Below are 113,785 nucleotides of genomic sequence, written 5' to 3' on the forward strand. Positions count from 1 at the left end.
CGACGTCGGTCTTGACGGCGGCGGCCCCGTCCTTGGCGTACTGGTCGAGGTACTTGGTGAGGGCCGGTTCGCCCAGCGGTGCCACGTCGACCTGCTTCGACTGCAGGGCGGTGAGGAACTGGGTGCTGGGCAGGGCGACGAGTTCCACGTCGCTGTTCTTGAGCCCGGCCGCCTTCAGGGCGCGCAGGACGACGACGCCCTGGGCCTGCCCCTGGGAGAAGCCGATCTTCTTGCCGCGGAAGTCCTCCACCGAGGCGATGGCGGTGCCCGGGGCGGTGGCGAAGGTGTAGATGGGGCGGGGGCGCACCTGGACCGCGACGATCTTCGTTTTCACGCCGATGGCCTTGGCCTGGATCGGTGGAATTCCCGCGTTGGAGGCGAGGTCGATGGACTCAGCCCGGAATCCCTGGATGATATCCGGGCCCGCGCTCAGGTTCGGCCATTCGGAAACGGTGAAGGCGAGATCCTTCTTAAGCCCGGAGGGTTCGAGCTGGAGCCGGGTCTGGCGTACGGCGATGGTCAGTTTCGTCCCCGGCGGCGGGGCGGCCGAGGGGAGTTTTCCGGCGGGCTCGGCACTCGCGGTCGTCTTCACCTGCGGGGAGCAGGCGGCAAGGCCGAGAACCGTTCCGGTGGCGAGGGCGAGAAACGATCTGCGGCCCACGGTTCGCGCGGTGACGGAAAGGCCGTCGGTCTGGTGAGGAGGCATGAAAGGTATTCCTGTGTTCAGAGGGATCAGAGGGAGTGGTAGGTGCCGTTGTGGAAGAGCAGCGGGCCGCGGCCCTCGTCGAGCCAGGAGTCGGTGACCCGGGCGATGACGATGCGGTGGTCCCCGGCGGGCACGATCTGTTCGGTCTCCAGCCGCAGCCAGCCGGCCACCCCGTCGAGCACCGGTTCGCCCTCGGGCAGCCGCCGCCAGGAGGTCGGGGCGGCGAACCGGTCGATGCCGCTGGTGGCGAAGGTCCGGGCCAGGGCTTCCTGGTCGGCGCCGAGGAAGTTGACGACGGTGGAGGCGGCCCGCTCGACGTGCGGCCAGGAGGAGGTGGACGTCCCGATGCCGAAGGAGACCAGCGGCGGGTCGAGGGAGAGCGAGGTGAGCGAGGTGGCGGTGAATCCGACGGGCCCGCGGCCGGAGTCGGCGGTGACGACGACCACGCCCGCCGGATAGCGGCGGAACACCTGCTTGAAACGGTCCGGGGCGTACCCGGCGGCATACGGGGAAACGGTGACGGTCAACATCTCTCCTGGAGGGGAAAGGCGGAAAAGGGCGCGCGGCGGTAGAGCGATGGCACGGCTGGGGAAAGCGAGCGGGAGAAGTCACGCGACCGGTGACGGCAGGCCGCGGAGAATTCCCGTACGCCGACAGGGTGTTATCGGGGTCCCGGACAGGGGCGACAACGGAAGGGCCGGGAGAATTCCCTCACCGGCGCAGCCGTGCGACAGCGGCATGCCGTGCGGGGCATGCTCTGCTGAATACGCGGGCGGCTGTTCATGGATCCATCTTCCCGTTCGGCCGGCGGGCCGGTCAACAATGCAACTTTCTGAATTAAGTCGGATTCCGCGCCGGCCGCACGGGAGGCCTGACGGGGAGGTACGAGAGGTCTTACGGGGAAGTGCGGAGTGGCCGACGGGGAAGTTCCGGGGGGGCCGACGGGAGGTACGCGGACGGCCGACGGAAGGTACGGGGACGGCCGACGGGAGGTCAGGACACCGCGGGCAGCGCGGGCCAGGGGCCCAGCGGGTCGGTGTAGAGCGCGCCGAGCGCGACCGCGCCGCCCGCCGTGGCCAGCACCGATCCGGTGAAGCTGCTGGGCACCACGGCCCGTTCGGGGTCCTCGCAGACCCAGGACCGCTCGGCCACCTCCGCCCGCAGGTCGGCCAGACACTCCGGGATCCGCCCGGTGCCCGGCTCGACCACCACGAGGACCTCGGGGTCGAACATGTCCAGCAGCAGCGCGGCCCCCCGGCCCACCAGCCTGGCCCGGCGCCGGAACAGCGCGAGGGCCCGGGCCTCACCGGCCAGCGCCTGGTCCAGCAGTTCGGTGAACGAGCCGACGACCAGGCCCTGTTCGGCGGCCCGGCGGACCATGGCCCGCTCGGACACCTCGGACTGGAGGCACCCGGCCCGGCCGCAGGAGCACGGTTCGGCGGAGCCCGATCCGCCGGAGCCCAGGGGCAGATGGGCCACACTGCCCGCCCCGGAGCGGGGGCCCAGATGCATGGCCCCGGAGCTCGCGAACGCGGCGTCCACCACCGCGCCGACGAAGAGCAGCACCGTGCTGGCCCGGGTCGACGCCTCGCCGAACAGCTGCTCGGCGCGGGCCAGCGCCCGGGAGTGGCTGTCCACATGGACGGGCAGCCCGGTGGCGGATTCGAGGATGTCGCGCACCGGGACGTCCCGCCAGCCCAGGTGCGGGTGGTCGACGACCACTCCGGCGGCGGGGTCCACCCGGTGTCCGGTGGCGAAGCCGAGGGCGAGGACGGTCCGGCCCGCCCCGTGCGCGTCGATCAGCCGGGGCAGCCGCTCGGCGAGGTCGCGGAGCAGGGCGGGCCCGGTGGAGAGCCCGCGCGGGGAGCGGCCGGGGACGGTGGCGTACGGGCCGTTGGCGCCGATCGCGTGCGGCTGCCGGTCCTCGGCGACGATCCGGCCGCGCAGGTCCATGAGCGAGACGGTGGAGTGCGCGACGGCCACGTGGGCCCCGGCGACCAGATAGCGGCCGGTGTCGATCTCGACGGGGATGTGGGGGCGGCCGAGTCCCTTGGGCCCGACGGTCTCCGCGCTCTCCCGGACCAGTCCACGGGCGAGCAGGCTGCCGACGTGGCCGGTGACCGCGGCCGGGGAGAGCCCGGTGAGGCGGGCCACGGTGGAGCGGGCGACCGGCCCGTGGTCGAGGATCGCGCTCAGCACGGAGCCGGTGCCGGAGACCCGGCGGGCGGGCCCTGCGGGGATGTCGGAGCGGCGCAGCGGGGCGGGACGGCGGGCGGGCGCGGTCAGACGCTTCACGGTGTCTTCCAGGTCCTCGGTGACAGCGGGCCGTGCGGGGAGGCTCCTGGACGGAGCCTCGGACCTCGACCTGCCGGTGCGGCCGGGGGTCGGGGTTTCTCCCGTGGAACGGTTGCCCGGCGTGCGCACGCCGGTCGGGCTCCGGCTGCGGTCGCTCAGGGGCTCGGTGCGTTCAGACCCGGTGACACGCCGCGGAGCACACGCGCTTCAGGTCGACATGACCCCGCGTCGTCAGGTGTGCGGATCGCTGCATGGCGCGCAACGTAGCCGGAACGGCCTAACCCGGTCAAACCGTTGACCGGATGGTGGACGGCCGTCTCACGGCGGCGTGTTGCCCGCTTATTGCCGCATGTGACAGGCGTGTGGCGGGCTCCGGCGGCGGCCCGCGCGGGGTGCGGTGGCCCGTTCTCCACCCGGACGATGCCGGGAATTAACCGGTGATGCCTTGTCATGCCCTGTTCTACGCGCATAGTTTTCTGTGTCTCACTACCAAGTTGGGGGCACCTCCTCGTGCAGATATCCAGATCCGGTTCCGTCCTGCTGACCGGCGCCGTCGCCGTCGCGCTCGCGGTGACCGCCCTGCCCGCCGCCCAGGCGGCCCCGTCCGCCACCGCCGTGATCTCCGAGGTGTACGGCGGTGGGGGCAACTCCGGCGCCACGCTGACCCGGGACTTCGTCGAGCTGGCCAACGCCGGCTCCGTACCCTTCGAGGTCGGCGGCCTCACCGTGCAGTACCTGCCGGGCGCTCCGTCGGCCGGTTCGCAGTGGCAGGTCTCCGCGCTCACCGGGACGATCGCCCCCGGCGGCCGCTACCTCGTCGCCCAGGCCGCCGGGACCGGCGGCACCGTCGCCCTGCCCACCCCGGACGCCACCGGCACCATCGCGATGGCCGCCGGGAGCGGCACCGTGGCGCTGGTCTCCGGCACCACCCCGCTCACCTGCAAGACGGCGGCGGACTGTGCGGCCGAGCCCCGGATCGTGGACCTGGTCGGCTACGGCTCCGCCGTCGTACGGGAGGGCAGCGGCCCGGCCCCCACCGCCTCGGCCACCGCCTCCGTCTCCCGGGCCGCCTCGCTCGCCGACACCGACGACAACGCGGCCGACTTCTCCGCCGGTCCCCCGACCCCCGTCAACGCGGCGGGCGAGACCTCGGGCGGCGGCCAGGAGCCGGAGGAGCCCGGTCCGACCGAGCCCGGCCCCGTACGCATCCACGACATCCAGGGCACCACCCGGGTCTCCCCGCTCGACGGCACGGCGGTCACCGGGGTGCCGGGCGTCGTCACCGGCGTACGGGCCACGGGCTCGCGCGGCTTCTGGATCCAGGAGACCTCGCCCGACAAGGACCCGCGCACCAGCGAGGGCCTCTTCGTCTACACCGGCTCCGCCGCACCGGCCGTGCGGGTCGGGGACTCCGTCCTGGTGAGCGGGAAGGTGGCCGAGTACTACCCGGGCACCGCCACCCAGTCGGTCACCCAGATCACCGCGCCCCGCACCACCGTCCTCTCCTCCGGCAACGCGCTGCCCGCGCCGGTCGTCCTCGACGCCCGTTCGGTGCCCGGCCGTTATGTGCCCTCGGCGGGCGGCGGTTCGATCGACGCGCTGACCCTGGACCCCAAGCGGTACGCCCTGGACCTGTACGAGTCGCTGGAGGGCGTCCGGGTCCGGATCGCCGACACCCGGGTGACCGGGGCGACGACGGCGTACGACGAGATCTGGGTGACCGTCAAGCCGAAGGAGAACCCGACCCGGCGTGGCGGCACGCGCTACGCCTCGTACACGGACCAGAACACCGGCCGGCTCAAGGTGATGTCGCTGGACCCGGCGAAGCCGATCCCCACGGCGAACGTGGGTGACGTGCTGAAGGGCCGCACGACCGGCGTCCTGGACTACGCCTCGTACGGCGGCTACAACCTCCAGGCCACCGAGCTGGGCACGCACGTCGACAAGAAACTGCGGCGCGAGGTGACCCGCAAGCAGAAGAAGGACGAGCTCGCGGTCGCCACGTACAACGTGGAGAACCTGGACGCGCTCGACCCGCAGGCCAAGTTCGACAGGCTGGCCGAGGGCATCGCGAAGAACCTCTCCTCCCCCGACATCGTCTCGCTGGAGGAGATCCAGGACGACAACGGGCCGGTCAACGACGGCACGGTGGGCTCCGAGGCGACGCTGAAGCGGTTCACGGACGCGATCGTCGCCCAGGGCGGCCCGCGTTACGCCTGGCGCTACATCGCCCCCGAGAACAACAAGGACGGCGGCGAGCCGGGCGGCAACATCCGCAACGTCCTCCTCCACAACCCCCAGCGGGTCTCCTTCACCGACCGGCCGGGCGGCGACGCCACCACCCCGGTCCAGGCGGTCAGGACGCGCAAGGGCGTCGAGCTCTCCGCCTCACCCGGCCGGATCAACCCGGCGAGCCCGGCCTGGGAGTCCAGCCGCAAGCCGCTGGTGGGCGAGTACTCCTTCCGGGGCAAGCCGGTCTTCGTCATCGGCAACCACTTCGGCTCCAAGGGCGGTGACCAGCCGCTGCACGGCCGCTTCCAGGAGCCGAACCGCTCCTCGGAGACGAAGCGGATCCAGCAGGCCGCCGAGGTGAACACCTTCGTCACCTCGCTGCTGAAGGCGGACAAGTCGGCGCGGGTGGTGGCGCTCGGGGACTTCAACGACTTCGAGTTCTCCCCGACGTTCACGGCGCTGACCAAGGGCAAGGTGCTCAAGCCGCTGATCACGACGCTGCCCGCGTCGGAGCGGTACAGCTATGTCTTCGACGGCAACTCGCAGACCCTCGACCACATCCTGACGAGCCCGGGGATCCGGCGCTTCGACTACGACGTGGTGCACATCAACGCGGAGTTCGCCGACCAGGCGAGCGACCACGACCCGCAGGTGGTGCGGGTGAAGACCGGCTGATCCCGGAGCCCTGCGGGCCGGACTCCCTCAGCTCCGGCCCGCAGGGGCGCCCGCCTGGCGCGGCAGACTGACGGGGGCACTCGCGGGCGCCCCCTCGGTGAAGAACCGAGCCACCAACTCCGCCACTTCGACGGCCCGTTCCAGGACCACCCAGTGGTCGGACTCGTCGATCGTCAGGAAGCGGCTGCCCTCGATCGTCGCCGCGAACTCCCGCTGCCGCTCCGGCGCGGTCACCGTGTCGTGCTCCCCGGCGAAGACCAGCGCGGGAACACCGCTCAGCCCGCCGGAGAAGTCCGGCCGGTCGGCCAGCGCCCGGTGGAGCGAGTCCGCCGCGTGCGGCGAGTGGGCGAGCGCGTGCAGGAACGAGCGGCGCACATAACGGCGGGCCAACTCCCTGCGGTGTACGGGACGTTCGGGGTCCAGGCACATCAGCGCGTCGGCGGCCAGCGCCGCGAACCCCTCCCGGTCCCCGCCCGCCAGCAGCTCCCGGCCCCGCTCCCACCGCTCCACCTGCGCCGCGCCGATATGGACCGGTACGCCACCGAGCGCGAGCCGCGCCACCCGCTCGGGGTGCCGCTGCGCGAAGCCGAAGGCGATGGCGGTGCCGTACGAGAAGCCGAAGAGGTTCATCCGGGAGGCGCCCAGGTCGTCGGCGATCCGGAGGACGGCCCGGCGCAGCAGGTCGGCGCTGGGGCCGGGCGGCAGCGGGTCGGCGGAGCCCATACCGGGCAGGTCGGCGGTGACCACGTCGGTGGCCGGGCCCAGGTGGTCGTCCATCTGGGGCCAGCCGTACATGCCCTGGAGGGCGCCGCCGAGGACGAGCGCCGGTTCGGTGGCGGGGGTGCCGCCGGAGGCGTGCGGCAGGACGCGGTAGCTGTACCGCACTCCGTCGACCGACAGCGTCCGGATGATCTCCTCGGGCATGTTCATCGACTCCCTTACCCTCAGGCCCTGGTGAGGACGAGCGCCGCGTTGTGGCCGCCGAAGCCGAGCGAGGTCTTGACCGCGCAGTCGAAGGAGGCGGCGCGGGCCTCCTTGGCGACGATCTCCATCGGGATCTGCGGGTCGGGGGCGTCCAGGTTGACCGTGGGCGGGACCAGTTGGTGCTGGAGGGCGAGCACGGTCAGCGCGGCCTCGATGCCGCCCGCCGCGCCGAGGGTGTGTCCGGTCATCGCCTTGGTGGAGGTGACGAGGGGGCTCTCGCCGAGGACGCGGCGGAGCATGGCCGCCTCGATGAGGTCGTTGGAGAGCGTCGAGGTGCCGTGCGCGTTGACGTGTCCGACGTCGGCCGGGGAGAGCCCGGCATCCGCGAGGGCGGTGCGCAGGGCGCGTTCGATACCGAGCCCGTCGGGGTCGGGGGCGACGGCGGAGTGGGCGTCGCTGGAGGCTCCGTAACCGCTGACGTGGGCGCGGACGGTGGCGCCCCGGGCCCGGGCGTGGTCCGGGTGCTCCAGGACGAGGAGGCCCGCGCCCTCGCCGACGACGAAGCCGTCGCGGTGGGTGTCGAAGGGTCGGCAGGCGGCCTCGGGGTCCTCGCGGCGGGTGGAGACGGCCTTGAGGCTGCACGCGCTGGCGATCAGGAGCCGGGTGCAGGTGGATTCGGCGCCGCCCGCGATGACGATGTCGCAGGCTCCGGAGCGGAGCATCTGGTGGGCGGTGCCGATGGCGACGGTGCCGGAGGAGCAGGCGGTCGAGACGGCCTGGCTGGGGCCCCGCACACCGAGGTCCAGACTGACGCTGCTGGCCGCGCCGTTGACGACGCTGAGGGGGGCGAGCTTCGGGGAGACCCGGCGGGCGCCGCGCCCGGCGAGGACGGCGTGCTGCTCGTCGTAGAAGGGAAGCCCGCCGTGGGCCGAGCCGATGACGATGCCGACCCGGCCGCTGTCCCAGACCGCCGGGTCGAGCCCGGCGTCCGCGACGGCCTCACGGGCGGCGATGACGGCGAGCTGGGCGAAACGGTCCATCAGCCGCTGGGTGGCCACCCCGAGCACCTCGCGCGGGTCGCAGTCGGTGACGGAGTAGAAGAAGTCGCAGGGCAGACCGTCGAGTTCGGGCCGGGGGCCGACGGAGGGGGCGAGCCCTTCGGTGACACCGTGCCAGGCGGCCCGTACGCCCGTACCGGCCGCGGTGACCAGGCCGACCCCGGTGACGGCGGCGGCGAACGGGGCGAGCGGGGTACGGCGGTAGGCCCCGGTCGCGGGGGCTGCCGGGGCGCTCATGCGGTGGCCTTGACGTGGACGACCTCGATCAGCCGCCCGAGGGTGTCGCGCGAGGTGAGCGCGACATCCTCCAGGTCGACGTCCAGCCGGTCCTCGATGAGCAGCCGCAGCTCCTCCAGGGCGAGGGAGTCCAGCCGCAGCCGGTGCAGCGGAACGTCGGGGCGCAGCGCCTCGGGGTCGGTTCCGAACTTCGCTACCAGCAGGGCGCTGATCTCTTCCGAGGTGCTCATTGGCGCTCCTGGGCTCAGTGACGCGGTGACGCCGGCCGCGCGTTGGGGGTGAGGTGGGATGGGGCCATCGGGGGACGCCGGCTGCTCCGGAAGGACCCTTTATACGCCTTCACGGAGGGGTTCCCGGCCTGCGTTCCCCCGTGCGGTGGGAGGGCTGTCCAGGTGTACGAATCCCCCGGTGCGGCCGTACGGGGTGCAGGATGGACCGGACGGGACCGTACGAGGAGAATGGAGAGGCCCATGGCGGCGGAAGCGGACGGCGCGGCGGAGGTCGAGGTCAGCCCCACCGACTGGGTGGCCCGGCAGGCGGAGCTGTACGAGTCGTCGGGCGGCACGAAGGGCACGACCCAGCTCGGGGTCCCCTGTCTGCTGCTGGACTACGTGGGGCGGCGCAGCGGGACCGTACGGCGCACGGTGCTGATGTACGGCCGGGACGGCGAGGACTACCTGATCGTGGCCTCCAACGGCGGCTCGGACCGGCCGCCGCTCTGGTACCTGAATCTGCAGGCCGACCCGGAGGTCGAGCTCCGGGTGGAGACCGAGCGCTTCCCGGCCGTCGCGGCGACGCTCCCGGCCGAGGAGAAGGCCCGGGTCTGGCCGGGCCTGGTGGAGCTGTTCCCGCGCTATGCGCAGTACCAGGCGGGCACGGAACGCGATATCCCGGTGGTCCGGCTGACCCGGCGCTGAGCGACGACCGGGAAAGCGTCTTTACCGATGCGTTGTGGCTGATGTGTCGTGACCAATGTGCCCTGTGACCGATGTGTTCTGGCTGATGCGTCGTGACCGATGTGCGCTGTGACCGATGTGTTGTGGCCAATGTGTTGTGACTGGTGTGCTGTAGCCGATGTGCTGTACGAGAGGAGCCGTTCATGAGCACGGCGAGAGACCTGTTCATCATCTCCATGGACCAGCGGTCGGAGCCCGCCGTGGGGCAGGGCGACCTGTCGCTCGCGCTCGCGGGAGCCGAGCTGATCGATCTCATCGGCGCGGGCGCCGTCACCGTGGACGACGACCGCATCGTGCCGGGCGGGCCGGCGGCCTCCGAGGACCGGATCCTCGGCGAGGCCGCGGCGCTGCTCACCCGGCAGCCGCCCCATGAGCGGATCGAGGACTGGCTGTGGCGCCGGGGCCGGGACCTCGCGGCCGCCTACCAGGACGCGTTGGAGCAGGACGGTGAGCTGATCCGGAAGCGGAGCGGCCGCCTGTCCCTCGGCTCGAAGCACGTGGAGCCGGTCGATACGCCCGCCCGGCGCGGGGCCGCCTCCCGCTGGGAGGAGAAGGAACCCGTTCTGACCGCCCTCGCCTCGGTCGTGGGCATGGGCGACGGCGAACCTTCCGATTCCGACGAGGACCCCGGCCTCGACGACGACGCCGTGACCACCGTGGTGGCCGCCGTCCACGATGCCGTGATGGAACTGGAGGCCGTACGGCAGAGGCGGACCGTCGAGAACTCGGCCTTCGCCAACCTCTGGCGCGGCGTGTGAGAGGAAGGCGCCTCCGGCATATGACGGACGGTCCGTCACCACCCCTTATGGCGCGGTGATCCGGTCCGTAAACTCCGTGATCATGACCATCGAAACGGTTCAGGCCGACCCGTCCGCCCCCGGCGGCCCCGCTCTCTTCGACACCATGTCCACCATGCGCGCCATGCGCCGCCTCAAGCCGGACGCCGTGCCGGACGAGACGATCGACCAGCTCATACAGGCCGCCGTCTGGGGACCCAGCGGCGGCAACATGCAGTGTTACGAGTACGTCGTGGTGACCGACCGTGAGGTGATGGCGCGGCTCGCCCCGCTGTGGAAGCGGTGCGTGGACTCCTACCTGGCGACCACCGGGAAGTACGCGCCGAAGGGCATGGACGAGGCGGCGTACGGCCGGATGGTGGCCGCGATCGAGTACCAGCGCGACCACTTCGCCGACACCCCGGCGCTGATCGTGCCGTGCTACCGCTTCCCGGAGCCGCGCCTGGACGAGGAGGGCCTGATCGCCTCCGCGCAGGCGCTCGGCCCGGCCGCGACCGAGCGGATGATGACCTCGCAGGCGCGGTTCCAGGCGCTGGCGGAGGGCTCCTGCGTCTACCCGGGCGTCCAGAACCTGCTGCTCGCCGCACGGGGGCTCGGGCTGGCGGCGAACATCACCATCTGGCACCTGTTCCTGGAGCAGGAATGGAAGCAGGAGCTCGGCATCCCGGAGGACATGGCGACGTTCGCCGCCATTCCGGTGGGGTGGCCCCAGGGCAACTTCGGGCCGGTGCGGCGCCGCCCGGTGGCGGACGTCATCCACCGGAACCGCTGGTAGCGAGAGGCGGGGCCCATCGCCCCGACCACTGACGGCGAGGGCGGGGCCGATCGGCCCATCGCCCACCCTGTCGGGTGATACGCCCCGTCACCCGACAGGCCCTAATTGCCCGTCAACTCCCTTACTGCACACACCAATTGACCGACACGCCGCCATCCGGCGTTCATTGTCATGCCCTTCTCACCTCGTTAGCCTGAATGCGCTCGCAGCCCTCGGTCTTCACCCGGGCCGAGGGCTCTCCCCTCCCGTCCCCCTCCCGCGGATTCCCCGCAGGTCCCCACAGGTCCCCACAGAGCAGGAGCACCCATGCCCCCAAGCCCCGTCGCCCGCACCCGGGCCCGCGCCTCCATCCTGGCCGCGCTCACGGTCACGGCCCTCGTCGCCACCGGCCACCCGGCCGCCGCCGCCCCGGCCCCGGCCGCCGCCGATCCGCTGAACCGCGCCTTTGACCGGGCCGCGCAGGAGTACGGCGTACCGCGCGATCTGCTGGCCGCCGTCGGCTACGGCGAGAGCCGGTTCGACGGCCACGCGGGGCTGCCCAGCCAGGCGAACGGCTACGGCGTGATGCACCTGGCCAGCAACCCCGAGAACCGCTCCCTGGAGAAGGCCGCCGCGCTGACCGGCGAGCCGGCCGACCGGCTGCGCCGGAACACCGCGGCGAACATCCTCGGCGGCGCCGCCGTCCTGCGCGACCACGCCGACCGCCTCGGCCTGGACCGCGCGGAGCGGCGCGATGTGAACGCCTGGTACCCGGCGGTCGCCCGGTACAGCGAGACCGAGGGACCGGCCGCCGCGCTCTACGCGGACACGGTGTTCACGTTCCTCGCCGAGGGGCTGAACGCGACGGCGCCCGGCGGCGAGCAGGTACGGGTGCCCTCCCGCCCGGTCGCCCCGGACAAGGACGAGGTCCCCGCGGCCGGGGTCTCCGCGCAGAGCCCCGACTACCCCTCGGCGCGCTGGGTCCCCGCCTCCTCCCAGAACTACGCCACCGGCCGGACCGCGACCATCAACAAGGTGGTCGTCCATGTCACACAGGGCTCGTACGCCGGTGCCATCAGCTGGTTCCAGAACCCCGCGTCCCAGGTCAGCGCCCACTACGTGATCCGGTCCTCGGACGGTGAGATCACCCAGACGGTCCGCGACTCCAACACCGCCTGGCACGCCCGCAGCGCCAACGCCTCGTCCATCGGCCTGGAGCACGAGGGGTACGTCAACAACCCGGCCTGGTTCACCGACGCGATGTACCGCTCCTCCGCCGCGCTGACCGCCCACCTCAGCGCGCGCTACAACATCCCGAAGAACCGGACGCACATCGTCGGGCACAGCGAGGTCCCGGGCAACGACCACACCGACCCCGGGGTGCACTGGGACTGGAACTACTACATGCAGCTGGTCGGGGGCGGCTCCGGCACCCCGGGCGACAGCCTGACCTTCCCCTCGTACGCCCTCCAGCAGTCGGGTTCCTCGGGCCCGCAGGTGAAGGCGGTGCAGCTCCTGCTCAACGCCCAGGGGTACGCGGCGGGCACCGCCGACGGCATCTTCGGCCCGGCCACCAAGAGCGCCACCCAGGCGTTCCAGCGGGCCCGGGGCCTCACCGCCGACGGCGCGGTCGGCCCGAAGACCTGGACGGCCCTGCTCTCGGCCGGCACGACCCCCGCCCTCGCACGCGGCAGCTCCGGCGACGCGGTGAAGCGCCTCCAGCGCTCCCTGACGGCGGCGCTCGGCACCACGGTGGGCGCCGACGGCAGCTTCGGCCCGACGACGGAGACGGCGGTCCGCAACTACCAGTCCAGCCGCGGCCTGAGCGTCGACGGCAAGGTGGGCCCGGCCACGTGGGGGGCGCTCCAGGCGGGGCGCTGAGCGAGGAGGACCTGACCGTGTGCCGGTGCGACCGGGGGCAGGCCCCCACGCACCGGCACCGGCACCGGCACCGTCACCGGCCCCCGGGTCACTCCGGGGCGCTGCCGACCGGGTACCCGATCTCCTTGATGTCCTCGGCCAGCTCCGCCATCACCCGCTCCGGGTTCAGCGCGGCGACGACCTCGTCCGTCAGCGGGCGCAGTGCGTGGACATGGCGTACGGCTTCGAGGTCGACCGGGACCTCGAAGTACTCCTCCGCCCACTCCTGGTAGGACTCCGGGGTGCCCGTGACGAGCAGTTGGAAGAGCCAGTCCGCACCGTCGGAGTCCTCGCCGTCCTCCGGGAACTCGATGTTCCCCGCCCGCCAGCGGTCGTCGGCGGTCTCGCGCCAGAGGCAGGCGGTCACCACCGGCACGCCGGACTCGTCGGTGAACGCGGGCTCGTCCACGTAGGCGCGGAAGACCGCCGGGACCTCGTCCAGCACACCGGGCCAGGGGGCGTCGTCCACGTACGGGCTCATGGGCGACTCGTGGTCGAAGCCGCGGGCGTACGCCCCGGCGGCGGAGAAGACCACGGAGTACTCGCCGCCCGACCCGTCCCGCATCGAGGCCATCGTCTCCGTGGGCGACCAGTGCGCGTCGAAGCTGTGCCAGCGCTCGTCCCATTCGGGGCAGAGGATCGCATCCAGCATCGCCAGGGAGCGGCAGAGGTCGTTGAGGGGGGATATGCCCGGCAGCCGGCGGGCAACGTCGTGAACGCTCATATGCTCATCCAACCGCACCCGTCGGCCCCGGTATTCACGTGCACCCCCGGGCAGCGTCCGGGCAGACTGACGCGATGAACGCCGACCACCCACCCGGTCCGGCCCGCAGACGGGCGCTGGAGCATGTCGCCTCACTGTCCTCGGGCGCCCCGCTGGACGCCGGGCTGCGCGTGACGCTGAACTTCCATCCCGACCGTACGGTGGCGGGGCGGCCGGTCCTCGAACGGCTGGGCGAGGACGGTGTGTACGTCTCCCAGTTCGTCACCGGCACCAGCAACGGCGGGCTCACCGCGCACCCCGGCGGTGACCGGTGGCGGTGGGAGAGCCGGATGTTCGGCGGCGCTTACGACCGGGCCGAACCGGGCGAGCGGCCCGTCTACGGGGCGCTGGACGTCCGGCGCGCCCCCTTCGGCGCGGCGCCCCGGTTCGGGTCCGCGCACTTCCGGCTGACGGCCGACGTGCTCGCCTCGGCCACGTTCTGCTATCCGGACAGCGCCACGGAGCCGGTGCGCTTCGGGGTGGCGGCCCGGATGTCGGGGCTCGTCGAGCTGGCGGCGGCGGACCGCCGTGACGCCCTGGACGACTACATCGAGGCGCAGCTCCACGCCCCCGTCCGGCTGGAGAGGGACGTGGAGGCGCTGGTGCTCGATCCGGCTTACCGGGGGACGGCGGTGGAGACCGCGGCCCGTCGGCTGCCGTGTCCGGTGGAGTGGCACGGAGGGTTCCGGCTCGGCGTGGCGGAGCTGCGCCGCCGTCCCGGCTACCGGGGTGCCGCGTACGTCGGGCTCGGAGCGGCCCTCGCCGTCGACGGTTACCTGGACGCCCGGATCATCGGTGACGCGGCGCGCGCCGGACGCCATGCGGAGCAGGACCTGAAGAAGGTGTGGCATCTGCTGGCCCGGTTCGGGCGGGCGTCGGCCGCTCTTCCGGGTGACGTTCCCGCCGTCGTTCCGGGTGGCTTTCCCGCCGGGGGCTGACGAGGGCGGGCCCCACCCGCCGCCGGAAGGGCCCCGGCCCGGAGCAGGCGTCTCAGGCCACCGACGCGAGCGGCTGGCCGCTGCTGTCGTGGTGGATGGGGGTGTGCGCCCCGGTGAGCGGTACGCCGCTGCCGCCGCGCCGGACCGCGACGATCTCGGCGGCGATGGACAGGGCCGTCTCCTCCGGCGTACGGGCTCCGAGGTCGAGGCCGATCGGCGAGTGCAGCAGGGCCAGTTCGCGGTCGGTGAGACCGGCCTCGCGCAGCCGGTCGTCGCGCTCCAGGTGGGTGCGGCGCGAGCCCATCGCGCCGACGTAGGCGACCGGGAGACGCAGGGCGGCCTCCAGCAGCGGGATGTCGAACTTGGCGTCGTGGGTGAGGACGCAGAGCACCGTACGGGCGTCGGTTTCGGTGCCCTCCAGATAGCGGTGGGGCCAGTCGACGACGATCTCGTCGGCCTCGGGGAAGCGGGCGGCGGTGGCGAAGACCGGCCGGGCGTCGCAGACGGTGACCCGGTAGCCGAGGAACTTCCCGGCCCGGACGAGCGCGGCGGCGAAGTCGATGGCGCCGAAGACGATCATGCGGGGCGGCGGGACGCTGGACTCGACCAGGAGCTGGATCGGCCGGCCGCAGCGGGAGCCCTGCTCACCGATGGCGAGCGGACCGGTCCGGCCCGCGTCCAGCAGCGCGCGGGTCTCGGCGGCGGCGGTCCGGTCCAGCGCCGGGTGGCCGCCGAGCCCGCCCTCGTAACTCCCGTCGGGCCGGACCAGCAGCGGGAGTCCGAGCAGTTCCTCGGGGCCCTCCGTGACGCGGGCCAGGGCGGCCGCCGCCCCCTCCGCGGCGGCCGCGAGCGCTGCGGCGAACACCGGGCGGGCGGGGTCGTCCGCCCGTACCGGGGTGACCAGGATGTCGATGACGCCTCCGCAGGTCAGGCCGACCGCGAAGGCGTCCTCGTCGCTGTAGCCGAAGCGCTCGCGGACGGACTTCCCGTCCTCCAGGGCCTGTTGGCACAGCTCGTACACCGCGCCCTCCACACATCCGCCGGAGACCGAGCCGATGGCCGTTCCTTCGCGGTCGACGGCGAGGGCGGCACCCGGCTGCCGGGGCGCGCTGCCGCCGACCGCCACCACGGTGGCGACGGCGAACTCGCGTCCCTGCGAGACCCACCGGTCGAGCTCTTCGGCGATGTCCAGCATGGCGTGTCTCCTCAAAGGGAAAGTGGGGATGGGCGGCAAGGGGAGGCGGGAATGGGCGGCGCGCCTCAGTGGACGCCGAGCCAGCTCTCGATCGGGTTGAGGGCGAAGAAGACGATGAAGATCACCGTCAGCCCCCACATGAAGGCCCCGACCTCGCGGGCCCGGCCCTGGGCGAGCTTGATGGCGGAGTACGCGATGACACCCGCGGCGACACCGGTGGTGATGGTGTACGTGAAGGGCATCAGGACCACGGTCAGGAAGACCGGGATGGCGACGGAACGGTCGCTCCAGTCCACGTGCCGGGCGTTCTGCATCATCATCGCGCCGATGACGACGAGGGCGGCGGAGGCCACCTCGGTCGGCACGATCGCGGTGAGCGGGGTGAAGAAGAGGCAGGCCGCGAAGAAGAGGCCGGTGACGACGGAGGCGAGCCCGGTCCGGGCCCCCTCGCCGACGCCGGTGGCCGACTCCACGAAGACCGTCTGGCCGGAGCCCGAGGCGACACCGCCGATGACACCGCCGGCGCCGTCGACGAACAGCGCCTTGGACAGGCCCGGCATGCGGCCCTTCTCGTCGGCGAGCTTGGCCTCGGTGCCGACGCCGATGATGGTGGCCATCGCGTCGAAGAAACCGGCCAGCACCAGGGTGAAGACGATCATGCTGACGGTGATCACACCGACATCGCCCCAGCCGCCGAACTCGACGTTGCCGAAGAGCGAGAAGTCGGGGGCGGAGACCGCGCTGCCCTCCAGGGCGGGCGGGCCGCTGCTCCACGCCTTGGAGTCGATGTCGACGATGGCGTTGATGACCATGGCCACCAGCGTGCCCACGATGATGCCGATCAGGATCGCGCCGGGGATGTTGCGCGCCTGGAGCATGAAGATCAGGAGCAGGGTCACACAGAAGATCAGTACGGGCCAGCCGGCGAGTTCACCGGCCGGGCCGAGGGAGACGGGGGTCGCCGTGCCCTGGTGGACGAATCCGGCCTTGTAGAGGCCGATGAGGGCGATGAAGAGCCCGATGCCCATGGTGATGCCGTGTTTGAGCGCGAGCGGGATCGCGTTCATGATCATCTCGCGGAGGCCGGTGACCACCAGGAGACAGATCACCACACCGTAGATCACACACATGCCCATGGCCTGCGGCCAGGTCATGTTGGGCGCGACCTGCGAGGCGAGCACACCGGAGACGCTGAGTCCGGCGGCGAGCGCCAGGGGCACCTTGCCGACGAAGCCCATGAGGAGGGTCGTGGCGGCCGCCGCGAAGGCGGTCGCGGTGATCAGGCCGGACTGGCTGAGGAGGTTCTCGTCGACGTCCTTGCCGCCGAGGATCAGCGGGTTGAGCAGAAGGATGTACGCCATGGCCATGAAGGTCGTGACGCCGCCGCGCACCTCGCGCGCGACCGTGGAGCCTCGTTCGGATATGTGGAAGTAACGGTCGAGCCATGATCTGCCGGCGGGGACGCGCGAGCCGGGGCCCGCGGCCTCCGCGCTGGTCTTCGGTTCCACTGACTGCTGGGTCATGATGCCTGACTCCCAAGGTTCACAGGGGCACCCGCTTGGAGATTCCTGAATGCGGGATTTGGGATGACTGCGACGGCTGCACGACCCGGGGACGGCCGGGACGAACTGTTGAGGCAGATACGGATGTGCCGGTGGCACGTGTCGATCCGTGAGGCGCTGCCGTACGCCGGCGTGCGCGGGCGTACGGCGAAGAACCGCGAGCGGTGCGGTACTTGGTGTCTCCGGGCGGTGCGGGATGCGGAAAAGTGTGACGTTCTCGGCTCAGCGCACCGCCCGGAGAGTCGGGGGGGGGGGGGGACCGCTCGGAGGCTGCCGGGTGACGACCGGTGGGGATCACCCGGCAGGTCTTCGGGTCACCCGGCAGGCCTTCAGGTACTGGTGCCGGTGAGGTGTTCGGGCCGTACCGGTGTCCTGTTGAGCTCAAGACCGGTCGCGTTCCGGATCGCCGCGAGGACGGCCGGGGTGGACGACAGGGTGGGGGCCTCGCCGATGCCGCGCAGCCCGTACGGGGCGTGCTCGTCGGCGAGTTCGAGCACGTCGACCGGGATGGTCGGCGTGTCGAGGATGGTGGGGAGGAGGTAGTCCGTGAAGGAGGGGTTGCGCACCTTCGCGGTCTTCGGGTCGACGATGATCTCCTCCATCACCGCGACGCCCATGCCCTGGAGGGTGCCGCCCTGGATCTGGCCGAGGACGGAGAGCGGGTTGAGCGCCTTGCCGACGTCCTGGGCGCAGGCCAGTTCGATGACCTTGACCAGGCCGAGCTCGGTGTCGACCTCGACGACCGCGCGGTGCGCGGCGAAGGAGTACTGGACGTGGCCGTTGCCCTGTCCCGTACGCAGGTCGAACGCCTCGGTGGGCCGGTGGCGCCACTCCAGCTCGATGTCGATCGCCTCGTCCTCCAGCACATCGGCCACGTCGGCGAGCACTTCGCCGCCGTCGGTGACGACCTTGCCGCCCTCCAGGAGGAGTTCGGCGGTGGCCCAGGCCGGGTGGTAGGTGCCGAACTTGGCGCGGCCGAGCTCCAGGACCTTCTCCCGTACGGCTTCGCAGGAGTTCTTGACCGCGCCGCCGGTGACGTACGTCTGACGGGAGGCGGAGGTCGATCCGGCGGAGCCGACCCGGGTGTCGGCGGGGTGGATGGTGACCTGGTTGACCCCGAGTTCGGTACGGGCGATCTGGGCGTGCACGGTGACGCCGCCCTGTCCGACCTCGGCCATCGCGGTGTGCACGGTGGCGACCGGCTCGCCGTTGATGACCTCCATCCGCACGCGGGCGGTGGAGTAGTCGTCGAAGCCCTCGGAGAAGCCGACGTTCTTCAGGCCGACCGCGTAGCCCACACCTCGTACGACGCCTTCGCCGTGGGTGGTGTTGGAGAGCCCGCCGGGCAGCGCCCGGACGTCGACGGAGGTGCCTTCGCTGCCCGCCGTCAGCCACTCCTGCTCGGGCGGCAGCGGCCGGGACTTGACCCGGCGCAGCAGCTCGGCGACCGGGGCAGGCGAGTCGCAGGGCTGGCCGGTGGGCAGCAGGGTGCCCTGTTCCATGGCGTTGAGCTGCCGGAACTCCACCGGGTCCATGCCGAGCTTCGCGGCCAGCTTGTCCATCTGCGCCTCGTAGGCGAAGCAGGCCTGGACCGCGCCGAAGCCGCGCATGGCGCCGCAGGGCGGGTTGTTGGTGTAGAGGGCGACCGCCTCGATGTCGACGTCCTCGATCTTGTACGGACCGACCGAGAGCGAGGAGGCGTTGCCGACGACCGCCGGGGAGGCGGAGGCGTAGGCGCCGCCGTCCAGGACGATGCGGCACTTCATGTGCGTGAGCTTGCCGTCCTTGGTGGCGCCGTGCTCGTAGGTGAGCTTCGCCGGGTGCCGGTGGACGTGCCCGAAGAAGGACTCGAACCGGTTGTAGACGATCTTGACGGGCTTGCCGGTGCGGAGGGCCAGCAGGCAGGCGTGGATCTGCATCGAGATGTCCTCGCGGCCGCCGAAGGCCCCGCCGACGCCGGAGAGCGTCATACGGACCTTGTCCTCGGGCAGGCCGAGGACGGGGGCGATCTGGCCGAGGTCCGAGTGCAGCCACTGGGTGGCCACGTACAGTTCGACCCCGCCGTCCTCGGAGGGCACGGCGAGACCGGACTCGGGGCCGAGGAACGCCTGGTCCTGCATCCCGAAGACGTACTCGCCCTTGACGATGACATCGGCGCGCTTGGCGGCCTCGTCGGCGTCGCCCCGGATGATCGGCTGGCGGTGCACGATGTTGGGGTGCGGGACATGGCCGATGTGGTGGTCGTCGCGGCCCTCGTGCACGAGTACGGCGTCGGGGGCGGTCGCCGATGCCTCATCGGTGATGAGGGGCAGCTCCCGGTACTCGATCCTGATCTTGGCTGCGGCGCGGCGGGCGGTCTCCGGGTGGTCGGCGGCCACGATGGCGACCGGCTCGCCGTGGTGGCGGACCTTGCCGTGGGCGAGGACCGGGGTGTCCTGGATCTCCAGGCCGTAGTTCTTCATGGCGGCCGGGAGGTCGTCGTAGGTCAGCACGGCGTAGACGCCGGAGGTGGCCAGGGCCTCGGAGGTGTCGATGGAGACGATCTCGGCGTGCGCGACGGTGGAGCGCAGCGTCTGGCCCCACAGCATGTCCTCGTGCCACATGTCGGAGGAGTACGCGAACTCCCCGGTGACCTTGAGGGTGCCGTCGGGGCGGAGCGTGGACTCGCCGATGCCGCCCTTGGTGGGCGAACCCTGGGTGATCTTGGTGGGGGTTCCGGCCGGTACGGTCTGGGCCCTGGGTGCGGTGGTTCCGGGGCGGGCCGTGGCTTCGGGGTGCGTCGTCATGACTGGACCGCCTCTTCCTGGCGGGCGGCCGCGAGGCGGACCGCGTCGAGGATCTTCTCGTACCCCGTGCAGCGGCACAGGTTGCCGGAGAGCGCCTCGCGGATGTCCTGGTCGGACGGGGAGGGGCTGTTCTCCAGCAGCTCGTCGGCCGCGACCAGCAGGCCGGGGGTGCAGAAGCCGCACTGGACGGCCCCGGCGTCGATGAAGGCCTGCTGGATCGGGGAGAGCTCGACGGCCTCGCCGGTCTGGCCGTCGGTGGGCTTGGACTGCCAGCGCTTGGCCGCGTCCAGGGTGGTGCCGCAGGAGCCGGTGGCACAGCCGCTGCCGGGGTGGGCGTCGGTGCGGTGCTTGGCGTAGTCGGCCAGGCCCTCGACGGTGACGACCTCGCGGTCCTGGACCTGCCCGGCGGCGACCAGGCAGGCACAGACCGGGACGCCGTCCAGGCGGACCGTGCAGGACCCGCACTCGCCCTGTTCGCAGGCGTTCTTGGAACCGGGCAGCCCCATACGCTCACGCAGCACGTAAAGAAGGGACTCGCCCTCCCACACGTCGTCGGCTTCCTGCGGACGGCCGTTGACCGTGAAATTGACTCGCATGGTTACGCAGCTCCTTCCAGCGTGCGGCCCGCGCCGCGGTACTGCTCCCAGGTCCAGCCGAGCGTGCGGCGGGCCATGATGCCGACCGCGTGCCTGCGGTACTTCGCCGTGCCCCGTACGTCGTCGATCGGGTTGCAGGCGCCCGAGGCGAGCGCGGCGAACTGCTTGGCGATCGCGGGGGTGATGATCCTGCCGCTCTCCCAGAACCCGCCCTCCTCCAGCGCGGCGTTCAGGAACTCCTCGGCCTCCTTGGCCCGGATGGGCGTGGGGGCGGCGGAGCCGATGCCGGTGCGGACCGTACGGGTCTCGGGGTGCAGGGCGAGGCCGAAGGCGCAGACGGCGATGACCATCGCGTTGCGGGTGCCGACCTTGGAGTACTGCTGGGGCCCGTCGGCCTTCCTGATGTGCACGGCGCGGATCAGCTCGTCCGGGGCCAGGGCGTTGCGCTTGACGCCTGTGTAGAAAGCGTCGATGGGAATCAGCCGTGTTCCGCGTACGGATTCGGCCTCCACCTCGGCCCCCGCGGCGAGCAGCGCCGGGTGGGCGTCACCGGCGGGCGACGCGGTGCCGAGGTTGCCCCCGACCCCGCCGCGGTTGCGGATCTGGGGCGAGGCGACGGTGTGCGAGGCGAGCGCCAGACCGGGCAGCTCGGTGCGCAGGTGCTCCATGATGGCGCTGTACGGCACGGAGGCGCCGAGCCGTACGCTCTCCTGGCCCACCTCCCACTCGGACAGCTCACCGATGCGGTTCAGGTCCAAAAGGTATTCGGGCCGCCGGTGGTCGAAGTTGATCTCGACCATCACATCCGTGCCGCCCGCGATGGGCACAGCCGTGGGGTGCTCGGCCTTGGCGGCGAGCGCCTCCTCCCAGCTGGCGGGGCGAAGGAAGTCCATGAGTGGCTCTCTTCTTCTCAATCGGTCGTTCACCGGGGCTGGGGACGGCCTGCCCTCGACTGGCTCGTGTGGCTCGTTCATGTGGTGTTCACGTGGTGTGTGGCCCAGTACACAAGCCAGGGAGCGGTGGGTGCAGTCACCGAAACACTGAAGGAGTTGGCTGGTCTCCGTCCTCGTCTTGTAGATTCGAACGAATGGCGGGGAACAGTAACCTCGCCGCAATTAACAGGTACCCGTTCACCCCCGTGGTCCCCCACCCCACGTACCCCTTCACCCACTTTCCCCCTCCCCTACGGACAAAGATCGGCGGCGACGAGATGCGGCTCCGCGCACTGCTGGAGACCGACGCGCTGGGCCTGCGGCTGCTCGGCGGCGACGACGAGCTGGACCGCACGGTCCGGGGTGTCATGACGACCGACCTGCGCGACCCCAGCCGCTACCTCTCCGGCGGCGAGCTGGTGCTGACGGGGCTGGCCTGGCGCCGGGACGCGAGCGACTCCGAGCCGTTCGTCCGGATCCTGGCGGGCGCCGGGGTGGCCGGGCTCGCGGCGGGCGAGGCGGAGCTCGGGGACATCCCCGCCGATCTGGTCGAGGCGTGCTCCCAGCACCGCCTCCCGCTCTTCGCGGTGCACGAGACCGTGGCGTTCGCGACGATCACCGAGCACGTGGTGCGTCAGGTCTCCGGCGAGCGGGCGGGCGATCTGGCCGCCGTGGTGGACCGGCACCGCCGGCTGATGACCTCGGGCCCGGCGGGCGGCGGCCCCGAGGTGGTCCTGGACCTCCTCACCTCCGACCTGGACCTGCGGGCCTGGGTCCTCTCCCCGACCGGCCGCCAGATCGCGGGGGCGGGCGCCCCGCTGCCCGGGCCGCTGGGCGCCACGCTGGCCGGGCACCACCTGGCAGCCACCCGCACCGGGCGCCGGGGTCCGCACCGGGCGGCGGTCGCCGGTACGACGTACTCGCTCTTCCCGATCCGGAACACCGGCCGGGGCGCGGTCCCGGCCGCCCGGGACGTCCGGGAGTCGGTGCTCTCCGACTGGCTGCTCGCCGTGGAGGCGGACGCCTCGGACTGGCCCGCCGCCCGGCTCGACCTGCTCCAGGGCGTCACGCAGCTGATCGCGGTGGAGCGGGACCGCCGTGACGCGGCCCGTACGGTACGCCGACGGCTCGCCCAGGAGGTCCTGGAGCTGGTCCAGGCGGGCGCCGCCCCGGCCGAGATCGCCGCCCGGCTCCGGGTCGCCGCCCCCGTCCTGCTGCCGGGCCTGGGCGTGGCCCCGCAGTGGCAGGTCGTGGTGGCCCGGGTCGACTGGACCGCCACGAACCTGTCCGGCCCGGCGGGCGTCCCGGGCGACATCGCGGGCGGGCCGGTGGCGCAGGCGCTGCTGGAGGAGATCCTTGTCGACCCGGCGGTCAGCGGCCCCGACTCCGCCGACCGGATCGCCGTCGCCCACACGGGCGAGGAGGCCATCGCCCTCGTACCGCTGCCGGCCGTGCCCGCCCCCCTCCATGAGACGGTAGGCGGCCCCACTGACACCGCGGGCACCACTGGCGCTCCCGCCGCCCCCGCCGCGCCGGAGGCCGGGGAAGCCGCGGGGGCCGGGGCGGCACCCGCGGCGCAGGACCCCGCGCTGCACGCCGACGCGCTGCTCGCCGCCGTACGCGAACCGCTCTCGGCGGGGCTGGCCGACGACGGGCGGCTGACACTGGGTGTCAGCGCGGCCGTGCATTCGGCCGAGGGGCTGCGCGGCGCGCTGGAGGAGGCCCGGCACGCCCGCCGGGTGGCGGCGGCCCGGCCGGGCCGGGTCTGCGCGGCGGGCCACCACGAGCTGGCCTCGCACGTGCTGCTCCTGCCGTTCGTCCCCGACGACGTCCGCCGCGCCTTCACCGCCCGGCTGCTGGACCCGCTGCGCGACTACGACCGGCGCCACCGGGCGGAGCTGATCGAGACCCTGGAAGCCTTCCTGGACTGCGACGGCTCCTGGACGCGCTGCGCGGCCCGGCTGCACCTCCACGTCAACACACTGCGCTACCGCGTCGGCCGGATCGAGCAGTTGACGGGCCGTGACCTTTCGCGTCTTGAGGACAAGCTCGACTTCTTCCTCGCCCTGCGCATGAGCTGACCCGTGCGCCCCGCCGAGCGCCGGTGAGCTCCCACCGTTTGTGAATTCCTTCACCTGACATCGGTCGGACCCCTTGGCCCGGCGTGCCAATCCGTGCTGAGATTCGGCGGTACTCAACAGCACAATGGCGCGCTCGGGGAGGGCAATGTGGCGGATACCGCCATGTCTGGTTCCGGAACGACAGCAGATGACGATCCGCCGCTCCAGACAGCGGTATGGCGGCTGCGGTCCCGCGCCTGCTGGACGGACGCGGCCGCCCTGCTGGAGCCGCACGCGGCGAGCGACCCGGCGGCGGCGCTCCAGCGCACCGCCCTGCTGACCGAGCGGTGTCTCTACACCGGCGAGGGCTGGACCGACGCCGAGGACGCGCTGCGGAGCGCGGAGGCGCTGGCCCGCACCGACGACGAGCGCGGCGGGGCCGCCTGCGAGCGCGGCCATCTCGCCTATGCCTCGACCCTGCTGGGCGTACGGGACCGGGCCGACGAGGCGAGCGTCGCGCTGAGCCGGGCGGCGGCGCTGCTGGCCCCCGCCGCACCGGGGCGGCCGCTGCTGGACTTCCGGCGCGGGCTGATCGCGCAGAACATCGCGGACTCCCCGCAGTCCGCCCGCGCCGCCTACCGCCGGGCGCACGCCGGGGCGGCCGCGCAGGGCGACGAGCTGCTGCTCTCCTTCACCTGGCGCCACCTCGCCGCCCTCGCACTGCGCGAGGGGGAGCTGGCCGAGGCCCGGCACGGCTTCTCGGAGTCGCTGCGCATCCGGGAGGAGCTGGGCTACCTGGTCGGTACGGCCCCGGCGCTGATCTCCCTCGCGGAGGCGGAGCCCGAGCCGGAGGCGGCCCGGCTGCGTGCGGAGGCGGGGCGGCTGTTCCGGCTGCTGGGCGGGGTGCCGACGTGGCTGGCGCCGCACATCGGGGTCCCGGGGCCCCGGGACGCGGCGGCGAGCTGAGGGCCGCCGCGCAGGGCGTGCGCCTCGTCCGCCGGGGCGCACGCCGGAGCGGTCAGCCGTGAACGTACGCAGTGCAGGACGTACGCAGTGCAGGACGTACGCGCGCGCCCGCGCACCCCCGTCAGCCGTCCGCGCCCGTGAAGTGCTCCCGTACGAGGGCCTGGACGACGGCCAGGTCCTGGGCGATCAGGGCGTCCAGGAGTGCGGTGTGTTCGGCGGCGTCCGCCAGCAGGTCGGCCCGGCGGGTGGCGGGGCCGGCGACCAGCGGCCACTGCGAGCGGCGGTGCAGCTCGTCCGCGACGGCCACGAGCTGGTCGTTGCCGCCCAGCGCGAGGACCGCGCGGTGGAAGGCCCGGTCGCACTCGGCGTAGCTCGCCCGGTCCCCGACCGCCGCCGCCGCGACCGTGGCGTCGGCCAGCGGCCGCAGCGCCCCCCACCGCTCCGCCGGAACGGTGCGGGCCAGCCGCAGCATCACCGGCACCTCGATCAGGGCACGTACCTCGGCCAGCTCCGCCAGCTCGCGGGGCCCGCGCTCGCTGACCCGGAAGCCGCGGTTCGGCACGACCTCCACGGCCCCCTCGACGGCCAGCTGCTGCATCGCCTCGCGCACCGGGGTGGCGGAGACCCCGAAGCGGGCGCCGAGCGCCGGGGCGGAGTAGACCTGGCCGGGAATCAGCTCACCGTCGACGAGGGCGGCGCGCAGGGCCTCCAGGATCTGGCCCCGCACGGAGTGACGGACCACACGCGGGACGGGCGGCTCGCTGTGGGTGTGCTCACCCCGTGCCGCCCCCATGCCACGCGGCCGGTCGCCGCTGTCACGCGGACGGTCGCCGCGCACTTGTCCGGGCACCCGGCCGGTCACCGGGGTGCCCGAGTGCGCGCCGGGCGCGTACGACGGCCATACGCCCTCACGCGCGCTCTGCTCCACCACCCGGTCCTCCTCGGCCATCCGTGCGGGCCGGCTCGCGCGTGCCCGGCCCCCCGTGCACGATAGAGGGAGGAGGCTGCAGTTCAAACATCGATCGCGTCGGGTAAGGTAAGCCTTACCTGCAAACGATCCCGATTCGGTGGTCCCTGCATGACCCTCACTCCGCTGCTCACGAGCGCCGCGACGTCCCCCGTGACGGCCGCGTACGCCCGCCTGACCGAGGTCTTCCCCGGGCTGCGCGCCGAGGTGCTCGGCGCGGGCGCGAGCGCCCCGTCCGGCGCGGGCTGGGTCGGGGCCGCCGAGCTGGCCGCGGGCGGCCCGGCCGTGGACACCTTCCTGGCCTGGGACAACGCCCAGGTGCTGCGGGACTACGGACAGCAGGCCCGCCCCGACGTGGTGGCCAGCTTCGGCCTCCACCGGTACGCCTGGCCCGCCTGTCTGCTGGTCACCGTGCCCTGGTTCCTGCACCGCCGGGTGCCGCGCGTCCCGGTCGAGGACGTCGCCTTCCAGCGGGCCCTGGGCCATATGACCGTACGGGTCCGGGAGTTCGCCTGCCTGCCGGACGACCCGGCCGCTCACCTGCCCGGCGCGCGGGTGGTCCCGGACGAGACGGCGCTGCGGGCCGAGGTGCTGGCCTCCCTCACCGAGCACCTGGAGCCGGTGCTGGCGGGGTTCGGACCGCGCATGCGGCGCGGAAAGCGGGCGCTGTGGGGGATGGCGACCGACGAGATCGTCGAGGGCCTCTGGTACATCGCCCATCTGCTCGGCGAGGAGCGCCGCGCGATGGCCGAGCTGGAGCTGCTGCTGCCGGGGACGACGAAGCCGTACGTCGGCAGCGCGGGCTTCCGTGAGCTGACCGGGCCCGAGGGGCAGTCGCTGCCGACCCGGGACCGGGCGAGCTGCTGCCTCTTCTACACCCTGCGCCCCGAGGACACCTGTGTGACCTGCCCGCGCACCTGCGACGCGGACCGGGTGCGGAAGCTCGCCACCGCTTCCTGATCCGCACCGCATCCACACCGCCCGTCCGGATGACGTGGAATCGAACGCAACTCGGTTGAACCGCGCGGCCGTTCGAGAAGATTCCACCCATCGATAGCCTCTCCCACCCCCATGGCGTGCTCTTGTCCCGAAACCCGCGGAGCGGGACGGGAATTCCGTCACGATGGCGCACGAAACGCCCTACGTGACGCAAGGGACCGCGCATGAGACTGACCGACATATCGCTTGACTGGCTGCTTCCGGGCGCCGTGCTGCTCGTGGGAGTCATGGCGGCGGTGACGGTGGTCGCACGCGGCAAGCGTGCTGCCGGCAAGGCCGCGGCCGACGACAACTGGGAACGCAGCGAGGAACGGCGTCGGCGCAAGGAAGCGCTGTACGCCACCGCCTCCTACGTCCTGCTGTTCTGCTGCGCGGCCGTCGCCGCCGCGCTCTCCTTCCACGGGCTCGTCGGCTTCGGCCGGCAGAACCTGAACCTCAGCGGGGGCTGGGAGTACCTGGTCCCCTTCGGACTGGACGGCGCCGCCATGTTCTGTTCCGTGCTGGCCGTACGGGAGGCGAGCCACGGAGACGCGGCACTCGGCTCCCGGCTGCTGGTGTGGACGTTCGCCGGGGCCGCCGCCTGGTTCAACTGGGTGCACGCCCCGCGCGGCATCGACCACGCGGGCGCTCCGCACTTCTTCGCGGGGATGTCCCTCTCGGCCGCGGTGCTCTTCGACCGCGCGCTGAAGCAGACCCGCCGGGCCGCGCTGCGCGAACAGGGCCTGGTGCCCCGTCCGTTGCCGCAGATCCGGATCGTCCGCTGGCTGCGGGCACCCCGGGAGACCTTCGGCGCCTGGTCGCTGATGCTCCTGGAGGGCGTCCGCACGCTGGACGAGGCGGTGGACGAGGTGCGGGAGGACCGCAGGGAGCGGGAGCAGGACCGGCTCCGCCGACGCGACCAGGAGAAGCTGGACCGGGCCCGCATCAAGGCCCTGAACCGGCAGAACCGGGCCTGGGGACGCGGGCGGGGCGGCCACCAGGTGGACGTCCAGGCCCTCGCCCCGGCGTCGGGCTCCACGGCGCCGCCCGCCGTGGAGCCCGCCATAGCAGAGCCGGGTCAGCTGCCTCTGCGCCCCCGGCCATCCCTGCAAGCCGTCGGCCCGACCCAGTCGGCGGACGGTTCGAGCTCGAAGAGCCTCGGCCCTTCGAAACCGGGAAGTGACGCACGGACGGTCGACCTCACCGCCGAGGACGACACCCAGACACTCCCCCGGCTCGACTCGCTGGAACAGAAACTCAAGGATCTGGAGCAGCAGTTCGGCTGAGCGCGCGGGCCGGTGACCCGCACGCGTCGCGGCGGAGGCCTCGGTCAGGGGCCTTCGCCGCGCAGCTCGAACCAGACCACCTTGCCCAGGGCCCGCGCCTCGACCCCCCAGGCGTCGGCCAGACTCCGCACCAGGATCAGCCCCCGGCCGTGCGTACCGTCGTCGGCGTTCGGTACGTACGGCGCGGGCAGGTCCGCCTCGAAGTCCTGGACCTCCACCCGTAACGCCGCGGGCGTCGCCGTCGCCGTGACCACGGCCCCGTGCCGGGTGTGGATGAGCGCGTTGGTCACCAGCTCGCTCAACAGCAGCTCCGCCGCCTCGATCTGTTCGGTGCCGGAGCGATGTCGCAGGAACTCCCGCAGTTCGCGCCGGACTTCACCCACCTCCGACCGCTCCGTATGGCCGACCCTGCGCCGCATCCGGGCCGGCTGCTGCTGCGCCTCGCCCGGTCTCCGCCCCCGGGGGCCTCGCCCCTCGACGGCCTGGACCCTGTTCTGACGCTTCACCATGTCCCCCGCCCGCACAGCGATCCGACCTCCCCTGTTCCGGCCGTCCGTCGAACGGCCTCACGGGATGCATGCCCCTGTACGCACACGGTCACGCTTGTCGGTCCGGCGAGAAGAGTTCGGGCAGAGGCAGCGGGGGGCGCACGGGGAGACGCCGTCCCGTACTCGCCTTCAGCGGCGCTCAGGCCAGCGCCCGGGGGCGCACCGCCTCAAGGCCGGGGCACGTCAAGGAGGTTGGAGTCAAGGGCGGGGCACGTTACGGAGGTTGGAGCGGGCCATCTGCAACATCCGGCCCACCCCGCCGTCCAGCACGACCTTGCTCGCCGAGAGCGCGAAGCCGGTGACCATGTCCGCCTTGATCTTCGGCGGGATGGAGAGCGCGTTGGGGTCGGTCACCACATCGACCAGCGCCGGGCCCTTGTGCCTGAACGCGTCCTTCAGCGCGCCCTGCAACTGCTTGGGCTTCTCGACCCGCACCCCGTACGCCCCGCAGGCGCGGGCCACGGCGGCGAAGTCCGGGTTCTTGTTGGTGGTGCCGTAGGCGGGCAGTCCGCCGACCATCATCTCCAACTCCACCATGCCCAGCGAGGAGTTGTTGAACAGCACCACCTTCACCGGCAGGTCGTACTGGACCAGGGTCAGGAAGTCGCCCATCAGCATGGCGAACCCGCCGTCGCCCGACATCGCCACGACCTGCCGCCCCCGGTCCACGAACTGGGCGCCGATCGCCTGCGGCAGCGCGTTGGCCATCGAGCCGTGACTGAACGAACCGATCACCCGCCGCCTGCCGTTGGGCGTCAGATAGCGGGCGGCCCACACGTTGTTCATCCCGGTGTCGACGGTGAACACCGCGTCCTCGTCGGCCATGTCGTCCAGGACGGAGGCCACGTACTCGGGGTGGATCGGAGTGTGCTTCTCGACCTTGCGGGTGTACGCCTTGACGACACCCTCCAGCGCGTCGGCGTGCTTCTTCAGCATCCGGTCGAGGAACTTGCGGTCGCTCTTCGGCTTCACCCGGGGCGTCAGACAGCGCAGCGTCTCGCGTACGTCACCCCAGACCGCGAGGTCCAGCTTGGAGCGGCGGCCCAGGCGCTCGGGGCGCACATCGACCTGGACGATCTTCACATCGTCCGGGAGGAACGCGTTGTACGGGAAGTCCGTGCCGAGCAGGATCAGCAGGTCGCACTCGTGGGTGGCCTCGTAGGCGGCGCCGTAGCCGAGCAGGCCGCTCATACCGACGTCGTACGGGTTGTCGTACTGGATCCACTCCTTGCCGCGCAGCGCGTGCCCGACCGGGGACTTCACCTTCTCGGCGAACTCCATCACCTCGGCGTGCGCCCCCGCCGTGCCGCTGCCGCAGAACAGCGTCACCCGCTTGGCCTCGTCCACCATCCGGCAGAGCTTGTCGATCTCGTCGTCCCCGGGGCGTACGGTCGGCCGCGAGGTGACGAGGGCGTGCTCGACGGTCTTCTCGGGTGCGGTCTTGGAGGCGATGTCGCCCGGCATGGTCACGACGCTGACGCCACCGCGCCCGATGGCGTGCTGGATGGCCGTCTGGAGGAGGCGCGGCATCTGCTCCGGGTTGGAGATCATCTCGTTGTAGTGGCTGCACTCCTGGAAGAGCAGCTCCGGATGGGTCTCCTGGAAGTAGCCGAGCCCGATCTCGCCGGAGGGGATGTGCGAGGCGAGGGCGAGGACCGGGGCCATCGAGCGGTGCGCGTCGTACAGGCCGTTGATCAGGTGCAGGTTGCCCGGCCCGCAGGAGCCCGCGCAGGCCGCCAGGGACCCGGTGATCTGGGCCTCGGCCCCGGCGGCGAACGCGGCGGTCTCCTCGTGCCGGACGTGGATCCAGTCGATGGACGGGTTACGCCGGATGGCGTCCACGACGGGGTTCAGGCTGTCGCCGACGACACCGTACAGACGCTTGACGCCCGCCCTGGTGAGGATGTCGACGAACTGCTCCGCCACGTTCTGCTTGGCCATGGGTGCGCGCCCTTCCCTTGCCCGTGCTCCGTGCACTGTCGGTTGTCCGGACTCCGGAGGCCGAAACGTCGGCCGGACGTACGGCCTCCGGAATCCATCAACCCATGGCGTGCGCGGTTACGCCTCCCAGACGGCCGCGCAGGTGCGGTCGTCGGCGTACCCCTTGATCCGGAGCTGGGTGTCGGCGAGGAAGGCGGGCAGTCCGGGCGGACCGGGCGGTCCCCAGCGCTCGGCGAGCTCGGCGGGGAGCTCCGGTTCGCCGCGCATGGGCTCGGCGAGCCCGTTGCTGCACAGGAGCAGTGTGTCGCCCGGCCGGGCCACGGAGGCCCGGAAGCGGAACAGCTCGGCGGGCGGCGGGGGCGGGCCTTCGCCGTACGGGGACGGGGGCGTGGTGATCTGGAGGTCCATGGTCAGCCGGTCGCCGTCCGGGCTCTCCTCGCCCGCGCCGCCACCGCCTCCGGAGGAGGACTGCTGCTCCGGAATCACCGGCTCCAGGTCCTGCCAGAGCCCGTCGCGGAGCCGGAAGAGACCGCCGCTGCCGACGCCGAAGAAGACCCGGGTGCGGCAGTCGGGGTCGGCGGAGAGCAGCAGGCACCGCAGGCTCGTGGTGTACTCCCCCGGTTCCACGCCCAGTTCGGCGGCTCGGGCGCGCAGTTTGCCGTACGTACGGTCGGTGAGCCGGTGGAGTCCCGCCTTCAGGTCGCCCCGGCGGCCCGCCCTTATGTCCTCGGAGAGCCGGGCGTGGCTGCGGGCGACGGCGCCCCCGATCCAGCGGCAGGCGTCGGCCGCGGCGAGGTGCGCCCCCTCGCTGCCCCGTGCGCCCCCCGCCACGGCGACGAGGACGAGGGCGCTCTCCGCCGCGCCGAACCGGGCGGTGAGCAGCGCGTCGCGCCGCGGTTCGCCCCGGAACCGGGCGGAGTCGCCCCGGACGGAGGCGGCGCGCAGGGTGTACGTCCCGTACCGGGCGCCGTCCAGCACGGTGTCCGGGACCAGGGCGTCCAGATTCTCCGAGGTGGCGGCGGGCAGGGCGGCGGGCTCGGCGTCATAGGTGGGCGGCCGGTCCCCGAGGTGACCGACGAGGGGCCGGGACCCACCGGCACCGTCGGCCGGGGCGTCGCTCGCGGCCCAGTCCGGGGGGAGCGCGTGCAGGGCGCTGGGGTCGGGGACGGTGACCGTGTCGACCGGGGCGGGCGGCTCGGGCTCGGGCGGTTTCGGCACGGCGAAGGTACGCGGCACGGGCGGCCCGGAGGGCGCTTCCCAGGGGGCCGGAAAGGCGGTGTTACGGGGGCCGGGGAGGGCGGCTGCGGAGGCGGGGGCCGCGTACGGCTCCGGCTCGGTCACCTCGTAGGTCTCGGGCTCCCGCGACGGCTGCTCCCGCTCCGGAACGTCGTACGGCGTCCGCTCCGGGTACGGGTCCCAGGCCGTCCGCGGGTCAGGTTTCGGTTCCTCCTCCGGCTGCGGCCCGTCCGCCTCCGGCCCCGGTCTCCGCTCCGGCTCCGGCTCCGGCTCCGGCTCCGGGTAAGCCTCCTGGACCGTCTCCCGAACGATCTCCCGGTCGGCAGCGTCCCGAGCGGCAGCATCCCGAGCGGCGGCGTCCCGGGATGCCGCCGTCCGGGATGCGGGCTCCCGCTGGTGGCCCACCGCGCTGCTCACCGTGTCCGACACGGAGTCGAAGCGGTCGTCGAGGCTGTCGGGCGCGCTGCTCGGACCCGTGTCCGGCGCGGTCTCGTCGTACAGCTTCCGCCACCAGTCGTCCTCATGGGCGGCGGGCTTCTCCCCCTGCTGACTCATGCCCTTATTGTCCACCGCGGAGCCCGCCCGAAAACGGGGCGACCCGAAAAAGTGGCCCGTAAATGAGGGTCCGCCGGGCGGCCCACCCCCACAGGAAGGACGCCCGGCGGACCGGTCGGTGCGATCAGCGGATGACCGTCTCAGCCGCTCATCGGATCAGCAGTTCATCGGTTGCCGGGTTCAGCGCACGGCATAGGCGTCGTGCACGGTCTGCACGACGGAGCCGCCCTTGGCGTCCGTCAGCTCCGTCCTCAGCGTGACCGTCCGGCCCGCCGCGCCCGCGTGGTCCACGGTCGCCGTCCACCGCCCGCCCTGCTGGGCCGTGGCCGCCGCGTGCCAGGTCCCGCCCCCGTCGTACGAGAAGGAGACCGAGGCCCCGGTGAGCCTGCCGGGGGCGTACCCCGCGTGCCCGGTGGCGGTGAGGCCGATCCGGAGGCCGTCCCGCGCGGGGACGGTCTTCATCCCGTCCGACGGCACGTCGTAGCGCGGGAAGAGCAGCGGGAGCCCCTGCGACGCCACATCCGGCTTCCGCTCGGAACGGAAGCTCCAGGTGGTCTCCGTCTGTGTGGACCGCTTCCAGACGGCGGCGGGCGAGCCGATCTTCGTGGTCATCAGGGTGAGTTCGTACGCGGCGTCCTCGGCCGGGACGGTGAAGACGCCGAACGGGTAGCCGCTGCTCCCGACGAGTTCGCCGTTCCGGCTGAGCTGTACGTTGCCGATGTCCCCGAACGAGCCCTGCTGACCGATGTGTTCGGTGTCGGTCATGAACGCGGGGGCGACGCCGATCAGATTGTCCTGCCGCTCCCCCGCGAGCAGTTCCCTGCCCGAGGCGTCACGCGGGGCGCCGGGGACGATCAGGCCCCGGTACCACGTCTCGGTGGTGGCCCGACCGGCCTGGTACGTAAGGGGGTTGCCCGTCATCAGCTCGCCCCAGGGGAAGCTGGAGGAGAGCATCTTCTGCCAGACGGTGTCGCCCGCCGTGTAGTACTCGGTGCGCTTGCCGGGGGCGGCGACCAGGTCGAGGGAGGAGGCGCCGAAGGTCCCGCCGTAGGGCCGGGAGACGAGCAGCGTGTCGATGAAGTCGGCGGTCACGCCCATGGATTCATGGGTGGAGACGACCGAACCGAGCTTCCTGTCACGGACCTTGTAGGTGCGGTCCGAGGTGATCTGCCCCTTCTCCGGGAACGACAGGTTGTAGACGAACGGGCTGACGGCCGTGGCCCGCCAGGAGACCTCGGCCTTCCCCTTGCCGAGCGCCTCGGCCAGTACGGCGGCCTCGTCGGCCCGCAGGCCGAGGACCGGCAGGGGCGCGGCCCCGTAGCCGAGACCGGGCTTCCAGTCACCGGCCGAGGGGCGGTGCACCAGCAGCGCCGTGGCTCCGGCCTCCTCGGCGGCCCGCGCCTGGGCGAGGACGCTGGGCGCCCCGTCCGCCACCTTCACCAGGGCGACCTTGTCCCGCACCCCGGCGGCCGCCAGCTCGTCCGGGCTCCCCGCACCGGCATCGACGACCTCGGCGCGCCCCGTACCGTCCAGGTTGACCGAGCCGGTGGTGGCGGGCCTGGGGTGCAGGTCGGCGCCGCCGACGAGGGAGAACTTCTGGATCTGCGGGGCGTAGGCGCGCCAGAAGGAGGCGAACTCGAACTCCCCGTCATCTGCCCGGCCCTGGACGTCCGCCACGTACTCCTGCACGGTCCCGGGGCCCGAGATGGACCCGGAGTGCAGCCAGGTGTCGTCCCAACTGCGCCCGAACGACAGGGTCGTGCCGCGCGTCTCACTCACCCGGTCCTCGGTGGTCACGCGCAGGCGGTGCGCCTTGCGGGCGTCCAGGACGAGGGTGGTGTCCTTGGTCAGGTTGAGCTGAGGGCGGGCCAGATAGCCGACGGAGGCGACGAGTTGGCCGGTCGGGTCCGTGGTGTCGGGGGTCGCGATGAAGCTGGAGACGAAGTAGGCGCCGGGGCGGACCCGGTACGTCTGGTCGGTGGCGCCCTCGTTGAAGCGGCGTTCGCCGGAGGCCGTGTCGGTGCCGATGAGGTCGAGCGAGGAGACGCCGTCCGCCGGCTTTCCGGTGCGGTCGATGAGCTTGACCCGCAGGGTGACGGTCTCGGGGGCCACGTACAGGGAGAACGGGGTGGAGACCGTCACTCCCCCGGATGCGGTGGCCAGAACCCGCCCGGTGACGTCCCCGTACTGGGCGGCGGTCAGCCGTGCGGTGGGGTCGAGGGCGAGCGGGACCTCGACGCTCGCCCCGGCGGGCACGGTGACGGACGTCCGGCCGAGGGCGGCGACCTTGGAGCGGACCGGCGAGCCGTCGTTGCCGGTGACGCCCGCGACCTTCAGCGAGAGCTGCACCGCCTTGGCTCCGGTGTTGGTGTACGGCACCGAAACCGTCGTGCGATCGCTGCTGTCCTGCGGCCAGTTGAAGGTGCCGCCCTGGACGGCCGGGGCGCCGAGCACCCGCGTACGGAGGGCGCGGTCGACATCGAGGCGGCCGCCGCCCGTCTCGCGTACGTCACCGGGGACCGCGCTCTTCGCGGAGGAGACGAGGGCCGCCTTGACCTGCTGGGCGCTCCACTGAGGGTGGCGCTGCTTCACGATGGCGGCGGCCCCGGCGACGTGCGGGGTCGCCATCGACGTACCGGACAGGGCGCGGTACGCCTGGGAGCCGCGCCCGCCCGCCGCCGCTGCCGAGATGGCCACGCCGGGAGCGGCGATCTCCGGCTTGAGCGTGTGCGAGACGGTCGTGGGCCCCCGGCTGGAGAAGTACGCCGTGGAGTCGTCGCGGTCGACCGCTCCCACCGTGAGGACGCCGGGCGCGCAGCCGGGCGAGGAGACGGTGTTCAGGGACGGGCCGAGGTTTCCGGCGGCGACCACGAACAGGGTGTCCTTGTTCTTGCCGAGCTCCTCGGCGGCCAGGCTCATCGGGTCGGTGCAGTCGGTGGGTTCGGCGCTGCCCAGGCTCATGGAGACGACATCGGCCTTCTGGTCGACGGCCCACTGCATGCCCGCGATGATCCAGGAGGCGGCGCCCGAGCCGCTGTCGTTGAGGACCTTGCCCACCATGAGCTCGGCGCCGGGCGCGACGCCCTTGTTCTTCCCGCCGCTCGCCGCGCCGGAGCCGCCGACGGTGGAGGCGACATGGGTGCCGTGGCCCTGGCGGTCGTCGGTGGTGGCGGAGTCGGTGAAGTTCTCGGCTGCGGTGATCCGGCCCTGGAGATCGGGGTGCTGGGCGTCGGCCCCGGTGTCCAGGACGGCGACCCTGGTGCCCGTGCCGTCGTGTCCGGCGGCCCAGGCACGGTCGGCGCCGACCTGCTTCGTCGACTTGCCGAGAGTGGCCTGGACCTTGCGGTCGAGCCAGAGCTTTCTGAGGCCGGAGCCCGCCCGGGAGCGGGGGGCGGTGATGTCGGCCCAGAAGGCGGCGGCGTGCTTCTTGTCGGCCGTCAGCGCGAGGCCGTCGATCACGTCGAGGGCCTGGCCGCGCTCGGCCCCGCGCGGGGTGGCGGGGGCGCTGCGGGCGGTGTCGCCCGTGTAGGTGGCGATCAGCGGGACGGAGCCGGTGCTGCGGTCGTCGTAGCCCTGGCGGATCAGTCCGGTGACGTTGAAGAGTTCCTCGTCGACGGCGCCCCGGGCGAGCGCGGCGACGGCGGTGTCGGGGTAGACGTACAGGTCACGGCCGGACTGCCGGGTCTGGACGAGCGGGAGGCTGCCGTCCGGGCGCGGCAGGGCCGTGGCGGCGAAGGCGCCCGAGGGGTCGGTGGTCACCAGCACCCTGTCACCGGTCACGAGGGTCAGGGTGACGGGCTGTGCGTCGGCGGCGGCCGCGCTGCCGGTGAGCGGCCGTTCGGTGTCCCGCCCGTCCGGTGGCGCCGCCATGGACGGTGCGGTCACCGTGACGGCGAGGACGGCGGCGGTCGCCGCCCCCAGTGCCGTACGCGATATCGGGCGCATCGCTCTCCCCAGGTCGTTCCGGAACGAAGCAGCCGAAGTGGCCCCATTCCGGAGGTTGTTGGTGCTGCGGTGGCGCCACAGTGGCAGAGGGGCCAGGGGTACGGGGGATGATGTGCGCGGCGGGTTTACGCCGTGGCCCTTTTCCGCCACGGCCGACCGGCCGGAACGGGCGCTGCGACGCGTGATCACGACACCCGGGGAGGGTCGGGGAATGCTGGGGGCCATAGGTCTCGACGAGAGGCAGGAAGCCGCGTACCGCACGCTGGTCGGGGCGGGGGCGGCGGAGCTCTCCCATCTCGCGCACCGGCTGTGCCTCGCGGAGGCGGAGACCGAGCGGGTGCTGCGGCGGCTGGAACAGCAGGGGCTCGCCGCCCAGTCCTCGTCCCGCCCGGGGCGCTGGGTGGCGGCGCCGCCCGGTGTGGCGCTGGGCGCGCTGCTGATCCAGCAGCGGCACGAGCTGGAGCAGGCGGAGCTGGCGTCCGCGCTGCTGGCCGAGGAGTACCGGGCGGAGGCGAGCGAGCCCGAGGTGCACGATCTGGTGGAGGTGGTGACGGGAGCGGCCGCGGTCACCCAGCGCTTCCACCAGTTGCAACTGGGCGCCGCCTCCGAGGTGTGCGCCCTGGTCACCGGGAAGCCGGTCGCGGTGACCGGGATGGAGAACGAGTCCGAGGAGCGGGCCGCCGCGCGCGGGGTCGCCTACCGGGTGGTCGTGGAGCGCGAGGTGCTGTCGCTGCCGTCGGGGATCCTGGAGCTGTCGGCCGCGCTGGGCCGGGACGAGCAGTGCCGGGTGGTGGACCGGGTCCCCACGAAGCTGGTGATCGCCGACGCGACCCTGGCGATGGTGCCGCTGACCGGGCGGGACGCGGAGCCCGCCGCCCTGGTCGTGCACGCGAGCGGGCTGCTGGAGTCGCTGATGGGCCTCTTCGAGGCGGTGTGGCGGGAGGCCATGCCGCTGCGGCTGGGCGAGGGCGGCAGCGCGGTCCGCGAGGAGTGCGTGGGGCCCGATGCGACGGACCTGGAGATCCTGTCGCTGCTGCTGGCCGGACTGACGGACGCGAGTGTGGCCAAACAGCTGGAGCTGGGGCTGCGGACCGTGCAGCGCCGGGTCAAGGGGCTGATGGAGCTGACCGGGGTCTCCACCCGGCTCCAGCTCGGCTGGCATGCGTACGAGCGCGGCTGGGTGGCCCGTACCGGACCCTCCTGAGAGGCCATCGGCGCAGGTCGCCGGGGTCTGCTGACGGGCGGAGCCGGGCACTCTCCGGCACGCTGGTCGGATGAGTGTGTGGCAGCTCGTCGCCGTGGGCCTGGTCATGCTGCTGGGGCTGGTCGGGGTGCTGGTGCCGGGTGTGCCGGGGCAGGCGATCGTCTGGGCGGCGGTGCTGTGGTGGGCGCTGACGGACATGACCCCGGCGGCCTGGGGTGTCCTGATCGGCGCAACCGCGCTGATGCTGCTGAACCAGGCCCTCAAGCCGGTGCTGCCGCCGCGCCGCCCGGCCGAGTCGGGTGCGCCCCGCCGGACGGTGATGATCGGCGGGGTCGCGGGGATCGTGGGGTTCTTCGTGGTGCCCGTGGTGGGCGGGATCGCCGGTTTCGTGGGGGCGATCTACGGGGCGGAGCGGCTGCGGCTGGGCAGTCGCGGGGCGGGCTGGACGTCGGTGCGCTCGGTGATGCGGGCGACGGGGTACGCGGTGCTGGTGGAGCTGTTCGCCTGTCTGCTGGTGGCGGGCGCGTGGCTGGGCGCGCTGCTCTGGGGGTGAGGGCGCTCAGCCCGGGGCGACGGTCCTCGCCCGGGGCCCGGCGGCGGTCTCCAGGTTCGGTACGGCGTACGAGAGATGCTGTACGGCGTACGAGCGCCATGGCCGCCACCGCTCGGCGCCGGGTGTCCCGTACGGGTCCACGTCCGGGTCCCCGAGCGCCCGCATCCGGATCAGCGCGGCGGTCCGCCGGTCCACCCCGGGCAGCGCCGCGAGCGTGCGCTCCGCCTCCTCCCGGTCGGCCCCCGCGTCCAGCCGCAGCTCCCCGTCGGCGAGCGCGGCGGTCAGGGCCCGCAGGGCGGGTTCGGTGACGGCACCGGCCAGGACGCCCGGCTCGGGGAACACATGAGTGAGCGCGCCGCACGGCACGTCCAGCACCTTCCCGTACCGCTCGACCAGCTCCCGCGCCCGCTCCCGCCCCACCAGCGCCCGTACGGCCTCCTCCTCCGGGTCCGCCGCCCCCGGCGAGCGCAGCCCGGGGCGGGCGGCGACCAGCGGGGCGAGCCGGGGGTCGGCTGCCAGGGCCTCGTCGACGGCGTACGGGTCCGCGTCCAGGTCGAACAGGCGCCGCAGCCGCTGTACGGCGGTGGTCAGGTCGCGCAGATCGGTGAGGTGGATCCGGGCCTCCAGCCACGGTCCGGGGGACGCCTCGTCGACGGCGGCGATCCCGGTCCCGTACGGCAGCCGCAGCGTACGCCGGTAGGTGCGGCGCCCCGGCTCCCCGGCCAGCTCCTCGACCCGGGCCACGGCCCGCTCGCCCAGCAGGTCGAACAGGGCGCCGGTGGCGTACGGGCCCCGATGGGCGAGCCGCAGCGGGATCCCGGCCCGCAGCCCTTCGCCCCGGCCCCCGCCGAGCCCGGTCCCGGCCTCCGCGCGCAGGGCGCTGGGGGTGCGGGCGTAGATCCGGCGGATGGTGTCGTTGAACTGGCGCACGCTGGCGAACCCGGCGGCGAAGGCGATCTCGGTGACCGGCAGGCCGGTGGTCTGGAGGAGCACCCGGGCGGTGTGGGAGCGCTGGGCGCGGGCGAGCGCGACGGGCCCCGCGCCCAGCTCGGCGTTGAGCTGGCGCTGGACCTGCCGGGCGCTGTACCCGAGCCGCCCGGCCAGCCCGGGGACTCCCTCGCGGTCCACCACGCCGTCGCCGATGAGCCGCATGGCCCGGCCGACGACATCGGCGCGGACGTTCCACTCGGCCGAGCCCGGCACGGCGTCCGGGCGGCACCGCCGACAGGCCCGGAAACCGTCTGCCTGCGCGGCCGCCGCCGTCGGGTAGAAGCGCACATTAACGCGTCTGGGGGTGACGGCGGGGCAGCTCGGCCGGCAGTAGATGCCGGTGGTCACGACGGCGAAGAAGAACGCGCCGTCGAACCGCGCGTCACGGCTGCTCACCGCCTCGTACCTGCTCCGGTCGTCCATCACACCGTCCAGTGTGCGACAGCCGCCGCTGCCGCACTCGCGGTTTTCGGACGTCGAACCGTACGGCGTCGAACCGCACGACGTCAGGGCCGTACGGCGTCAGGGCCGTACGGCGGTGAACCGTACGGCCCCGGCGGCTACCGCACCCGGCCGCCGCGCTTGGCCTGCCCGGCCGCGCGCCCCTCGGCGCCCTTGCGCTTCCAGTCCTTCAGGATCTCCGAGCGCACCCGGGCGTCGGTCTTGGCGACGATCCGCTGGTTCTCGCGCAGCAGCTTGCGGTAGCTCTCCAGCCGCCGGTCGGGCAGCGAACCGTCCTCCAGCGCACCGAGCACGGCACACCCCGGCTCGCTCCGGTGGGCGCAGTCGTGGAACCGGCAGCGGGCTGCCAGCTCCTCGATCTCCGAGAACAGCTCGCCGACCCCGGTCCCGGCGTCGAAGAGGCCCACGCCGCGCAGCCCGGGGGTGTCGATGAGGACGCCCCCCTGCGGCAGGACGAGGAGGTTGCGGGTCGTGGTGGTGTGGCGGCCCTTGCCGTCGACCTCGCGGGCCTCCTGCACCTCCATCGCGTCCCTGCCGAGGAGGGTGTTGGCAAGGGTGGACTTCCCGGCGCCGGAGATGCCGAGCAGCACGCTCGTACCGCTGGAGACGACGGCCCCGAACACGTCGAGCCCCTCCCCCGTGGTGGAGCTGACGGGCAGCACCTGGACCCCGGGGGCGATGGCTTCGACGTCCTGGACGAGGTGGGAGAGGGTGACCGCGTCGGGGACCAGGTCGGCCTTGGTGAGGAGGACGAGCGGCTCGGGCCGGTGCCCCCCGGTGCCGTGGCCGTCGCCCAGCAGCGCGGCGCCGCTGGAGCTGGACAGGGCGAGCGCGAGGAAGCGTTCGATCCGCCCGAGGTCGAGCTCGACGGCGAGCGAGACACAGATGGCGATGTGGTCGATGTTGGTGGCGAGCACCTGCCCCTCGGACCGCTGCGAGGAGGTCGAGCGGACGAAGGCGGTACGGCGCGGCAGCAGCGTACGGACGAACAGCGGGTCGCCGTCCGCGTCGAGCGCCACCCAGTCGCCGGTGCAGACGATCCGCATCGGGTCGCGCGGCACCACGAAAGCGGTGTCGGCCCGGACCGGGCCGTCGGGGGTGATCACGTCGCACTGACCGCGGTCCACCCGCACCACACGCCCCGGTACGAGGCCCTGCGCGGCGTAGGGGGAGAAGGCTGCCGCCCACTCCTCGTCCCAGCCGTACGGAGTCAGCGGGTGCGAGAAGGACGGAACCGGAAGAGAGGGAAAAGAGGGAAGAGAGGAGGAAGCCGGAAGAAACGAGAAAGACAAGGGAAACCCTTCACAGGGTGGCCCCGGCACCGCGCGCTCGGCGCGGGAGGTACGTGACGTACGTGAAGTGGGTCAGCCGGTGGCCACGGGGGTGAGAACGATGCTCTTCTGGTTGTGGGCAGTGCCCATCACAACGACAGTCATCAATGTCCTCACCTCCTGGTTCCTGATCCCTGATTTCTCGGGTTCTTACGCGGCCGAGCTTAGCCCCGCCGCTCCCGGCGGCGTCAACAGGTTTTCCGGCGACCGTGCCGGAGTTACCCCGTGATCTCACCGATCTCCCACGATCGGGTGATACGCATGCATAGCGACCGGTCCGTGGCCGTTAGGGTGCCGGTCATGACCACACCTCAGACCTCCGCCGTCACCTTCACACCGGCCCAGTTGGGCACCCAGATCCTGATCGGCTGGAGCGGCCGGCAGACCGGCGCCGACGAGGACACCGCCTACCTCCTCTCCTACTCGCTGGGGGACGGGCAGGACGGCCCGGTGGTCGGCCGGGAAGCGCTGCGCAACGCGCTGGAGCGGGCGGGCCTCCAGGTCGGCGGCCCGATCCAGGACGCGGCCGAGGCCCCGGGCATCCAGGTGAAGCTGCTCGTCCAGGCGGGCCAGGCCGTCCTGACGATGCCTCACCTCAAGGCCCAGTACCCGGCCCCCGACGAGTGGGTCGCCGCCGCTCTGGCACAGGGCCAGGTGTACGGCATGTTCGCCACCGCCCCGTGGCCGGAGGCCGTTCCTGGGCAGCCGGTCAGCGAGGACCAGTTGCGGGCCTTCGCGGCGAACGAAGAGGTCGTCCGCACCGCCGCCCACTGTCTGCTCCCGGTCCGCTCCCTCGGCTGACCCCGGCCCCCGAATCCGCACACGCGATCCGCGCACGGCGATGCCCACCACCCCCCGTGGAGTGGTGGGCATCGCCGTGTCGCGGTGGCGTGACGGGCGCGGTGCGGCGCGGTGCGGTGCGGTGCCTTGCCGTGCCGTGCCGTGCCGTGCCGTGACAACGAGGGCGGGCGGCCCGGAGGTGACCTCCGGACCGCCCGCGCTCGGAACGTCAGGCTGTGGTGCGTCAGTTGTTGCCGACGCCGTTGCCCGAGAGGACCGGGATGTCGTCCAGGATGTGCGACAGCGGCTCGTCGCCCTTGGCCTGGGTCGAGTTGTCCGTGCACTGCTGGTTCTGCGGGTTGGACAGGACGTTGATGTCCTGAACCGTGACCGGCACGAGGCCGACGAGCGAACCGACGTTGACCTTGGCGGGCAGGCCGACGCAGAGCTTGTTCAGGGTGCCCTGGACGAGCTGGTTCTGCGGGCTCCAGTCGCCCTTGGTCTCGGCGTTGCCGATCTCCGACTCGGCACCGTTGCCGTTGACGGTGGTGGTGCCACCGTCGTTGCCGATCGCCATGGCCGTGGGAGCCGCGACTGCGGACAGACCGAGCAGGGACACCGCCACTGCAGCGCCGGCCATCATCTTCTTCATCAAGCTTCACCTTTCGGAGCGTCCCGTTGTGGAACGTACTGATCAACTGCCGGTGGCCCTGATCGGTTGCGCAGTACCACTCAAATGGGTTTGTTCTGGCGCAAGGTAGACGCCACTCCCCCATTTCGCCATTCCGTCATTCCGCCGCTTCCCCGTTCATTCCGCCGGGCCTCCGTTGCCGGGAAGGGCTCACTCCGAAGAACGTGCCGCCGGGACGAATCCGCCGCTGTGGCGGGGCGCGGGCTCCTGGGGCGGTGCGGACAGCGGGTGGTCGTGCCCGGCCGCCTGCCACTCGGCGACGAGCCGGTCGTAGATCGGTGTGCCGCCCGGCGCGGGCCACGGCTCTCTGCTCTGCGAGGTCTGACTGTCGTACGGATCCATGCAGAGGCCCTACCCGGCCCGGACCGGACCGTCAGCCGGGGCTACGGCATCCGGCCCAACCGGGTACCACGGCCGGAGGCGCCTGCACACGGCGAAGGGCCGGCCCGTCCGGTCCGGCGAAGAACGGTCGCCGGGCGGATGGACCGGCCCCACGCGGGTCACGCGGTGCGGACCGGAGCTGTCCGGTCTCAGTTGTTGCCGACGCCGTTGCCCGAGAGGATCGGGATGTCGTTCAGCAGGTGCGACAGGGCCTCGTCACCCTTGGCCTGGGTGGAGTTCTCGGTGCACTGCTGGTTCTGCGGGGAGGACAGGACGTTGATGTCCTGGACAGAGATCGGCACAAGGCCCACGAGCGAACCGAGGTTCGCCTTCGCCGGCAGGGCGATGCAGGGCTTGTTCAGCGAACCCTGGATGAGCGCGAACTGCGGGCTCCAGTCGCCGTAGGTGGCGGAGTTGCCGTACGACTGCGAAGCACCGTTGCCGTTGACCGTCGTGGTGCCGCCGTCGTTGGCGATCGCCATGGCGGACGGGGCGGCCGCGGCGGAGACGCCGACGACCGAGACGGCAACCGCTGCCGAGGCCATGATCTTCTTGAACATGGAAGAGCCCTTCTGGGAAGTGATGCGGATCGGGTGAAGGAACCAGGGGAACCGTCGTACGCGGCGCTCAGCCGCCGAGCGGAACTCCGCCGAGCAGCGGGGCGGCGCCCGCGGCCGCACCGGTCGCCTGGCCCGCCAGCTTGCCGACCGCGCCGTCCTTGGAGACCGTCTCGGCGGTCTCGGCGACCGTGCCCACCAGCGGGTCGACAACCTGCGGGGCACTGGCCATCACCTGGTTGAGGCCACTGTCGAGGCTGAAGCTGGGAGCCGTGGGGGTAGTAACGGCGAAGGCGGGGGCGGCCGTTCCGAGGGCAGCCACGGAACCGACAACGAGCGCGGCGGTCTTCGCGTACTTCACTTTTCTGGTCCCTTCTGCGCGGCGTCTGCTTCGGCACGTTTCCGTACCGCACACAGGCTTTCTTTACCTGTGACTTCTGCCGCTTTCCTCAGGGATAACGATCAGGCCGCACGGGGGAAACTGCGCCCGTGCGACTTTCTCCCGGCCGGGGAAGCCGGGGAAGCCGGGGAAGCCAGAGAAATCCGGAGAGGGCCGGAGCGGGCCGGAGCGGAGGAGAAAACTCGCACGAGAACGCAGAAGCCCCGGGCGGCCGATGCCGTCCGGGGCCCGACCGGTCCGGACCCGAGGGCCCGGTCCGGTCGATTTGTCAGGCGTTGACGCAGGTGTTGCCGAAGGCCGGGTTCAGCAGGCCGATCACGTTGACGGTGTTGCCGCAGATGTTGACCGGAATGTGGACCGGAACCTGCACGATGTTGCCGGACAGCACGCCCGGGGAGCCCGCGGCAATGGCCTCGGCACCCGAGTCGGCCATGGCCGGCGCGGCGACGCCCATCGCCATGAGCGTTCCGGCGGCGACTGCGGCAACCTTGGTGTACTTCACTTTTCTTGTCCCTTTCCTCGGCGGAGTCCGGTGCGGTCACGACTGTCGTGCCCGCCCGAGCCAGGTCCTGATCGCTCGTGACTCCGGCGCTGTCCTACGTAACGATGAACGTCCGGGTTCGAAACTGTTCCACGGGCGGATTCCCGGATATCCGCCCTAATGCCGCAATGCCCGTCGGGCCGGGCGGCAAGGAATGCGGGCGGAGAATCCGTGACCGCGTTCCGGGAAGGCGACGGGCCCGGGCCGCTCGGTGGAGGAACGCCGATGGCCCGGGCCCGAGTAGGGCGGCTGCGGGTCAGCGGTTGCCGGTGCCGTTGCCCGAGAGGATCGGGATGTCGTTGAGGATGTGCGACAGGGCCTCGTCGCCCTTGGCCTGGGTGGAGTTCTCGGTGCACTGCTGGTTCTGCGGGGAGGACAGGACGTTGATGTCCTGGACCGTGATCGGCACGAGACCCACGAGCGAACCGAGGTTCGCCTTCGCCGGCAGAGCGATGCAGGGCTTGTTCAGCGAACCCTGGATGAGCGCGAACTGCGGGCTCCAGTCGCCGTGGGTCTCGGAGTTGCCGTACGACTGCGAAGCGCCGTTGCCGTTGACCGTCGTGGTGCCGCCGTCGTTGGCGATCGCCATGGCCTGCGTCGAGCCGAGCCCGAGGATGGAGGCGGCGACAGCGCCCGTGGCCAGAACCTTCTTGATCACGATTAACCCTTCTCGTACCGGTCGCCCCGTAGCGGGGCGACCTGATCAACTCGGCGCCGGGTGTTTGGTTCCGTGAATTCACCCGAATGCCGGGCACGGGGGCGCACGACGCGGGAGTGAGACGGGCCCGCGCCCGCACACTCCTACACCTTCTCTGTTCGCACGACCATCTGTTCGTGAAGGAATTGCGGACGCGGCGTCCGGCGTGTTCGCCCGAACGGGTCGTCGCACACAGAACTCCCTCTCGCCGCGCACCCACGACCGCACCGCTCCCGCGAAGGTCAACGCCGTTACCCGAAGGGAAAGTTGGGGCTGAATCGTTTCCCTTCAACGGCGACCAGGTCAGGGCGCGGTTCACTTAATCCATCCGTTCGGGTGATTACACAACTTCCACGCTTCTCCGAGTTTCCCGCACCGCCTTCGATCGTTATGGCAATCGTCCAGCGCGCATGTGTAACGACTTTCACCATGGCTTCCCGCGGGATGACACGGGGGTCCGCCACAGCAGCGGCACCGCCCGGCGGCTCCGCGCGCGAAGCACCCACGCGATGTCCTCGCGAATGTCCTAAGGAAGGGCAAGTAATGCGACAGGCCTTGAATAAGAGCATGATCGTCATGGCGGCCACGTCGGGCCTCCTGGCCGTGGCGGGCGGTTCCGCGCACGCCGACGCCTCGGCCGAGGGCGCTGCCGTCGGCTCGCCGGGGGTCGGCTCGGGCAACGCCGTGCAGGTGCCGGTCCATGTCCCGGTCAACGCCTGCGGCAACACCGTGAACGTGATCGCCCTGCTCAACCCCGCGTTCGGCAACGCGTGCGCGAACGTGAGCTCCAGCGGCCAGGACGACGGTTACGGATACGGCGACGGCGGGGGCGGCACGGGCGGTTCCAGCGCCGAGGGCGCGGCGGTCGGCTCCCCCGGGGTGCTTTCCGGCAACCTTGTCCAGGCCCCGGTCCACGTCCCGGTGAACGTGTGCGGCAACACCGTCAATGTCGTCGGTGCGCTCAACCCGGTCTTCGGCAACCAGTGCGAGAACGTGAGCGGCCCGAAGGACAACTACCCGCCCACCGAGCCGCCGGTGGAGGAGCCTCCGGTCGAGGAGCCGCCCGTTGAGGAACCCCCGGTCGAAGAGCCCCCGGTGGAGGAGCCCCCGACCGAAGAGCCCCCGGTCGAGGAGCCGCCCACGGAGGAGCCGCCTACCGAGGAGCCGCCGGTCGACGAGCCTCCGACCGAGGAGCCGCCCGTGGACGAGCCGCCTACCGAGGAGCCCCCCGTCGACGAGCCGCCCACCGAGCAGCCCCCGGTCGACGAGCCCCCGACCAGCCAGCCGCCCACCGAGCAGCCGCCCACCGACGTGCCCCCGAACACCCCCGGCACCCACACCCCCGGCAGCGACGCTCCGGGCTCCGACACCCCGGGCCTGGCCGACACCGGAGCGGCCGGGCTGGGTCTGGCGGCCGGCGCGAGCGCCGCGCTGCTGCTGGGCGGGGCGGTGCTGATGCGCCGTACCCGTGACGCGCGGGACTGATCACCCACCCGCCGCGGAACGAGGTCCGGCCGGACAGCGGGGACTGTCCGGCCGGACCTTTCGCACGCCCGGAACCGGGCGGCACCCGGCGGGAGCCGGGCCCCAGGCGTCATGGTTCTTACGGGACTTCGGGGAACGGAACTCCGGAAAGGGGTCGGAACATGGGAGCGGCGTTACGTATCGGAGTGATCGGCGGCAGCATCGCCGGGTGCGCGGCCGCCGTCGCGGGGCGCCGCGTGGGCGCGGACGTCACCGTGTACGAGCGGAGCGGCGCCGAGCTCCAGGACCGGGGCTTCGGCATCGTGATCCCGCCGCCGCTCCACCGGGAGCTGGTCGGCTCCGGGTATCTGGACGCGGGGATGGAGACGGCTCCGGTGGCGACCCGGGTCTGGCTGACCCGGGAGCCGGGCGGGCGCTCGACGCGGGAGCTGGCCCGTCAGCCCTCCCCCGTGACGCCGTGCAACTGGGGCCTGTTGTGGCGGTCGTTGCGCGCGAGCGCCGGTTCCGTACGGTATCTGCGGGGCGAGCCCGTCACCTCGGTCGGCACGGCGGCGGACGGGCGGGCGGTGATCACCACCGAGCGGAGCGAGGAGCGTTACGACGTCGTCGTGGGGGCCGACGGACACGCCTCGCGCACCCGGCAGTCGCTCGCTCCGGGGCTGCGTCCGGAGCCGGCCGGCTACCTGGTCTGGCGCGGGGCGATTCCGCTGAGCGCGCTGGAGGGGCACTCCCGGGAGCTGGAACTGCTGCGCGGTGCGTGGGTGACGCTGGGCTTCCCGGGCGGGCACGGCATCTTCTATCTGATCCCGGGCGGTTCACGGGATACGGCCGGGCGGACCGGAAAGGGCGGGCGGCTGCTCGCGTACGCCATTTACGGCAGGCCGCCCGCAGACCCGGACGCCGATCCGGGGCCGTACGTACGCGAGTTGGCCGAGGAGCACTTCCCGGCGGCGTGGGCGGAGATCGTCGCGCACGGCACGCACCGGACGACAGCCTGCCATCCGGTCGCCGACGTCCAGGTCCCCCGGGCCGCCCGGGCGCCGCTGCTGCTGGCCGGGGACGCGGCCGGGGTGACCAGGCCCCACACGGCGAGCGGTGCCGTCAAGGCGTTGCAGGACGCGCTCTGTCTGGAGCGGGTGCTGCGCGAGGGACCGGTGGTCGCCGAGGCGCTGGAGCGGTACGCGGACGAACGTACGGCAGCGGGCGCCCACTTGGTGGAGCTGGGCCGGCGGCTGGGGCGGGCCCAGGTGGAGGAGACCCCCGACTGGGCGGCCATGGGGCAGGACGAGGTGGATGCCTGGTTCCGTGGCGTGCTGGCCGGGACACGGCACTATCTGTACGCGCAGGACACTCCTAGCGTGCGGTGACGCGTTCGAAGACGGCGGCGAGCGCCTGGCCGCCGCCGATGCACATCGTCTCCAGGCCGAACCGGCCCTCCCGGCGGGCCAGTTCGCGGGTGAGCGTGGCGAGGATGCGGGCGCCGGTGGCGCCGACCGGGTGGCCGAGCGAGATGCCCGATCCGTTGACGTTGATCCGCTGTTCGTGGTCCTTCTCCCCGAGGCCCAACTCCCGCGTACAGGCGAGGACCTGGGCGGCGAACGCCTCGTTCAGCTCGATCAGGTCGAGGTCGGCGAGGGTGAGTCCGGCACGGTCCAGGGCGGTCCGCGTGGCGGCGACCGGGGCGATGCCCATCGTGGCGGCGGGGACGCCCGCGCGGGCGCAGGAGACCAGGCGGGCGAGCGGGGTGAGACCGAGGCGTTCGGCGGTTTCGGCGCTGGTGACGAGGCAGGCGGCGGCCGCGTCGTTCTGCCCGCTGGCGTTGCCCGCCGTGACGGTGGCCTCCGGGTCGGATTTCGCCATCACCGGGCGGAGGGCGGCCAGTTGCTCGGCCGTGGTGTCGGGGCGGGGGTGTTCGTCTGCGGTGACGACGTGCTCGCCCTTGCGGGTGCGTACGGTGACGGGGACGGTCTCCGCCGCGTACCGCCCCTCGGCGGTGGCGGTGGCCGCCCGCTGCTGCGAGCGCAGGGCCAGGGCGTCCTGGTCGGCGCGGCTGATCCCGTACTCCCGGCGCAGGTTCTCCGCCGTCTCGATCATGCCGCCGGGGACCGGGTGGTGGATGCCTCCGGCGGTGACCCGGCCCCGGGCGAGGGAGTCGTGGAGCTGGAGGCCGGGGCCCTTGATGCCCCAGCGGCCGTCGTGGGTGTAGTAGGGCGCGGCGCTCATGACGTCGACCCCGCCCGCGATCACGACCTCGCTGAAGCCGGTCCTGATCTGCATCGCCGCGTCCAGGACCGCCTGGAGTCCGGAGCCGCAGCGGCGGTCGATCTGGGTACCGGTGACGGTGGCGGGGAGCCCCGCGTCGAGGGCGGCGACCCGGCCGATCGCGGGGGCCTCGCTGGTCGGGTAGGCGTGGCCGAGGATCACCTCGTCGACCCGGTCCGGGTCGATCCCCGTACGCGCGACGACCTCGGCGATGACGTGCGCGGCGAGCGAGGCCGGTGTCTGCTGGGCGAACGCTCCGCCGAAGCGGCCGATGGGGGTGCGCAGCGGTTCGCAGATGACGACTTCGAGCGGCACGGCGGGCCTTTCCTGAGGGCGTTACGCGTGGGTGTGGGCGGGCGCATGCGGTGGAGTGTGATGTGTGCAGTGACCTTCGCATTCCGTCACTGAGTCGGTCCAATATCGAATGCGCACCGGACTGAGAGGCTGTGCGTCTCAATCCGGGGTGCGTACGGGGGTCGGCAGCGCCTCCTCCGCCACGGCGAGCACCGCGCGCAGGGCGGCGGAGGGGTTGTCGGCGCGCCAGGCCAGGGCCGCCCGGAGGCGGATGGGAGGTCCGGCCAGGGGGCGGTAGACCAGGCCGTTCTGCTGGATGTGCTGCACGGAGGTGACCGTGAGGGTGCTGCCGACCCCGGCGGCGACCAGGGCGAGGATCGTGTACGAGTCGGGGGCCTCCTGGACGACGCGCGGGGTGAACCCGGCGCTCTCGCAGGCCTCGGTCATGGCGTCGCGGACGGTGGAGCCGGAGTTGGCGGGGAAGGAGACGAACGGTTCGTCGGTGAGTGCGTCGAGCGGTACGGTCGCGCGCCGGGCCAGCGGGTGGTCGGAGGACAGGGCGCAGACCAGCTCCTCCTCGTCGATCACCCGGTGGGCGACGCCGGGGCGGGTGACCGGCAGCCGGACGAAGCCGAGGTCGAGCGAGCCGTCCGCGACCCGGGACAGGGCGGTGTTGGCGTACGTCTGGCCGGTCATGACGAGTTCGAGCCCGGGGTGGGCGGCGCGCACGGCCCGGGTCAGCCGGGGCAGCGTCTCGTGGGTGGAGGCCCCGGCGAAGCCGATGGTGACCCGGCCGTACTCGCCCTTCCCCGCCGATCTGGCGGCCCGGACAGCGGTGTCCAGGTCGTCCAGGACGGCCCGTACGGGTTCGAGGAAGGACTCCCCCGCGCTGGTGAGCCGGACCGAGCGGGTGTTGCGCCGGAAGAGCTGGACGCCGAGCTCCCGCTCCAGCTGCCGGATCCGCTGACTCAGCGGTGGCTGGGCCATCTGGAGCCGTTTGGCGGCCCGGCCGAAGTGCAGCTCCTCGGCCACGGCGAGGAACGCGTTGAGGTGGCGCAGTTCCATGAGGACACCCCCGCGTGTCATTGATACTCCCGGCGTCTTGATCCGACCTTAATTCGGTATTGGACAGTCATCAATGGACCCTGACACCGTGGAGCGGATTTGCCGTGCTGATCATGCCGAAGGGGCCCACCGCCATGCGTATCAGGATCGTCGGAGCCGGGGCCATGGGCCGGGGTATCGCCCAGTGGGCGGCGAGCGCGGGACACACCGTGGAGCTGACGGACGTCCGGGCCGAGGCGGTGGCGGACGCGGTGGAGTTCGTCGTCTCGATGCTGGACCGGGCGGTGGCCAAGGGCCGGATGTCGGCCGCCGACCGGGACGCGTCCGTGGCGCGGCTGGTGCCGCTCGGCGACCCGTGGGCCGCCGGGCCGGACGTGGAGCTGGTCATCGAGGCCGTACGGGAGGACCTGGAGACCAAGGCCGAGGTGTTCGGGAAGCTGGAGCGGGCGCTGCCGTCCTCCGCCGTCTTCGCGACCAACACCTCTTCCCTCTCGGTGACCCGGATCGCGGCGACCCTCCAGGACCCCTCACGCCTGGCCGGGCTGCACTTCTTCAACCCGGTGCCGCTGATGCGGATCGTGGAGGTGGTGCCCGGGGCGGCGACCCGTCCGGAGATCCCGGCCGCGCTGACCGAGCTGGTGGAGGGGTGCGGGCACCGGGCGGTGACCGTGGCCGACACCCCCGGCTTCCTGGTCAACCACGCGGGGCGCGGCCTGGTGACGGAGGCGCTCGCACTGGTGGAGGAGTCGGTGGCGGGGCCCGCGGACATCGACCGGATCGCGCGGGACGTGCTGGGGCTGCGGATGGGCCCGTTCGAGCTGATGGACCTGACGGGGCTGGATGTCACCGCCGCGGTGAACGACTCGATCTGGCAGGGCTTCCGGTACGAGGACCGGCTGCGCCCCTCCTACCTCACCCCCAACCGGGTGGTGGCGGGGCTGCACGGCCGCAAAACCGGGCAGGGCTGGTACGCGTACGGCGAGGGCTCCGGCGGACCCGCTCCGGAACCGGCGGTGAACGGGGACGGGGAACGGCCGGTGTTCCTCGCCGCGAACTGGTCCATGGGCACGACGTCGTACGTGGAGGCCCTGACCGGCTCTCTCGAAGCGGCCGGGGTCCGGATCGAGCAGGGCGAGGAGCCTTCGGACCGGGCGCTGGTGCTGGTGCCGGTCTGGGGGACGACGGTGTCCGGTGCGATCGCGGGCGGGCTGCCGCCGGAGCGGACGCTGGGCGTGGAGGTGCTGCCCGCCGCCGGGCGGCGGCGGGTCCTCGCGGTGACGGCCGCCACCGACCCGGGGGCGGCCCGGGACGCGCGGGCGGTGCTGGCACGGGCGGCGGCGGGCGATGAACCGCACGCCGTGACGGTGGTGCGGGACACGGCGGGCTCGGTGGCACAGCGGCTGCTGTCGTCGATCGTCGCGGTGGGTGCCTCGATCGCCGAGCGGTCGCTCGCCACCCCGGCCGATATCGACCGGGCGGTGACGACCGGGCTCGGCTACCCGGCCGGACCGCTGGCCTGGGGCGAACGGATCGGGGCCGAGCGGCTGATGGAGCTCCAGCACGCGCTGCACGCGACGACGGGCGACCCGCGCCACCGGCCGACGCGCTGGGTGGTCGAACGGGCGGAGCTGGGGCTGGCGCTGACGGATGCGGGGACTTCGGTGGGCGACTGCTGGGGGTGATCGCCGGGGGTGACTCCCCCCGGGGGGAGAGCCTCCAGTGGTTGCTGCTGGGGGGGGGAGACCCCGCTCCACGGTGTCGACGCTGGGGCTCGCACGTCGGCGCAGGCGACCGCACGTCCGATTCGTACAAGACCGTGGGGACGCCCCGCGCCTACCGTCGTGCCATGACTCCACGACTCGACGCGATCAGCATCATCACGGCGGACCTGGCCGCCTCGCTCGCCTTCTACCGCAGGCTCGGCCTCGACATCCCCGACGGGGCGGAGTCCGCCCCGCATGTGGAGGTGGTCCTGCCGGGCGGGCAGCGGCTGCTGTGGGACACGGAGGACGTCATCCGCTCGTTCGACCCGGGCTGGGAGCGCCCGGCGGGCGGGGAGCGGCTGGGGCTGGCGTTCGTCTGTGACAGCCCGGAGGAGGTGGACGCCCGGTACGCGGAGCTGACCGGGGCCGGTTACGCCGGGCATCTGAAGCCGTGGGACGCGGTGTGGGGGCAGCGCTATGCGGTGGTGCTGGATCCGGACGGGTGCGGCGTCTCGCTGTTCGCCCCCGCCTCACCCTCCGCGAAGTAGGCACCGAGGGTCGTTCCGGCCAGGTCGCGCATCTCGCGGGACAGGTGCGCCTGGTCGGTGCAGCCCGCCGCGCAGGCCGCTTCGGCGTACGGGAGGCCGGTGCGGATGAGGTCCAGGGCGCGCTGGAGGCGGAGGATCCGGGCCAGGGTCTTGGGGCCGTAACCGAAGGCGGCCAGGGAGCGGCGGTGGAGCTGGCGGGCGCCGAGTCCGACCTCCGCCGCCGTCGCGGCGACGGTCCTGCCCCGGCGCAGCCGCTCGGCGACGGTGACCGTGAGCGGGTCCGGGGGCCCGGTGTCGGCGATCCGGTCCAGGGCGAACCGCTCCAGGGCCCCGGCGGGGTCCGGGGCCCGGTCGATCCGCTCGCCGAGCCTGCGTACGGCTGCCGGGGGCCAGAGGTCGGCGAGGTCGACCCGGTGGTCGCGCAGCTCGTGCGCCGGTACGCCGAGGAGTACGGGTGCGGTGCCGGGGGCGAACCGGATCGCGGCGCAGGAGTCCCGGTTCCGCGGTTCCACCTCGAAGGCGTGGGTGTCAGGCCCTGCGACGACGAGACGGCCGCCGGTCGAGATCAGGTCCATGCAGCCGTCGGGCAGGACGGAGCGGGGATCGTGCGGCGGACGGTCGGAGGCGTCCCAGGTCCAGAGGACGGCACCGGGCAGCCGGGAGGGCCGTTCCTGGTAGTGCGGACGTTCCCGGGGCATGTCTCCACGCTAGCGCGAAGACCTACGCGGATGGCGGCCCGGAGTCCTCGCGGGGCTGGCTGCTCCCCTTGCTCTCCTTCGACCCCTTGGACTCCTTCGGTTCCCTGGGCTCCTTCGGTTCCCTGGGCTCCTTGGGCTCCTTCTCCCAGGTCGACTGGAGCCGGGACTTGACGTCGTCCGGCGGCAGGAAGCGGGACCAGCGCTCCGGGAACTCCGAGGGCATGTAGGCGGAGCCGTCGTCCTCGTCGTCGTCCTCCACCGCCTCGTAGGCGGCCGGGCGGGTGCGGGCGACGAACTCGGCGGCCTGCGCGGCCCGGACGCGTTCGGTGGCCTCGCGGGCGGCGGCGGTGGCGAGCGAGGGCCAGACCCGGTCGATGGCCGCGTTGACCGCGGCACCGACCAACACCGCGAAAGCGGAGATACCTATCCAGAGCAGGACGGCGATCGGGGCCGCCAAGGAGCCGTAGATCGTGGGGCCTTCGACCGTGTTGGTGAGGTAGATCCGCAGCAGGAAGCTGCCGAGCACCCACATCCCGAGCGCCACGAGCGCCCCGGGGACGTCCTCGATCCACGGCGAACGCACGGGGACGGATACGTGGTAGAGCGTCGTGAGGAACGCGATCGTCAGCACGATGACCAGGGGCCAGTAGAGGACGGCGATGACCTCGGTGCCCCAGGGCACGAACTCGACCACCCGGTCGGGGCCGACGACGAGCAGCGGCAGCACCACCGCACCCAGCAGCAGGGCGACCACGTACAGCAGGAAGGCGAGCAGCCGGGTCTTGACAATGCCGCGGTGGCCGTCGAGGCCGTACATGACGGTGATCGTGTCAATGAAGACGTTCACCGCACGGGAGCCGGACCACAGGGCGATGGCGAAGCCGATGGAGATGACATCGGGGCGGGCGCCGGTGGTGACGTCGGCCAGCAGCGGTTTGGCGAAGTCGTTGACCCCGCGTTCGGAGAGCACGGTCTGCGAGGCGGAGAGGATGTTCCGCTCGATGGAGGCGACCGTCTCCGTGGTCGTCCACTCGTCGACGTAACCGAGCAGCCCGATGAGTCCGAGCAGCAGCGGGGGCAGGGAGAGCAGGGTGAAGAACGCCGCCTCGGCCGCCAGTCCGAGGATCCGGTACTCGATGCACGAGTTGACGGTGTCCTTGAGCAACTGCCACGCCATGCGCCGCTTGGAGACGTTGCGGTAGAGCACTCTGGCCCGGTGGAGCCGGCCCGGTGGCCGCTCGGGTGTTTCATTTGCTGCCTGCACCTCCTTACCGTATCGGCATGGCAGCCACCACCCACACAGTGACCAATCAGGTTCCGCCGCTGGTCGGCTATGACGTCTTCGCCGCCGACCGGGCCCTGTCCGAGGCCGTCGAGCGGCACATCCGGCCGGACGTCCTGCCCGAAGCGCGGGACGAACTCAGCACGCTCGGACGGTCGGCGGGTTCGGCCCAGGCCCAGGAGTGGGGTACGCAGGCGAACGAGCATCCGCCCGTTCTGCGCACCCATGACCGGTATGGGAACCGGATCGACGAAGTGGAGTTCCATCCGTCCTGGCACCGGCTCCTGGGGCACGCGGTCGCCGCCGGGCTGACCGACGCCTGGGGGCGGCCGGCCGGTCATGTCCGGCGTGCGGCCGGGTTCCTGGTCTGGACGCAGGCCGAGGCGGGGCACGGCTGCCCGCTCTCGATGACGCACGCGGCGGTGCCCGCGCTGCGGACCGACCCGGCGCTGGCCGCCGAGTGGGAGCCGAAGCTGACCTCGTACGTCTACGAGGAGGGGCTGCGGCCCGCCCCGGAGAAGGCCGGGGTGCTCTTCGGGATGGGCATGACGGAGAAGCAGGGCGGCACCGACGTACGGTCCAACACGACCCGGGCGGAGCCCATCGCCGGGGAGGGCGAGTATCTGCTCACCGGGCACAAGTGGTTCTGTTCGGCGCCGATGTCGGACGGGTTCCTGGTGCTGGCCCAGGCGCCGGGCGGGCTGACCTGCTTCCTGGTACCGCGCGTCCTCCCCGACGGCACGCGCAACGTGTTCGCGATCCAGCGGCTGAAGGACAAGCTGGGCAACAAGTCGAACGCCTCCAGCGAGGTCGAGTTCGACGGGACCTGGGCCCGCCGGGTCGGCGAGGAGGGGCGCGGGGTGCGCACCATCATCGAGATGGTGGCGGCCACCCGGCTGGACTGCGTGGTCGGTTCGGCGGCGCTGATGCGGCAGGCGGTGGCGCAGGCGATCCACCACGCCACCTACCGCAGCGCGTTCGGCGGGCTGCTGATCGACAAGCCGCTGATGCGCAACGTACTGGCCGATCTGGCGCTGGAGTCGGAGGCGGCCACCGTCCTGGCGATGCGGCTGGCCTCGGCGTACGACACGGACACCGAGGAGGAGCGGGCGTTCCTGCGGATCGCGGTGCCCGCCGCGAAGTACTGGGTCACCAAGCGGTGCACCCCGGTCGTCGGCGAGGCGCTGGAGTGCCTGGGCGGCAACGGGTACGTGGAGGAGTCGGGGATGCCCCGGCTGCTGCGTGAGGCGCCGCTCAACTCGATCTGGGAGGGCTCGGGGAACGTACAGGCGCTGGATGTTCTGCGGGCGCTCCAGCGGGAGCCGCGGGCGCTGGACGCGTTCCTGCGGGAGGTCGGGAAGGCGCGGGGGGCCGATCACCGGCTGGACGCGGCCATCAAGGACCTGCTGACCGAGCTGGCGGATCTGGAGGGGATCGAGGCGCGGGCGCGGCGGCTGGTGGAGCGGATGGCGCTGGTGCTCCAGGGGTCGCTGCTGGTGCGGTGGGCGCCGCCGGAGGTCTCCGACGCGTTCTGCGCCTCGCGGCTGGGCGGGGACTGGGGCACGGCGTTCGGGACGCTGCCGCACAGTCTGGATCTGGCCTCGGTGGTGGCGCGGGCCCGGCCGGTGGCCGATTAGGCGGTGAGCGACGGAGGGTGGTGCTGCGCCGACACGGCACCACCCTCCATGCTTGAACCGTGCCGGGCGCCGGGCACGGGCCCGGCGTACGGCACGTTGCCACTCTCGTACGGTCCGGTGGGGTGCCGCCAGAGTTGCAAAGGGTTGCAACCATTGTGTGGACTGCTCGGTGGGTGCGTCCGGGCGGCGGCAGGATGGGGCGTGCGGGCGCGGAGTGTTCCGGGGGCGGGGAAGTTTCGGGAAGTTCCGGGGGACGAAGTTCCAGGGGACAGAGACGTTCCGGGGAACAGGGTCGTTCCTGGTTACGGGGAAGTTCCGGGTTACGGGGAACAGGGGAACAAGGGGGGGACCATGAGTCGGACAGGTTCTGCCGAGGTGGTGCGGGTGATCGGCCAGGAGGCGGACCGCGCGACCCGGCTGCTCCACCGGGCCAGGGAGGCCCGGCTGGCGGGTGAGCGGGCCTCCGTCGCCCCGCGGGCCGAGATCGACGCCTCCTGGAACCGGGTCGTGCGCAGCGGCATCGACCCCGACCAGTCGCCGGAGAGCGAGCTGCTGCGGGCCGAGGAGATCGAGCACCGGCGGCACAGCACGGCGCTCGGCGAGGTGATGCCGGTACTGCGGGCGGGGCTCGCGTCGATCGCCGACGCCGCGCAGCAGATCATGGTGGTCACCGACGCGGAGGGCCGGGTGCTGTGGCGTCAGGGCCACTCCGGGGTGCTGCACCGGGCGCACGACATCTGCCTGGAGGAGGGGGCCGCCTGGGCGGAGGCGGCGACGGGGACGAACGCGATCGGTACGGCGCTGGCCGCCCGTACACCGATCCAGGTCCACTCGGCCGAGCACTTCATCCGGGCCCTGCACAACTGGACCTGCGCGGCAGCCCCGGTCCGCGACCCGCGTGACGGGCGGCTGGTGGGGATCGTCGACATCAGCGGTCCGGCCGCCACGTTCCATCCGGCGACCCTGGCCCTGGTGGACTCGGTGGCGCGGCTCGCGGAGGCCGAGATCCGCACCCGTCACCTGGTGGCGATCGAACGGCTGCGCGCGGTGGCGGCGCCGATCCTGTGCCGGCTGGGGGGCCGGGCGCTGGCGGTGGACACCCATGGGTGGCTGGCGGCGGTGACGGGGATGCCGCCGGTGGACCGGCTGCCGCTGCCGAAGTCGCTGCGGCCGGGCCGGGTGTGGCTGCCCTCGCTCGGGATGTGCCGGGTGGAGCAGTTGCCGGGCGGCTGGCTGGTGCAGGTGTCGGACGGTGCGGCGGAGGGGGCGCCGCACCGGGTGGTGCTCGATCTGAGCCGGCCCCGGGCGCTCGCCGTGCATCTGGTGGGCCCGCTGGGCACCTCGACGCAGCGACTCTCGCCGCGCCACGCGGAGCTGCTGTACGCGCTGGCGGTGCGGCGGGAGGGGCGTACGGCCTCCGAGCTGGCGCAGGACATCTTCGGGGACCCGACCAGGACGGTGACGGTACGGGCGGAGATCTCCCGGCTCCGGCGCCATCTGGCGGAGGTGCTGGCCCACCGCCCGTACCGCTTCGGGGACGGGGTGGCGGTGGAGGTGGTCCACCCGGAGCACCCGGCCGATCTGCTGCCGCACTCGAAGGCGCCGGTGGTGACGGGGGCGCGGCGGGGGGCGACACCGCCCTGACAGGCGCCGATGGCGGGCCCGGGTGACCGGCCGCTGGGTGGGCCCGGTGTTCGCGGGCGGGCGGCGGCATGGTTTTCTGGCCGCCATGAGCAACCCCGCGCAGCCCTCCGCACCGGCCACCGAGGCGACCTCCGAGGCTCCCGAGGCGACGGCCGAGACGACCGCCGCGACCACCGCGACCGCCGAGGTGACCGTCTGGTCGCTGGAGCAGACCTCGCCCGACGATCTGCGGCCCGTCGCCGCGCCGGAGGGCGATCTGCGGATCGTCCGGTCCGAGGTGCCGCTGCCGGAGTTCAGCCGCTTCCTCTACTCCGCCGTGGGCGGCGACATCCACTGGACCGACCGGCTCGGGATGACGTACGCCGAGTGGCAGGAGCTCCTGGAGCGGCCCGGGGCGGAGACCTGGGTGGCGTACGTGAACGGGACGCCGGCCGGGTACGTCCAGCTGGACGCGCAGGACGACGGCGTGGTCGAGATCATGTACTTCGGGCTGATCGCGGCCTTCCGGGGGCGGCGGATCGGCGGCCACCTCCTCTCGTACGGGGTGGCGCGCGCCTGGGACCTTGCGGAGCGCTGGCCGGAGCGGCCGCGGACGAAGCGGGTGTGGCTGCACACGTGCTCCAAGGACGGCCCGCACGCGATGGACAACTACCTGCGGCGCGGCTTCCGGCTCTTCGACACGAAGACCGAGGTGGAGCCGGATGTGGAGACCCCGGGGCCGTGGCCAGGTGCGTACGGTTCCTGACCTGCTCCTGATCTCTCCTGCCTCCTCCTGATCCCCCTCCCGACCTTCCCTTCGGGGCCTTCAGCGGCCCCACCCTGGGGCAATTTGTCCCCATTGCCGCCGACGCAGCCTGTGACCGGCGCCACAGTGTCTCACTGTACGAGACCTTGTCGTCCACATCGTGGATAGTGGTGGACTGCCCCGAGATCCGCGTGACACGCTTCCGTCATGTCTGGAACTGGGATTGCCTTGGTGAGTCGACGCCACGTCGACCTCTGCCGCATGTCCAGCGCCATCTGTCCGGCGGGCTGAGAGTCCCAGCACCCCCGCCCGCCCCTCTCACCTCTGAACCGCCCCTGCGCACCGCCGCGCCTCAGCGCGAGTGTGCCGTTCAGAGCCGCCCTCCCGCAGTCCCGAAGGACGTACTGTCATGGCCGCCACCCCGGAACAGCCTGCGACCACCACGCCCCGCCGCAAGGCCGGACGCCACCGTGGCGAGGGTCAGTGGGCCGTGGGCCACCACACCCCTCTGAACGGGAACGAGCAGTTCAAGAAGGACGACGACGGTCTCAACGTACGGACACGTATTGAGACGATCTACTCCAAGCGCGGCTTTGACTCCATCGACCCCAACGACCTTCGTGGGCGCATGCGTTGGTGGGGGCTGTACACCCAGCGCAAGCCCGGCATCGACGGCGGCAAGACCGCCGTGCTGGAGCCGGAGGAGCTGGACGACAAGTACTTCATGCTGCGCGTCCGGATCGACGGCGGACGGCTGACCACCCAGCAGCTGCGGGTGATCGGGGAGATCTCCCAGGAGTTCGCGCGCGGCACCGCCGACCTCACCGACCGGCAGAACGTGCAGTACCACTGGATCCGCATCGAGGACGTGCCGGAGATCTGGCGGCGGCTCGAAGAGGTAGGCCTCTCCACCACCGAGGCCTGCGGTGACACGCCCCGCGTGATCCTCGGCTCCCCCGTCGCGGGCATCGCCGAGAACGAGATCATTGACGGCACCCCCGCGATCGACGAGATCCACCGCCGGTTCATCGGGAACCCCGACTTCTCCAACCTGCCCCGCAAGTTCAAGTCGGCGGTCTCCGGCTCCCCGCAGCTCGATGTGGCGCACGAGATCAACGACATCGCCTTCGTCGGGGTGAACCACCCCGAGCACGGCCCCGGCTTCGACCTCTGGGTCGGCGGCGGCCTCTCCACCAACCCCAAGCTCGGGGTCCGGCTCGGCGCCTGGGTGCCGCTGGACGAGGTGGCCGATGTGTACGGCGGGGTCATCGGGATCTTCCGCGACTACGGCTACCGGCGGCTGCGCACCCGCGCCCGGCTGAAGTTCCTCGTCGCGGACTGGGGCGCGGAGAAGTTCCGGCAGGTCCTGGAGGACGACTACCTCCAGCGCAAGCTGATCGACGGCCCCGCGCCCGAGCAGCCCGCGCAGACCTGGCGCGACCACCTGGGCGTGCACCGGCAGAAGGACGGCCGCTTCTACGTCGGCTTCGCCGCGCGGGTGGGCCGGGTCGACGGCACCACGCTCACCAAGATCGCCGAGGTGGCCGAGGCGCACGGCTCGGGCCGGGTGCGGACCACCGCCGAGCAGAAGATGATCGTGCTGGATGTGGCCGAGGAGCAGGTGGAGTCCCTGGTCGCCGGTCTGGAGGCGCTCGACCTCAAGGTCACGCCCTCCCCGTTCCGGCGCGGCACGATGGCCTGCACCGGTATCGAGTTCTGCAAGCTGGCCATCGTCGAGACGAAGGCACGCGGCGCCTCCCTCATCGACGAACTGGAGCGCCGCATCCCGGAGTTCGACCACCCCATCACCATCAACATCAACGGCTGCCCGAACGCCTGCGCCCGTATCCAGGTCGCGGACATCGGCCTCAAGGGCCAGCTGATGCTGGACGAGAACGGCGAGCAGGTCGAGGGGTACCAGGTGCACCTCGGCGGGGCGCTCGGCCTGGAGGCCGGGTTCGGCCGCAAGGTCCGTGGCCTGAAGGTCACTTCGGCCGAACTGCCGGACTACGTCGAGCGGGTGCTCGGCAAGTTCCAGGAGGAGCGCGAGGACGGCGAGCGCTTCGCCACCTGGGCGGCGCGGGCCAGTGCGGAGTCGCTGTCATGAGCGAGCGAGCCGCCCCGTTCTACTGCCCGTACTGCGGCGACGAGGACCTGCGCCCCAACGAGACGGGGCACGGCGCCTGGGAATGTGCCTCCTGCAACCGTGCGTTCCAGCTGAAGTTCCTGGGTCTGCTGACCCGGGGCGTCCAGCGCAACGACGGTCAAGGGGACGGGATATGACGGACACTCTGATCAGCGAGGAGCTCACCGACCACCAGCTCCGGGAACTGGCCGAACAGGCCGGGCGGGAGCTGGAGGACGCCTCCGCCACCGAGATCCTGAAGTGGGCCACCGACACCTTCGGACCGCGCTTCTGCGTCACCTCCTCCATGGAGGACGCCGTGGTCGCGCACCTGGCATCCCGGGTGCTGCCGGGCGTGGACGTGGTCTTCCTGGACACCGGCTACCACTTCCCGGAGACCATCGGCACCCGGGACGCGGTGGACGCGGTGATGGACGTCAACGTCATCACGATCACCCCCCGGCAGACGGTGGCCGAGCAGGACGCGGAGCACGGCGAGAAGCTGCACGACCGCGACCCCGACCTGTGCTGCGCGCTGCGCAAGGTCAAGCCGTTGGAGGACGGCCTGACCGCGTACGCCGCGTGGGCAACGGGGCTGCGCCGCGACGAGTCCCCGACCCGGGCGAACACCCCGGTGGTGGGCTGGGACGCCAAGCGCCGCAAGGTGAAGGTCTCCCCGATCGCCCGCTGGACCCAGGACGACGTGGACGCCTACGTGCTGGAGCACGGAGTGCTCACCAACCCGCTGCTGATGGACGGTTACACCTCCGTCGGCTGCGCGCCCTGCACCCGCCGGGTGCTGGAGGGCGAGGACGCACGGGCCGGCCGCTGGGCCGGACGGGGCAAGACCGAATGCGGGCTGCACGGCTGATGACGACTGATCAGGAGAGTTCGATGAGCGTGACGGAGACGGGAGCCACGATCTGGCTCACCGGTCTGCCGAGCGCGGGCAAGACCACCATCGCGTACGAGCTGGCGGGCCGGCTGCGGACCGAGGGCCACAAGGTGGAGGTGCTCGACGGCGACGAGATCCGGGAGTTCCTCTCCGCGGGGCTCGGCTTCTCCCGCGAGGACCGGCACACCAACGTGGCCCGGATCGGCTTCGTCGCCGAACTGCTCGCCGCCAACGGCGTGAAGGTGCTGGTCCCCGTCATCGCCCCGTTCGCCGACAGCCGCGAGGCGGTCCGCAAGCGGCACGCCGCCGAGTCCACCACCTACCTGGAGGTGCACGTGGCGACGCCCGTCGAGGTGTGCTCCGTACGGGATGTGAAGGGGCTGTACGCCAAGCAGGCGGCGGGCGAGATCAGCGGGCTCACCGGGGTCGACGACCCCTACGAGGCGCCCGAATCGCCCGACCTGCGCATCGAGTCGCACCAGCAGACCGTGCAGGAGTCCGCGGCGGCGCTGCACGCGCTGCTCACCGAGAGGGGCCTGGCGTGAGCACCGTCACCACCGTGCCGGAGGGCACTGTCAACCCGTACGCGCTCAGCCACCTGGACTCCCTGGAGTCGGAGGCGGTCCACATCTTCCGTGAGGTGGCGGGGGAGTTCGAGCGGCCGGTGATCCTCTTCTCCGGCGGCAAGGACTCCATCGTGATGCTGCACCTGGCGCTCAAGGCGTTCGCGCCCGCGCCGGTGCCGTTCACGCTGCTGCACGTGGACACCGGGCACAACTTCCCCGAGGTCCTGGAGTACCGCGACCGTACGGTGAAGAAGCACGGGCTGCGGCTCCATGTCGCCTCCGTGCAGGAGTACATCGACGCCGGGAAGCTCCGTGAGCGCCCCGACGGCACCCGCAACCCGCTCCAGACCGTCCCGCTCACCGAGGCGATCCAGCAGCACCGCTTCGACGCGGTCTTCGGCGGCGGGCGGCGCGACGAGGAGAAGGCGCGCGCCAAGGAGCGGGTGTTCTCGCTGCGTGACGAGTTCTCGCAGTGGGACCCGCGCCGGCAGCGCCCCGAGCTGTGGCAGCTCTACAACGGCCGCCACGCCCCCGGTGAGCACGTCCGGGTCTTCCCGATCTCCAACTGGACCGAGCTGGACGTCTGGCAGTACATCGAGCGCGAGGGCATCGAGCTGCCGGAGATCTACTTCGCCCATGAGCGCGAGGTCTTCTCCCGCAACGGCATGTGGCTGACGGCCGGCGGCTGGGGCGGGCCCAAGGAGCACGAGGCCACCGAGACCCGTCTGGTGCGCTACCGCACGGTCGGTGACATGTCCTGCACGGGTGCCGTCGACTCCGACGCCACCACGCTGGACGCCGTGATCACCGAGATCGCCGCCTCCCGGCTCACCGAGCGGGGCGCGACCCGCGCCGACGACAAGATGTCCGAGGCCGCGATGGAAGACCGCAAGCGCGAGGGGTACTTCTAACCATGACCACACCCATCCTCTCGGCCGAGCAGCTGTCGGCCACCACCCTGCTGCGCTTCGCCACCGCCGGATCCGTCGACGACGGCAAGTCCACCCTCGTGGGACGGCTGCTGCACGACTCCAAGTCGGTCCTCACCGACCAGCTGGAGGCCGTCGAGCAGGTGTCGCTGAGCCGGGGCCAGGAGGCACCGGACCTGGCGCTGCTGACCGACGGGCTGCGGGCCGAGCGTGAGCAGGGCATCACCATCGATGTCGCCTACCGCTACTTCGCCACCGCCCGCCGCCGGTTCATCCTCGCCGACACCCCGGGCCATGTGCAGTACACCCGCAACATGGTGACCGGCGCCTCCACCGCCGAGCTGGCCGTGGTCCTGGTCGACGCCCGCAACGGGGTCGTCGAGCAGACCCGCCGCCACGCCGCCGTCGCCGCCCTGCTGCGCGTCCCGCACGTGGTGCTGGCCGTCAACAAGATGGACCTCGTCGACTACGCGGAGCCCGTATTCGCCGCCATAGCCGAGGAGTTCACCGCGTACGCCGCTTCCCTCGGCGTCCCGGAGATCACCGCGATCCCCATCTCGGCGCTGGCCGGGGACAACGTGGTGGAGCCCTCCGCACACATGGACTGGTACGGCGGGCCGACCGTCCTGGAGCACCTGGAGACGGTCCCGGTCAGCCATGACCTCACCGCCTGCCACGCGCGCTTCCCCGTGCAGTACGTGATCCGCCCGCAGACCGCCGAGCACCCCGACTACCGGGGGTACGCCGGTCAGATCGCGGCCGGGGTCTTCCGGGTCGGCGAGGCCGTCTCCGTACTCCCCTCGGGGCGTACGACGACGATCACGGGCATCGACGCGCTCGGCGAGAGCGTGGACATCGCCTGGGCGCCGCAGTCGGTGACGCTCCGGCTGGCCGACGACATCGACATCTCGCGCGGCGACCTGATCGCCCCGGCCGCCGATGTGCCGCCGGTGACCCAGGACGTGGAAGCGACCGTCTGCCACGTGGCGGACCAGCCGCTCTCGGTGGGCCAGCGGGTGCTGCTGAAGCACACCACCCGTACGGTCAAGGCGATCGTCAAGGACATCCCGTCCCGGCTCACCCTGGACGACCTCTCCCAGCACCCGGCCCCCGGGCAGCTGGTGGCCAACGACATCGGCCGGGTCGTCGTGCGGACGGCCGAACCGCTCGCGCTCGACGCGTACGCCGACTCCCGGCGTACCGGATCGTTCCTGCTGATCGACCCGGCGGACGGGACGACGCTCAGCGCGGGCATGACGGGCACCGCGTTCGCCGCGGCCACGGAGCCGGTCGTGGCCGACGACGACGCCGAATGGGACTTCTGATGAGCGAGGACTTCTTCTCCACCTTCGCGAAGGAGGGCGGCCGGGTGGGCAGCGGCGTCCTCGGCAGCGGCCAGGGAGGCGTGGGGCGATGTGCGTGATGACGTACGCGCACCGCTCGCGCGCCCTGAACCCCCCGCATCCGTACCGCCGAAGACCTGCCGATCTCCCGGCCGCGCCCCCCTGACCAACAGCAGGGCGTGAGTACCGGGCCAACGAGAGGAAAGCCTCCCGTGCCTGCCCCCCGTTCCACCGTTCGCCGCTCCATCGCCGCCGTCGCGGCCCTGCCGCTGCTCGCCCTGGCCGCAACCGCCTGCGGCTACGGCTCCGCCGCCAAGGAGGACGACGCGAAGGCGAACGTCTCCAGTGGAGAGAAGAAGCTCTCCACGGACACCGTGAAGATCGGCTACTTCCCGAACCTCACGCACGCCACCGCCCTGGTCGGTATCCAGGAAGGCACCATTCAGAAGGAACTGGGCGGCACCAAGGTCGAGTCCACGACCTTCAACGCCGGACCCACCGAGATCGAGGCCCTCAACGCCGGTTCGATCGACATCGGCTTCATCGGCCCCTCCCCCGCCATCAACGCCTACGTCAAGTCCCAGGGCAAGGGGCTGCGGATCGTGGCCGGTTCGGCCTCCGGCGGGGTGAAGCTGGTCGTCAACCCGAAGAAGATCAAGACCCTGGACGACCTCAAGGGCAAGCGGATCGCGACCCCGCAGATCGGCAACACCCAGGACGTGGCGTTCCTCAACTGGATCTCCGAGAAGGGCTGGAAGGTCGACCCGCAGAGCGGCAAGGGCGATGTCTCCCTGGTCCGTTCGGAGAACAAGGTGACGCCGGACGCCTACCAGTCCGGTTCGCTGGACGGGGCCTGGGTCCCGGAGCCGACCGCCTCCAAGCTGGTCTCCCTGGGCGCCGAGGTGCTGCTCGACGAGGCGACGCTGTGGCCGGACAACAAGTTCGTGATCACGCACATCATCGTGTCGCAGAAGTTCCTCAAGGAGCACCCGGACGTCGTGGAGGCGGTGGTCCGCGGCTCGGTGAAGACGAACAAGTGGATCAACGACAACCCCGAGGACGCCAAGGCCTCCGCCAACAAGGCCCTGGAGAAGCTGACGGGCAAGCCGCTGCCCCAGGAGATCCTGGACCCGGCCTGGGAGTCCATCGAGATCACCGACGACCCGCTGGCCTCCACGCTGGAGACGCAGGCCGGGTACGCGGTCAAGGCCGGTCTGCTCAAGGACCCGGACCTCAAGGGCATCTACGACCTGGGCCCGCTGAACACGATCCTCAAGGCCGAGGGCCAGTCCGAGGTCGCCGACGCCGGTCTCGGCGTCAAGTAGTCCTCCCACCCGACCATCCGCACCGGAACCCATCGGATTCCCAGGATCTCCCAGGAGGTGACGACCATGGCGACCACCACCCTCACCAAGGCCGAGGACCGTACGACGGTCGAGCACACCGCCCGTCTCTCGCACGTCTCGAAGTCCTTCGCCGGACCCACGGGGCAGCAGCTCGTCCTGGACGACATCACGCTCGATGTCGCTCCGGGTGAGTTCGTCACCCTCCTGGGAGCCTCCGGGTGCGGCAAGTCGACGCTGCTCAATCTGGTGGCCGGACTCGACCGCCCGTCCGCGGGGTCCATCGAGACCCCCGGCGGGCGGCCGGCCCTGATGTTCCAGGAGCACGCCCTCTTCCCGTGGCTGACCGCGGGCAAGAACATCGAACTGGCCCTGCGGCTGCGCGGGGTACCGAAGTCGGAGCGCCGCACCGAGGCCGAGCGGCTGCTCGAACTCGTCCGCCTCGGCGGCGCGTACGGCAAGCGGGTGCACGAGCTCTCCGGCGGTATGCGGCAGCGCGTCGCGATGGCGCGGGCGCTCGCCCAGGACAGCCAACTGCTGCTGATGGACGAGCCGTTCGCGGCGCTGGACGCCATCACCCGCGATGTGCTGCACGACGAGCTGACCCGGATCTGGCGGGAGACGAACGCCTCGGTCCTCTTCGTCACGCACAACGTGCGCGAGGCCGTACGGCTCGCGCAGCGCGTCATCCTGCTCTCGTCCCGGCCGGGCCGGATAGCCCGGGAGTGGACGGTCGACATCGAGCAGCCGCGCCGCATCGAGGACACCGCCGTGGCGGAGCTGTCCGTCGAGATCACCGAAGAACTGCGTGGGGAGATCCGCCGACATGGCCAGCACTGACATCACCTCCGACCGGAAGCGGCCGGAGGGGCCGGGCGGCCCTGTCGACGCCAAGCCCGACGACCTGGCCGGTCTGGAGGCCGGACTCGACGCCCTGGACGCGGTGCAGATCAACCGCACCCCGGTGCGCCAGGTCCTGCTGAACAAGGTGCTCCCGCCCATCGTGGCGGTGGCGCTGGTCCTGACGGTCTGGGAGCTGCTGGTCCGGGCCGAGGTGACCGAGGTCTACAAGCTGCCGCCGCCGTCCGCCGTCTGGGACAGCGCGGTCGAGATGTGGCTGAAGGGCACGCTGCTGGAGGTCGTCTGGACCAGCGTCTCGCGCGGTCTGCTCGGCTTCCTCCTCGCGGTGGCCATCGGTACGCCGCTGGGGCTGCTGGTGGCCCGGGTGAAGCTGGTCCGGGCCGCGATCGGCCCGATCCTGGCCGGGCTCCAGTCGCTGCCCTCGGTCGCCTGGGTGGCCCCGGCCGTGATCTGGCTCGGGCTGAACGACAGCATGATGTTCGCCGTGATCCTGCTGGGTGCGGTGCCCTCGATCGCCAACGGGCTGATCTCGGGCGTCGACCAGGTGCCGCCGCTGTTCCTGCGGGCGGGCCACACCCTGGGCGCGACCGGGATACGCGGGACATGGCACATCGTGCTCCCGGCCGCGCTGCCCGGCTATCTGTCGGGGCTCAAGCAGGGCTGGGCGTTCTCCTGGCGTTCGCTGATGGCCGCCGAGATCATCGCATCCTCCCCCGAACTGGGTCTGGGGCTCGGGCAGTTGCTGGAGAACAGCCGCAGCACCTTCGACATGCCCGGGATCTTCCTCTCGATCCTGCTCATCCTGTTCGTCGGCATCGCGATCGACCAGCTGATCTTCAGTCCGCTGGAGCGGTGGGTGCTGCGCAGCCGCGGTCTCCTCGTCAAGAACTGAGCTCTCCCATGACAACTCCCGTTCTCCTCGTCATCGCCCACGGCAGCCGCGACCCGCGACACGCCGCGACCGTGCACGCCCTCACCGAACGGGTGCGGGCGGCACGGCCGGGACTGCGCGTGGAGACGGGGTTCCTGGAGTTCAACGCCCCTTCCGTGCCCCGGGTGCTGGAGCGCCTGGCCGCGGAGGGGGCGGACGAGGCCATCGCCCTGCCCCTCCTCCTCACCCGGGCGTTCCACGCCAAGACCGACATCCCCTCGGTCCTGCGCGAGGCCCGCGCCCGGCTGCCCCGCCTGCACATCCGCCCGGCCGATGTCCTCGGCCCGTCCCCGCTGCTCAACGCCACCCTGGGGCGTCGGCTGCGGGAGGCCGGGGTCCGCCCCGGCGACCTCCCCCGGACCGGGCTCGTCCTGGCCTCGGCGGGATCCACAGACCCGGAGGCGATCGCAGTGATCGCTGAAATCGCGCGGGAGCTGCGGCACACCGGTTGGTGCGCCGTGCGGCCTGCGTTCGCCTCCGCCGCTCTTCCCCGTACCGAGGACGCGGTACGGGCCCTGCGTGCCGACGGTGTACGCCATGTGGCGGTCGCGCCGTACGTCATCGCCCCCGGCCGGCTCCCCGACCGCATCGCGGCGGGCGCCGAGGCGGCCGGGGCGGACATCCTGGCCGATGTCCTCGGCCCCGCACCGGAGTTGGCACGGTTGCTGCTGGACCGGTACGACGAGGCACGGGTGCCGGTGGGGGCGTCGCTGTCGGCTTGAGGCTTGGCCGGTCACTCGTAGGACAGGCCGCCCGAGCGGGTGCGTTTCAGTTCGAAGAAGCCCGGGTGGTTGGCCAGGACCCGGAAGCTGTCGAAGAGTTGGGCCGCCTCCTCGCCGCGCGGGATCGCGTTGAGGACCGGGCCGAACCACACCGTGCCGTCGACGTGGATCGTCGGCGTGCCCACGTAGGCGTCCTGTTCCGGGTCCTTGCCCGCGTCGTGGCTGCGGGCGACCTCCTCGTCGTACGCCGTCGAGTGCGCGGCCTCCGCCAGGGCGGCGGGCAGGCCGAGTTCGGCGAGGGAGGCGGCGGTCACCGCGTCGAAGTCCTCCTCCTTCCGCTGGTGGATACGGGTGCCGAGCGCGGTGTACAGGTCCCGCAGGATTACGTCTCCGTGGGCGGCGGACGCGGCGACGGCGACCCGGACCGGGCCGATCGACTTGTCGACCAACTCGCGGTACCAGGCGGGCAGTTCGTTGCCCTGGTTGTGCAGGTACAGGCTCATCGGGCGGAACCGGAGCTCGATGTCGCGGTGCTGCTCCACCTCCAGCATCCAGCGGGAGGCGATCCAGGCGAACGGGCAGGCGGGGTCGAAGAAGAAGTCGACGGCCGTGCGGTCGTGAGTGCTCATGGTGCTGAGCCTAGGCAGCGATTGGCATGGGCTCCCGGGCCAATCGCGTCCCGGTACGGTGGGCCATTCGGGGTGATCCACGGGATGCGCGGCTCCGGGCGCAAGTGGCTCGTGCGGCACTCCGGGAACGGCCGATCAGGCGCCGTTGACGGGCAACGGGCTCCGTGCCAGCGTCACTTCGCGCAAGTATCCGTACGCAGCCCCGCCGACACGGCGGGCGATCGCGAAGGGACGACCATGAGAAGACGTAAGGCCGCGATGATCCCGGCGTTGGCGCTCACGCTGTCCGGAGCACTCCTCGCCGTCGGCGCGGCCGTGCCGGCCCAGGCGGCGGGGAACGGGACCGCCGCCGCTCCGGCGGCCGCCGAGCTCCGGATCCAGGCCTCCCCGACGCCCCAGGAGCAGGAGTACCTGAGGGAGATCGCGGGCGTGATCTGGACACCCCAGCTGGCCGCGGGCTGGAACATGAACGCCGAGGTCGCCGACGTGCTCTCGCAGGCCACCGGGGCCATCCTGCGGTGTTCCGAGGCCTTCAGCCTGGTGCCCCGGCCCGCGGGCTTCATCCCCGGCCTCGGCTATCTGGTCCAGTACTGGAAGAACCTGCGGGACTACTTCCTGGCAGTGAAGGAGAACCGCACCTACCGCGCGTGCGTGGTGACGACGGCCGCCTCCTACCGCTCGGCCATCGAGATGGCGTCGGCGGGCATCTGAGCCGGGGACGGGCTGCCGCCGCAGGGACGGGAGGTGCGGCGGCGGCCCGTCAGGCACTGCCTCCGGTCGGGGTCGGGCGGGGTGTGGTGGGCGGCGCGGTTCGTCCCGCCCGAACCAGGCGGTCCACGGTGTACGGGAGGCTCAGCGGGGTGACGAAGGAGATGGCGCTGCCGAAGCGGCTGCTCTCCTTCAGACGTGCGGTGCGGCGCGTTCAGACGTGCAGTACGGCGCGTTCAAACGTGCGGTACGGCGCGGCTGCCGGACCAGGCGCGCCAGAGCACCGCGTACGGGCCTTCGGCGGCGCGCAGTTCGTCGTGGGTGCCGCTCTCGACGACCCGGCCCGCCTCCAGGACCACGATCCGGTCGGCGGCGACGGCCTGGGTGAGGCGGTGGGCGACGATCAGGGCGGTGCGGCCGGAGAGGGCGGCCTCGGCGGAGCGCTCCAGGGTCCGGGCGCCCGCGCTGCCCGCCTCGGCGGTCGCCTCGTCGAGGACGGCGACCGGGGGGTCGGCCAGGACGAGCCGGGCGAGGGCGAGTTGCTGGGCGCGGGCCGGGTCGAGGCGGTGGCCGCCCTCTCCTACGACGGTGGCGAGCCCCTCGGGCAGGGCCTCGGCCCACTCCAGCGCGTGCACGGTGGCCAGGGCGGTACGGAGGTCGGCGTCGGTGGCGTCGGGGCGGGCGAGACGGAGGTCCTCGGCGAGGGTCCCGGTGAAGACGTGGACCTCCTGCGTGACCAGGACGACCGAGGGACCCGCCGTGCTCGACGCGCTCCGCGCGACGCGAACCGTGCCGCCGGTGGGCCGCTGGACGCCCGCGACGAGCCGGGCCAGGGTGGATTTCCCGGCTCCGCTGGTCCCGACGAGGGCCACGTGTTCGCCCGCGCGGAGGGTGAGGGAGACCTCGTGGAGGACGGTACGGCCGGGCCCGTAGGCGTGGCTGACGGCGTCGACGGTGACGGCGGTCGCGGGATCGGTCGGGGCCTTGGCCGCGGGCTCACGCTCGGTCCGCTTCCGCTGGTGCGGCAGCCGTACCGCGCTCTCCTCGACGTCGGTCACCCCGACCAGCCGCGCCAGACCGGCCGCGGCCGACTGGGCGTCGTCCAGCAGGACGAGGGCGGCGTTGACGGGTCCGAAGAGGCTGTGGAAGTAGAGGGCGGCGGCCGTCGCCGTACCGATGGAGACGGAGCCGTCGCGGACCAGGAAGAACCCGGTGACCAGTACGGCGGCCAGGCCGATGTACTCCGCGATGTGCAGGCGCGCGTAGAAGCCGAGCACGAGATGGACGCTGCGCATGGTCAGCTCGACGGCCCTGCGCGAGCGCGCCGCGCTCTTCTCGGTGTGCTGCTCCTCCAGCCGGTGGCCGCGTACGGTGACCGCTCCCCCGATGGTCTCCAGGAGCTGTTGCTGCTGGGCCCCGTTGGCGACCCGCTGGTCGGCGTAGACGGTGACGGCCCGGCGTACGTACCAGCGGGCGGTGAGCGCCTGGACGGGTACGGCGAGGAGCGCGGCGAGGAGGAACCGTACGTCCAGCAGGGCCAGCGCGCCGAGGGTGAGCACGATCGCGAGGACCGAGCGGGCCATCTCGGGGAGGGCGGAGCGGACGGCTTCGGCGACCCGGGCGACGTCTCCGGTGACCCGGGCGGTGAGGTCTCCGGCCCCGGCGCGTTCGAGTCGGTCGGCGGGGAGCTGGAGGGCGCGTTCGACGAACTGCTCGCGCAGCCGGGCGAGTACGGTCTCGCCGAGCCGGGCGACCTGGGTCAGCCCGAGCGTGGTGGTGACGCCCTGGACGACGGCGACCACGAGGAGGAGGACGACGGGGAGGGTGAGGGCGTCGGCGGGGCGGCCGTCGGCGACGATGTCGACGATCCGGCCGAGCAGCGGCTGGACGAGCAGCCCTACGGCGGTGGCGCCGACCAGCACGCCGAGGCCGAGGATCGCGCGGCCCCGGTCGGGGCGGATCAGGGTGCGCAGGGCGGCCCGGGTGCGGGCGCCGGTGGCGACGGGCAGGAGTTCGGCCGGGGTGGTGGTCATGTGAGCACCGCCGTGCGGTAGACGGGATGGTCGCGTACGAGGTCCTCGTGCGGGGCCTCGGCGGTGACGGTGCCGCCGTCGATGAGGACGACCCGGTCGGTGGCGGCGAGCAGCGCGGGGCTGCTGGTGACCAGGATCGTGGTGCGGCCGGTGCGGGCGCGGCGGATACCGGCGGCGATACGGGCCTCGGTGGCGGCGTCGACGGCGGTGGTCGGGTCGTGCACGACGAGGACGGAACGGTCGGCGGCGAGCGCGCGGGCCAGGGCGACGCGCTGGCGCTGGCCGCCGGAGAGGGAGCTGCCGCGCTCGCCGATCCGCCCGGCGGTGCCGCCCGGCAGGGCGGCGGCGACCTCGTCGACGGCGGCGGCGTCCATGGCGGGCCGCGGGTCGGCTCCGGCGGGGGCGGCGGCCGTGACGTTGTCGAGGAGGGTGCCGTCGAAGAGCTGGGCGTCGTGCTCGGCGACCAGCAGCACGGAGCGCAGGGCGGCGGGGGCGAGTTCGGTGACGGGGACGCCGTCGAGCTCGATGCGCCCCCGGTCCGGGTCGCAGCGGCGGGCCAGGCAGCGCAGCAGGGTGGCGGCGTCTGCGGTGTCGGTGACAACGATGCCGAGGTGCTCACCGGGCCGGACGGTGAGGTCGACCCCGTGGAGCCCGGCGTGCCCGAGACCGTGCAGGCGGAGCTCGCCGGAGGCGGAGGCGGATGTGGGGGCGGAGGCGGAGGTGGGATCGGCGGAGGCGGGCGCGGCGGAGGCGGGCGCGGGAGCCGAGGCAGGCGCGGAAGCCGAGCGGGCAGCGGGAGCGGAGCCGGAGGCGGCGGAGGCCGAGCGGCCAGCGGCAGCGGGAGCGGCGGTGGAGGCGGGAGCCGAGGCGGAGGCAGGAGCGGCAGCCGAGCCGGAAGCGGTGGTGGAAACCGAGCCGGGCGCAGAAGCAGAAGCGGCAGCCGAGGCGGAAGCGGGAGCCGAGCCGGAAGCGGAGGTGGAGGCGGGAGCCGAGCCGGAAGCGGAGGTGGAGGCGGGAGCCGAGCCGGAAGCGGAGGTGGAGGCGGGAGCCGAGCCGGAAGCGGGCGCGGGCGCGGAAGCAGAAGCGAAAGCCGAGCCGAGCGCAGAAGCCGAGCGGGCAACGGCAGCCGAAGCGGCAGCCGAGTTGGAAGCGGAGCCGGAAGCGGACGGTTCCGCCGTGCCGCCCGTCGTCTCGCCGGGCGCCGCCAGCACGTCCGCGATGCGGGCGGCGGAGGCGCGGGCCTTGGCGAGTTCGGCGCCTACCCAGGCCAGTACGGCGATCGGGCCGGGGAGGAAGAGGGCGAGGCCCACGGCGGAGACGAGGGCGCCGAGGCCGATGGAGCCGCTGAGCACCAGGCGTCCGCCGACAAGGGCGACCAGGGCGATGAAGGCGCCGGTGAGGGTGAGCATCAGCCCGGTCTGGAGGGCGGCGGCGCGGGCGGCGCGCACGTTGGCCTCGCGGGAGGCCTGGCTGGTGGCGCGGTAGCGGGTGACGGCGGCGCGCTCGGCCCGGAGCCCCTTGAGTACGCGGACCCCGGCGACCAGGTCGGCGGCGACCCCGGAGGCGTGGGCGGCGCGCTCCTGTTCGGTCTGGCTGCGGTGTTCCAGGGGGCGGGCGAGGTAGTGGCCCAGCGCCATCAGGACCGGGGCGCCGATCAGGACGAGGAGCCCGAGGGGGACGGAGGCGCGGAGCAGGAGGACGGCGCCCGCGACGACTCCGACGACGGCGGCGATGCCGAGGGTGAGGGCCATGTTGAGGGCCCCGACCCGGCGGGCGTCCTCGGTGGCCACGTTGACCAGGGCGCCGGGCGGACGACCGGCCTCGGCGCCGCCGTGCGGGGCGAGGACCCGGCGTACGACATCGAGGCGCAGCTCGTGCGCGGCCTGTTCGGCGGCGCGCTCGCCGGCCCGGGCGCCGAAGCGGAAGCCGTAGGAGAGCATGGCGTAGACGACGGCGAGGACGACCAGCCAGGCGGCGAGCGCTCCTCCGTCGGGGCGGACCACGGCCCGGTCGACGATCAGACCGATGAGTACGGGGACGAGCGCTTCGCCGGTCTGGTGGGCGGCGCCCAGCAGCGAGCCGGTGACGACATCCCGGCGCTGCCCTGCGACGGCACGGCGGATGACACCGCGCCCGGACATGTCGGCCCCCACTCACCTCTCCTCACCGTGTACCGGACCGGAGAGAAGGGGCGATTTCCAGCCACGCACCTCCAGCCAAACGAAGGCAAGGCTAACCGGTGTCCGCCACAGTCAGGCCATCCGGTCCCGTATGTACCGTTTTGACCGGTCGGAGACTCGCACCTTCCACGGGAGGAGGCTCACACCTCGGCGGGCGGCTCGTCGGCGAACGGCGTCGCCTGGTGGAAGTAGAGGCGCCACCCCGCCCCGGTCAGCCGCCACAGGGAGCTGCGGTGCGAGCGCAGCCCCTTGGACTCGGTGTCGAAGGTGAGGTGGACCAGGCCGGGCGCGAGCTGGACGCCCCGCATCCGGGACGCGGTCAGCGGGCCGGGGCGCGGGGCGTCGGCGGCGGTGAGCGACTCGATGATCGTCTCCCGGTTCCAGAGCCGGCCGCTGGTGCCGATCTCCCGGAACTCCGGGTGCAGCAGGGCGGCGAGGAGATCCGCGGAGGCGCGTACCACCGGGTCCAGCAGGCGGAGCTCGCCCTCGATGGCCGCTGCGACGGCGGGCGACGGCTCAGACACGGGTCAGCTCCACGAGTTTGGCCACGGTGTTCCAGTTGCGCGTGGTGGCGGTGAGGCCCTCGGTCTGCCGGGGGCGCGCGAGGGCTTCGGCCAGCTTGGAGCGGCCGAGTCCTTCGGGGGCGTACAGGTAGAGACAGCGGTCACCGAGCTCGAAGGCTTCCGGCAGGTGGGCCTGTGCGTCCAGAGCGGCGAAGCGTCCATCCTCCACGGCCCGGTCGAAGTAGGTGACGTGGAGCTGTCTGGGCTCCAGCTCGGCGGCGGGGAAGGGGCAGGCGTCGGCGACGGCGGCGAGATAGGCGCCGCTGCGGACGATGCAGCCGACGGAGAAGCCGAACCGCTCGCACAGGGCCTGCTCCAGACCGGCGGCGAGCGCGCCCTCGTCCGTGCTGTCGCTGCGGAAGACGGCGTTGCCGCTCTGCAGGTGGGTGGCGATGTCGGTGTGCCCCAGTTCGCCGAGGACCGTGCGCAGTTCCGGCATCGGGACCCTCTTGTGGCCGCCGACATTGATCCCGCGCAGCAGCGCCGCGTACTTCGTGGTCATGGCCCCACACACTAGAACGATCTCTCCGGAGCGCGCAGCCGCCGCGCCCCGTGGGGGAGGGCGCGGCGGCGGCTGTGCGCGGGGCGGGCCGGGCGGTGGCGGAGGTGGGGCGCCACCGCCCGGTACCCGGGTACTACTCGACGATCTTGAGGAGCTTGTTCGCCGTGCCCTCGGTCGCGTTGGAGATGGCGTCCGGGGTGGCCCCCTCGGTCAGCGCCGTGGCGACCTGCTCCGGGGTGGCGTCCTGGTTGCCCGCCAGGTAGACGGCGGCCGCGCCGACGACGTGCGGGGTCGCCATGGACGTACCGGAGATGGTGTTGGTGCCGGTGTCGCTGTCGTTCCAGGTCGACGTGATGTCCGAGCCCGGGGCGTAGATGTCCACGATGGAGCCGAAGTTGGAGAACGAGGACTGCTCGTCCGCCTCCGTGGACGAGGCGACCGTGATCGCCTCGGGGACGCGGGCGGGCGAGCCCTGCCCGGCGTCCCGGGACTCGTTGCCGGCGGCCACACCGAAGGTGATTCCGGCGGCGATGGCCTTCTGGACGGCCGCGTCGAGCGCCGGGTCGGCGCCGCCGCCGAGGCTCATGTTGGCGACGGAGGGGCCGGACGCGTTGGCGGCGACCCAGTCGATCCCGGCGATGACCTGCTCGGTGGTGCCCGAACCGTTGTCGTCCAGGACGCGGACGGCCACGATCTTGGCCTTCTTGGCGACGCCGTGCTCGGCCCCGGCGATGGTGCCCGCCACATGGGTGCCGTGCCCGTTGCCGTCGTCGGCGTCGTCGTCGTTGTCCACGGCGTCGAAGCCGGAGGTGGCGCGGCCCTCGAAGTCCTCGTGGGTGACGCGGACCCCGGTGTCGATGACGTACGCGGTGACGCCCTCGCCCGCGGTGTCGGGGTAGGTGTACGCGTTGTCGCCCGCGGTCTCGGTCTGGTCGACGCGGTCCAGACCCCAGGACGGGGGGTTCTCCTGGGTGGCGTTGATGCTGAACTTCTTGTTCTGCACCACCTTGGCGACGGCCGGGTCGGCGGCGAGGCGCTTGGCCTCGGTCTCCGAAAGGCCGCTGGCGGAGAAGCCGTTGATGCTGGAGGAGTAGTTGCGCTGGAGCTTGCCGCCGTACTCCTTGGCGAGCTTGGACTTGTCCGCCTTCTCGCCCAGCAGGACGATGTAGCTGCCGGAGACGGCGGTCTCGGCGTCCGCGCCGTAGACCGTGCCCAGGGGGGCCGGCGAGGCTCCGGCGAACGAGGTTCCGAACAGGGTGACTCCGGCTGCGGCTGCCACGGCGGTGATCGCGGCGGTCAGCTTGGTCCGGCGAGTGACGGTGCGCTGGTGCTTGGCCATGAAGAGGGGTCTCCTCGTCAATCTCTGTGGGGGGATTGACCTCCGGCCGGAAGATCTCCGGGGGTTGGCTCGAAACCCTGACCGATTGACGAGCACAGATCAAGACCTCCTTGCAGCTGTGACTTACTCAACAAGGTTTTGTAATAAGGAATCGGCCACGGCGGGTCACAACGGGCAGCGGGAGTCAACACGCCGGTAACAAAGTCGGACCCGGGGAGCCGCGAAGGGGCTCGTACGCGGGGAAACACCAGCTCACGGCCGCCGCCGGGCCCTTCGCGCCACCGCACACCGCACCCGTTCCGGCCCGGCACCGACGGCGCCGGACCGAGACGGCTATGCGTGAAGACCTGTGAACGTGCGTGAAGAAGTGCGCGGGAGGGGTGAAGTGCCCCGCTGGACATGTGAAGTCACCCGGGAGATGCGTGCAGATGCAACGACCACCGGCACCGCGCAGAAGAACGCCCCGCCCCGCACCAGCGCGCTCGGCGGCGGTGCGGGGCGGGGCGAGAACGTCCGGATACCAGTCCAACCCATCCGCTCAGAGCGACAGTTCGGCCTCGATGAGATCGGCCGCCCCGGCCGTGCCGCCCTCCTGCGCCATCCGCTCGCGGAGCCGGGCGGACCGCTCCGCCACCTCCGGGTCGCCCACCAGGGCGAGTACGGCTTCGCGGAGCGTCGCCGCGTCGGCCTCCTCCATGGGCACATGCCGGGCCACCCCGAGCGCCTGGAGCATGTCGGCGTTGCCGAACTGGTCGACGGCCTGCGGTACGGCCACCATCGGCGTGCCGGTGGCGAGCCCCTCCTGGCTGCCGCCCGCCCCGGCATGGGTGATGAAGGCGTCGGCCTGCTTCAGTACCTCCAACTGCGGCACCCACGGGTGCACTTCCACATTCGCCGGTACGTCACCGAGCTCGGCCGGGTCGACATGCGCGCCGATCTGGAGCACCACGTGCCAGCCGGGCAGGCCGCCGAAGGCCGCGACGCACTCCCGGTAGAAGGCGGGCTGCTTGGTGAACGAGGAGCCGAGCGAGACCAGGAGCACCTTCTCCGCCCCGGTCGGCCGCTCCCACTCCCCCTGGTCGCTCCGGTCGCCCTGACAGGCGCCGACGAAGGTGTACATCTCGCGGTTCACCCGGTCGGCGTTGGGCTGGAGCGCCTCGGGGATCAGGACGAGGCCGCGGCGCGGGCGGGAGACGAAGTCGTCGCTGGAGAGATGGCCGAGGCCGTTGTCGGTGAGCCAGCCGTCGAAGCGGTCGTAGTACGCCTTGCCGCGCTCGGTCTGCTTCAGCTCGGCGGTCATGGGCTCGCCGACCTCCTCCTCGTACCCCTCCCAGGGCACCAGGTTGGGCCAGAGGGAGACGGCGGGGACGCCCCAGCGGTGGGCGAGGACGCGGGCGGGGTAGGAGGTGATGTCGTGCAGGACGAGATCGGGCTCGTCGCCCTCGAAGGCGGTGACGAGCTGCGGGAGGGCCTGGATGGCGTCGTCGAGGAAGGGTTCGAGGTTGTCGATCAGCTCGGTGCCCCAGGCTTCGGGGTCCTCGTCCGTCGGCAGGGTCGAGGTGTAGATCACCGGCTCGGCACCGGTGGCGGCGACCTTGTCGGCGAACGAGGCGGGGATGGCGTAACTGACACGGTGCCCACGGCTGACGAGCTCGCGGATCACGTCCAGGCTCGGGTTCACATGTCCGTGGGCGGCGATGGAGAACATGGCGATGTGGGCGCGCGGTGATTCCGTCATGCCCACCACCGTAGACGAGACGGCACGTCTCGTCTAGTGAATTTCGGGTGCCCCCTTCAGCGCTGGTAGCGGGCCAGGACCCGGTTGCCGTCGTCGACCAGCCGTCTGCGCAGCTCATCGGTGGTGATCGCGCCGCTGTAGTACTCCTGGAGGGCGGGGGTGGCGACCTTGTCCTTCCACTCGGGGTAGCCCCGTACGGTCTGGGCGGGCGCCGGGCGCAGATGCTTCGCGAGCGCCGTCCCGGTGGACCAGCCGTGCTCGGCGGTGTGCAGGGAGGGGTGGGCGAGGGCGGTGGTGCCGGTGGGGAGCATCCAGTCGCCCCGGGCCAGGCGCACCATGTTCGGCGGGCGCAGCAGGAAGTCGATGAAGGCGACGGCCTCTTCCTTGTACGGACTGTCCTCGGCGACGGAGAGGGTCTGCGGGCTCACCCCCTGGGTCAGTCCACCGGGGCCCGCCGGGGCGGGCAGGACCGTCCACGCGAAGCCCTCGGGGGCCTGTTCGACGACCTGCTGGCGGTAGGCGAAGCCGAGCGGGACCATCGCGTACCGGCCGCCGAAGAAGCCGGGCAGGGAGTCCGATCCGCCCATCCCCAGCGCCGTACGGGCCGCGCTGCGGTCGGTGTTGACCTGGTCGCGGATGGTCCCGGTCACCACCCGGTCGCCCTCCTCGAAGCGCAGCTCCGCCTTGCCGTCCGCGGTGCGGTGGAAGAGCTGCCCGCCGCCGGAGAGGCCCAGGTTGAGGGTGACGGAGACGGGTTCCCTGAGCGGCCAGGCGACCCCGTAACGCCCCTTGCCCGTCAGCTCCTTGCAGACACTCCGGAACTCCGCCCAGCTCCAGGGGGCCTCCGGCGTGGGGATCCGCACACCCGACGCCTTCAGGATCCCGGCGTTGGCGATGAGCACCCGGGGTTCCTGGAGGAAGGGGACTCCGTAGATCCCGCCGTCGAAGGTGGTGGTGCGCCAGGACCGTTCCGGGATGTCCGCCTTCAGCCGGTCCGGGAGGAGGGTGCGCAGGTCGGCGAGGTAGCCGCCGTACGCGAAGTCGGCGAGGTCGTCGGAGGCGTCGTGGATGATGTCGGGCGCCTCGCCGCCCTCGAAGGAGGTGAGGAGCTGGTCGTGGACGTTGTCCCAGCTGCCCTGGACGTACTCCACCTGTACGTCGGGGTGGGCGGCGTTCCACTCCTTCACCAGCCGCTTGTTGGCGTCCACGGACTCCTTCTGCCAGGCCAGGGACTGGAACCTGAGCCGGATGGTGCCGTCGGCGTCCCTTCCGTCACCCGTGCCCGAGCAGCCGGTGAGGAGCAGGGCGAGGACGGCCGCGGCGGCTGCGGCCCGCCGGGCCAAGGCGCGCATCAGCCCCTCACCGCCCCGGCCGTCATCCCGCCGGTGATCCGCCGCTGGATGAAGGCGAAGAGGACGAGGGAGGGCAGCGTGGCGAGGAACGCGGCGGCGGCCAGCGGGCCGAGGTCGGCCACGCCCTCCGCGCCGAGGAAGTGGGTGAGGACGACCGGCAAGGTCTGCTTCTCCGGGGTCTTGAGGAGAACGAGCGCGAAGAAGAACTCGTTCCATGCGGTGATGAACGCGAAGAGGGCGGTGGCGACGATCCCGGGGGCGAGCAGCGGGGCGACGACCGAGACGAGGGTTCGTACCCGCCCCGCCCCGTCGACGGCGGCGGCCTCCTCCAGCTCGGCGGGCACGGCGCGCACGTATCCGGCGAGCATCCACAGGGCGAAGGGCAGCGACCAGACGACGTACACCAGGATCAGCCCCCAGAGGGTGTTGATCAGATGCAGGTTCTTCAGGACGAGGAAGAGCGGAATGATCACCAGCACGAACGGGAACGCCTGGCTGACCACGACCCACCCGGTCGCGGCGGTGGCGAGCCGTCCTCGGTGACGGGCCATCACATAGGCCATCGGGGTCGCGATGACGACGGCGATCAGGGCGGCGGAGACGGCGGCGAGCAGCGAGTTGGCCGCCGCCTGGAACAGCGGCTGCTCGTCGAAGGCCTGCCGGAAGTTGTCCAGGGTGGGCTGCTCGGGGATCCAGGTGGGGTGCAGGGAGCCCAGTTCTCGGGCGGGTTTGAAGGCGGTGGAGAGCAGCCAGAGGAACGGGAAGGCGAGGAAGACCAGGTAGGCCAGGAGGGCGAGGTACTGACCGGTCCGCGCGGCCCTGCTGGTGGGCAGGCTCATCGCGCCCCGCCTCTCCTGAAGATGCTCATCGCTCCTCGCCTCCCCTGATCCGGCCGGCCAGGAAGACGGCGAGGATCACGGAGATCACCGCGACCATCACACAGCCCATGGCGGCGGCGTACCCGAACTGTCCGTAGCGGAAGGCTTCTTCGTACGCGAAGAGCATCGGCAGCCGGGTCCGCCCGCCGGGCCCGCCGCTGGTCAGCACATAGACCAGGGCGAAGGAGTTGAAGTTCCAGATGAAGTTGAGCGCGGTGATGGCCAGTGCGATGGGCCTGATCGCGGGCCAGGTGACCGTACGGAACCGGCGCCAGGCGCCCGCGCCGTCCAGGGCCGCCGCCTCGTGGAGTTCGTGCGGGGTGTTCTGGAGTCCGGCGAGCAGGGCGACGGTGGTCTGGGGCATGCCCGCCCAGATGCCGACGAGGATCACGGCGGGCAGCGCGGTGGCGAGGCCGGTGAGCCAGTCGCGGCCGTCGCCGAGGCCGAGGTCGCGGACGGTCTCGTTGAGGATGCCCGCGTCGGGGTGGTAGACCAGGCGCCACATGATGCCGACGACGACTTCGGGCATCGCCCACGGGATGATCGCCAGCGCGCGGGCCAGCCAGCGCAGCCGTAATCGCTGGTTGAGCAGCAGGGCGAGGCCGAGGGCCAGGAGGAACTGCGGGGCGGTGACGCCGACCGCCCAGAGCAGGCCGATCCGGAACGAGTCCCAGAACAGGGTGTCGTGCAGGAGGTCCTGGAAGTTGAGGGTGCCGATCCACTGGGTGGAGCGGGTGCGGCCGGACTGGGCGTCGGTGAAGGCGAGCGCGATGCCGTAGAGGAGGGGGCCGACGCTGAGGATCAGGATGGGGAGGAGGGCGGGCAGAACGAGGAACCAGGCCGCCCGGTTCCGGGCGGCCGCCGCTCCGGCGGGCCGGGGGCGCGCGCCGCCGTCCGTCCCGGACCGCTTCTTCACGCCCGTTAACACCGCAAAAAGCCCCCTCGGAACTCTTCCGTGACTCTTCATCCCGTTCTGGCCGCCCCGGGGGGCCTCCGTCATCGTGCTGACGGGCCGCCGGTTCGTCAAGGTGGCCTGCGCGGATGCGAAAATCGCACCCATGGACGAGATGCGTGCGCGCGAGGTACTGACGGCCGCCGGAATCCCCGGCGTACCGGAGCTGCTCGCGCTGGGTGAGAACGCGGTCTTCGCGGCCGACGGCCTGGTGGTCAAGGTCGGCCGGGACGCCACCGGCCACCCGGAGCTGCGGGAGCGGGCCGAGCGGGAGGTGGCCGTCGCCGAGTGGCTCGCCGCGTCGGACGTCCCGGCCGTACGGGCCGCCGAGCACGGGGTACGGCTGGTGGAGGGTCACCCGGTGACGCTGTGGCACCGGCTGCCCGCCCCCGTACGCCCCACCGAACCGCGCGACCTCGCACCCCTGCTCTCCCGGGTGCACGCCCTGCCCGCCCCGGCGGACTTCACACTGCCGCGCCGTGAACTGCTGGGCGGGGTGGAGCGCTGGCTGACCCTGGCGGGCGACACGATCGACCCGGCCGACGCCGACTACCTCCGCGAACGCCGCGACGGCTTCGCGGCCGCGGCCGCCGCCCTGGTGCCGCACCTGCCCCCGGGCCCGATCCACGGTGACGCGCTCCCCCGCAATGTGCACATCGGCCCCGACGGCCCGGTCCTGGTCGACCTGGAGACCTTCGCCTCGGACCTGCGCGAACACGACCTGGTCGTCCTCGCCCTCTCCCGCGACCGCTACGGCCTGCCCGCCGCGGCCTACGACGCCTTCACCGCGGCGTACGGCTGGGACGTACGGGAGTGGGAGGGCTGCGCGGTCCTGCGCGGGGCCCGGGAGACGGCAAGCTGCGCCTGGGTGGCCCAGCACGCCCCGGCCAACCCGAAGGCGCTCACCGAATTCCGCCGCAGGGTGACGTCACTGCGCGAGGGGGACGCGGAGGTGCGGTGGTATCCGTTCTAGGGCGTCAGCGGAAGGCACGCCCAAGGCCTCAGCCGCAGGCACGTCCAAGGCGTCAACGGGAGGCGCGGGGGCAGAACCGCGGCTGACCGGCAGGCGTCCCTACACTTGGGCGCCTGCCGTGAGCACGTCGGGCGCCTCCGGTGGCAAGGGGGGAGAAGGCTTCCGCCTATGCCTCCGGCACCTTCCTGTCCGGTCCCGTCGAATGGAGCCCGTCATGAACATATTCCGCCCCTCCGCAGCCGCCTGGAGCCTTTCGGCCGTGGCCGCCGCCGCGTTGCTCGTGGGGTGTTCGGGCTCGATCACTGTGGGGAACTCCGAGCCGAAGCTGTCCTCGGACGCGCTGGCCTCCACGGTCTCCAAGAAGCTCGCCGAGTCGACGGGGCAGCCGGAGCCGGACGTCACGTGCCCCGAGGACCTCGTCGGGAAGCTCGACACCACCACCCGCTGCACGCTCACGGCGGGCGACGGCAGCACCGTCGGGGTGACGGTCACCGTCACCTCGGTCGTGGACGACCGGATCAACTTCGACATCAAGGCCGACGACACGGCGACCCCCGCCCCGAACTGACCCTCCCTCTCCGGACGTGTGCCGCCCGCACGGTCACCGCCTGCGCGGGATCACCGGCCAGGCCTGCTCGACCACCGCGGCCGGGTCGGCCGTGCGGCGGAGGTAGGCCTGGAGCGAGGCGGACTGTTCGGCGGCGGCGCGGACCTGGAGGGCGTGCAGTTCGGTGGGGGGCAGCGTGCTGACCGGGCGGTGGCGCTCGCCCATCTGCCGCACCACACGGACCGCCGCCACCGCGTCGGCGCTCGCGTCGTGGGCGTCGGACAGGGTCACGCCGTAGTGCTCGCACAGGGCATGGAGGGCCCGTTTGCCCCGGCGGTACTTGTCGACGTGCTTGTCGATCACCAGGGGGTCGATGACGGGCGAGGGCACGCCGCCGATGCGTTCGTCGACCGAGGCCAGGCCGTACCTCCCGCATTCGCGGTCCAGGAGCGAGAGGTCGTAGCGCGCGTTCATCACCACCAGCGGCACCCCCGAGCGCAGCACCTCGGCCACCGCGTGGGCGATCTCCTCGACGGCCGAGACCGCCCGCGCGCCGTGCTTGCGGGCATGTTCGGTGCCGATGCCGTGGATCGCGGAGGCCTGCTCGGGTATCGCCACCCCCGGGTCGAGCAGCCAGGTCCGCTGCTCGGAGACCGTCCCGTCCGGCTCCAGCCGGACCAGGGCGGCGGTGACGATCCGGTCGCTCTCGACGTCGGTCCCCGTCGTCTCCAGGTCGAAGCCGACCAGTGGTCCCTGATGCCAGCTCATCCCGATACCTCCTTCGTGGTGCTCCCCCGTGGTGCTCTCCCCCGAGTGGTGACCACCTTCGCACGCGGCACTGACAACAACACGGGACGGGGTATCGGCAAGGGGGCCTACGACACCGGGCGCGAGTCCGTCCACACCGACTCGAACTCCTCGCGGTACGTCTCGAAGAGGCCGCTCTCGCTGTCCTGCCCCGCCCGCACCACCGTGCGCCGCCCCCCGCCGCGCAGCACCAGCACCGGCGCCTCCATCCCCCGGGCCCGCCGCAGATAGGGCTGGACGACGCCCACCGCGTCCGCCCCGTCGCCGTCCACCAGGTACGCGGTGAAGCGCGGGGTCTCGTCGAAGACCTGGATCTCGAAGGCGCCCGGGTCGCGGAGCTTGGAGCGCACCCGGCGCATATGGAGGATGTTCATCTCCACCGAGCGGCTCAGCTCGCCCTTCTTGAGGCCCAGTTCCCGCTCCCGGCGCTTGACCGCGCTACTGGCCGGGTTGATGAAGAGCAGCCGGACCCGGCAGCCCGACTCGGCGAGCCGGACGAGCCGGCGGCCGGAGAAGTTCTGGACGAGCAGGTTGAGCCCTATGCCGATGGCGTCCAGCCGCCGCGCCCCGCCGAACAGGTCCTCGGCGGGCAGCTGGCGCTGGAGCCGGACCCGGTCGGGGTGGACGGAGACCACGTCCGCGTACCGGTCGCCGACCAGCTCCTCCACCGCGTCCACCGGCAGCCGGTCGGCGGAGGGCACCCCCGCCCCGCTGCCGAGGATGTCCAGGAGGCGGGCGGAGGCCCGTTCGGCCTGGGCGAGGACCGCCTCGTTCAGCGCGCGGTTGCGGGAGACGACGTTACGGGTCACCTCCAGCTCGTCCAGGGCCAGCTCGACGTCCCGGCGGTCGTCGAAGTACGGCTCGAAGCACGGCCAGTGCTGGACCATCAGCTCACGCAGCTGCGGCAGCGTGAGGAAGCTGAGGACGTTGTCGTCGGCCGGGTCCAGCAGATAGCCCTTGCGGCGCGAGACCTCGCGTACGGCGACGGCGCGCTGCACCCACTCCTGTCCGGCCGGTCCGGCGGCGGCCACCACCCAGTCGTCGCCGTGCACCGGCTCGTAGATCGGCCGGAGCACCGCGGCGACCACCGCACGCAGCCGCTGTTCGACCAGATTCAGCCAGATATAGGCGCGCCCGGCCCGCTGAGCACGGGTGCGCACCTCGCTCCAGGCCTCGGCGCCCCACTCCAGCTCGGCACCGATCTCCATGGGCTGCGCCAGGGACACCGCCCCGGGCGGCGCATCGGTCGATTCCCCCTCGTGACCTGCGTCACCTGGGGGTAGCTCGAACCCTCCCGAGCTCACCCGCGTACCGCCTTCCACTCCCCCACCCAACGATCAAGGAAGGGTACTCCGGGAGCGGGATCCGGTGCAGCCCGATGGCCGGTACGGTTTCTCAACTCCCGTAGAGCGACGGCCTGTTCCTTGCGGCGAGATCGGGTGGAGTGAGCGGATTCATAGTGATTAGGGACCCCGGCGAAGGCCGCGATCCGGACGCCCGCCCGCCCGACGCGTCCGTAATCGCGTCCGGGGCGGCACCGGGGTGTCCGAAGTTGACCGGTGTGGCCGGAGACGGGCGACGGGACCCGGCCGCACCGCGTGACGTACTAGGTGCGCGCCCCACTTTCGGGGAGTATTCGGGGGGTAACGGGCCGAGGAAAGCCACCGCACCCGGATCAGAAGTGGAAGAGTCCTATCTATGCAGGTCTGGCCGGGACACGCTTATCCCCTCGGCGCCACCTATGACGGCGCCGGCACCAACTTCGCGGTCTTCTCCGAGGCCGCCCACCGGATCGAGTTGTGCCTGTTGCACGACGACGGTTCAGAAACGGCGGTGGAGCTCCGCGAGACCGACGCCTTCGTGCGCCATGCGTATCTGCCCGGGGTGATGCCGGGTCAGCGGTACGGCTTCAGGGTGCACGGGCCCTACGAGCCCCAGCGCGGGCAGCGGTGCAACTCCGCGAAGCTGCTGCTCGATCCGTACGCCCGTGCGGTCGCCGGGCAGATCGAGTGGGGCGAGGCGGTGTACGGCTATCCCTTCGGGAGGCCGGACGCCCGCAACGACCTCGACTCGGCGCCGCACACCATGAGCTCGGTGGTGGTCAACCCGTACTTCGACTGGGGCGACGACCGCCGTCCCCGTACGGACTACCACCGCACCGTGATCTACGAGGCCCATGTGAAGGGCCTGACGATGCTCCATCCGGGGCTCCCGCCCGAGCTGCGCGGTACGTACGCGGGGCTCGCGCACCCGGAGATCATCGCCCATCTGACCGAGCTGGGCGTCACGGCTATCGAACTGATGCCTGTTCATCAGTTCGTCCAGGACCACCGGCTGGTGGACATGGGGCTCGCCAACTACTGGGGCTACAACACCATCGGCTTCTTCGCCCCGCACAACGCGTACGCCTCCTGGGGCGAGCGCGGGGAGCAGGTGCTGGAGTTCAAGCAGGCGGTGAAGGCCCTGCACCAGGCGGGGATCGAGGTCATCCTCGATGTCGTCTACAACCACACCGCCGAGGGCAACCACCTCGGGCCGACCCTCTCCTTCCGCGGCCTCGACAACGCCTCGTACTACCGTCTGACCGATGATCAGCGGTACTACATGGACACCACGGGCACCGGGAACTCCCTGCTCATGCGGTCCCCGCACGTACTCCAGATGATCATGGACTCGCTGCGGTACTGGGTGACCGAGATGCATGTGGACGGCTTCCGCTTCGATCTGGCGGCCACGCTCGCCCGTCAGTTCCACGAGGTGGACCGGCTCTCGTCCTTCTTCGACCTGGTGCAGCAGGACCCGGTGGTCAGCCAGGTGAAGCTGATCGCCGAACCGTGGGACGTCGGCGAGGGCGGCTACCAGGTGGGGAACTTCCCGCCGCTGTGGACCGAGTGGAACGGCAAGTACCGCGACACGGTCCGCGATCTGTGGCGGGGCGAGCCGCGCACGCTCGCGGAGTTCGCCGGGCGGCTGACGGGGTCGTCCGACCTCTACCAGGACGACGGCCGCCGCCCGCTCGCCTCGATCAACTTCACCACCTGCCACGACGGCTTCACGCTGCACGACATGGTGTCGTACAACGAGAAGCGGAACGACGCCAACGGCGAGGGCAACCGGGACGGCGAGAGCCACAACCGGTCCTGGAACTGCGGAGTGGAGGGCGAGACCGACGATCCGGAGGTCCTGGAGCTGCGGGGCCGGCAGATGCGGAACTTCATCGCCACGCTGATGCTGTCGCAGGGCGTGCCGATGCTGAGCCACGGGGACGAGTTCGCCCGGACGCAGAGGGGCAACAACAACGCCTACTGCCAGGACAACGAGCTGTCCTGGATCCACTGGCCCGACCCGGGCGCCGACGCAGAGGGCTCCTCCCCCTCCGACGAGTTCCGGCGGAACATGCTGGAGTTCACCCGGGCCATGGTCTGGCTCCGCCGCGACCACCCGGTCTTCCGGCGCCGCCGCTTCTTCCACGGGCGGCCGGTGGAGGGCACGCACGACGAGCTCTCCGACATCGCCTGGTTCACCCCCGAGGGCCAGGAGATGACCCAGCGGGACTGGCAGGCGGCCCACGCCAAGGCGATGACGGTGTTCCTCAACGGCCACGCCATCTCCGAACCGGGGCCGCGCGGGGAGCGGATCTCCGACGATTCGTTCCTGCTGATGTTCAACGCGAGCGCCGAGACGCTGGAGTTCGCCGTTCCGGTGGACCACGGGGAGCAGTGGCAGGTCGTCGTGGACACCGCACGGGCCGAGGGCGTGCCCCCGGGGACGGGTCCGAAGGTCGCCGAGGGCGAACGGGTGGCGCTGATCGGCCGCAGCCTCACCGTGCTGAAGCGCCCTGCCTGAAGGGGCGGCTGGGGTGAGCCTCCCGCCCTGGGTGACACAGTCCGCCCCGGGCGGGGTACGTAGGTGAGCATGACGCCCACCGCCACGTACCGGCTTCAGCTCCAGCCCGACTTCCCCTTCCCGGCGGCCGAGAAGGCGGTGCCGTACCTGGCCGCGCTCGGCGTCTCCCATCTGCACCTCTCGCCCGTCCTGGAGGCGGTCCCCGGCTCCCGGCACGGGTACGACGTGGTCGACCACAGCCGCGTACGGGAGGAGCTGGGCGGTGAGGAGGGGCTGCGGAGCCTCGCCGCCACCGCCCGGGAGCACGGGCTCGGACTGGTCCTGGACATCGTGCCCAACCACATGGCCGCCGTCCCCCGGCACAACCGGCAGCTCTGGGAGGTGCTGCGCGAGGGACAGACATCCCCGTACGCCCGCTGGTTCGACATCGACTGGGCGGCGGGCGGCGGCAAGGTGCTCCTCCCGGTCCTGGCCGGTCCGCTCGGCGGGGAGCTGGACGCGCTCACCGTGGACGCCGACGCGGAGGTGCTGCGCTACGGCGAGCAGGAGTTCCCGCTGCGGGCGGGTACGGCGGGCCTTCCGCTGCCCGAGCTGCTGGAGGCCCAGCACTACCGGCTCGCCTGGTGGCGGCTGGCCCGCACCGAGCTGAACTACCGCCGCTTCTTCACCGTCTCGGAGCTGATCGGGGTCCGCGTCGAGCACCCCGAGGTCTTCGACGCCACCCACGGCAAGGTCCTGGAGCTCCTCCGCGACGGGGTGCTGGACGGTCTGCGCATCGACCACCCGGACGGCCTCGCCGACCCGGCCGCGTACCTGGGGCAGCTCAACGAGGCCACCGGCGGCCGCTGGACGGTCGTGGAGAAGATCCTGACCGGCGACGAACACCTCCCGGCCGGCTGGGCGGTCGCCGGGACGACCGGGTACGACGCGCTGCACCGGATCGACGGGCTGTTCACGGACCCGGCGGGGGCGGCGCGGCTGCTCGGCGGCTACCGGGAGTTCGCTGGCCCGCCCGGCGACCGGGGCGGCTACTGGAAGGCGACCGTCCGCCGGGCCGCGTACCGGGTGGCCACCCACGAACTGGCCTCCGAGACGGCCTGGCTGACCCGGCAGGCCGTCTCTGTCTGCGCCGCCGATCCGGCCCTGCGCGACCACGCTCCCTGGGCGCTGCGGACGGCGATCCGGGAGCTGCTGGTACGGGTGCCGGTCTACCGCCCGTACGTCACGGCGGGCGGGCCGCTGACCCGGATCGCGGAGGAGACCCTTCCGGACGATGCCGTACGGGACGCGAAGGCGGTGTTCTCCGTGCCGGAGGAGGCCGCCGCCGTCGACGCCGTACGGGATCTGGCGCTCGGGCGGCTGGGGAACGGGGAGGAGCAGGCGTCCTTCTGCGCCCGGTTCGCCCAGACGGCTTCCGCGCTGCACGCCAAGTCGGTGGAGGACACCGCGTTCTACCGGTACGTGCCGCTGATCTCGGCGACGGAGGTGGGCGGGGACCCGGGGCAGCCCGCGGTGACGGTGGACGAGTTCCATGCCTTCGCCGCCCGGATCGCCCGCGACTGGCCCGCCACGGGGACGGTCCTGACCACGCACGACACCAAGCGGAGCGCCGATGTCCGGGCCCGGATCGCGGTTCTGTCGGAGTGCCCGGAGCGGTGGGCGGGGCTGGTGGCCGAGCTGACGGACGCCACCCCCGTCGCGGCGCCGGACCCGCAGCTGGCCTGGCAGGCCTGGCAGTCCTCGTACGGCTGCGCGCCGCTGCCCGCCGAGGAGCTGGGCACCCGGCTGGAGCCCGCCCTGCTCAAGGCGGTGCGCGAGGCGGGGCTGTTCACCAGTTGGACCGAGCCGGACGCGGCGTACGAGAGGGCGGTGACGGACTTCGTCGCGGCCGGGCCGGGCAGCGGATCCGGTACAGCCCGGGGGCTGGTGACCGCCTTCGCGGAGTCGCTGGCCCCGCATGTACGGGCCACTGTGCTGGGGGCGGCGCTGGTGCACCTGACGATGCCGGGGGTGCCGGACCTGTACCAGGGGACGGAGAGCGAGTATCTGGCCCTGGTCGATCCGGACAACCGGCGTCCGTTCCGGCGCCCGGAGGAGGCTGAGGAGAAGCAGATGCTCACGGCGGCGGCGCTGGGGCTGCGGCGGGAGCTTCCGGAGGTGTTCGGGGAGTCGGGGACGTACGTACCGCTGGGCGCCCGGGGTCCGGCGGCCGGGCATGTGGTGGCGTTCTGCCGGTCGGGCGAGGTGGCGGTGGCGGTGACCCGGCTGTCGCTGCGGCTCGCGGAGGACGGGGGGTGGCGGGACACGGTGGTGGAGCTGCCGGACGGGGGGCCGTGGCGGGATGTCCTGGAGCCGTCGCCGGGACGGGAATTCGCGGGGGGCGCGGTGGCGGCGGGCGAGCTGTTCGGGGAGCGGCCGGTGGCGCTGTTGCGGAGGGGGCGGGGGTGATGCCCGGGTCCCGCCTCAGGAGGTGACGGGGGATGCGGGGGACATGGGGGGATGAGCTCGATCAGGACGGGCGTACGAGGAGAGTCCTCGGCCCCCGGGTGAGCAGCCCGCTGGAGGCCGGGCGGAAGCCGTCGGCCCAGCGGATGCGGGGCATCGCCGCCAGCAGCGCGCGCAGGCCGGCCTCGGCCTCCATCCGGCCGAGCAGGGCGGCGGGGCAGCCGGCCGGGCCGGTGATCAGGGGGTCCTGGTCGGCGCGCAGCGGGTCGAAGCGGTCGGGGGCGGTGAACCGGGCCGGGTCGCGCCCCGCCGCACCGATGAGGCAGGCGACGGGCGCCCCGGCGGGCAGCGTGCCGCCGCTGACGCGGACCTCGGTACGGGTGCGGCGCAGGATGATCTGGACGGGCGGATCGCGCCGCAGCGTCTCCGTCCAGGCCCGGCCGAGCAGCAGCCCGGCCCCGTCCCCGCCCGCCACGGCGGCCGACAGGTCGGGGTCGTCCAGCACGTTGGCGAGGAACGAGGCGAGGGCCTTCTCGCGGAGGGCGGTGTGCCCGGCGCAGTCGTCGTCGGCCCGTCCGCCGGGCCGCCCGGGGGCGGTGTGGCGGGGCCGGGCGCTCGGGTCGGGGGCCGCTGTCACGTCCGCCCCGGCGGGCAGCCACCGGCAGAACTCGGCGACCAGGTCCGCCCGGTCGCGCCCGGATATCCGGCGGGCCAGGACGTACGCGGTGCGCTCGACGGCGGAGGGGGTGCGCCCCAGGTCCGTTCCGGTCCCCGGCAGCGGTGTGCAGACCAGGCTCCCCCGGCAGAGACCCAGTGGGGGCGGGACCGGGCCGCGCGGGGCACCGTCGCGCGGGTAGCCGGTGAAGCGGGGGTCGGTGAGGGCCAGGGCCACGTCCGCGTACCGGCTCAGCAGCCAGGCGCCGAGCCCGGGATCGTAACCGAGCGGGAAGTCGGTGCGCAGGACGCGGTAGAGGCGCAGCCGGTACGGGTCCGTCGAGGCGCCGGGCTCCAGCAGGCCCGGCTGTCCGCCCGCGATCCGGTGCGGGCGGCGGGCGGCGGGCAGGGCCTCGGAGCGGTCGGCCGGCATCCCTCGTCGCCCCCTGCGGTCATGGCGTCGCCCGTCGACGCACCTGCCCCCAGCGGACCACCGCCGGGGAGCCGCCGCAGTCGGCGTACGCCCGTTCGGGTGAGGAGGCGCCGGGCCGGAAGGGCTTCAGCGGCCGGATTCCAGTGCCCGGGAAGGTGCTGATCAGCTCGGTGAAGGCGGCCGCCGCGCCGGTCAGGGGGACGCGGGAGAAGACGGCGAGGGCGCGGAGCCAGGGCGGGTCGACGCTCAGGACCGCGCAGTCCTCGCCGAGGGCGCCCCGGACGGTGTGGGAGGGGGCGGTGGAGATGCCGACCCCGGCCGCCGCCATCCGGATCGCCGTCGACGTGTGCTCGGTCCACACCGCCGTACGGGGCTCGAAGCCCGCCGCGCCGCAGACGCCGTCGAGGAACGGGCGGCCGTCGATGACGGGCTCCATGGCGCACCGGACCCAGGCCCGGTCGGCGAGCTCGTGGAGGCCGGCCGAGGACCGTCCGGCGAGCGGGTCGTCGAACGGGACGACGAGCACGATCTCCTCCTCCCCCACCGGGATCAGGGGCCCGCTCCAGCTTTCGGGGACCGGGCCGAGGGCGAGGTCGGCGGTGCCGCGTTCGACCTGGTCCTCCAGGGCGTCGGTACGGGCGTACTCGTGGAGGACCAGCCGGACGCCCGGGTGGGCGCGGCGCCAGTGGGCGAAGACCTCGGGGAGGAGGCCGACGGCCACCGAGTGCACGGTGGCGATGTGCAGTTCGCCGCCCTCCGCCCCGGCGGCGGCGCGGGCCGCGCGGTGGGCCTGGGCGGCGCTGCGGACGGAGCGCTCGGCGTGCGGGAGGAAGGCGCGGCCCATCGGGGTGAGCAGGACTCCGCGCGGCAGCCGTTCCAGCAGCTCGCCGCCGACCACGCGCTCCAGCGCCTTGATCTGGTGGGAGAGGGCGGGTTGGGTGACGTGAAGCCGTTCGGCGGCCCGGGTGAAGGAGGACTCCTCGACCACCGTGACGAAGTACTCCATCTGACGCAGGCTCATCGACCGCCCTCTCCGCAGAGCCTGACGCCCTGTCCCCCATAAACGCCGTGCATGGAATCCACTCGCATTCTGCCTTGGACGTATGAGAGGAGGTGGGCGGAGGGTGGAGCCATGACGCGGACGAGCACGGAGAACGCAGAGCGCACGACGGACGTACTGGTGATCGGCGGTGGCACGGGCGGCTACTCCACGGCCTTGCGGGCGGCCGCCCTGGGGCTGGAAGTGGTGCTCGCCGAACGGGATCTGGTCGGCGGCACCTGTCTGCATCGCGGCTGTATCCCGAGCAAGGCGATGCTCCACGCCGCCGAACTCGTGGACGGCATCGCGGAGGCCCGGGAGCGGTGGGGCGTCAAGGCCACGCTCGACTCCGTCGACTGGGCGTCCCTGGTGGCGACCCGGGACGACATCGTCGCCCGCAACCACCGGGGGGTCGAGGGCCATCTCGCGCACGCCGGGGTGGAGGTCGTACGCGGCAGCGCCGAGCTGACGGGCCCGCGCTCCGCCCGGATCGAGGGGTACGGGGAGGCCGTCGCCCGGCGCGGGGTGGTGCTGGCGACCGGGTCGCGGCCCCGGATGCTGCCGGGGGTGGTGGCGGACGGGCGGCGGGTGGTGACGAGTGACGACGCGCTGTACGCGCCGGGGCTGCCCGGCTCCGTGCTGGTGGTCGGCGGTGGGGCGATCGGCGTGGAGTACGCCTCGTTCCACCGGTCGATGGGGGCCGACGTCACGCTGGTGGAGGCCGCCGACCGGCTCGTTCCGCTGGAGGACGTGGAGGTGTCGCGCCATCTGACGCGGGGGCTGAAGAAGCGCGGCATCCGGGTGGAGACGGGGGCCCTGCTGCTGGAGACGGCGGTGGTGGAGGAGGGGGTGCGGGCCGTCGTGCGGACCGCGCGGGGCGGGGCGGTCACGGTGGCGGCGGAGCGGCTGCTGGTCGCGGTGGGCCGGGAGCCGGTGACGGAGGGTCTCGGGCTGGCGGCGGCGGGGTTGGCCACGGACGGGCGGGGCCATGTGGTGCCCGGCGACTGGTCGCGGCTGGAGACGTCGGTGCCGGGCATCCACGTGGTGGGCGACCTGTTGCCGCCGCCCTCGCCGGGGCTGGCCCACGCGTCCTTCGCCGAGGGGCTGTTGGTGGCGGAGACGCTGGCCGGGCTGCGTACGGCCCCGGTCGACTACGCCGCCGTCCCCCGGGTCACGTACTCCTCACCGCAGACGGCGGCGGTGGGCCTGACCGAGGCTCAGGCCCGGGACGCCGGGCACGACGTGGTGGTGAACGCCCTGCCGCTGACCGCCGTCGCCAAGGGCATGGTGCACGGCCGGGGCGGGCTGGTGAAGGTGGTGGCCGAGCGGGCGGGCCGGGTTCTGGGCGTCCATCTGGTCGGGCCGCAGGTCTCGGAGATGATCGCGGAGAGCCAGCTCGTGGTGGGCTGGGACGCGGAGCCCGCCGATGTGGCCCACCACATCCACGCCCACCCGACGCTCTCCGAGGCGGTCGGCGAGGCGTTCCTGACGCTGGCCGGGCGCGGGCTGCACCAGCAGCACTAGCAGGGGATAGGGAATAGAGGGAACGGGGAATCAGGCGGGCGGGCGCGGCGACGGGGCGGTCAGGCGGAAGCTCATCCGGCCGAAGCTCACCTGGTCCCCGTCGCGCACCGGGATCGCGCCGACGAGCCGCTGGCCGTTGACGCAGGTGCCGTTGGTGGAGCCGAGGTCGCGCAGCAGCCAGCGGCCGTTGTACAGGGTGAGTTCGGCGTGCAGCCGGGAGACCGTCTCATGGTTGAGGCGCAGCCCGTTGCCCGGGTCGCGGCCGATGAGCAGCGGATACGGGCTCGGCGCGGGCAGCAGCAGCTTCGGGAGCCGCTCGGTCTGCCAGGCCCGGCGCAGCCGCCCCGGGAAGGCGGATATCCCGCCGACCGCGCGGACGAGGCCCTGCGAGAACCGGCTGCCGGTGTCCAGGTCGGAGGTGAGGGCCGTCAGCTCCTCGGGGCGGCGGGCGACCAGGGCGAGCTCCATGCGCCGCATGAAGGTGTCGTGCGACAGCTTGCCCTGTGCGGCACCCTCTCTGAGCACGCCGAGGACACGGTCGCGCTGGGCGTCCGACAGCCGCGCGGGATACGTGTGGAACTCGGAGGAGGACGTCACGTTGACGATTGTCGGGCCGAGGGGGCCGGAGTGTCCAGACGAACCCCACTTCCCGCCCGCGCTGACCTGCGCCGGGGCCCGACGGGACGGTCCGGCCGCCGGGTTCCGGGACCCGGACCCGGCGGCCGGAGAGGGTTACGCCCGCCGCACCGCCACGGTCGCCGAGCGCGGGGGCCCGTCCGGCGTGCGGTCCGGCCAGTTGCTCACCGTGCCGGGGCGCTCGCGGTCGGGCGTTGCCGTCGCCGTACGGCGGCCGGGGTGCTGGATGTTGACGAACAGGGTGGCCCCGTCCGCCGACGCGGCCACCCCGGTGACCTCGGCTCCCCTCGGTGCGGTGAGGAACCGGCGTACCTCACCGGTCTCCGGATCGGCCGCCAGCAGCGCGTTGTTGCCGAGGCGTCCGACCGGCCCGTCCGCACCGCCCAGCAGATGGCCGGGGATACCGGTGGAGATCCACAGCACTCCGGAGGCGTCGAACCAGAGGCCCTTGGGGTGGGCGAAGGCGCCGTCCGGGGTCGCCCGTGGATCGTTCCCGGTGAGGAAGGTCTCCCACGAGAAGTCCCGGGCCGTCGCCGGACCGTCCGGTGCGGGGCGCAGCCGTACGACACTGCCGTGCGGCGACGCACCCGGAGCGCAGCCGTCCGCTCCGCCTGCCCCGCAGCCGCCGCCCGCGACTCCGCCCGCCAGGGCCAGGTAGACATCGGCCGTGGCGGGGTGGACGGCGACCCGTTCCGGGCGGGCCAGCGGGGTGGCGCCGACCGCGTCGGCCGCCAGCCGGGCGCGCACCAGGACGTCGGCCTGGTCGCGCCAGCCGTTCTCCCGGGTCAGCGGGCCCGAGCCGTGGGTGAGCGGAATCCACTCGCCGGTGCCGTCCGCCGAGAGCCTGGCCACCTCCAGGGTGCCGTGGTCCAGCGGGTCGAGACCCTTGGCCCGGAGTCGGCGCCAGGGTGCGGAGCCGGTGAACCGGTAGGCGTACTCGCCGTCCTCGGCGTCCGTGGTGTGGACGACGACGCGGCCGTCCGCCTCGGAGACGGTGGCGCTGCCGTGCGGGAAGCGGCCGAGGGCCGTCCGCTTGGCCGGGACCGATGCGGGGTCCTGGGGGTCCACCTCCACGATCCAGCCGAAGTGTTCCGGGCGGGCCCGGTCGGAGGCCAGGTCGAAGCGGGGGTCCTCGGTGTGCCAGGGGTGGCCGAATCCCGCGGCGGAGAACCCGTGGCGGACGTCGGTCTCGGAGCGCTGCCACGCGAGGTCGTCGGTGCCGAAGAAGGCGTTGGCGTTCTCCTCGGCGGCAAGCACGGTCCCCCAGGGGGTGGCCCCGAGCGCACCGGGCGCCACGACGCCCTGCGCGCCGCCCGCGCCGCCCAGTCGGGTCCCGGCGGCCGGTCCGGTGAGGCGTACGGGGGTGGTGGCGGTGATCCGCCGGTTGAACGGGGAGTCGACGGTGCGCCAGGCTCCGCCGTCGCGCGGACCGGAGGCGACGGCCACGACGGTCAGCCCCTGGGCCGCCATGGCCGTCGCGGGCGAGGCCGCCGTGTGCAGCTCGTCGGCGGACTCATGGGCGAGGACCAGCAGGCCGCGCCGCTCACCGCCGGGGCCCGGGGCGAGGGGCACGACGTGCACGCCGTGGTGGTGGCTGCCCACCTGCCCCGCCTGCTCGGCGGCCGTGGCGGGCGTGGCGGGGGCGGTCCCGCGACGGGGCGCGGGGCTCCGTACGGGGTCGCCCCAGCGGGCGATGACATCGGCCACGTACCCCTTCGGCACCACGAGTTCGTCGGCGCGCGCCACGGGCACGGGCCGGAAGACCGTACGGGCGGCGGCGCCGCTCCCGGAGCGGGCGGCCTCGGGCCGGGGTGCGGCGAGGGCGGCCGGGGAGCCGGAGGTGAGCAGTCCGGCGGCGACCAGGGCGCCGCCCACGAGCAGGGAGCGCCGCGTTGCCCCGGCGGGTCGGCTCCGGTCCGGTGCCGGTCCTGGAGCCGGCGCCGGGAGCGTTCTGTCCGTGTCGCGTCCCATCAGAACTTCTCCTGGTTGAGTGCCGACTGGAGTGCGCGGGTGGTGCCCGGGCCCCAGGAACCGTCGAGGTCGAGTCCGGCCCGGATCATCGCGTTGAGGTGGCGTTGCAGGGCCTTCACGGTGGCCGGTCCGGTGGAGCCGTCGATGACGAGTCCGGCGGAGGCCCAGGTGTTGAGGTGGCGCTGGAAGGCCCGCCTGGTCTCGGGGCCGAAGCTGCCGTCGGGGGTGACGCCGATCGCGCGCTGGGTGGCGGCGATGGTGGCGGGGCCGAAGTTGCCGTCCAGTTCCAGGCGTTCGCCGTCGGTCCATCGGCCGTACGCGGTCTCCGTGGCGGGTCCCCACATGCCGTCGGGGTCCACCCCGATCTTGCGCTGGAGCCACTTCACCCCGGCCTCGGTCAGCGGTCCGAAGGAGCCGTCCAGGTCCAGTCTGGGTGTGTGGCCGAGGGAGTTGACGGCGTGCTGCTGGGAGACCACGGGCCGGATGGTGGTGATGCCACCGCCGCCGCTGCTCGCCGTGTCACCGGTGTAAGCGAGGAAGGCCTTCTCGGTGGCGGGCCCCCAGTTGCCGTCCGGGTCGACCCCGATCCTCCGCTGGAGCCACTTCACCCCGGCCAGGGTCAACGGGCCGAAACTGTCGTCCAGTTCGAGCTTCGGCGTGTGGCCGAGCCGGTTGACCGCGTGCTGCTGCGCCATGACGGACCGGTAGGCGATGACGCCGCCGCCGGTACGGCCGGGGCCGATGTACGCGACGTAGGCGGCCTCGGTCAGCGGCCCCCAGAATCCGTCGTCCGCCACGCCGATCTTCCGCTGGGCCCATTTCACCCCGGCCTGTGTGAGCGGGCCGAAGGAGCCGTCGAGGTCGAGCGCGGGCAGATGGCCGAGGAAGTTGACGGCACGCTGCTGGGCGGTGATCGAGCGGACGGAGGTCTCTCCCGTGGTGCCGGTGGCCGGTCCGCCGCCGCCCCCGCCGATCGGGATGTCGGCGGCCTCCATACCGCCGAGGACCCAGTTGCGCAGGTCGGCGCCGGGGCAGGCGGTGGAGCCGAGCGCCCCGTGGTAGGTGGCGGCGAGCCCCTTGCCCGTCAGATGTCTCGCCCGGTAGTAGAGGGCGCGGATCGCGGCCTTGGCGTGCGGGGTGGCGTCGCCGTCGCTGCCGATGAAGCAGACGCCGATGTGGCTGGTGTTGGCCCCCGTGGCATGGGCGCCGACGGCGGTCCACCCCCGCCCCTCGTAGATACGGCCCGCCCGGTCGACGAGGAAGTTGTAGCCGATGTCCGGCCAGCCGCGGCCGTCCATGTGGTAGTTCTGGATCGCCCGGATGCTCTGGGTCGGCGGTCCGGCGGAGTAGTGGACGGCGAAGCCGGTCCGCACCGAGAGTTCGACGATGGTCACGGTCCTCGGCGGGCGGGCGGCCCACTGCATCCGGGGGATGATCGACAGCGTCGGGGCCGCAGACGAACCGCCGGGGTCGATGCTTGAGCCGTTCTGCGCGTACGGGGTGATGTTCCCCGGGCATACGGTGTCATAGCCGTGCCGGTGGGGGAAGATCTGCGCCCCCGCCCTCCGGGTGGGCGACACGTCCGGCCCCCGCAGATGGCCGATGAGCCGCTTCATCGCGTTCAGCATGGCCGAGGTCGGCTGGTCCCGCTCGTGGATGAGCCCGAGGATGGAGTAGAAGGCGGAGTTGCGCCCGACGGACCCCTCCCCCGGGACCCAGACCTCGCCCAGCCCGCTCTTCGGGGTGGGCGGTGCCGACCCGCCGTTGGCCTCACCCCGCTGGTAACCACGGCCGGTGTAGATGATGCCGTGCCGGCAGACCATGAAGTTGTAGGCGATGTCGCCCTCGAACTTCTCGTAGTGGTCGTTCCAGATGTCACCGATGCGCTTGAGGCAGTCCACCTCGGACCCCGGGGTGAAGCTTCCCCGCCCGGCGTGGTGGATGAACACACCTCCCCGGTAGGGCGTCCACAGCCTCCCGGTCGACGGCGAGGGCGCGGCGATCCTCGCCTCCGTCTTCACGACCAAGTCGTCGAGGGTCCAGGAGGGGTTCTCCCGTTCCAGGTCGGCGGCGAGTATCAGCCCGCGCTTCGTCCCTGCCGCGTATCTCGCCCATGCCCAGCGCGACTTGATGTCGATCGCCATAGATTCGGACCTCCCGTTGATCACTTGGCTGGAAAAGTATGGTCCATACCTTTTCCTGACAAGGGCTGTCCAACTACTGGGCACTTTCAGCCACATGACGGAAAGCCAGTGCCCCTCCCCACGCGCAGAGGGCGCCCTACTCCGCCCGCACCGCGTCCTCGGCCAGCCAGTCCAGGCGCAGTTGCTGCTCGGCGGGGATCGTCGCGTCCTCACCGCGCGGCCCCACGTTGAGCAGCAGGTTCCCGCCGTCGGCCGCCGTGTCGCGGACGAGGGCGGTGAGCGCTTCACGGCCGATGAAGGCGTCCGGGGCGGAGTTGCGGTTGTAGCCGAAGCTGTGGTCGATGCCCCGGGTGATCTCGTACGGGTCGGAGCCGGTGTACCGGGCGTACTCCGGCGTACGGAAGTCGAAGTCCGGCGGGGTGCGCGGGACGAAGCCCTCGCCCTGCGCCACCGTGCGCCGGTCCCACCAGTTGTAGAGGGACCGCGCACCGGGCAGGGTCAGCGCCCGCCAGTGCGGGGCGTACGGCAGCAGACGGTCGTTGACCACGCCGTGCGGGACGGTGAAGCGGTAGAAGTCGGTGAGGGAGCGGATCTCGGTGGCGGAGGCCGGCCAGGCGATGTCGTTCCAGAGGATGTCGGGGCGGTAGCGCCGGATCAGCTCCCTCAACTGCGCGTCGGCGTAAGCCGGGTAGCGGCCGCGCGGGACGGCCGAGAACATGTCGGCGGCGGTGCCGATGGGCCGGTCGTCGAAGGTCCAGTCGAGCCCGCCGGAGTAGTAGACGCCGAACCGCAGGCCCTCGGCCCGTACGGCTTCGGCGAACTCCCCGACCACGTCCCGCGCGGTGTGCCAGCCGGGGCGGTGGGGGTTGGCGGTCCGGGAGGGCCAGAGGCAGAAGCCGTCGTGGTGCTTGGTGACCAGCACCGCGTACCCGGCGCCCGCCGCCCGGAAGGAGCGGGCCCAGGCGGCCGGGTCCCAGCCGCTCAGCCCGTCCTCGAAGGCGTGGCCGAAGTCGGTGTAGGGGCGGTTGCCGTAGGTGGCGCGGTGGTGGACGGCGGCCGGGGAGCCGGGGAAGCGGAGGGAGTTCTCGTACCACTCCGCGTAAGGGGTCCAGCCGAGCGGCGCACGCCGCCCCGCCGCCGGAAGCTGGCCCGGCGGGACGTGGGGCGGGGCCCAGCCGGGGACGGAGGCGGGCGTCCAATGTACGAAGATCCCCAGCCGGGCCCGGGACCACCATGAAGCGATCATGGCGGGAGTATTGATCACTCCGTGGGCATCGCGTAAGCCCCTTCGGCGGTCACGTTCCGGTTCTGCTCCTGCTTCTGCTGCTTCTGCTTCTGCTTCTGCTTCTGCGCGCGGATCAGGTCGCGGTACCAGGCGTAGGACTGCTTCGGCGTACGGGTCAGCGTCTCGTAGTCGATATGGACCAGGCCGAACCGCTGCGAGGCCCCCTCCGTCCACTCCACGTTGTCGGTGAGCGACCAGGTGAAGTAGCCGCGTACGTCGACCCCGGCGTCCATCGCCGCGCGCAGGGCGGTGAGGTGGCTCTCCAGATAGGCGATGCGGCGGTCGTCGGCGTGCGGTTCGGCCAGGGCGCAGCCGTTCTCGGTGATGTGGAGCGGGGGGAGGCGGTCGCCGTAGCGGCGGTGCAGCAGGGTGAGGATCTCGGTCAGCCCCTCGGGGACCACGGGCCAGCCGAAGCCGGTCTTCTCGTACCCCTCGATCTCCCTGATGCCGAAGGGGAGTTCAGCGGGCATCGTGAAGCCGGAGAAGGTCTCCAACGCCTCCGGGCGGGGCGCGCCGACGAGGGTCGGGTTGTAGTAGTTGACGCCGTACCAGTCGAGCGGGGTGGAGATGACCTTGAGGTCGTCGGCGACCGGGCCCGGCATCAGGGCGGCGATCCCCTCGTCCGGGTAGCGGCCGGTGAGGACGGGGTCGGCGAAGAGCCAGTTGGTGAGCGTGTCGTACAGCTCCGCTCCGGCGCGGTCCTCGTCGGAGTCCCCCGCCGTCCAGACCGGCGCCTGGGAGAGCGCGATGCCGATGTTGTCGGCGCCCGCCGCGCGCAGGGCCCGGACGGCGAGGCCGTGGGCGAGGAGCTGGTGGTGGGCGGCGGGCAGGGCGTCGAAGAGGAGGGTGCGGCCGGGGGCGTGCTCGCCCAGCGCGTAGCCGAGCAGCGTGACCTCGGCGGGCTCGTTGACGGTGATCCACATCGGGACCCGGTCCGCGAGCCGTTCGGCGACGATGCCCGCGTACTCGGCGAAGCGGTACGCGGTGTCCCGGTCGAGCCAGCCGCCCGCCTCCTCCAGCGGGAGCGGGGTGTCCCAGTGGTAGAGGGTGGGCGCGGGGGTGATGCCGTGGGCGCAGAGCTCGTCGACGAGCCGGTCGTAGAAGTCGAGCCCGTCGGCGTTGACGGCCCCGCTGCCGCCCGGGACCACGCGGGGCCAGCTGATGGAGAACCGGAAGGCGTCGGCGCCGAGCCCGGAGAGCAGGGCGACGTCCTCGCGGTAGCGGGCGTGGAAGCCGGTGGCCCGGGTGGTGTCGGTGCCGTCCTTGATCCGCCCCGGCTGGGCGGCGAAGGCGTCCCAGCCCGAGGGGCCCTTGCCGTCGGCGTCCACCGCCCCCTCGGTCTGGAAGGCGGAGGCGGAGGCTCCCCAGAGGAAGCCGGGCGGGAACTGCGGTACGGGCATCTCGGCCTCCATGAGCCGTACGTATGAACAGAACCTGTATGAGCGGGGAGCCGGCCGGGCAATGATCAGGACCAGACCTTAATGGCCGGTGACGGGATGGTTCTAGGGGGCGTAGTCCGCCCAGGCGGGATTGCCGGACTCTCCCTGGGGGCGCGTGGTCGCGGGTGCCGGGTCGGGGCGTGTTGCGCCGGTCACGGGGTGCGCCTCCGGACGGTGGCACGATCTGACGATCCGTTACGGATGAGGAGTGGTGGATGCAGTTCGAGGTGTGGGCCCCCGAAGCGGACACGGTGGTGCTGGAGGCGGCGGAGGTCCGGTACCCGATGGAGCGCGATCCGCTGCGGGAGGGCTGGTGGAGCGCCGATGCGGAGGCGGTGGACGGGGAGCGTTACGGGTTCCGGGTGGACGACGGGCCGCTGCTGCCGGACCCCCGTTCGCGGCGTCAGCCGGACGGGCCCGACGGGCCGAGCGCGGTCGTCGACCAGGGGGCGTACGCCTGGCGCAACGGCTGGGCGGGGCGGCGGCTGAACCGTGCGGTCCTGTACGAGCTGCACGTGGGGACGTACACCCCGGAGGGCACGTTCGACGCGGCGGCGGCGCGGCTGGGCCATCTGGCGGAGCTGGGCGTCACCCATGTGTCGCTGATGCCGGTCTGCCCGTTCCCCGGCACCCACGGGTGGGGGTACGAGGGCGTCTCGCTCTGGGCGGTGCACGAGCCGTACGGGGGTCCCGAGGGGCTGAAACGCTTCGTGGACGCGGCGCACGGGCTGGGGCTCGGGGTGGTCCTGGACGTGGTCCACAACCATCTGGGCCCGTCCGGCAACTACCTGCCCGCCTTCGGCCCGTACTTCACCGACACCCACCACACCCCGTGGGGCGCGGCGGTCAACCTGGACGCCCCGGGCTCGGACGAGGTGCGGGCGTTCCTGCTGGGCAGCGCGCTGGCCTGGCTGCGGGACTACCGGCTCGACGGGCTGCGGCTCGACGCGGTGCACGCGCTCGCCGACACCCGGGCGCTGACCTTCCTGGAGGAGCTGTCGACGGCGGTCGACGCGCTGGCGGCGGAGCTGGGGCGGCCGCTGGGGCTGATCGCCGAGTCCGACCTCTGCGACCCGCGTACCACCACCCCGCGCCCGGCGGGCGGCCTCGGGCTGCACGCCCAGTGGAACGACGATTTCCACCACGCCCTGCACACCGCGCTCACCGGCGAGTCCCAGGGCTACTACGCGGACTTCGCGCGGGCCCCGCTCGCCGCCCTGGCCAAGACGGTGACGTCCGCGTTCTTCCACAACGGGACCTACTCCAGCTTCCGGGGCCGTGTCCACGGCCGCCCGGTCGACGTCTCCCGCTCCCCCGCCCACCGCTTCGTCGGCTACGCGCAGACGCACGACCAGATCGGCAACCGGGCCCTGGGCGACCGGCTCGCCGCCTCCCTCTCCCCCGGCCTCCAGGCGTGCGCGGCGACCCTGGTCCTGACCGGCCCCTTCACGCCGATGCTGTTCATGGGCGAGGAGTGGGGGGCGCGCACCCCCTGGCAGTTCTTCACCGACCACACCGATCCGGAGCTCGCGGAGGCCGTACGCAACGGCAGGCGGCGGGAGTTCGGCGCGCACGGCTGGGCGGAGGAGGAGATCCCCGACCCGCAGGACCCGGCGACCCGCGACCGCTCCTGTCTCGACTGGGCCGAGCCGGAGCGCGAACCGCACGCACGGTTGCTCGCCTGGTACCGCCGACTGATCGCGCTGCGGCGGTCGTTGCCCGACCTCCACGACCCGGACCTGGCGTCGGTGAAGGTCGCGTACGACGAGGACGCCCGCTGGTTCGCCTACCGCAGGGGCGACTTGAGGATCGCGGTCAACCTGGCGGACGGACCGGCGGCGATCCCGCTGGGGCTCGGGCGTCACCGCCGGTCCGGCGGACGGGTGCTGGCGGCCTGGGAGCCGGTCGATCCGCCGGGGACGGACGGGGTGCTGCGGCTGCCGCCGGAGTCGTGCGTGGTGCTGGCGGACGACTGATCCCACGGCAGGGCGCAGCTCAACTCCCCCACGCGCGGGGCTACTCCACGATCGCGAGCTCACGGGCGGTGGCGTTGAGGCGCCGTCCGCCGTCCTCGGTGACGGTCACGATGTCCTCGATCCGGACCCCGAAGCGGCCGGGGAGGTAGACGCCCGGCTCCACGGAGAAGCACATGCCGGGGACGAGCGGCTGCTCCTCGCCCTCGATCATGTACGGGGGTTCGTGGGTGGTGACGCCGATGCCGTGGCCGGTGCGGTGGATGAACCGCTCGCCGTAGCCGAACTCTGTGATCACCGCGCGGGCGGCGCGGTCGATCTCCTGGCAGGCGACCCCGGGCCGGACGGCGGCGCACCCCGCCTGCTGGGCCTCGCGGACGATGTCGTGGACCCGCTGCTCCTCGGCGGTGGGTTCGCCGACATGGACCGTACGGGAGGTGTCGGAGCCGTAACCGTGCTTGAGGCCGCCGAAGTCCAGGACCACCATGTCGCCGCGCTGGATGGTGCGTTCACCCGCCTCGTGGTGCGGGTTGGCGCCGTTGGGCCCGGAGCCGACCACCGTGAAGTCGACCTGGGAGTGCCCGAAGTGCTTGAGCAGCGCGGCGAGATCGGCGGCGACGTCGGTCTCCCGGCGGCCGGAGAAGCGCACCTTCAGGATCTCCTCGTACGTGGCGTCCGCCGCCGCCCCGGCCGCCGCGAGGCGCTCCAGCTCGGCGGCGTCCTTCACCGCCCGGAGCATCGGGAGGGCCTCGGTCAGGGAGGTGTACGACGTTGCGGGCAGGGCCCGTTGGAGGCCGAGGAGGTGCATCGCCCAGGCGTTGTCGCTGACGCCGAAGCGGCCCTCGCTCTCCAGCAGCGGGGCGGCCACCGCGTACGGGTCCTTGCCGTCGGTCCAGTCCCGCAGGGCGAGCGCGGGCGCCCCGGCGGCGGCAGCGGCGTCGGGCGCCTCCAGGGTCGGGACGACCAGGACCGGTTCCTCCCCGGGCCGCAGCACGAGGAGGGTGAGGCGTTCGGTGGCGACGGGCTGATAGCCGGTCAGATGGACGAGGTCGGGGCCGGGCGCGACGATCACCCCGGCCAGCCCGGCCCCGGCGGCGGCCTCGGCCGCCTTCGCCATACGGGCCCGGTAGACCTCGGTGGTGAAGGGTACGGGGTGCGGTGCGGGCTGGTTCGGGCTGGACATCAGGACCTCCTGGCGGTGAGCGGGTGCGGGGTGCGGGTGCGGCAGGACGTGGCTCCCTGCATCCTGCCCGGCTGACGGGGTGGATGCGAACGGGTTCGGAGGCGTACGGGAATGGGGGCCCGGAAGGTGGGGAGCCCCCGGAGCCGGAGACAACCAGCCCTGGAGCCGCCCCCGGTCACGACGGCAGCCGCACCACCGCGTCGGCCCGCCCCCGCCCGCGCTCCACCAGCCGGGCGTTCGCCTCGTCCGAGCGCTCCACCCACGCCCGCGCGTGCGCCGGAGGCTTCCCGTACCGCACATGGCGCTCGACGAGCCGCCGCACCCGCACCTCCGGATCGAGGTCCAGGAACCACGCCTCGTCCAGCAGCCCGCGCACCGCCGCCCAGGGCCCCTCGTCGAGGAGGAGGTAGTTGCCCTCGGTGATGACGAGCGGCACGTCCGGGGTGACGGCCAGGGCTCCCGCGACCGGCTCCTCCAGGGCCCGGTCGAAGGCGGGGGCGTACACCGGGTGCAGCGGGTCGGGGTCGCGCAACCGGCGCAGGAGCGCCGTGTACCCGGGCGCGTCGAAGGTGTCGGGGGCGCCCTTGCGGTCGGCGCGGCCGAGCCGGTCCAGCTCGGCGGCTGCCAGGTGGAAGCCGTCCATGGGGACGAGGACGGCGCGCCCGTCCAGCGCCTCGGCCAGCCGCTGCGCCAGGGTGGACTTCCCGGCTCCGGGCGGCCCGGCGATCCCGAGGATGCGCCGCCGCCCGGTCTCCGCGAGGCGACGGGCCCGGTCCGTCGCTGCGGTGAGGCCGCCGGGGGTCGTGGTGTCCAGGATGTCCATGCGGGCATTGTGCGGGGACGGGACCCGGAAGCGTTAGTGTTACGTATAACTACCTCTCTCGACCCCCTGGAGGGCCCATGTCCCACATCGCCCTGGTCACCCTGGTCGTCCGCGACTACGACGAGGCCGTCGCCTTCTACCGCGACGCGCTCGGCTTCGAACTGGTGGAGGACACCGACCGGGGCGACGGCTCCCGCTGGGTGGTGGTGCGCCCGCGCGGGGCCGCGTCGGGTACGGGGCTGCTGCTGGCCCGCGCGAAGGACCGGGCGCAGGAGGCGAGCGTGGGGGCGCAGACGGGCGGGCGGGTCGGCTTCTTCCTGCACACCGAGGACTTCGCGGGCGACCACGCCCGGATGAGCGCGGCGGGCGTGCGCTTCCTGGAGGAGCCCCGGCACGAGGCGTACGGCTCGGTCGCGGTCTTCGAGGACCTGTACGGCAACCGCTGGGATCTGCTGCAACCGGCGGCCTGACCCCGGGGCGGGGTTCGCCATTCGGCCCACAGCCGACGCGCTGCCCGGGGCCGTCCGTAGTGACCATGGGCCCATGGAGCAGCCCATGGACCGCAGCGCCTCCCCGGGGCCGGCCGAGCCCGGGCGGCACGCCGGGTGGAACGAGCTGTTCTTCGACCTGGTCGTCGTCGCCGGGGCGGGGCAGCTGGCCCATCTGCTCCACGACGGCCCGCACCTGGCTGATCTGGCCCTGTACGCGGTCCTCTACCTGGCCTTCTGGACCGTCTGGGCCGGGTTCGCCGTCTACGGGGACATCGCCGCCTCCGCCACCCGGGTCAGCACCCTGCTGATCGCGATGCTCGGGATGGCCGTGATGGCGGCCTCCGTGCACGCGGTCCTCACCCACCACGCCATCACCTTCGTCGTCGCCTACGTCCTGCTGCGCCGGCACGCGGGCCGGGTCTGGCGGCGGGGCAGCGTGGTGGTGGACTGGCCGCTGGCCCAGTTCGGCGCGGGGGCGCTGCCCTGGCTGGTCTCCCTCTTCGTGGAAGCCCCGTGGCGCTACTGGCTCTGGGCTCTCGGCATCGCCGTCGACCTCGCCACCCTGCTGTTCGCCACCCGGGGCCGGACCCTGCGGCGCGCGGCCGTGCGGGCCGCCGGACGCCGTCGCGACCGGCCGCCGCCGGGCCCGCCGCACACCGCCCCGCCCGCGCCGCCCCGGCTCACCGAGTCGCGTATCGACACGGCCCACATGGGGGAACGGCTCGGGCTGTACGTGATCATCGTGCTGGGCGAGGGGGTCATCCAGATCATCGACGCCGCCTCCGAACGCGACGGCTGGGACCTGCCGCTGGCGGCCACCGGGCTCGGGGCGTTCGGGCTGCTGGCCGGGATCTGCGCCCTGAGCCTGCTCTACGGCACCAACGGCATCCCCCACCTGCGCAGGGACGCACTCGCTCCCCGGCTGGCCATGCTGCTGCACGCCGTGACGACCGGGTTCCTGGTCGCGCTGGCCACCGCCCTGGGCTCGGCGGTGGCCCACTTCGACGACGTCCTGCCGAGGGGGCAGCACTGGCTCCTGTGCGGGGCGATGGCGGGCTACTTCGCGGCGGGCCTGGTCGCGGCGCTGCCGCTCGCCCGGCGGGCCGACCGGGTCTGGGTCCTGGGCTGGGGGCTGCCGTGCGTGGCGGTGGCCGTGGCGCTGGCTCCGCTGGGGGTGCGGCTGCCCGCGTGGGCGACGATCGGGGTCCTGGTGGCGCTGGTGTGCTGGCAGATCCTCTACGATCCGGGGCCCGCCGGAGCGCCTGGGTCCGGGCGGGGGCGGCGCGGCAGGATCAGACGTACGGCCTGGATCGGCTGACCGGTAGGCGTACGGCCTGGATCGACTGACCGGCAGGCGTACGGCCTGGATCGACTGACCGGCAGGCGTATGCCCTCCGCTCACACCCGTGCCAGCCCCGCCTCCCGTACCGCCACCGCCTCCATCGCGTCCAGCACCGGGCGGATCAGCGGATGGCCCTCGGCTCCCTGGCGTACGGCCGCGAAGACGCGGCGGGTGGGGGCGCTGCCCTCCACCGGGCGGACGACCACCCCGGTCAACTCCATCCCGCGCAGCGCGGAACGCGGCACCAGGGCCACCCCCGCATCCGCCCCGGCCAGCGCCACCACCGCCCGGAAGTCGTCCGACGAGTGCTCCAGGCGCGGGGCGAAACCGGCGGACTCGCAGGCCAGGACCACCACCTCATGGCAGGGGTTCCCCGGGTACGGCCCGATCCACGGGTCCTTGGCGAGGTCGGCGACCGCCACCTGGTCCTGGTCCGCGAGGCGGTGGCCCACCGGGAGCACCGCGTCGAACGGCTCCGAGTAGAGGGGGACGCGGGTGAGGCGGCGGTCGTCCTCGGCGGGGGCGCCCCGGTACTCGACCGCCACCGCGACGTCCACCTGCCGGTCCAGCACCATCGGCACGCTCGCGTCGCCCTCCGCGTCCTGGACCTTGACCCGGATGCCGGGCGCGGTGCGGGCCAGCTCGGTGAGGGCGGGGGCGAGGACGAGGCCGATGCCGGTGGCGAACGCGGCGACCGTGACCGTACCGGCGACGCCCGCGCTGTAGTCGGCCAGCTCCGCCTCCGCCCGCTCCAGCTGGGCCAGGACCACATTGGCGTGGACGAGGAGGATCTCCCCGGCGGCGGTGAGCCGGGCGCCGCGCGCACCGCGTTCGACGAGACGGTGACCGGTCTCCTGCTCCAGGGCGGCGAGCTGCTGGGAGACGGCGGAGGGGGTCAGATACAACGCGGCGGCGGCCGCGGTCACGGTGCGGTGGTCGGCCACCGCACGGAGGATTCGCAGCCGCCGCGCATCGATCATGTACCCATTGTCCCAGGTCGCGGCGGACGCCCCGACCCGGCGAAAAGGGTTACGCCTCCGCCTCCAGCGCCGCCCGGGCGTCGACGAAGGCGTCCACGGCGCGGTTCACATCGGCGGTGGAGTGCGCGGCGGAGAGCTGGACACGGATGCGCGCGGCCCCCTGCGGGACGACGGGGTACGAGAACCCGATCACGTACACACCGCGCTCCAGCAGCAGCTCCGCCATCCGGCCCGCCTTCGCCGCGTCCCCGATCATGACGGGGGCGATGGCGTGGTCGCCGGGGAGGATGTCGAAGCCCTCCTCGGTCATCCGGGTGCGGAAGAGCGCGGTGTTGGCGCCCAGCTGGTCGCGCAGGTCGCCGGCGGACTCCAGCAGGTCGATGACCTTGAGGGACGCGGCGGCGATGACCGGGGCGAGGGAGTTGGAGAAGAGGTAGGGGCGCGAGCGCTGGCGCAGCAGGGCGACGATCTCGGCGCGGGCCGCCACGTAACCGCCGGAGGCGCCGCCGAGCGCCTTGCCGAGGGTGCCGGTGATGATGTCGACCCGGTCCATGACCCCGTGCAGCTCGGGGGTGCCGCGGCCGCCGGGGCCGACGAAGCCGACGGCGTGGGAGTCGTCGACCATGACCATGGCGTCGTAGCGGTCGGCGAGGTCGCAGATGTCCTGGAGCGGGGCCACGTACCCGTCCATGGAGAAGACGCCGTCGGTGACGATCAGACGGCGGCGGGCGCCGGACGCCTCCTTGAGCTGCTTCTCCAGGTCGGCCAGGTCGCGGTTGGCGTAGCGGTAGCGCTGGGCCTTGGAGAGCCGGATGCCGTCGATGATCGAGGCGTGGTTGAGGGCGTCGGAGATGACGGCGTCCTCGGGGCCGAGGATCGTCTCGAAGACGCCGCCGTTGGCGTCGAAGCAGGAGGAGTAGAGGATCGTGTCCTCCTGGCCGAGGAAGGCCGACAGCCGCTGCTCCAGCTCCTTGTGGACCTCCTGGGTGCCGCAGATGAAGCGGACCGAGGCGAGCCCGTACCCCCAGCGGTCCAGCGCCTCGTGGGCGGCGGCGATGACCTCGGGGTGGTCGGCGAGGCCCAGGTAGTTGTTGGCGCAGAAGTTCAGCACCTCGCCCGCGCGGCCACCGGAGGTGACGGCGACGGTCGCGGACTGCGGGGTGCCGATCACGCGCTCGGGCTTGTGCAGCCCGGCGGCGCGGATCTCGTCGAGGGTGGTGCGCAGATCGTCGCGTACGGAGTCGAACATGCTGGATTCCTTAAAAGGGATGCGAGAAGAGGTTCGAGAAGTTCAGGAGGCTCGAAAAGAGGTTCGACGGGTCAGACGGTCCAGTCGAGGATGACTTTGCCGCCGAGACCGCTCGCCGCGTCGTCGAAGGCCGCTTCGAAGTCGCGGTAGCCGTACCGGCCGGTGATCACGGGGGCGAGGTCGAGGCCGCCCTCCAGCAGGACGGACATGGCGTACCAGGTCTCGTACATCTCGCGGCCGTAGATCCCCTTGATGGTGATCATCGAGGTGACGATCCGGGACCAGTCGACGGCGAACTCCTCGGCGGGCAGGCCGAGCATCGCGATCCGGCCGCCGTGCGTCATGTTCGCGACCATCTCGCGCATCGCCTCGGGGCGGCCGGACATCTCCAGGCCGATGTCGAAGCCCTCGCGCAGGCCGAGCTCGCGCTGCCCGTCCGCGATGGTCCGGTCCGCGACGTTGAGGGCGAGGCTGACGCCGACCTTGCGGGCGAGGGCGAGGCGGGCCTCGCTGACGTCGGTGATGACGACGTTGCGGGCGCCCGCGTGCCGGGCGACGGCGGCGGCCATGATGCCGATCGGTCCGGCGCCGGTGATCAGGACGTCCTCGCCGACCAGCGGGAAGGAGAGCGCGGTGTGCACGGCGTTGCCGAACGGGTCGAAGACCGCCGCGATGTCGAGGTCGACGGGGACCCGGTGCACCCATACGTTGGAGGCGGGCAGCACCACGTACTCCGCGAACGCCCCGTCCCGGCCGACGCCGAGGCCGACGGTGGAGCGGCAGAGGTGGCGGCGGCCGGCGAGACAGTTGCGGCACTTCCCGCAGACGAGGTGACCCTCGCCGCTGACCAGGTCACCGACCGTGATGTCGACGACGTCGGAGCCGAGGGCCGCGACCTCGCCGACGAACTCGTGGCCGAGGATCAGCGGGGTGGTGACCGCCTGCTGGGCCCAGCCGTCGTAGGCGCGGATGTGCAGGTCGGTGCCGCAGATCCCGGTACGCAGGACCTTGATCAGGACGTCGGTGGGGCCGTACTCCGGCTCCGGCACGTCCATCAGCCACAGTCCCGGTTCGGCCTTCTGCTTGACGAGTGCCTTCACGGCTGCGGCTCCCTGCACGTGGTACGCGGGTGGTGGATACCCCGGGCCTGGGGGCATGTCGGAGAACCCTGCGGCCCGGGGTGGTCTGGTGGGGCCGCCCCTGTGGCGGGGGGCGGGGTACGGCGGGACGGGACGGAGCACGCCCGTGCGGCTCCACGCACCGTTTCCGGCCGTCACCGAGAAGGCTGCCGTACGGCGGGGTCCCTGGTCCATCGAGGATTTCTTAAGCGCGGCCGCAGGAGATCTTCACACCTGGGCAACGGTTCACCCACCGCTGCCGTCCGCAGGCCTTCGTTCTCGCGGTCACAGCTCGCCGTACGGTCCCAGAAAGCGGGGGCGGCCCTTCTCGACCCGGTAGAGGAAGATCCCGCCCGGATGCCGGACCTGGCGTGTCGAGGCCTGGAACGTCAGGGTGCGGACGATGCCCCGGTGCTCGGTCCGGATCAGCCGCTGTGCCAGCCCGCCGCGCTCCCCGCCGCCCGCGCTCGTCGCCGCGGCGGCCCGGGCGATCAGGCCGACCGCGTCGTACGCCTCGGCGGCCCAGGTGGCGGGCGGTGCGCCGAAGCGTCCGCGGTGGGCGGCGGTGAACCTCGCGGCCGACGGGAGCGCCGCCGCGTCCGCGTAGGCCTCGGCGAAGACCCAGCCGTCGGCCGCCTTCCCGGCGCCCTTGAGGAAGGCGGGCCCGAGGGCGGGTCCGGCTCCGGCCCTTGTGCCGGTGAAGCCCTCGGCGGCGAGCGCGGTGGCCAGGCGGGCGGCCCGGGGTGCGGAGCCGCCCGCGTAGACCACGGCGTCGGCCCGGACGGCGGTGGCTCGGCGGGCCGCCGGGCGGAACCCCGACTCGCCCTCCGGGAGGGGGTGTTCGGTGAGGGTGGCATCGGCGAGGGCCGCTTCGCGGAAGGCGGAGCCGGTCTTCCAGCTCCCGTCGGGGTCGGCCTCGTCGAGGGCGAGGAGGATGCGCTCGGCGGGACGGGTGTGGACCAGATAGCTGACGAGGCCGGGGGCGAGGCTGCCGTCGTAGGGGCGGGTCACACAGAGCTGGAGGCTCGCGTCCCACGCGCCGGTGGCGGACCCGGCCGCGACGACGACCGTGGCGAGCCGCGCCTTTCCGTACCGCAGGACGACCGCCTCGGGCAGCACGTCACCGGTCGGCCCGAGGACGGCGATGACGTCCGGGTCGGCCACGAGCCGGTCGGCCGTGCGCAGGGCCCGTGCCTCGTCCCCGGCGTCGTCCTCGATGCGCAGGGCGAGGCGAAAGGCTTTGCCGGTACGGGAGTTGTGGTCGTCGACGGCGAGTTGCGCGCCGCGCCGGTGGGCCAGGCCGGTGGCGCGGCCGGGTCCGGTGAGGTCGGCGTGGAGGCCGATGGTGCGGGTGGGGAGATCGCCGCGCGGCCCGGCGGCGCGCTGCGGCCCGGCGCCTTGGTCGCGCGGCCGCAGGGCGAGCCAGGCCGCCGTGGAGCCGCCCGCCAGGAGCACGGCCCCGGCGGCCCCGGCGGCGAGGAGCCTGCGGCGGGTGAGGGAGGGGGGCGGGCCGGCGTCCGGTGTGGCGGTGGCGGGGAGGAGGGGGCCGGGGTCGGGCAGCGCGAGGGCGGCGGCCGAACGCTCGGCAATCAGGGCGGAGAGACCGGGGATCGACCAGGGGGCGGGGGGTGTCGGGGCGGTGGGGTCGGGGGGCGTACGGGGGCGGGGAGGCGTACAGGTCTCGGGGTCGTCGGACGTGCGGGAGGCGGGAGGCGTACGGGCCTCGGGGCCGTCGCACGTACGGGAGCGCGGAGGCGTGCGGGATTCGCGAGGCGTACGGGACGGGGAGGGCCGGGCCAGTGCCTCGCGTGGGTCCCCTCCTCGGGCGCCCTCCGCCGACGCCTCGCGCGGGCTCTCGCCTCCGGCGCCTCCCTCCAGCGCGTCCCGCGCCTCCCCCGCCCCCGGCCGGGCCGCCGGGTCCTTGGCCAGGCAAGCCGCGACCAGCGGCAGCAGCGCACGCGGTACGCCGTCGAGGTCCGGCTCCTCGTGGACCGTCCGGAACAGGACGCCCGCCGGGCTGCCGTCACCGAACGGGCGCCGCCCCGTGGCCGCGTACACCAGGACGCAGCCCAGCGAGAAGACGTCGCACGCCGGGCCCACCACCGGTCCGGCCGACGCCTGTTCGGGTGCGAGGTAGCCAGGGGTGCCGATCACCGCGTCGGTGGCGGTGAGGGCGGTGGCGCCCTCGTGCCGGGCGATCCCGAAGTCGATGAGCCGGGGGCCGTCCAGGGCGAGGAGAACGTTGCCGGGTTTCACGTCGCGGTGGATCAGCCCGCCCTCGTGCACGGTGACCAGGGCCGCCGCGAGCCGCGCCCCGAGCGCCCGTACGGTCTCGGCGGGCAGCGCGCCCCCGGCCCCGACGACCTCGCCCAGGGACGGGCCGGGGACGAAGGCGGTCGCCAGCCACGGCTCCCGCGCCTCCGTGTCCGCGCCGAGCACCGGGACCACCCACGGCCCGGTGATCCGCCCGGCGGCCTCCGCCTCGCGCCGGAACCGGGCCCGGAAGCCGGGGTCGGCGGCGTGCTCGGCGCGGATCACCTTCACGGCGGCGAGGGCCCCGCCCGCCGAACGCGCCAGGTAGACCACGCCCATGCCGCCCGCACCGAGCCGGGCCAGCGTGCGGTACGGGCCGGCCGTGCGGGGGTCCTGGGAGGTGAGGGGCCGCACGTCAGCTCTTCGGCTTCGGGGCCGCGCCGAGGTAGCGGAAGCGGCCGCGCTCCACCCGGTAGAGGTGGGCGTCCTGGCCCACCAGTGTCTGCCGCTTCTCGAAGGCGTAGGTGCGGGAGACGCCCTTGTACGTGGACGTGGTGACGGCGGCGGCGAGCGCGGCACGGGTGGGGCGCCCGTCGCCGGTGGGCCCGGATGGCGTGGTGCTCGGTGAACCGGCGGGCCCCGCACCGCTCTTCGTGGCCGAGCCCACCAGCGCGGCCACCCGCTGGGCCACGAGCCCGGCGACGTCGTACGCCTCGGCCGACCAGGCGGCGGGGGCGCTGCCGAAGCGCTTGCGGTGCGCGGCCGCGAAGTCGGCGGCACCCTCTGCCGCACCGGCATCCGTGAACGGTGTGACGAACTCCCACCCCTCGGCCGCCTCTCCCGCCCGCTCCAGGAACTCCGGCCCCATGGAAGCGTGTTGGGCCATGCGCGGCCCCTTGAACGGCGTGGCCGCCAGGGCGAGCGCGGCGCGGGCGGCCCCGGCCGTGTCGCCCGCGTAGAAGAGGGCGTCGACGCGGTGGGCGAGGAGGTCCGCGATCACCGGCCCGAGGTCGGCCGTCCCGGCCGGGACCACGCGCGGGTGGGTGGTCCCGGTGGTGAGGCCGGGGGTCATCAGATTGGCGGCGTACCCCGCCTGGTACGCGGCCTGTCCGCCTGACCGGTCGATCAGGACGCCGAGGCGCTCCACGCCGGGGCGCAGGAGGAGGTGGTGGACGATGGGCACGGAGAGAGCCGCATAGGAGGGGGAGGCCTGGAAGAAGGCGGAGTTGACGCGGGCCGGGTAGGCGATCTGGAGCGACGACACCGTCAGGAGGGGCAGCACCGCCTCGTCGTACCCGGGCAGTGCGGCCGCGGTGGTCGCGTCGCCGGTCGGACCGACGACCGCGAGCACATCCCGGTCGCGGGCGAACTCCTCGGCGACCCGCACGGAACGCGCCGGGTCGCCCCGGTCGTCGAGGACCTTCACGGTGAGCGTGAAGGGCTTGTCCGTACGGGAGTTGAAGCGGTCGACGGCCAGTCGCACCCCGCGCTCCTGCGCCCGCCCGGCCGCTTTCTGAGTGCCCGTCAAGTCAGCGTGTACGCCGATTGTCCAGCGCCGCCCCGCAGGCGCGCCGCTACGGCCGTCCGGCTCGTCGCCCATCAGCTGTACGGCGGCGAAGGCGCCCGCCCCGAGTGCCACCGCGCCGCCCGCCGCGAGCGCCAGGAACCGCCGCCGGGCCGGTGCGGGCTCGGCAGGGGGATCGCTCACCGTGGCGTCGATGTCGGGCAGTTCCAGCATCGCGGCGGACCGTTCCGCGATCATGCGGACGACGTCCTCGGGCAGCCAGTCGGCGTTCGCGCCTTCGCCCGGCACGTCCTCGGCGATCCTGGTGTCCAGGTCGGCGGCGGCGGGCCGGGCGGCCGGGTCCTTGGCCAGGCAGTCGGTGAGCAGGGCGCGGAGGCCGGGATCGTCGAGCCCGTCGAGGTCGGGTGCGTCGTGGACCGTGCGGTAGAGCAGGGCCTCGACGACCCCGCTACCGAAGGGCGGCCGGCCGATGGCCGCGTACGCCAGGAGGCAGCCGAGCGAGAAGACGTCCCCGGCCGGTCCGGCCACCGCCCCGCCCCCGGCGGCCTGTTCGGGCGGCAGGAAGCCGGGGGTGCCGACGAGGAGGCCGGTGGCGGTCAGCGCGGTGGCGTCGGCGGCGCGGGCGATCCCGAAGTCGATGAGCCGGGGGCCGTCCACCGCGAGGAGGACGTTGCCCGGTTTGACGTCCCGGTGGACAAGTCCCGCCCCGTGTACGGCGGTCAGGGCGCGGGCGAGCAGCCGGCCGAGCACACGGACGC

93 protein-coding genes and 2 pseudogenes (2 of these 95 only partly in view) are annotated in these 113,785 nt (G+C 72.7%); 40 read left to right on the plus strand and 55 right to left on the minus strand.

The annotated features are described in order from the left end of the window. The 3 genes from ACFW9Z_RS09935 to ACFW9Z_RS09945 form a co-directional block, all read right to left on the minus strand. Positions 1-706: the 5' portion of an ABC transporter substrate-binding protein gene (locus ACFW9Z_RS09935; RefSeq protein ID WP_384637146.1), read on the minus strand. Its footprint begins 377 nt before the window's first position; only the first 706 of its 1,083 coding nucleotides appear in the window; the start codon lies at positions 704-706; its stop codon lies off the left edge, out of view. 26 nt (positions 707-732) lie between these two features. After that, positions 733-1,236: a flavin reductase family protein gene (locus ACFW9Z_RS09940; RefSeq protein WP_384637149.1), complete on the minus strand. Its 504-nt coding sequence runs from the start codon at positions 1,234-1,236 to the stop codon at positions 733-735. Between the two features lie 463 nt (positions 1,237-1,699). Further along, complete coding sequence (locus ACFW9Z_RS09945) at positions 1,700-3,001, minus strand: ROK family protein (protein ID WP_384637152.1); 1,302 nt, start codon at positions 2,999-3,001, stop codon at positions 1,700-1,702. A 510-nt stretch (positions 3,002-3,511) separates the two neighbouring features. Between ACFW9Z_RS09945 and ACFW9Z_RS09950 the strand changes: the two genes are divergently transcribed. Next, positions 3,512-5,908 (plus strand): endonuclease/exonuclease/phosphatase family protein, encoded by a 2,397-nt coding sequence (locus ACFW9Z_RS09950; protein ID WP_384637155.1) that lies wholly within the window; start codon positions 3,512-3,514, stop codon positions 5,906-5,908. Between the two features lie 27 nt (positions 5,909-5,935). Here ACFW9Z_RS09950 and ACFW9Z_RS09955 read toward each other — a convergent pair whose 3' ends face one another. Genes ACFW9Z_RS09955 through ACFW9Z_RS09965 form a run of 3 tightly spaced genes read right to left on the minus strand, consistent with a single transcriptional unit; the run spans position 5,936 to position 8,357 of the window. Next, on the minus strand, positions 5,936-6,832 hold the full coding sequence (locus tag ACFW9Z_RS09955) for an alpha/beta fold hydrolase (RefSeq protein WP_384637158.1): 897 nt from the start codon (positions 6,830-6,832) through the stop codon (positions 5,936-5,938). Between the two features lie 20 nt (positions 6,833-6,852). Beyond that, a complete protein-coding gene (locus ACFW9Z_RS09960; RefSeq protein WP_384637161.1) occupies positions 6,853-8,127 on the minus strand; it encodes a beta-ketoacyl-[acyl-carrier-protein] synthase family protein in 1,275 nt (424 codons plus the stop codon). Beyond that, on the minus strand, positions 8,124-8,357 hold the full coding sequence (locus tag ACFW9Z_RS09965; RefSeq protein ID WP_015612298.1) for an acyl carrier protein: 234 nt from the start codon (positions 8,355-8,357) through the stop codon (positions 8,124-8,126). The genes ACFW9Z_RS09960 and ACFW9Z_RS09965 overlap by 4 nt, the downstream gene beginning before the upstream one ends. A 240-nt stretch (positions 8,358-8,597) precedes the next feature. On the opposite strand from ACFW9Z_RS09965, the gene ACFW9Z_RS09970 reads away from it, so the two are divergent. The 4 genes from ACFW9Z_RS09970 to ACFW9Z_RS09985 all read left to right on the plus strand — a co-directional run bounded on the left by ACFW9Z_RS09970 (position 8,598) and on the right by ACFW9Z_RS09985 (position 12,515). Beyond that, complete coding sequence (locus ACFW9Z_RS09970; protein WP_384637164.1) at positions 8,598-9,044, plus strand: nitroreductase family deazaflavin-dependent oxidoreductase; 447 nt, start codon at positions 8,598-8,600, stop codon at positions 9,042-9,044. Positions 9,045-9,226: 182 nt separating this feature from the next. Further along, a complete protein-coding gene (locus ACFW9Z_RS09975; RefSeq protein ID WP_384637167.1) occupies positions 9,227-9,841 on the plus strand; it encodes a GPP34 family phosphoprotein in 615 nt (204 codons plus the stop codon). 82 nt (positions 9,842-9,923) lie between these two features. Further along, complete coding sequence (locus ACFW9Z_RS09980) at positions 9,924-10,655, plus strand: nitroreductase family protein (RefSeq protein ID WP_384637170.1); 732 nt, start codon at positions 9,924-9,926, stop codon at positions 10,653-10,655. Positions 10,656-10,961: 306 nt separating this feature from the next. After that, positions 10,962-12,515: a peptidoglycan-binding protein gene (locus ACFW9Z_RS09985; protein WP_384637173.1), complete on the plus strand. Its 1,554-nt coding sequence runs from the start codon at positions 10,962-10,964 to the stop codon at positions 12,513-12,515. Between the two features lie 88 nt (positions 12,516-12,603). Here ACFW9Z_RS09985 and ACFW9Z_RS09990 read toward each other — a convergent pair whose 3' ends face one another. Further along, on the minus strand, positions 12,604-13,278 hold the full coding sequence (locus tag ACFW9Z_RS09990; RefSeq protein WP_384637176.1) for a hypothetical protein: 675 nt from the start codon (positions 13,276-13,278) through the stop codon (positions 12,604-12,606). A 74-nt stretch (positions 13,279-13,352) separates the two neighbouring features. Here ACFW9Z_RS09990 and ACFW9Z_RS09995 point away from each other — a divergent pair, with 74 nt between their 5' ends. Next, positions 13,353-14,255, plus strand: a complete 903-nt coding sequence (locus tag ACFW9Z_RS09995; protein ID WP_384637179.1) for a DUF3626 domain-containing protein — start codon at positions 13,353-13,355, stop codon at positions 14,253-14,255. A 52-nt stretch (positions 14,256-14,307) separates the two neighbouring features. On the opposite strand, the gene ACFW9Z_RS10000 is transcribed toward ACFW9Z_RS09995, so the two are convergent. The 5 genes from ACFW9Z_RS10000 to ACFW9Z_RS10020 form a co-directional block, all read right to left on the minus strand. Next, a complete protein-coding gene (locus tag ACFW9Z_RS10000; RefSeq protein ID WP_384637181.1) occupies positions 14,308-15,450 on the minus strand; it encodes an XdhC family protein in 1,143 nt (380 codons plus the stop codon). 65 nt (positions 15,451-15,515) lie between these two features. Next, positions 15,516-16,973 carry an NCS2 family permease gene (locus ACFW9Z_RS10005; RefSeq protein WP_384637184.1) on the minus strand — a complete coding sequence of 486 codons (1,458 nt, stop codon included), beginning with the start codon at positions 16,971-16,973 and terminating at the stop codon, positions 15,516-15,518. 368 nt (positions 16,974-17,341) lie between these two features. Further along, complete coding sequence (gene pucD / locus ACFW9Z_RS10010; RefSeq protein WP_384637186.1) at positions 17,342-19,798, minus strand: xanthine dehydrogenase subunit D; 2,457 nt, start codon at positions 19,796-19,798, stop codon at positions 17,342-17,344. Then, the gene (locus ACFW9Z_RS10015) at positions 19,795-20,394 is read right to left on the minus strand and encodes a (2Fe-2S)-binding protein (RefSeq protein ID WP_384637189.1); all 600 of its coding nucleotides are present in this window, start codon (positions 20,392-20,394) and stop codon (positions 19,795-19,797) included. The genes pucD and ACFW9Z_RS10015 overlap by 4 nt, the downstream gene beginning before the upstream one ends. Positions 20,395-20,396: 2 nt before the next feature. Beyond that, positions 20,397-21,287, minus strand: a complete 891-nt coding sequence (locus ACFW9Z_RS10020) for an FAD binding domain-containing protein (protein ID WP_384637192.1) — start codon at positions 21,285-21,287, stop codon at positions 20,397-20,399. Positions 21,288-21,604: 317 nt separating this feature from the next. On the opposite strand from ACFW9Z_RS10020, the gene ACFW9Z_RS10025 reads away from it, so the two are divergent. Together ACFW9Z_RS10025 and ACFW9Z_RS10030 are read left to right on the plus strand one after the other, a co-directional pair. Next, the gene (locus ACFW9Z_RS10025) at positions 21,605-23,407 is read left to right on the plus strand and encodes a PucR family transcriptional regulator (RefSeq protein WP_384637194.1); all 1,803 of its coding nucleotides are present in this window, start codon (positions 21,605-21,607) and stop codon (positions 23,405-23,407) included. Between the two features lie 162 nt (positions 23,408-23,569). Continuing rightward, positions 23,570-24,352 carry a hypothetical protein gene (locus ACFW9Z_RS10030; RefSeq protein ID WP_384637196.1) on the plus strand — a complete coding sequence of 261 codons (783 nt, stop codon included), beginning with the start codon at positions 23,570-23,572 and terminating at the stop codon, positions 24,350-24,352. Positions 24,353-24,473: 121 nt separating this feature from the next. Here the strand turns inward: ACFW9Z_RS10030 and ACFW9Z_RS10035 are convergent, their stop codons facing one another. Continuing rightward, a complete protein-coding gene (locus ACFW9Z_RS10035) occupies positions 24,474-25,280 on the minus strand; it encodes a GntR family transcriptional regulator (protein WP_384637536.1) in 807 nt (268 codons plus the stop codon). A 150-nt stretch (positions 25,281-25,430) separates the two neighbouring features. On the opposite strand from ACFW9Z_RS10035, the gene ACFW9Z_RS10040 reads away from it, so the two are divergent. Beyond that, a complete protein-coding gene (locus ACFW9Z_RS10040; protein WP_384637198.1) occupies positions 25,431-26,279 on the plus strand; it encodes a (2Fe-2S)-binding protein in 849 nt (282 codons plus the stop codon). A gap of 203 nt (positions 26,280-26,482) precedes the next feature. Then, a complete protein-coding gene (locus ACFW9Z_RS10045; protein WP_384637201.1) occupies positions 26,483-27,583 on the plus strand; it encodes a DUF2637 domain-containing protein in 1,101 nt (366 codons plus the stop codon). Between the two features lie 44 nt (positions 27,584-27,627). Here the strand turns inward: ACFW9Z_RS10045 and ACFW9Z_RS10050 are convergent, their stop codons facing one another. From ACFW9Z_RS10050 to ACFW9Z_RS10065, 4 genes are all read right to left on the minus strand, one after another. Further along, positions 27,628-28,002, minus strand: a complete 375-nt coding sequence (locus ACFW9Z_RS10050) for an ATP-binding protein (RefSeq protein ID WP_384637538.1) — start codon at positions 28,000-28,002, stop codon at positions 27,628-27,630. A gap of 327 nt (positions 28,003-28,329) precedes the next feature. Continuing rightward, positions 28,330-30,072, minus strand: a complete 1,743-nt coding sequence (locus ACFW9Z_RS10055; RefSeq protein ID WP_384637204.1) for a pyruvate dehydrogenase — start codon at positions 30,070-30,072, stop codon at positions 28,330-28,332. A 117-nt stretch (positions 30,073-30,189) separates the two neighbouring features. Continuing rightward, complete coding sequence (locus ACFW9Z_RS10060; RefSeq protein WP_384637206.1) at positions 30,190-31,863, minus strand: protein phosphatase 2C domain-containing protein; 1,674 nt, start codon at positions 31,861-31,863, stop codon at positions 30,190-30,192. A 180-nt stretch (positions 31,864-32,043) separates the two neighbouring features. Continuing rightward, positions 32,044-35,808: a S8 family serine peptidase gene (locus tag ACFW9Z_RS10065; RefSeq protein ID WP_384637209.1), complete on the minus strand. Its 3,765-nt coding sequence runs from the start codon at positions 35,806-35,808 to the stop codon at positions 32,044-32,046. 211 nt (positions 35,809-36,019) lie between these two features. Here ACFW9Z_RS10065 and ACFW9Z_RS10070 point away from each other — a divergent pair, with 211 nt between their 5' ends. Next, positions 36,020-37,012, plus strand: a complete 993-nt coding sequence (locus ACFW9Z_RS10070) for a helix-turn-helix domain-containing protein (RefSeq protein WP_384637212.1) — start codon at positions 36,020-36,022, stop codon at positions 37,010-37,012. Between the two features lie 70 nt (positions 37,013-37,082). Further along, on the plus strand, positions 37,083-37,565 hold the full coding sequence (locus tag ACFW9Z_RS10075) for a DUF456 domain-containing protein (RefSeq protein WP_384637214.1): 483 nt from the start codon (positions 37,083-37,085) through the stop codon (positions 37,563-37,565). A gap of 6 nt (positions 37,566-37,571) precedes the next feature. Here the strand turns inward: ACFW9Z_RS10075 and ACFW9Z_RS10080 are convergent, their stop codons facing one another. Together ACFW9Z_RS10080 and rsgA are read right to left on the minus strand one after the other, a co-directional pair. After that, complete coding sequence (locus ACFW9Z_RS10080) at positions 37,572-38,978, minus strand: DNA-3-methyladenine glycosylase 2 family protein (RefSeq protein WP_384637541.1); 1,407 nt, start codon at positions 38,976-38,978, stop codon at positions 37,572-37,574. A gap of 137 nt (positions 38,979-39,115) precedes the next feature. Further along, positions 39,116-40,309, minus strand: a complete 1,194-nt coding sequence (rsgA, locus tag ACFW9Z_RS10085; protein WP_384637217.1) for a ribosome small subunit-dependent GTPase A — start codon at positions 40,307-40,309, stop codon at positions 39,116-39,118. Between the two features lie 339 nt (positions 40,310-40,648). On the opposite strand from rsgA, the gene ACFW9Z_RS10090 reads away from it, so the two are divergent. Further along, positions 40,649-41,149: a DUF5949 family protein gene (locus ACFW9Z_RS10090; protein WP_384637219.1), complete on the plus strand. Its 501-nt coding sequence runs from the start codon at positions 40,649-40,651 to the stop codon at positions 41,147-41,149. 223 nt (positions 41,150-41,372) lie between these two features. Here the strand turns inward: ACFW9Z_RS10090 and ACFW9Z_RS10095 are convergent, their stop codons facing one another. From ACFW9Z_RS10095 to ACFW9Z_RS10120, 6 genes are all read right to left on the minus strand, one after another. After that, positions 41,373-41,780, minus strand: coding sequence for a rodlin (locus ACFW9Z_RS10095; protein ID WP_384637222.1), 408 nt, complete (start codon positions 41,778-41,780; stop codon positions 41,373-41,375). A 189-nt stretch (positions 41,781-41,969) separates the two neighbouring features. Further along, complete coding sequence (locus ACFW9Z_RS10100; protein ID WP_384637225.1) at positions 41,970-42,161, minus strand: hypothetical protein; 192 nt, start codon at positions 42,159-42,161, stop codon at positions 41,970-41,972. 188 nt (positions 42,162-42,349) lie between these two features. After that, on the minus strand, positions 42,350-42,760 hold the full coding sequence (locus ACFW9Z_RS10105) for a rodlin (protein ID WP_384637228.1): 411 nt from the start codon (positions 42,758-42,760) through the stop codon (positions 42,350-42,352). A gap of 67 nt (positions 42,761-42,827) precedes the next feature. Further along, complete coding sequence (locus ACFW9Z_RS10110; RefSeq protein WP_384637230.1) at positions 42,828-43,118, minus strand: hypothetical protein; 291 nt, start codon at positions 43,116-43,118, stop codon at positions 42,828-42,830. A 307-nt stretch (positions 43,119-43,425) separates the two neighbouring features. After that, positions 43,426-43,659: a chaplin gene (locus ACFW9Z_RS10115; protein WP_384637233.1), complete on the minus strand. Its 234-nt coding sequence runs from the start codon at positions 43,657-43,659 to the stop codon at positions 43,426-43,428. A 295-nt stretch (positions 43,660-43,954) separates the two neighbouring features. Beyond that, positions 43,955-44,356: a rodlin gene (locus tag ACFW9Z_RS10120; protein WP_384637236.1), complete on the minus strand. Its 402-nt coding sequence runs from the start codon at positions 44,354-44,356 to the stop codon at positions 43,955-43,957. Positions 44,357-44,938: 582 nt separating this feature from the next. On the opposite strand from ACFW9Z_RS10120, the gene ACFW9Z_RS10125 reads away from it, so the two are divergent. Together ACFW9Z_RS10125 and ACFW9Z_RS10130 are read left to right on the plus strand one after the other, a co-directional pair. Continuing rightward, positions 44,939-45,880: a chaplin gene (locus tag ACFW9Z_RS10125; RefSeq protein WP_384637239.1), complete on the plus strand. Its 942-nt coding sequence runs from the start codon at positions 44,939-44,941 to the stop codon at positions 45,878-45,880. A 161-nt stretch (positions 45,881-46,041) separates the two neighbouring features. Beyond that, complete coding sequence (locus ACFW9Z_RS10130) at positions 46,042-47,247, plus strand: FAD-dependent monooxygenase (RefSeq protein ID WP_384637241.1); 1,206 nt, start codon at positions 46,042-46,044, stop codon at positions 47,245-47,247. Here ACFW9Z_RS10130 and ACFW9Z_RS10135 read toward each other — a convergent pair. Beyond that, complete coding sequence (locus tag ACFW9Z_RS10135; RefSeq protein ID WP_384637244.1) at positions 47,234-48,457, minus strand: acetyl-CoA C-acetyltransferase; 1,224 nt, start codon at positions 48,455-48,457, stop codon at positions 47,234-47,236. The two genes, ACFW9Z_RS10130 and ACFW9Z_RS10135, sit on opposite strands and share 14 nt — an antisense overlap. A 138-nt stretch (positions 48,458-48,595) precedes the next feature. Continuing rightward, on the minus strand, positions 48,596-49,501 hold the full coding sequence (locus ACFW9Z_RS10140; protein WP_384637246.1) for a LysR family transcriptional regulator: 906 nt from the start codon (positions 49,499-49,501) through the stop codon (positions 48,596-48,598). Positions 49,502-49,635: 134 nt separating this feature from the next. Between ACFW9Z_RS10140 and ACFW9Z_RS10145 the strand changes: the two genes are divergently transcribed. Then, positions 49,636-51,183 (plus strand): 3-hydroxyacyl-CoA dehydrogenase, encoded by a 1,548-nt coding sequence (locus ACFW9Z_RS10145; protein WP_384637249.1) that lies wholly within the window; start codon positions 49,636-49,638, stop codon positions 51,181-51,183. A gap of 164 nt (positions 51,184-51,347) precedes the next feature. Then, the gene (locus ACFW9Z_RS10150; protein WP_384637251.1) at positions 51,348-51,752 is read left to right on the plus strand and encodes a VOC family protein; all 405 of its coding nucleotides are present in this window, start codon (positions 51,348-51,350) and stop codon (positions 51,750-51,752) included. Here the strand turns inward: ACFW9Z_RS10150 and ACFW9Z_RS10155 are convergent. Next, complete coding sequence (locus tag ACFW9Z_RS10155) at positions 51,680-52,450, minus strand: helix-turn-helix domain-containing protein (RefSeq protein WP_384637253.1); 771 nt, start codon at positions 52,448-52,450, stop codon at positions 51,680-51,682. The genes ACFW9Z_RS10150 and ACFW9Z_RS10155 overlap by 73 nt on opposite strands. Before the next feature lie 22 nt (positions 52,451-52,472). After that, positions 52,473-53,657: a YihY/virulence factor BrkB family protein gene (locus tag ACFW9Z_RS10160; RefSeq protein ID WP_384637544.1), complete on the minus strand. Its 1,185-nt coding sequence runs from the start codon at positions 53,655-53,657 to the stop codon at positions 52,473-52,475. 74 nt (positions 53,658-53,731) lie between these two features. On the opposite strand from ACFW9Z_RS10160, the gene ACFW9Z_RS10165 reads away from it, so the two are divergent. From ACFW9Z_RS10165 to ACFW9Z_RS10230, 14 genes and pseudogenes are all read left to right on the plus strand, one after another. Continuing rightward, positions 53,732-55,369, plus strand: coding sequence for an acyl-CoA dehydrogenase family protein (locus ACFW9Z_RS10165; RefSeq protein ID WP_384637256.1), 1,638 nt, complete (start codon positions 53,732-53,734; stop codon positions 55,367-55,369). Positions 55,370-55,720: 351 nt separating this feature from the next. Continuing rightward, on the plus strand, positions 55,721-57,013 hold the full coding sequence (locus ACFW9Z_RS10170) for a GAF domain-containing protein (protein ID WP_384637259.1): 1,293 nt from the start codon (positions 55,721-55,723) through the stop codon (positions 57,011-57,013). A gap of 85 nt (positions 57,014-57,098) precedes the next feature. Next, positions 57,099-57,758 (plus strand): GNAT family N-acetyltransferase, encoded by a 660-nt coding sequence (locus tag ACFW9Z_RS10175; RefSeq protein ID WP_384637262.1) that lies wholly within the window; start codon positions 57,099-57,101, stop codon positions 57,756-57,758. 219 nt (positions 57,759-57,977) lie between these two features. Continuing rightward, a pseudogene (locus ACFW9Z_RS10180) lies at positions 57,978-58,049 on the plus strand (putative leader peptide); the annotation flags it as partial. Positions 58,050-58,167: 118 nt separating this feature from the next. Beyond that, positions 58,168-59,865: a nitrite/sulfite reductase gene (locus ACFW9Z_RS10185; protein WP_384637265.1), complete on the plus strand. Its 1,698-nt coding sequence runs from the start codon at positions 58,168-58,170 to the stop codon at positions 59,863-59,865. Next, positions 59,862-60,041: a hypothetical protein gene (locus tag ACFW9Z_RS10190; protein ID WP_384637268.1), complete on the plus strand. Its 180-nt coding sequence runs from the start codon at positions 59,862-59,864 to the stop codon at positions 60,039-60,041. Before ACFW9Z_RS10185 ends, ACFW9Z_RS10190 begins: the two co-directional genes overlap by 4 nt. Next, on the plus strand, positions 60,038-60,754 hold the full coding sequence (locus tag ACFW9Z_RS10195; protein ID WP_384637271.1) for a phosphoadenylyl-sulfate reductase: 717 nt from the start codon (positions 60,038-60,040) through the stop codon (positions 60,752-60,754). The genes ACFW9Z_RS10190 and ACFW9Z_RS10195 overlap by 4 nt, the downstream gene beginning before the upstream one ends. A 23-nt stretch (positions 60,755-60,777) precedes the next feature. Further along, positions 60,778-61,323, plus strand: a complete 546-nt coding sequence (gene cysC / locus ACFW9Z_RS10200; protein ID WP_010059288.1) for an adenylyl-sulfate kinase — start codon at positions 60,778-60,780, stop codon at positions 61,321-61,323. Beyond that, on the plus strand, positions 61,320-62,255 hold the full coding sequence (gene cysD, locus ACFW9Z_RS10205; protein ID WP_384637274.1) for a sulfate adenylyltransferase subunit CysD: 936 nt from the start codon (positions 61,320-61,322) through the stop codon (positions 62,253-62,255). Before cysC ends, cysD begins: the two co-directional genes overlap by 4 nt. Before the next feature lie 2 nt (positions 62,256-62,257). Continuing rightward, positions 62,258-63,598 carry a sulfate adenylyltransferase subunit 1 gene (locus ACFW9Z_RS10210; RefSeq protein ID WP_384637277.1) on the plus strand — a complete coding sequence of 447 codons (1,341 nt, stop codon included), beginning with the start codon at positions 62,258-62,260 and terminating at the stop codon, positions 63,596-63,598. A gap of 230 nt (positions 63,599-63,828) precedes the next feature. Next, positions 63,829-64,941: an aliphatic sulfonate ABC transporter substrate-binding protein gene (locus tag ACFW9Z_RS10215; RefSeq protein WP_384637280.1), complete on the plus strand. Its 1,113-nt coding sequence runs from the start codon at positions 63,829-63,831 to the stop codon at positions 64,939-64,941. Between the two features lie 66 nt (positions 64,942-65,007). Further along, complete coding sequence (locus ACFW9Z_RS10220) at positions 65,008-65,799, plus strand: ABC transporter ATP-binding protein (protein ID WP_384637283.1); 792 nt, start codon at positions 65,008-65,010, stop codon at positions 65,797-65,799. Next, positions 65,786-66,712, plus strand: a complete 927-nt coding sequence (locus ACFW9Z_RS10225; protein WP_384637286.1) for an ABC transporter permease — start codon at positions 65,786-65,788, stop codon at positions 66,710-66,712. Before ACFW9Z_RS10220 ends, ACFW9Z_RS10225 begins: the two co-directional genes overlap by 14 nt. Before the next feature lie 8 nt (positions 66,713-66,720). Continuing rightward, positions 66,721-67,473, plus strand: coding sequence for a sirohydrochlorin chelatase (locus ACFW9Z_RS10230; protein WP_384637289.1), 753 nt, complete (start codon positions 66,721-66,723; stop codon positions 67,471-67,473). A gap of 11 nt (positions 67,474-67,484) precedes the next feature. Here the strand turns inward: ACFW9Z_RS10230 and ACFW9Z_RS10235 are convergent, their stop codons facing one another. Then, positions 67,485-68,102 carry a DsbA family protein gene (locus ACFW9Z_RS10235; RefSeq protein ID WP_384637292.1) on the minus strand — a complete coding sequence of 206 codons (618 nt, stop codon included), beginning with the start codon at positions 68,100-68,102 and terminating at the stop codon, positions 67,485-67,487. Positions 68,103-68,339: 237 nt separating this feature from the next. On the opposite strand from ACFW9Z_RS10235, the gene ACFW9Z_RS10240 reads away from it, so the two are divergent. Continuing rightward, positions 68,340-68,813 carry a hypothetical protein gene (locus tag ACFW9Z_RS10240; protein ID WP_384637295.1) on the plus strand — a complete coding sequence of 158 codons (474 nt, stop codon included), beginning with the start codon at positions 68,340-68,342 and terminating at the stop codon, positions 68,811-68,813. Positions 68,814-69,046: 233 nt separating this feature from the next. Here the strand turns inward: ACFW9Z_RS10240 and ACFW9Z_RS10245 are convergent, their stop codons facing one another. The 9 genes and pseudogenes from ACFW9Z_RS10245 to ACFW9Z_RS10285 all read right to left on the minus strand — a co-directional run bounded on the left by ACFW9Z_RS10245 (position 69,047) and on the right by ACFW9Z_RS10285 (position 80,362). Continuing rightward, the gene (locus ACFW9Z_RS10245; protein WP_384637297.1) at positions 69,047-70,843 is read right to left on the minus strand and encodes an ABC transporter ATP-binding protein; all 1,797 of its coding nucleotides are present in this window, start codon (positions 70,841-70,843) and stop codon (positions 69,047-69,049) included. Continuing rightward, positions 70,840-72,996, minus strand: a complete 2,157-nt coding sequence (locus ACFW9Z_RS10250) for an ABC transporter transmembrane domain-containing protein (RefSeq protein WP_384637300.1) — start codon at positions 72,994-72,996, stop codon at positions 70,840-70,842. The genes ACFW9Z_RS10245 and ACFW9Z_RS10250 overlap by 4 nt, the downstream gene beginning before the upstream one ends. 167 nt (positions 72,997-73,163) lie before the next feature. Then, complete coding sequence (locus ACFW9Z_RS10255; RefSeq protein WP_384637303.1) at positions 73,164-73,547, minus strand: DUF4440 domain-containing protein; 384 nt, start codon at positions 73,545-73,547, stop codon at positions 73,164-73,166. Continuing rightward, positions 73,540-74,088, minus strand: coding sequence for a DUF1697 domain-containing protein (locus ACFW9Z_RS10260; RefSeq protein WP_384637305.1), 549 nt, complete (start codon positions 74,086-74,088; stop codon positions 73,540-73,542). The genes ACFW9Z_RS10255 and ACFW9Z_RS10260 overlap by 8 nt, the downstream gene beginning before the upstream one ends. 133 nt (positions 74,089-74,221) lie before the next feature. Further along, positions 74,222-75,427 carry a S8 family peptidase gene (locus ACFW9Z_RS10265; RefSeq protein WP_384637308.1) on the minus strand — a complete coding sequence of 402 codons (1,206 nt, stop codon included), beginning with the start codon at positions 75,425-75,427 and terminating at the stop codon, positions 74,222-74,224. A gap of 538 nt (positions 75,428-75,965) precedes the next feature. Then, a pseudogene (gene mgt, locus ACFW9Z_RS10270) lies at positions 75,966-77,211 on the minus strand (macrolide-inactivating glycosyltransferase); the annotation flags it as partial. A gap of 10 nt (positions 77,212-77,221) precedes the next feature. Further along, on the minus strand, positions 77,222-78,517 hold the full coding sequence (locus tag ACFW9Z_RS10275) for an ABC transporter substrate-binding protein (RefSeq protein WP_384637310.1): 1,296 nt from the start codon (positions 78,515-78,517) through the stop codon (positions 77,222-77,224). Next, positions 78,517-79,356 (minus strand): carbohydrate ABC transporter permease, encoded by an 840-nt coding sequence (locus ACFW9Z_RS10280; protein ID WP_384637312.1) that lies wholly within the window; start codon positions 79,354-79,356, stop codon positions 78,517-78,519. The genes ACFW9Z_RS10275 and ACFW9Z_RS10280 overlap by 1 nt, the downstream gene beginning before the upstream one ends. 25 nt (positions 79,357-79,381) lie before the next feature. Then, entirely contained in the window at positions 79,382-80,362 is a 981-nt protein-coding gene (locus ACFW9Z_RS10285) for a carbohydrate ABC transporter permease (RefSeq protein WP_384637547.1), read from the minus strand. 91 nt (positions 80,363-80,453) lie between these two features. Here ACFW9Z_RS10285 and ACFW9Z_RS10290 point away from each other — a divergent pair, with 91 nt between their 5' ends. Both ACFW9Z_RS10290 and ACFW9Z_RS10295 read left to right on the plus strand, forming a co-directional pair. Beyond that, on the plus strand, positions 80,454-81,320 hold the full coding sequence (locus ACFW9Z_RS10290; protein ID WP_384637315.1) for a phosphotransferase enzyme family protein: 867 nt from the start codon (positions 80,454-80,456) through the stop codon (positions 81,318-81,320). A gap of 214 nt (positions 81,321-81,534) precedes the next feature. Continuing rightward, complete coding sequence (locus ACFW9Z_RS10295; protein WP_384637318.1) at positions 81,535-81,888, plus strand: DUF4333 domain-containing protein; 354 nt, start codon at positions 81,535-81,537, stop codon at positions 81,886-81,888. Positions 81,889-81,921: 33 nt separating this feature from the next. On the opposite strand, the gene ACFW9Z_RS10300 is transcribed toward ACFW9Z_RS10295, so the two are convergent. Beyond that, the gene (locus tag ACFW9Z_RS10300) at positions 81,922-82,635 is read right to left on the minus strand and encodes a 3'-5' exonuclease (RefSeq protein ID WP_384637321.1); all 714 of its coding nucleotides are present in this window, start codon (positions 82,633-82,635) and stop codon (positions 81,922-81,924) included. A gap of 107 nt (positions 82,636-82,742) precedes the next feature. Next, positions 82,743-83,978, minus strand: a complete 1,236-nt coding sequence (locus ACFW9Z_RS10305; RefSeq protein WP_384637324.1) for an SAV2148 family HEPN domain-containing protein — start codon at positions 83,976-83,978, stop codon at positions 82,743-82,745. Between the two features lie 394 nt (positions 83,979-84,372). Here ACFW9Z_RS10305 and glgX point away from each other — a divergent pair, with 394 nt between their 5' ends. Both glgX and treY read left to right on the plus strand, forming a co-directional pair. Continuing rightward, entirely contained in the window at positions 84,373-86,520 is a 2,148-nt protein-coding gene (glgX, locus tag ACFW9Z_RS10310; RefSeq protein WP_384637327.1) for a glycogen debranching protein GlgX, read from the plus strand. A 69-nt stretch (positions 86,521-86,589) separates the two neighbouring features. Further along, positions 86,590-88,968 (plus strand): malto-oligosyltrehalose synthase, encoded by a 2,379-nt coding sequence (treY, locus tag ACFW9Z_RS10315; protein ID WP_384637330.1) that lies wholly within the window; start codon positions 86,590-86,592, stop codon positions 88,966-88,968. A 61-nt stretch (positions 88,969-89,029) separates the two neighbouring features. On the opposite strand, the gene ACFW9Z_RS10320 is transcribed toward treY, so the two are convergent. Both ACFW9Z_RS10320 and ACFW9Z_RS10325 read right to left on the minus strand, forming a co-directional pair. Beyond that, complete coding sequence (locus tag ACFW9Z_RS10320) at positions 89,030-90,052, minus strand: cytochrome P450 (RefSeq protein WP_384637333.1); 1,023 nt, start codon at positions 90,050-90,052, stop codon at positions 89,030-89,032. A 19-nt stretch (positions 90,053-90,071) separates the two neighbouring features. Then, complete coding sequence (locus ACFW9Z_RS10325) at positions 90,072-91,073, minus strand: LysR family transcriptional regulator (protein ID WP_384637336.1); 1,002 nt, start codon at positions 91,071-91,073, stop codon at positions 90,072-90,074. Between the two features lie 111 nt (positions 91,074-91,184). Here ACFW9Z_RS10325 and lpdA point away from each other — a divergent pair, with 111 nt between their 5' ends. Further along, positions 91,185-92,615, plus strand: a complete 1,431-nt coding sequence (lpdA, locus tag ACFW9Z_RS10330) for a dihydrolipoyl dehydrogenase (protein ID WP_384637338.1) — start codon at positions 91,185-91,187, stop codon at positions 92,613-92,615. Positions 92,616-92,645: 30 nt separating this feature from the next. Here lpdA and ACFW9Z_RS10335 read toward each other — a convergent pair whose 3' ends face one another. The 5 genes from ACFW9Z_RS10335 to ACFW9Z_RS10355 form a co-directional block, all read right to left on the minus strand. Continuing rightward, the gene (locus ACFW9Z_RS10335; RefSeq protein ID WP_384637341.1) at positions 92,646-93,212 is read right to left on the minus strand and encodes a DUF1707 and FHA domain-containing protein; all 567 of its coding nucleotides are present in this window, start codon (positions 93,210-93,212) and stop codon (positions 92,646-92,648) included. 135 nt (positions 93,213-93,347) lie between these two features. Next, positions 93,348-95,222, minus strand: coding sequence for a PhoX family protein (locus ACFW9Z_RS10340; RefSeq protein ID WP_384637343.1), 1,875 nt, complete (start codon positions 95,220-95,222; stop codon positions 93,348-93,350). After that, on the minus strand, positions 95,222-97,366 hold the full coding sequence (locus tag ACFW9Z_RS10345; RefSeq protein WP_384637347.1) for an N-acetylmuramoyl-L-alanine amidase: 2,145 nt from the start codon (positions 97,364-97,366) through the stop codon (positions 95,222-95,224). Before ACFW9Z_RS10345 ends, ACFW9Z_RS10340 begins: the two co-directional genes overlap by 1 nt. 136 nt (positions 97,367-97,502) lie before the next feature. Continuing rightward, positions 97,503-98,612, minus strand: coding sequence for an alpha-L-fucosidase (locus ACFW9Z_RS10350; protein ID WP_384637349.1), 1,110 nt, complete (start codon positions 98,610-98,612; stop codon positions 97,503-97,505). Between the two features lie 14 nt (positions 98,613-98,626). Next, positions 98,627-100,051, minus strand: a complete 1,425-nt coding sequence (locus ACFW9Z_RS10355) for a GH1 family beta-glucosidase (RefSeq protein ID WP_384637352.1) — start codon at positions 100,049-100,051, stop codon at positions 98,627-98,629. Positions 100,052-100,305: 254 nt separating this feature from the next. On the opposite strand from ACFW9Z_RS10355, the gene treZ reads away from it, so the two are divergent. Continuing rightward, entirely contained in the window at positions 100,306-102,066 is a 1,761-nt protein-coding gene (gene treZ / locus ACFW9Z_RS10360) for a malto-oligosyltrehalose trehalohydrolase (protein ID WP_384637355.1), read from the plus strand. Between the two features lie 40 nt (positions 102,067-102,106). On the opposite strand, the gene ACFW9Z_RS10365 is transcribed toward treZ, so the two are convergent. Continuing rightward, entirely contained in the window at positions 102,107-103,246 is a 1,140-nt protein-coding gene (locus ACFW9Z_RS10365; RefSeq protein WP_384637358.1) for a M24 family metallopeptidase, read from the minus strand. Between the two features lie 175 nt (positions 103,247-103,421). Then, positions 103,422-104,069 (minus strand): nucleoside/nucleotide kinase family protein, encoded by a 648-nt coding sequence (locus ACFW9Z_RS10370; protein ID WP_384637361.1) that lies wholly within the window; start codon positions 104,067-104,069, stop codon positions 103,422-103,424. Between the two features lie 77 nt (positions 104,070-104,146). Between ACFW9Z_RS10370 and ACFW9Z_RS10375 the strand changes: the two genes are divergently transcribed. After that, positions 104,147-104,539, plus strand: a complete 393-nt coding sequence (locus ACFW9Z_RS10375; RefSeq protein ID WP_384637364.1) for a VOC family protein — start codon at positions 104,147-104,149, stop codon at positions 104,537-104,539. Positions 104,540-104,612: 73 nt separating this feature from the next. Further along, a complete protein-coding gene (locus ACFW9Z_RS10380; RefSeq protein ID WP_384637367.1) occupies positions 104,613-105,878 on the plus strand; it encodes a low temperature requirement protein A in 1,266 nt (421 codons plus the stop codon). An 80-nt stretch (positions 105,879-105,958) separates the two neighbouring features. On the opposite strand, the gene ACFW9Z_RS10385 is transcribed toward ACFW9Z_RS10380, so the two are convergent. From ACFW9Z_RS10385 to ACFW9Z_RS10405, 5 genes are all read right to left on the minus strand, one after another. Next, positions 105,959-106,882, minus strand: a complete 924-nt coding sequence (locus tag ACFW9Z_RS10385) for a LysR family transcriptional regulator (RefSeq protein WP_384637370.1) — start codon at positions 106,880-106,882, stop codon at positions 105,959-105,961. Positions 106,883-106,931: 49 nt separating this feature from the next. Continuing rightward, positions 106,932-108,131, minus strand: coding sequence for a glycine C-acetyltransferase (locus ACFW9Z_RS10390; RefSeq protein ID WP_384637372.1), 1,200 nt, complete (start codon positions 108,129-108,131; stop codon positions 106,932-106,934). 71 nt (positions 108,132-108,202) lie between these two features. Further along, positions 108,203-109,231 (minus strand): L-threonine 3-dehydrogenase, encoded by a 1,029-nt coding sequence (gene tdh / locus ACFW9Z_RS10395; RefSeq protein WP_384637375.1) that lies wholly within the window; start codon positions 109,229-109,231, stop codon positions 108,203-108,205. A 303-nt stretch (positions 109,232-109,534) separates the two neighbouring features. Beyond that, complete coding sequence (locus ACFW9Z_RS10400; RefSeq protein ID WP_384637378.1) at positions 109,535-111,916, minus strand: ABC transporter substrate-binding protein; 2,382 nt, start codon at positions 111,914-111,916, stop codon at positions 109,535-109,537. A gap of 1 nt (position 111,917) precedes the next feature. After that, positions 111,918-113,785, minus strand: the 3' portion of a protein-coding gene (locus tag ACFW9Z_RS10405; protein WP_384637380.1) for a bifunctional serine/threonine-protein kinase/ABC transporter substrate-binding protein. Its footprint extends 337 nt past the window's final position; 1,868 of the gene's 2,205 nt are visible here — the last part of the coding sequence; its start codon lies beyond the right edge, outside the window; its stop codon occupies positions 111,918-111,920.

It is taken from the genome of Streptomyces sp. NPDC059452 (assembly GCF_042750035.1).
Taxonomy (GTDB): domain Bacteria; phylum Actinomycetota; class Actinomycetes; order Streptomycetales; family Streptomycetaceae; genus Streptomyces.

Bases quoted from the DNA above. Each gene is read 5' to 3' on its own strand.
- ACFW9Z_RS09990 (WP_384637176.1), bottom strand. From the start codon at position 13,278: ATGAGCGTTCACGACGTTGCCCGCCGGCTGCCGGGCATATCCCCCCTC.
- ACFW9Z_RS10050 (WP_384637538.1), bottom strand. From the start codon at position 28,002: ATGCGGCGCAGGGTCGGCCATACGGAGCGGTCGGAGGTGGGTGAAGTC.
- ACFW9Z_RS10325 (WP_384637336.1), bottom strand. From the start codon at position 91,073: ATGAGCCTGCGTCAGATGGAGTACTTCGTCACGGTGGTCGAGGAGTCC.
- cysC (WP_010059288.1), top strand. From the start codon at position 60,778: ATGAGCGTGACGGAGACGGGAGCCACGATCTGGCTCACCGGTCTGCCG.
- ACFW9Z_RS09955 (WP_384637158.1), bottom strand. From the start codon at position 6,832: ATGCCCGAGGAGATCATCCGGACGCTGTCGGTCGACGGAGTGCGGTAC.
- ACFW9Z_RS09995 (WP_384637179.1), top strand. From the start codon at position 13,353: ATGAACGCCGACCACCCACCCGGTCCGGCCCGCAGACGGGCGCTGGAG.
- ACFW9Z_RS10025 (WP_384637194.1), top strand. From the start codon at position 21,605: ATGCGGCTCCGCGCACTGCTGGAGACCGACGCGCTGGGCCTGCGGCTG.
- ACFW9Z_RS10340 (WP_384637343.1), bottom strand. From the start codon at position 95,222: ATGGGACGCGACACGGACAGAACGCTCCCGGCGCCGGCTCCAGGACCG.
- ACFW9Z_RS10005 (WP_384637184.1), bottom strand. From the start codon at position 16,973: ATGACCCAGCAGTCAGTGGAACCGAAGACCAGCGCGGAGGCCGCGGGC.
- lpdA (WP_384637338.1), top strand. From the start codon at position 91,185: ATGACGCGGACGAGCACGGAGAACGCAGAGCGCACGACGGACGTACTG.
- ACFW9Z_RS10095 (WP_384637222.1), bottom strand. From the start codon at position 41,780: ATGAAGAAGATGATGGCCGGCGCTGCAGTGGCGGTGTCCCTGCTCGGT.
- ACFW9Z_RS10385 (WP_384637370.1), bottom strand. From the start codon at position 106,882: ATGATCGATGCGCGGCGGCTGCGAATCCTCCGTGCGGTGGCCGACCAC.
- ACFW9Z_RS10190 (WP_384637268.1), top strand. From the start codon at position 59,862: ATGAGCGAGCGAGCCGCCCCGTTCTACTGCCCGTACTGCGGCGACGAG.
- treY (WP_384637330.1), top strand. From the start codon at position 86,590: ATGACGCCCACCGCCACGTACCGGCTTCAGCTCCAGCCCGACTTCCCC.
- ACFW9Z_RS10125 (WP_384637239.1), top strand. From the start codon at position 44,939: ATGCGACAGGCCTTGAATAAGAGCATGATCGTCATGGCGGCCACGTCG.
- ACFW9Z_RS10065 (WP_384637209.1), bottom strand. From the start codon at position 35,808: ATGCGCCCGATATCGCGTACGGCACTGGGGGCGGCGACCGCCGCCGTC.
- ACFW9Z_RS09980 (WP_384637170.1), top strand. From the start codon at position 9,924: ATGACCATCGAAACGGTTCAGGCCGACCCGTCCGCCCCCGGCGGCCCC.
- ACFW9Z_RS10055 (WP_384637204.1), bottom strand. From the start codon at position 30,072: ATGGCCAAGCAGAACGTGGCGGAGCAGTTCGTCGACATCCTCACCAGG.
- ACFW9Z_RS10015 (WP_384637189.1), bottom strand. From the start codon at position 20,394: ATGCGAGTCAATTTCACGGTCAACGGCCGTCCGCAGGAAGCCGACGAC.
- ACFW9Z_RS10045 (WP_384637201.1), top strand. From the start codon at position 26,483: ATGAGACTGACCGACATATCGCTTGACTGGCTGCTTCCGGGCGCCGTG.
- ACFW9Z_RS10320 (WP_384637333.1), bottom strand. From the start codon at position 90,052: ATGCCGGCCGACCGCTCCGAGGCCCTGCCCGCCGCCCGCCGCCCGCAC.
- ACFW9Z_RS09970 (WP_384637164.1), top strand. From the start codon at position 8,598: ATGGCGGCGGAAGCGGACGGCGCGGCGGAGGTCGAGGTCAGCCCCACC.
- ACFW9Z_RS09940 (WP_384637149.1), bottom strand. From the start codon at position 1,236: ATGTTGACCGTCACCGTTTCCCCGTATGCCGCCGGGTACGCCCCGGAC.
- ACFW9Z_RS10290 (WP_384637315.1), top strand. From the start codon at position 80,454: ATGGACGAGATGCGTGCGCGCGAGGTACTGACGGCCGCCGGAATCCCC.
- ACFW9Z_RS10350 (WP_384637349.1), bottom strand. From the start codon at position 98,612: ATGATCGCTTCATGGTGGTCCCGGGCCCGGCTGGGGATCTTCGTACAT.
- ACFW9Z_RS10100 (WP_384637225.1), bottom strand. From the start codon at position 42,161: ATGGATCCGTACGACAGTCAGACCTCGCAGAGCAGAGAGCCGTGGCCC.
- ACFW9Z_RS10020 (WP_384637192.1), bottom strand. From the start codon at position 21,287: ATGGACTTCCTTCGCCCCGCCAGCTGGGAGGAGGCGCTCGCCGCCAAG.
- ACFW9Z_RS10175 (WP_384637262.1), top strand. From the start codon at position 57,099: ATGAGCAACCCCGCGCAGCCCTCCGCACCGGCCACCGAGGCGACCTCC.
- ACFW9Z_RS10210 (WP_384637277.1), top strand. From the start codon at position 62,258: ATGACCACACCCATCCTCTCGGCCGAGCAGCTGTCGGCCACCACCCTG.
- ACFW9Z_RS10380 (WP_384637367.1), top strand. From the start codon at position 104,613: ATGGAGCAGCCCATGGACCGCAGCGCCTCCCCGGGGCCGGCCGAGCCC.
- ACFW9Z_RS10240 (WP_384637295.1), top strand. From the start codon at position 68,340: ATGAGAAGACGTAAGGCCGCGATGATCCCGGCGTTGGCGCTCACGCTG.
- ACFW9Z_RS10355 (WP_384637352.1), bottom strand. From the start codon at position 100,051: ATGCCCGTACCGCAGTTCCCGCCCGGCTTCCTCTGGGGAGCCTCCGCC.
- ACFW9Z_RS10105 (WP_384637228.1), bottom strand. From the start codon at position 42,760: ATGTTCAAGAAGATCATGGCCTCGGCAGCGGTTGCCGTCTCGGTCGTC.
- ACFW9Z_RS10000 (WP_384637181.1), bottom strand. From the start codon at position 15,450: ATGCTGGACATCGCCGAAGAGCTCGACCGGTGGGTCTCGCAGGGACGC.
- ACFW9Z_RS10280 (WP_384637312.1), bottom strand. From the start codon at position 79,356: ATGAGCCTGCCCACCAGCAGGGCCGCGCGGACCGGTCAGTACCTCGCC.
- ACFW9Z_RS10230 (WP_384637289.1), top strand. From the start codon at position 66,721: ATGACAACTCCCGTTCTCCTCGTCATCGCCCACGGCAGCCGCGACCCG.
- ACFW9Z_RS10275 (WP_384637310.1), bottom strand. From the start codon at position 78,517: ATGCGCGCCTTGGCCCGGCGGGCCGCAGCCGCCGCGGCCGTCCTCGCC.
- ACFW9Z_RS10300 (WP_384637321.1), bottom strand. From the start codon at position 82,635: ATGAGCTGGCATCAGGGACCACTGGTCGGCTTCGACCTGGAGACGACG.
- ACFW9Z_RS10150 (WP_384637251.1), top strand. From the start codon at position 51,348: ATGACTCCACGACTCGACGCGATCAGCATCATCACGGCGGACCTGGCC.
- ACFW9Z_RS10075 (WP_384637214.1), top strand. From the start codon at position 37,083: ATGAGTGTGTGGCAGCTCGTCGCCGTGGGCCTGGTCATGCTGCTGGGG.
- ACFW9Z_RS10140 (WP_384637246.1), bottom strand. From the start codon at position 49,501: ATGGAACTGCGCCACCTCAACGCGTTCCTCGCCGTGGCCGAGGAGCTG.
- ACFW9Z_RS09975 (WP_384637167.1), top strand. From the start codon at position 9,227: ATGAGCACGGCGAGAGACCTGTTCATCATCTCCATGGACCAGCGGTCG.
- ACFW9Z_RS10345 (WP_384637347.1), bottom strand. From the start codon at position 97,366: ATGGCGATCGACATCAAGTCGCGCTGGGCATGGGCGAGATACGCGGCA.
- ACFW9Z_RS10225 (WP_384637286.1), top strand. From the start codon at position 65,786: ATGGCCAGCACTGACATCACCTCCGACCGGAAGCGGCCGGAGGGGCCG.
- ACFW9Z_RS10070 (WP_384637212.1), top strand. From the start codon at position 36,020: ATGCTGGGGGCCATAGGTCTCGACGAGAGGCAGGAAGCCGCGTACCGC.
- ACFW9Z_RS10060 (WP_384637206.1), bottom strand. From the start codon at position 31,863: ATGAGTCAGCAGGGGGAGAAGCCCGCCGCCCATGAGGACGACTGGTGG.
- ACFW9Z_RS10090 (WP_384637219.1), top strand. From the start codon at position 40,649: ATGACCACACCTCAGACCTCCGCCGTCACCTTCACACCGGCCCAGTTG.
- ACFW9Z_RS10260 (WP_384637305.1), bottom strand. From the start codon at position 74,088: ATGACCACGAAGTACGCGGCGCTGCTGCGCGGGATCAATGTCGGCGGC.
- ACFW9Z_RS10170 (WP_384637259.1), top strand. From the start codon at position 55,721: ATGAGTCGGACAGGTTCTGCCGAGGTGGTGCGGGTGATCGGCCAGGAG.
- treZ (WP_384637355.1), top strand. From the start codon at position 100,306: ATGCAGTTCGAGGTGTGGGCCCCCGAAGCGGACACGGTGGTGCTGGAG.
- ACFW9Z_RS10365 (WP_384637358.1), bottom strand. From the start codon at position 103,246: ATGTCCAGCCCGAACCAGCCCGCACCGCACCCCGTACCCTTCACCACC.
- ACFW9Z_RS10130 (WP_384637241.1), top strand. From the start codon at position 46,042: ATGGGAGCGGCGTTACGTATCGGAGTGATCGGCGGCAGCATCGCCGGG.
- ACFW9Z_RS10245 (WP_384637297.1), bottom strand. From the start codon at position 70,843: ATGACCACCACCCCGGCCGAACTCCTGCCCGTCGCCACCGGCGCCCGC.
- ACFW9Z_RS10080 (WP_384637541.1), bottom strand. From the start codon at position 38,978: ATGGACGACCGGAGCAGGTACGAGGCGGTGAGCAGCCGTGACGCGCGG.
- ACFW9Z_RS10235 (WP_384637292.1), bottom strand. From the start codon at position 68,102: ATGAGCACTCACGACCGCACGGCCGTCGACTTCTTCTTCGACCCCGCC.
- ACFW9Z_RS10370 (WP_384637361.1), bottom strand. From the start codon at position 104,069: ATGGACATCCTGGACACCACGACCCCCGGCGGCCTCACCGCAGCGACG.
- ACFW9Z_RS10145 (WP_384637249.1), top strand. From the start codon at position 49,636: ATGCGTATCAGGATCGTCGGAGCCGGGGCCATGGGCCGGGGTATCGCC.
- ACFW9Z_RS10390 (WP_384637372.1), bottom strand. From the start codon at position 108,131: ATGTTCGACTCCGTACGCGACGATCTGCGCACCACCCTCGACGAGATC.
- ACFW9Z_RS09985 (WP_384637173.1), top strand. From the start codon at position 10,962: ATGCCCCCAAGCCCCGTCGCCCGCACCCGGGCCCGCGCCTCCATCCTG.
- glgX (WP_384637327.1), top strand. From the start codon at position 84,373: ATGCAGGTCTGGCCGGGACACGCTTATCCCCTCGGCGCCACCTATGAC.
- ACFW9Z_RS09965 (WP_015612298.1), bottom strand. From the start codon at position 8,357: ATGAGCACCTCGGAAGAGATCAGCGCCCTGCTGGTAGCGAAGTTCGGA.
- ACFW9Z_RS10195 (WP_384637271.1), top strand. From the start codon at position 60,038: ATGACGGACACTCTGATCAGCGAGGAGCTCACCGACCACCAGCTCCGG.
- ACFW9Z_RS09960 (WP_384637161.1), bottom strand. From the start codon at position 8,127: ATGAGCGCCCCGGCAGCCCCCGCGACCGGGGCCTACCGCCGTACCCCG.
- pucD (WP_384637186.1), bottom strand. From the start codon at position 19,798: ATGACGACGCACCCCGAAGCCACGGCCCGCCCCGGAACCACCGCACCC.
- ACFW9Z_RS10155 (WP_384637253.1), bottom strand. From the start codon at position 52,450: ATGCCCCGGGAACGTCCGCACTACCAGGAACGGCCCTCCCGGCTGCCC.
- ACFW9Z_RS10185 (WP_384637265.1), top strand. From the start codon at position 58,168: ATGGCCGCCACCCCGGAACAGCCTGCGACCACCACGCCCCGCCGCAAG.
- ACFW9Z_RS10040 (WP_384637198.1), top strand. From the start codon at position 25,431: ATGACCCTCACTCCGCTGCTCACGAGCGCCGCGACGTCCCCCGTGACG.
- ACFW9Z_RS10265 (WP_384637308.1), bottom strand. From the start codon at position 75,427: ATGGCCAAGCACCAGCGCACCGTCACTCGCCGGACCAAGCTGACCGCC.
- ACFW9Z_RS10295 (WP_384637318.1), top strand. From the start codon at position 81,535: ATGAACATATTCCGCCCCTCCGCAGCCGCCTGGAGCCTTTCGGCCGTG.
- ACFW9Z_RS10220 (WP_384637283.1), top strand. From the start codon at position 65,008: ATGGCGACCACCACCCTCACCAAGGCCGAGGACCGTACGACGGTCGAG.
- ACFW9Z_RS10285 (WP_384637547.1), bottom strand. From the start codon at position 80,362: ATGAAGAGTCACGGAAGAGTTCCGAGGGGGCTTTTTGCGGTGTTAACG.
- ACFW9Z_RS10375 (WP_384637364.1), top strand. From the start codon at position 104,147: ATGTCCCACATCGCCCTGGTCACCCTGGTCGTCCGCGACTACGACGAG.
- ACFW9Z_RS10030 (WP_384637196.1), top strand. From the start codon at position 23,570: ATGTCTGGTTCCGGAACGACAGCAGATGACGATCCGCCGCTCCAGACA.
- ACFW9Z_RS10165 (WP_384637256.1), top strand. From the start codon at position 53,732: ATGGCAGCCACCACCCACACAGTGACCAATCAGGTTCCGCCGCTGGTC.